At 60.6% G+C, this 86,838-nt stretch carries 48 protein-coding genes and 5 pseudogenes; 19 read left to right on the top strand and 34 right to left on the bottom strand.

Features of this window, described 5'->3' with window-relative positions; all coding sequences use genetic code 11:
• The first annotated feature begins 83 nt into the window (after nt 1-83).
• Nucleotides 84-722 (top strand): hypothetical protein, encoded by a 639-nt coding sequence (locus J2X66_RS28395; protein ID WP_310271486.1) that lies wholly within the window; start codon nt 84-86, stop codon nt 720-722.
• A gap of 72 nt (nt 723-794) precedes the next feature.
• Here the strand turns inward: J2X66_RS28395 and J2X66_RS28390 are convergent, their stop codons facing one another.
• From J2X66_RS28390 to J2X66_RS28380, 3 genes are read right to left on the bottom strand one after another with little or no spacing between them, the layout of a single operon-like run.
• A complete protein-coding gene (locus tag J2X66_RS28390; RefSeq protein WP_310271483.1) occupies nt 795-4,448 on the bottom strand; it encodes a transporter substrate-binding domain-containing protein in 3,654 nt (1,217 codons plus the stop codon).
• Nucleotides 4,449-5,075: a response regulator transcription factor gene (locus J2X66_RS28385; RefSeq protein ID WP_310271480.1), complete on the bottom strand. Its 627-nt coding sequence runs from the start codon at nt 5,073-5,075 to the stop codon at nt 4,449-4,451.
• 46 nt (nt 5,076-5,121) lie between these two features.
• Nucleotides 5,122-6,285, bottom strand: a complete 1,164-nt coding sequence (locus tag J2X66_RS28380) for an EAL domain-containing response regulator (RefSeq protein ID WP_310271477.1) — start codon at nt 6,283-6,285, stop codon at nt 5,122-5,124.
• 457 nt (nt 6,286-6,742) lie between these two features.
• Between J2X66_RS28380 and J2X66_RS28375 the strand changes: the two genes are divergently transcribed.
• Entirely contained in the window at nt 6,743-7,864 is a 1,122-nt protein-coding gene (locus J2X66_RS28375; RefSeq protein ID WP_310271474.1) for an HlyD family secretion protein, read from the top strand.
• On the top strand, nt 7,861-9,453 hold the full coding sequence (locus tag J2X66_RS28370) for a DHA2 family efflux MFS transporter permease subunit (protein WP_310271471.1): 1,593 nt from the start codon (nt 7,861-7,863) through the stop codon (nt 9,451-9,453). The genes J2X66_RS28375 and J2X66_RS28370 overlap by 4 nt, the downstream gene beginning before the upstream one ends.
• On the opposite strand, the gene J2X66_RS28365 is transcribed toward J2X66_RS28370, so the two are convergent.
• From J2X66_RS28365 to J2X66_RS28345, 5 genes and pseudogenes are all read right to left on the bottom strand, one after another.
• A complete protein-coding gene (locus J2X66_RS28365; RefSeq protein WP_027925479.1) occupies nt 9,454-9,894 on the bottom strand; it encodes a carboxymuconolactone decarboxylase family protein in 441 nt (146 codons plus the stop codon). It lies immediately after the preceding gene.
• A 105-nt stretch (nt 9,895-9,999) separates the two neighbouring features.
• Nucleotides 10,000-11,448 carry a mechanosensitive ion channel family protein gene (locus J2X66_RS28360; protein WP_310271468.1) on the bottom strand — a complete coding sequence of 483 codons (1,449 nt, stop codon included), beginning with the start codon at nt 11,446-11,448 and terminating at the stop codon, nt 10,000-10,002.
• 190 nt (nt 11,449-11,638) lie between these two features.
• Entirely contained in the window at nt 11,639-12,265 is a 627-nt protein-coding gene (gene ycaC / locus J2X66_RS28355) for an isochorismate family cysteine hydrolase YcaC (RefSeq protein WP_007943416.1), read from the bottom strand.
• A gap of 56 nt (nt 12,266-12,321) precedes the next feature.
• Nucleotides 12,322-12,747, bottom strand: a pseudogene (locus J2X66_RS28350) (isochorismatase family protein); the annotation flags it as partial.
• Nucleotides 12,748-12,794: 47 nt separating this feature from the next.
• The gene (locus tag J2X66_RS28345; RefSeq protein ID WP_310271465.1) at nt 12,795-13,661 is read right to left on the bottom strand and encodes a pirin family protein; all 867 of its coding nucleotides are present in this window, start codon (nt 13,659-13,661) and stop codon (nt 12,795-12,797) included.
• A gap of 107 nt (nt 13,662-13,768) precedes the next feature.
• On the opposite strand from J2X66_RS28345, the gene J2X66_RS28340 reads away from it, so the two are divergent.
• Together J2X66_RS28340 and dkgB are read left to right on the top strand one after the other, a co-directional pair.
• Nucleotides 13,769-14,674, top strand: a complete 906-nt coding sequence (locus J2X66_RS28340; protein ID WP_194941063.1) for a LysR substrate-binding domain-containing protein — start codon at nt 13,769-13,771, stop codon at nt 14,672-14,674.
• Between the two features lie 134 nt (nt 14,675-14,808).
• Nucleotides 14,809-15,612 (top strand): 2,5-didehydrogluconate reductase DkgB, encoded by an 804-nt coding sequence (gene dkgB / locus J2X66_RS28335; protein WP_310271455.1) that lies wholly within the window; start codon nt 14,809-14,811, stop codon nt 15,610-15,612.
• A gap of 3 nt (nt 15,613-15,615) precedes the next feature.
• On the opposite strand, the gene J2X66_RS28330 is transcribed toward dkgB, so the two are convergent.
• The 6 genes from J2X66_RS28330 to J2X66_RS28305 all read right to left on the bottom strand — a co-directional run bounded on the left by J2X66_RS28330 (nt 15,616) and on the right by J2X66_RS28305 (nt 25,361).
• Nucleotides 15,616-18,837, bottom strand: a complete 3,222-nt coding sequence (locus J2X66_RS28330) for a transporter substrate-binding domain-containing protein (protein ID WP_405046814.1) — start codon at nt 18,835-18,837, stop codon at nt 15,616-15,618.
• A 12-nt stretch (nt 18,838-18,849) separates the two neighbouring features.
• Nucleotides 18,850-19,470, bottom strand: a complete 621-nt coding sequence (locus tag J2X66_RS28325) for a response regulator transcription factor (RefSeq protein ID WP_310271452.1) — start codon at nt 19,468-19,470, stop codon at nt 18,850-18,852.
• A gap of 153 nt (nt 19,471-19,623) precedes the next feature.
• A complete protein-coding gene (locus J2X66_RS28320; protein ID WP_310271447.1) occupies nt 19,624-20,043 on the bottom strand; it encodes a response regulator in 420 nt (139 codons plus the stop codon).
• Nucleotides 20,044-20,208: 165 nt separating this feature from the next.
• Nucleotides 20,209-22,911, bottom strand: a complete 2,703-nt coding sequence (mgtA, locus tag J2X66_RS28315; RefSeq protein ID WP_310271444.1) for a magnesium-translocating P-type ATPase — start codon at nt 22,909-22,911, stop codon at nt 20,209-20,211.
• A gap of 496 nt (nt 22,912-23,407) precedes the next feature.
• Nucleotides 23,408-24,745 (bottom strand): SidA/IucD/PvdA family monooxygenase, encoded by a 1,338-nt coding sequence (locus tag J2X66_RS28310; RefSeq protein WP_310271441.1) that lies wholly within the window; start codon nt 24,743-24,745, stop codon nt 23,408-23,410.
• 133 nt (nt 24,746-24,878) lie between these two features.
• Nucleotides 24,879-25,361, bottom strand: a complete 483-nt coding sequence (locus J2X66_RS28305) for a sigma-70 family RNA polymerase sigma factor (RefSeq protein WP_310271438.1) — start codon at nt 25,359-25,361, stop codon at nt 24,879-24,881.
• Nucleotides 25,362-25,663: 302 nt separating this feature from the next.
• Here J2X66_RS28305 and J2X66_RS28300 point away from each other — a divergent pair, with 302 nt between their 5' ends.
• From J2X66_RS28300 to J2X66_RS28290, 3 genes are read left to right on the top strand one after another with little or no spacing between them, the layout of a single operon-like run.
• Nucleotides 25,664-26,836: an efflux RND transporter periplasmic adaptor subunit gene (locus tag J2X66_RS28300; protein ID WP_310271434.1), complete on the top strand. Its 1,173-nt coding sequence runs from the start codon at nt 25,664-25,666 to the stop codon at nt 26,834-26,836.
• Nucleotides 26,837-28,810: a MacB family efflux pump subunit gene (locus J2X66_RS28295; RefSeq protein ID WP_310271431.1), complete on the top strand. Its 1,974-nt coding sequence runs from the start codon at nt 26,837-26,839 to the stop codon at nt 28,808-28,810. It abuts the gene before it with no gap.
• A gap of 7 nt (nt 28,811-28,817) precedes the next feature.
• Nucleotides 28,818-30,212 carry an efflux transporter outer membrane subunit gene (locus J2X66_RS28290; protein ID WP_310271429.1) on the top strand — a complete coding sequence of 465 codons (1,395 nt, stop codon included), beginning with the start codon at nt 28,818-28,820 and terminating at the stop codon, nt 30,210-30,212.
• A gap of 65 nt (nt 30,213-30,277) precedes the next feature.
• On the opposite strand, the gene J2X66_RS28285 is transcribed toward J2X66_RS28290, so the two are convergent.
• Nucleotides 30,278-31,906, bottom strand: a complete 1,629-nt coding sequence (locus J2X66_RS28285; RefSeq protein ID WP_310271426.1) for a PvdJ/PvdD/PvdP-like protein — start codon at nt 31,904-31,906, stop codon at nt 30,278-30,280.
• 183 nt (nt 31,907-32,089) lie between these two features.
• Between J2X66_RS28285 and pvdM the strand changes: the two genes are divergently transcribed.
• The 5 genes from pvdM to J2X66_RS28260 all read left to right on the top strand — a co-directional run bounded on the left by pvdM (nt 32,090) and on the right by J2X66_RS28260 (nt 40,343).
• Nucleotides 32,090-33,439 (top strand): pyoverdine-tailoring dipeptidase-like protein PvdM, encoded by a 1,350-nt coding sequence (pvdM, locus tag J2X66_RS28280; RefSeq protein WP_310271423.1) that lies wholly within the window; start codon nt 32,090-32,092, stop codon nt 33,437-33,439.
• Between the two features lie 28 nt (nt 33,440-33,467).
• The gene (locus J2X66_RS28275; RefSeq protein ID WP_310271419.1) at nt 33,468-34,748 is read left to right on the top strand and encodes an aminotransferase class V-fold PLP-dependent enzyme; all 1,281 of its coding nucleotides are present in this window, start codon (nt 33,468-33,470) and stop codon (nt 34,746-34,748) included.
• A gap of 160 nt (nt 34,749-34,908) precedes the next feature.
• The gene (locus J2X66_RS28270) at nt 34,909-35,775 is read left to right on the top strand and encodes a formylglycine-generating enzyme family protein (RefSeq protein ID WP_310271416.1); all 867 of its coding nucleotides are present in this window, start codon (nt 34,909-34,911) and stop codon (nt 35,773-35,775) included.
• 224 nt (nt 35,776-35,999) lie between these two features.
• A complete protein-coding gene (locus J2X66_RS28265; RefSeq protein ID WP_310271413.1) occupies nt 36,000-37,649 on the top strand; it encodes a cyclic peptide export ABC transporter in 1,650 nt (549 codons plus the stop codon).
• A 216-nt stretch (nt 37,650-37,865) separates the two neighbouring features.
• Nucleotides 37,866-40,343: a TonB-dependent siderophore receptor gene (locus tag J2X66_RS28260; protein WP_310271410.1), complete on the top strand. Its 2,478-nt coding sequence runs from the start codon at nt 37,866-37,868 to the stop codon at nt 40,341-40,343.
• 144 nt (nt 40,344-40,487) lie between these two features.
• Here the strand turns inward: J2X66_RS28260 and J2X66_RS28255 are convergent, their stop codons facing one another.
• The 7 genes and pseudogenes from J2X66_RS28255 to J2X66_RS28235 all read right to left on the bottom strand — a co-directional run.
• Nucleotides 40,488-41,444 (bottom strand): alpha/beta hydrolase, encoded by a 957-nt coding sequence (locus J2X66_RS28255; protein WP_310271408.1) that lies wholly within the window; start codon nt 41,442-41,444, stop codon nt 40,488-40,490.
• Between the two features lie 41 nt (nt 41,445-41,485).
• Nucleotides 41,486-53,248 (bottom strand): non-ribosomal peptide synthase/polyketide synthase, encoded by an 11,763-nt coding sequence (locus tag J2X66_RS28250; RefSeq protein WP_310271405.1) that lies wholly within the window; start codon nt 53,246-53,248, stop codon nt 41,486-41,488.
• Nucleotides 53,248-53,457: pseudogene (locus tag J2X66_RS30385) on the bottom strand (phosphopantetheine-binding protein); the annotation flags it as partial. The pseudogene J2X66_RS30385 and the gene J2X66_RS28250, both read right to left, overlap by 1 nt.
• A 183-nt stretch (nt 53,458-53,640) precedes the next feature.
• Nucleotides 53,641-55,002 (bottom strand): annotated as a pseudogene (locus tag J2X66_RS30380) (amino acid adenylation domain-containing protein); the annotation flags it as partial.
• A 177-nt stretch (nt 55,003-55,179) separates the two neighbouring features.
• Nucleotides 55,180-64,041: pseudogene (locus J2X66_RS28245) on the bottom strand (amino acid adenylation domain-containing protein); the annotation flags it as partial.
• A gap of 403 nt (nt 64,042-64,444) precedes the next feature.
• Nucleotides 64,445-65,179, bottom strand: a complete 735-nt coding sequence (locus J2X66_RS28240; protein ID WP_310271397.1) for an alpha/beta fold hydrolase — start codon at nt 65,177-65,179, stop codon at nt 64,445-64,447.
• A 46-nt stretch (nt 65,180-65,225) separates the two neighbouring features.
• A pseudogene (locus J2X66_RS28235) lies at nt 65,226-65,432 on the bottom strand (MFS transporter); the annotation flags it as partial.
• Between the two features lie 177 nt (nt 65,433-65,609).
• Between J2X66_RS28235 and J2X66_RS28230 the strand changes: the two are divergent.
• Both J2X66_RS28230 and J2X66_RS28225 read left to right on the top strand, forming a co-directional pair.
• The gene (locus J2X66_RS28230; protein ID WP_405046813.1) at nt 65,610-67,448 is read left to right on the top strand and encodes a glycoside hydrolase family 15 protein; all 1,839 of its coding nucleotides are present in this window, start codon (nt 65,610-65,612) and stop codon (nt 67,446-67,448) included.
• A gap of 328 nt (nt 67,449-67,776) precedes the next feature.
• Nucleotides 67,777-68,166, top strand: coding sequence for a hypothetical protein (locus tag J2X66_RS28225; RefSeq protein ID WP_310271394.1), 390 nt, complete (start codon nt 67,777-67,779; stop codon nt 68,164-68,166).
• On the opposite strand, the gene J2X66_RS28220 is transcribed toward J2X66_RS28225, so the two are convergent.
• A complete protein-coding gene (locus tag J2X66_RS28220; RefSeq protein WP_310271391.1) occupies nt 68,142-69,137 on the bottom strand; it encodes a GlxA family transcriptional regulator in 996 nt (331 codons plus the stop codon). The two genes, J2X66_RS28225 and J2X66_RS28220, sit on opposite strands and share 25 nt — an antisense overlap.
• Before the next feature lie 89 nt (nt 69,138-69,226).
• On the opposite strand from J2X66_RS28220, the gene inhA reads away from it, so the two are divergent.
• A complete protein-coding gene (inhA, locus tag J2X66_RS28215) occupies nt 69,227-69,904 on the top strand; it encodes an isonitrile hydratase (RefSeq protein ID WP_310271388.1) in 678 nt (225 codons plus the stop codon).
• Nucleotides 69,905-70,195: 291 nt separating this feature from the next.
• Here the strand turns inward: inhA and J2X66_RS28210 are convergent, their stop codons facing one another.
• Entirely contained in the window at nt 70,196-70,684 is a 489-nt protein-coding gene (locus J2X66_RS28210) for an SRPBCC family protein (protein ID WP_310271386.1), read from the bottom strand.
• 237 nt (nt 70,685-70,921) lie between these two features.
• Here J2X66_RS28210 and J2X66_RS28205 point away from each other — a divergent pair, with 237 nt between their 5' ends.
• Nucleotides 70,922-71,323, top strand: a complete 402-nt coding sequence (locus tag J2X66_RS28205; RefSeq protein WP_310271383.1) for a lysozyme inhibitor LprI family protein — start codon at nt 70,922-70,924, stop codon at nt 71,321-71,323.
• Between the two features lie 118 nt (nt 71,324-71,441).
• On the opposite strand, the gene peaD is transcribed toward J2X66_RS28205, so the two are convergent.
• From peaD to peaA, 4 genes are all read right to left on the bottom strand, one after another.
• Complete coding sequence (gene peaD, locus J2X66_RS28200) at nt 71,442-72,560, bottom strand: quinohemoprotein amine dehydrogenase subunit beta (RefSeq protein ID WP_310271380.1); 1,119 nt, start codon at nt 72,558-72,560, stop codon at nt 71,442-71,444.
• Nucleotides 72,561-72,584: 24 nt separating this feature from the next.
• Nucleotides 72,585-72,908 carry a quinohemoprotein amine dehydrogenase subunit gamma gene (gene qhpC / locus J2X66_RS28195; RefSeq protein ID WP_008145336.1) on the bottom strand — a complete coding sequence of 108 codons (324 nt, stop codon included), beginning with the start codon at nt 72,906-72,908 and terminating at the stop codon, nt 72,585-72,587.
• 1 nt (nt 72,909) lies between these two features.
• A complete protein-coding gene (gene peaB / locus J2X66_RS28190) occupies nt 72,910-74,340 on the bottom strand; it encodes a quinohemoprotein amine dehydrogenase maturation protein (RefSeq protein WP_027925511.1) in 1,431 nt (476 codons plus the stop codon).
• Between the two features lie 81 nt (nt 74,341-74,421).
• Nucleotides 74,422-76,002, bottom strand: coding sequence for a quinohemoprotein amine dehydrogenase subunit alpha (gene peaA, locus J2X66_RS28185; protein ID WP_310271374.1), 1,581 nt, complete (start codon nt 76,000-76,002; stop codon nt 74,422-74,424).
• 344 nt (nt 76,003-76,346) lie between these two features.
• Here peaA and J2X66_RS28180 point away from each other — a divergent pair, with 344 nt between their 5' ends.
• A complete protein-coding gene (locus J2X66_RS28180; RefSeq protein ID WP_310271370.1) occupies nt 76,347-76,703 on the top strand; it encodes a hypothetical protein in 357 nt (118 codons plus the stop codon).
• Between the two features lie 49 nt (nt 76,704-76,752).
• Here the strand turns inward: J2X66_RS28180 and J2X66_RS28175 are convergent, their stop codons facing one another.
• A complete protein-coding gene (locus J2X66_RS28175; protein ID WP_310271367.1) occupies nt 76,753-77,007 on the bottom strand; it encodes a DUF1652 domain-containing protein in 255 nt (84 codons plus the stop codon).
• A 364-nt stretch (nt 77,008-77,371) separates the two neighbouring features.
• Between J2X66_RS28175 and J2X66_RS28170 the strand changes: the two genes are divergently transcribed.
• A complete protein-coding gene (locus J2X66_RS28170) occupies nt 77,372-78,862 on the top strand; it encodes an aldehyde dehydrogenase family protein (RefSeq protein WP_310271363.1) in 1,491 nt (496 codons plus the stop codon).
• A 118-nt stretch (nt 78,863-78,980) separates the two neighbouring features.
• Here J2X66_RS28170 and J2X66_RS28165 read toward each other — a convergent pair whose 3' ends face one another.
• From J2X66_RS28165 to mrdA, 5 genes are all read right to left on the bottom strand, one after another.
• Nucleotides 78,981-80,279 carry a tryptophan 7-halogenase gene (locus J2X66_RS28165; protein WP_310271361.1) on the bottom strand — a complete coding sequence of 433 codons (1,299 nt, stop codon included), beginning with the start codon at nt 80,277-80,279 and terminating at the stop codon, nt 78,981-78,983.
• Nucleotides 80,276-80,953 carry a S8 family serine peptidase gene (locus tag J2X66_RS28160; RefSeq protein WP_310271357.1) on the bottom strand — a complete coding sequence of 226 codons (678 nt, stop codon included), beginning with the start codon at nt 80,951-80,953 and terminating at the stop codon, nt 80,276-80,278. Before J2X66_RS28160 ends, J2X66_RS28165 begins: the two co-directional genes overlap by 4 nt.
• Nucleotides 80,943-82,661, bottom strand: coding sequence for an ABC transporter ATP-binding protein (locus J2X66_RS28155; RefSeq protein WP_310271354.1), 1,719 nt, complete (start codon nt 82,659-82,661; stop codon nt 80,943-80,945). Before J2X66_RS28155 ends, J2X66_RS28160 begins: the two co-directional genes overlap by 11 nt.
• A complete protein-coding gene (locus J2X66_RS28150) occupies nt 82,661-84,565 on the bottom strand; it encodes a sigma-54-dependent Fis family transcriptional regulator (RefSeq protein ID WP_310271351.1) in 1,905 nt (634 codons plus the stop codon). The genes J2X66_RS28155 and J2X66_RS28150 overlap by 1 nt, the downstream gene beginning before the upstream one ends.
• A gap of 120 nt (nt 84,566-84,685) precedes the next feature.
• Nucleotides 84,686-86,578 (bottom strand): penicillin-binding protein 2, encoded by a 1,893-nt coding sequence (gene mrdA / locus J2X66_RS28145; protein WP_310271349.1) that lies wholly within the window; start codon nt 86,576-86,578, stop codon nt 84,686-84,688.
• Nucleotides 86,579-86,838 lie beyond the last annotated feature (260 nt).

Genomic DNA, 86,838 nt, shown 5'->3' with positions numbered 1-86,838 from the left:
AACTGGATTCGCCCCCATCAATTCAACGGTGGGCTGGCGCCAGCTCGGGCCGAAGAAAAACTTAACGTCGTGTCCGGGATTAGTTGACCACTACAGTACTGCCCTTCACCCTGATGAAAGATGTAACAAACGACTCACTGAGATTCTCTGAAAAGAAAGCCGCTCAAAAACAACTAGATAAAGCATCAAACAAGAAGTTCACCCTCCGACACTATACAAAATCAGTCGATGGACCACCGCCTTACAACACCATCAACCCGAACTTTGAGCTTGTGAATACAGGTGTTAAAACGCTTAACAGAACTCAAGGGAGCAATACAAACGAAGATGACTGGAATCGCCTTGGCAATACCGCATTTACGTTCTTTTTGTTAGCCATTGACGGAAAGGTTTCTGAGCGCAGGTTTTTGGCTTCGATGACACATTATGCAGAATTTGATTTGGAAGACCCCGGTCTATTGGACGACCTGGGGCTCGACACGGCCGAGTTCTTTGCCTCTCCAGATTTACTGCATGCGAAAGACTTGTCCACCGTCAAGGCTGTCAAAGGTCCGTTAAGTGAGCTGAAATCCTTAATGATTACCAGCTCAGAGCTTCCGGCTATTCAGTTGGGTATTATGCAAGCCGCCCCTTTGCTTGAACTCATTGACACCAAGTTCCAGGGAAGCCTGGAAATTAAAATTCCAGGTTCGGTTCCAGTATCCCGATGGATTCCTGTCTAAGGAACGATGTCAGCGTCTGGATGAAGTCCTCGCAAAGCGATTACAAACAGACTGACCCGCCAGCCTCTACGTTTAAGCCACGTAGAGGCTCAGCTTATCGGCCAATTGCTCCATCTCCCGCTGCAGCTCATCCACCGCTTCGGCCAATCGGGAAGTGTCCCGGCCCATGCAGACGACTTCAAGATGCTCACAGCACTGAATCAGTCGCTGAGCCCTGATGATCCGCGCGCCCCCTTTCACCCGGTGAGCCAGGCCCGACAATGCATGCAGGTCGTGCTTGGTGAACAACTGAATCAACCGCGCCATGTCTTCTTCATTCGCTGTGGACAGATCACCAATCAGGCTATTGATCGACGCTTTGTCGCCCCGAGTCAGTTGCTCAAGGCTGCTCAGGTCAATCTCATTGCTGCCGTGCACCGAGGACTGCTCCTCACTTCGTTCCATCGGCGCTACAGCCTCCAGGCACACCTTCAATTCCTCAAGCCCGATGGGCTTGAACAGACAATCGTCCATGCCTGCATCGATGCAACGCAGCCGCTCTTCCTGTTGGGCGTTTGCTGTATACCCCAGGATCAAACACGGTGCGCGACCGTTGGTACGCTCCTCTTCACGGATGACCCGAGTTAACTCGTAGCCGCTCATCATTGGCATGTTGCAGTCTGTGATCACTACATCGAACCATTGACTGCGCCAGTCTTGCAGCCCTCGCGCACCGTCTTCGGCATCGCTCACCCGGTGTCCGAGGTGGCTTAGCTGCTGAGACAACAACAGACGATTGGCGGGATAGTCGTCAATAACCAGCACATTCAGCACATGATGTTGCAGGGCAACGTCGAACGGCATCATCCCGGGCAATTCAGCCAGTGGCTCCAGCGCCGGCAAATTCAGATGGACTTCAACCTTTGTTCCCTTACCGAAAACGCTGCTCATGAGCAAACGCCCGCCCATCATTTCGCAGAGCGTGCGACTGATCACCAACCCCAACCCAGAACCACTGCGCGCGGACTGGGTGTTATTGCTGGCCTGGGTAAACGGGCTGAACAAGCTCTGCTGATCTTCATCCGAAATGCCAATACCGGTGTCCTCAATGACAAGGGCAACGGTCATGAACTGCGATTTTTTGGCGGGTCGGGCCTGTAGGCTCAATCGTACCTGGCCGTCCTGGGTGAACTTGATCGCATTACTCAGCAGGTTGGAAACAATCTGTTTGAAGCGCAAAGGGTCAACGAGCACATCGCTTGGCATCTGGAAGTCCAGATCCAGTAGCAGGCTCAGACGTTTTTGCCGGGCGACACCTTCGAATACCCGTAATACCGACTCAAGAAGCTCACGCAAATTGGCCCTTTCTGGCGACAGGGACAAACGCCCGGACTCGATTCGGGCAATGTCCAGAATATCGCCGATCAGGTCCAGGAGGCCATGAGCTGCGCCAGAAGCGACCTCAATGGCAAACCGGTCCGTGACGCCTTGATCAGCCTTTTTCATCGCAATCTCGAGCATGCCGATGACGGCATTCATAGGCGTACGGATTTCATGACTCATGGTGGCCAAAAACAGACTTTTGGCCCTGTTGGCATCATCGGCATGTTCCTTGGCCTCGTCGGCGACCAGCTTTGCTTCACGCAACTGCTCGACAAGCGCCTGGCGTTCGCTGATGTCGATCCAACCGGCAATCACGCCACCCACTTCGCCATTACTGTCGCGGTAGGGCAGCATCCAGTGATAAATCTGCAGTTCACGGTCATCCAACAACCTGATTACACGATCTTCAACCATAGACATGCCGGTACTGGTGATCCGCTGGAAGTCCGCCTCGTAACGGCTCGCGTCCTCGGGGTGAAGCAACTTCACTTTGCCCTTCCCAATCACCGCCTCGCGCTCTACCCCAAACACCTTGAGGTAACTGGAGTTGCAGATCAGCAAAATTCCATTGCGGTCCCGGATGTAAATCGGATGGGGGGTGCCATCAATCAAGACCCGCATAAATTCCAGTTGCTCATTGAGTGCACGCTCAGCCTCATCGCGCCTGCGCAAAGCCACCTTCATATAGGCGATCCATACCAGCGCCAGCATCAAAAGCACCAAAAATCCACAAACCACTTCGACGATAAACGTTCTATTGCGCGTCCAATAGCTGTCTTCGACCATCACGTCGTTACGCCAGCGATTCCTTATTTCATCCATTTCCTCGGGTGGGATGCTCAATAGTGCCTTGTCGAGAATGGAATGAAGCTCTAACGCACCACGTCCAGTCGCAAAGGCTATCTGCGCGAAGTCGTTACCGACGGTGCTGACAACTCGCAACTGACCATCAAAGCGATGATTCATCATGTGACTGCTGAGGATCAGCGTGCCAACCATTGCGTCAGCTTCTCCGTTGACGACCATACTCATAGCGTGTTCTGAGTTGTCGGCATCCACTAACCGGATTTTTGGATAGTTGCTCATCAGCCATTCGTGCATACCATTGTTGCGAGTCAGCGCCAATCGCTTACCCGCCAGTTGCTCGAGTGCAATGGGAATATCGGTATTTGCTTTGGCTATCAGCACATGGGGTGAAGCCAGATAAGGTCGTGTGAAATGCAGCACACGCTCACGCTCTGGACTCGGAGTAAGCGTTGCCAAGAGTTCTGAATCACTTTTTCCAACAGCCTCTACCAGCGCAGAAACCGACGGCACCACCTGAATATCAAACTTCAACCCTGTGCGAAGCGAAACTTTGCTCAACACGTCATTGGCAATGCCTACAAACTCGCCACTTTTGTTAAAAAACGACAAAGGCGGATAACCGCCCACTACATTGACCCGAACACTCGGATGCTCATCCAGCCATCGTTGCTCGCTGCTACTGAAATTCAGACGCCGCTTGCCTGGCATGCTCTCCCCGCCCGCCCCCCAACGGTTCATGATTTCCATGCGCGCACTCACTGGAATCGCTGCGATGGCCGCGTTGACGACACGAATCAGGGTTTGGTTGTCGTGGTTCATGACGAAACCGAAGTCGCGAACTTCCATGCGCGAGAAGTCCGCCAACTCGACATTATTTATAAAATTATTATTAATCAGGTAATTGGCGCTGACAGAATCACCAAGATAAACATCCGCCTGCCCAAACGCTACAGCACCAATAGCGCTCAACATGGAGGGGTAAAGTTGCAGGGTGGCTTTAGGGTAAAAAGCGCGTACGGCATCAGGGGAAATGTAGTGGTACAGCATGGCAATGGTCTTGCCATTCAGGTCAATCGGCAAATCACCGCCGTCACCCTTGCGGGTGATTAATGTGGGCTTGTCACTGGCATAGGGATGGCTGAGCACCATGTTCGGAAACTGCGATTCGAATTCATTGGCCGTTCCGACAAAGTCCACGTCTCCTTTTCTGACCGCGTCCACAACCTCACCGCGACTGTCATACCGGCGAATTTCAACTTTGAGCCCCAGAAGTTCGCCAATCAACTGCGCATAGTCAATCGTCACCCCTTCCATCTGATCATGGTTGATCGTCATGTCGAACGATGCGTAATCGGGAGTAGAGGCTCCCAATAGCAGTACGTTCTTGGAGCGCAACCAACGCCAATCCCTCTCGTCAAGCGTTACGTGATAACCACCGTTAACGTTCGATCGCCCCAACAGGCCAAGCGTTTTCGGCCCGGCCTCAACCGGGGAGCTGAAGTGAGTAACAAGAACAAGCACGACCAGCGACAGACAGATCTGAAGAGACTTCATCATTTAAAGCAGATCGTTGCGTTTGGCGAAGTCAGCCAGATAAACAACCGACGTTACATTGAGCTTCTCGATCAGCCGTGCCTTGTAGGTACTAACGGTCTTGTTGCTCAAGAGCATGAGGTCACCAATTTCCTTATTACTGAGCCCATTCGCCAATTGTTTGAGAATTGCCAGTTCTCTATTCGAGAGCGAACGAATCAGCTCGTCATCCGTTGCGCTTCCATCACTGCGGCGAACAGATTGAGCTTGTATGTCTGGAAAATAGCTGTAACCCGACATGATGACCTTGACGCCCCTGGCCAGTTCATCCAGACCATCGGTTTTGGAGATGTACCCGGCCGCACCTGCACTCATGCACCTCATGGAATAAAATTTTGCAGACAAAGAGGTCAACACGAGGATCTTGGTCGGGATCTCCAAAGCCCGAATACGCCGAATAGCCTCCAGACCGTCAAGCTTCGGAATAGTGATATCCAGTACAAGCATCTCAGGTCTATGTGCAATGACCAGTTGAACGGCATCGGCACCATTATCGGTTTCCGCTACGATTTCAAAATTTTCATTCGCCAACAGCATTTTGACCGACGAACGTATAAATGGATGATCATCTACAACGATTGCTTTTAACATTTGAGTTCCTTGTTACTCCCAAGATAACCATGGTGCTGGAGGCCATTTACGGGTTCCTTTCGCGCAGCCAGTGCCGAAGCCCTTCCGCACACATCGGACGTCCCAGAAAAAAACCTTGCCCTTCTTCACAGCCCATTTGCAATAACGAATCCCGAACCCATTCGCTGCCGATGCCTTCGATAACGAGGCTCATGTTTAGCGATTGAGCCAGCGCCAGCGTACTGACCACCATGGTTTTACTGATGGGATGATGGAGTGTATTTACAAACTTCTTATCAAGTTTTATCTGGCTGAAAGGGAGACGGCAGAGCAGTTGCAATGAAGAAAACCCCAAACCAAAATCGTCGATGGCCAGACCACAACCCAGCATACGCAAGCGCAAAAGGTTGTCCCGCACTTTGGGCTCGAGATCAAGCAAACCGCTTTCCGCCACCTCGAAAATCAATAATGAGCCTGGAAGTTCATAACGCTTCAGGGCGCCCTGTATGTAATCAGCGAAGTCGTCCGAAGCCATTTGAGAGGCATGCAAGTTGAACGCAATCTCGATATTGCTGTTTTGTCTGCGCATGTCCCTTAAGAAGGTCAGGCCCTGCACCAGAACCTGCTCGAACATTTCGTCAATCAGATTGTTCGCGAGCACCTCGGTCAGAAAGTCACGTGGCAATAACAAACCCCGTGTCGGGTGATCCCAACGGACCAGCGCTTCCACGCCGGTCAAGGTGCCCTCGCGCAAAGCGAGTTTGGGCTGAAACCAGGCCTGAAATTCACCCTGCGCCAATCCCCTGCGGATATCGTTGGCACACGTTGCCTGTTTCAGTATTTCGGGTTGCACCTTGGATTCGCCCCGGCGTTGCCGATACTGCTGAATCATCCGATGCAAGGGTCGCATCCGCATGGGTTGGCTCATTACCCCGAGCAACTCCAGGCCAACTAAAAGCGCGGTTCTCTCCAGTGCACGACTCACCGCGGGGTCCAGGGTACTGCACAGCGCCACGGCACGGACCAATCCTGCCCTCGCCGCCTGTTGAAGAAACTCCAGATGATCAAGGTCTCTACCAACCAGATCACACAATACGATGTCAACACCACCTGATGCCTGTAACTCTCGTAATGCCTGTCGGGTATCCGAGGCTTGAAGAATATCTGTTACGCCCAATCGCCGGAGCATCATTACGTGAATACTGCGCGTAAACGCGTAGTCATCCAGCACCAAAACCCTCGGGTAATCCATTTTGGGTCAATCGCTCTTCTACTTTTAAGAAGCGCTGAATACTGGTTAAAAAGTAGAACACTCACCGTAGGAACTAGCCCTCTAGCTTGTAGGGAATTTCCTAGAGACCCACCAACATCCGAGCTGCGACCCGTCCGCTTCGCACATGCAAGCATTGGAAAACCTTTGGTTTACCGGACGCATCTTTATGCGCTCGCTAAAAGGTTAACGGCGGCAGAGTCAGAACATAAATAGAAAGACGACAAGGGACTGATAGAAAAAAACATCTGGTCGAATCAACGCCAACAGAAGTCGGCTAAGCCGGATCACAACGTGACTCCCCCTCTTTTAACCGAACCACCACCTGACGACCGGCAACAAAAATCAATTGCCACTAAATATTACATGCGTCATATTATCAGCGTAATAAACACCCGTTTCCTACAGGTAACCCCCCATGACCAGCATGCCCAGCCTTGAAACCGACCAAGCAGTCCCGGTGAGCACACCCAAACCTCCCCTGCTCAAACGGTTGGTCTTGCTGACAGCGGTAATCGCAGCCCTGGTTGTGGGCGGACTGTATGCCTCGCACTGGTGGACAGCCGGTCGTTTCATCGAGGAAACCGACGATGCCTACATCGGTGGTGACGTCACGGTGATCGGACCGAAAGTCGCCGGGTATATCGACGAAGTGCTGGTGACCGATAACCAGGCAGTCAAGGCCGGCGATGTGCTGATTCGGCTCGACTCCCGCGATTACCGCGCCAACCTGGCCAAAGCCGAAGGTGCAGTGGCGGCTGAAGAGGCGCTGCTGGCGAATCTCGACGCCACTGAACAATTGCAGTACGCCGTGATCGGCCAGGCCCGTGCCGGGATCGATGCTGCGGGCGCGGAAACCTCCCGCTCCCGGGATGACAATGCCCGCTACAAAAAACTGGTGAGCACCAACGCGGTCTCGGTGGAAAGTGCTCAGCGCGCTGATGCTACGTTCAAAACCGCTCAGGCGATCAGCTCGCGGGCCCAGGCCGAATTGTTGGCCGCGCAACGTCAGTTGAACGTGATCGCCACCCAGAAACAGCAAGCCCGTGCCGCGTTGATGCAGGCCCGCGCCGAACGGGATCTGGCGCAATTGAATGTCGGTTACACCGAACTCAAGGCGCCGGTGGATGGCGTGATCGGCAATCGCCGGGCGCGGGTCGGCGCGTATGCGCAGGCCGGTTCGCAGTTGCTGTCGGTGGTGCCATCCAGTGGTTTGTGGGTCGATGCCAACTTCAAGGAAGATCAACTGGCGCGGATGATTCCGGGCCAACGCGTGGTCATCCATGCGGACGTGCTGTCAGGGCAGGAATTCCACGGTCATCTGGGCAGCCTCGCGCCCGCCAGCGGCTCGCAGTTCAGCGTATTGCCACCGGAAAACGCCACGGGCAACTTCACCAAGATCGTCCAGCGCGTGCCGGTACGCGTCATCCTCGATCCGGCCGACGGTGTGCTCGGTCACTTGCGTCCGGGCCTGTCGGTGACGGCTGAAGTCGACACCCGCAAAAGCGCTGACACCCCAGCCGTGGCCAGCGCACCATGAGCCGCGCCCTCGCCGCCCCTGCACAACCGTTCAACCCCGCCAACATGGCGACGGCGACCAAGGTGTTCGCCTTCGCCAGCATGTGCATCGGCATGTTCATTGCGCTGTTGGATATCCAGATCGTGTCGGCTTCGTTGCGTGACATCGGCGGCGGGCTCTCGGCCGGCACCGATGAAACGGCGTGGGTGCAGACCAGTTACCTGATTGCTGAAATCATCGTGATTCCACTGTCGGGCTGGCTGTCGCGGGTATTTTCGACCCGCTGGCTGTTCTGCGCTTCGGCGGTCGGTTTCACCCTCGCCAGCCTGCTCTGCGGCGCGGCCTGGAACATCCAGAGCATGATCGCCTTCCGCGCGCTGCAAGGCTTTCTCGGCGGCTCGATGATTCCGCTGGTGTTCACCACGGCGTTCTTTTTCTTCACCGGCAAACAACGGGTGATTGCCGCTGCAACCATTGGCGCGGTGGCCTCGCTGGCACCGACACTGGGGCCGGTGATTGGCGGCTGGATCACCGACATTTCGTCCTGGCACTGGCTGTTCTACATCAACCTGGTGCCGGGGATTTTCGTCGCCGTGGCGGTGCCGATGCTGGTGAAAATCGACCAACCGGAATTGTCGCTGCTCAAGGGCGCCGACTACCTGAGCATGGTGTTCATGGCGTTGTTTCTCGGGTGTCTGGAATACACCCTTGAAGAAGGCCCGCGCTGGAACTGGTTCAGCGACAGCACCATTCTCACCACCGCGTGGATCAGCGGCCTCGCCGGACTGGCCTTCATCGGCCGGACCTTGCACGTCGCCAATCCGATCGTCGATTTGCGCGCCTTGAAAGACCGCAACTTCGCCCTCGGCTGTTTCTTCTCGTTCGTCACCGGGATCGGCCTGTTCGCCACCATTTACCTGACGCCGCTGTTTCTCGGCCGGGTGCGGGGCTACAGCGCACTGGACATTGGCCTTGCGGTTTTCTCCACCGGGGTATTCCAGATCATGGCGATTCCGCTGTATGCCTTTCTGGCCAACCGCGTGGATCTGCGCTGGATCATGATGACCGGACTCGGCCTGTTCGCTTTGTCGATGTGGGATTTCAGCCCGATCACCCATGACTGGGGAGCCAGGGAATTGATGCTGCCGCAAGCGTTGCGCGGGATTGCGCAGCAACTGGCGGTGCCGCCGGCGGTGACGTTGACCTTGGGTGGTCTGGCGCCGGCACGGCTCAAACATGCGTCGGGGTTGTTCAATCTGATGCGCAACCTGGGCGGCGCCATCGGCATCGCCGCGTGTGCGACGATCCTCAACGACCGCACCAACCTGCATTTCACCCGGTTGGCGGAACACCTGAACAGCACCAACGAAGCGCTGAACCAGTGGCTGTCGCAAGTCGGCAACAACTTTGCCACCCTCGGCCAGAGCAGTGATACCAGCGTCACCGCGAGCCTGCACCAACTATGGCTGTTGACCTACCGCGAAGCCCAGACACAAACCTATGGCGACGCGTTTTTGATGATCATGGTCTGCTTCATCATCGCCACGGCGATGGTGCCCTTGATGCGCAAGGTGCAACCACCGGCCGCGCCGTCAGCAGACGCACATTGATCAGGCTTGAGGCATTTTTCGGAAACCAATCGCCAGACGGTTCCAGGCGTTGATGGTGGTAATGGCCACGGTCAGGTCGACCATTTCTTTCGGGCTGAACTCGGCGGTGGCCAGCTCGTAGTCTTCATCCGGCGCGTGGGTCTGGCTCACCAGCGTCAGGGATTCGGTCCAGGCCAGTGCCGCACGTTCACGCGGGGTAAAGAACGGCGTTTCGCGCCAGGCCGACAACGTAGCCAGACGACGCTCGTCCTCACCGCCCTTGCGGGCATCGGCGCTGTGCATGTCGAGGCAGAAGGCGCAGCCGTTGATTTGCGAAGTGCGCAGCTTGACCAGTTCGATCAGGTTTTTTTCCAGCGGCAGCTTTGACACCGCGGTTTCCAGGGCGATCATGGCTTTGAGCGCATCAGGGGAAGCGGTGTAGAAATCGATACGAGGTTTCATGATGGACTCCGGTAGCAAGTGGGGGTGGAGCTAAGTTAATCGCGCCTGCCCTTCGGACAAATAGCCAATATTCCAGAAGTCGAGGAGGCCACTGACCCCAAACCACTAAGCCCTGTTACGCAACCACTGCAAAAACCCCTTGCGCTCCACCACCTTCGGCACTTCCTGGGTCAACGTCTGCGCCTTGTTCAAGCGGAAATCCAGCAGCGCCTTCATCGACTCGCCAATGTCATGCCGCGCATCCAGGCAAGGCTTGAGGTAGTCCTTCTCAATCCGGTACAGGCTGCACGCGGTCTTGGCGATGAAGTCGGCCGGCATCGCCGTATCCTGCAGGATCCCGCCCTCGCCGATCACCTCGCCCGGTCCCATGCGTCCCGACTCGAACTTGACCCCGGCACGGCTCAACTCCACCGAGACCACTCCGGATTCAATGATAAACAAATGATCGCTGACCTCCCCCGCCGGCAGGATCATGTCCCCGGCACGGAAGGTTTGCAGGGTCATGTGCTGGCTGAAGGTCTCTTTCTCATCCTGACGCAAGGTCGAGAAAATCGCCGAGCTTTCCAGCAAGGCCCGTGGCCGTGACAAACCGGCAGGCACATTCGACTCGATGGTCGACAACAGGCTGACACCCGCAGCCTGCAAATGACGATATGACAGATCGAACAGCAGATTGCGCACCATGCGTTTCTGATCCATCGAGACCACGAAACCACTGATTTCATATTCCACGCCTGCGGCACTGGAGCCCTTGAGGGCGACGCACGGTGCCGGTTTTTGCAACAGATGGCGGCAACCCTGCATGGCCCGTTCCAGTGCGTCGATGACTGTTTGCGGACGTGTATGCGGGCTCAGTTGCAGGCTGATCGACACGCCAAAAATGTCGCTCGGCCGACTGAAGTTGATGATCTTGGCCTTGGCCGCCAGGGAGTTGGGGATCACCGCCATGCTGCCTTGAGCGGTTTGCATGCGCGTGGCGCGCCAGTCGATGTCGGTGACCCGGCCTTCGGTGCCGTCGATGGAAATCCAGTCATCCAGTTGATAGGGTTTGGTGGTGTTGAGGACGATCCCGGAAAACACATCGCTGAGGGTGCTTTGCAAGGCCAGGCCGACGATGATCGCCAAGGCGCCGGAGGTGGCCAGCACGCCTTTGACGGGCAGGTCCAGCACATACGCCAGCGCCGCAATGATCGCGATCAGGAAGATCACCGCACCGAGCAGGTCCTGGAGCAACCGCCCGGTGTGCCCGACCCGCTGCATCATCACCGCGCCGATCAGCACCGTCAGGGTCCGCGCGCCGAACAGCCACCAGCCAATCTGCAAACCGGTGGCCGCCAGGTGCAATGGCACGTTGTCAGGCCAAGGGGCGACCTCCAGCGGGTTCAAGCCTTCGTTGAACAGCAAGACGCTGAACAACGAGAAAATCACCAGCCTGACCAGCAACTTCCATTGACTGCCGGTGGCGCTGGCGCTGATCAACCGCCACAGCCCAAGATCAACCACGATCAGGACCATGGCGCAGACCAATGGATGATTGGTGAAAAAAGACAGCATCGAACGACTCCAACGAAGGCCAATGGCGCGAAGATCTCACACATTGGGCACAGTGTAGGAGGGTTTCATGCAAAACAAATGTGGGAGCGCGCCTGCTCGCGATGGCGGTGTGACAGTCACTGCACACGTGTCTGTCATAACGCTTTCGCGAGCAGGCTCGCTCCCACCGGGGGGGTTAGTTTGTCAGCCGTTATTTGCTGTTGGTCAATGTATTGAAGCTGGTCATCAGGTTGCGATAGTCCGGAATGTGGTTGGAGAACAAGGTGCCCAACCCTTCCACGTCGTTACGCCAGTCGCGATGCAGCTCACAGGCCAGGCCGAACCAGGTCATCAACTGCGCGCCGGAGGCCGACATGCGGTCCCAGGCCGATTGTCGGGTCAGCTCGTTGAAGGTGCCGGAAGCGTCAGTCACCACAAAAACCTCAAAGCCTTCGGCCAGCGCCGAGAGTGCCGGGAACGCCACACAGACTTCCGTCACGACGCCAGCGATGATCAGCTGTTTCTTGCCGGTCGCCTTGATCGCCTTGACGAAGTCTTCGTTGTCCCAGGCGTTGATCTGTCCAGGACGGGCGATGTAAGGCGCATCCGGAAACAGCGCTTTGAGCTCAGGCACCAGCGGGCCATTGGGACCGTTTTCGAAACTGGTGGTGAGGATGGTCGGCAACTTGAAGTACTTGGCCAGGTCGGCCAGGGCCAGCACATTGTTCTTGAACCGGTCCGGTTCGATGTCGCGCACCAGAGACAGCAGTCCCGCCTGGTGATCAACCATCAAAACCGCAGCGTTGTCCTTGTCGAGACGTTTATATGAAGTCGTCATTGCAGTAGTCCTCGCGTGTTGTCGATGCCGAGTGGATATCGGCGTGGGGGAGTCGTTTAGCGCTGGGAGTCCAGCACTTCGTGTTCATTCGCCACTTGCTGAGCCTTGAGGTAGCTTTCGATCAACAATTGATAATGCGGCATGGCCTGGGCGTAGACAGCGGCCCACTGCTCGGCATCCGGACGGTTCCACGAGCCTTGCAGTTCAGACAGCGTAGCCATAATGTCGATCGGCACGACCCCGGCCTGCGCCAAACGGGCGATGGTCAGATCAGTGGCCAGTTTTGAGTGGTTGCCGGAGGCGTCGACCACCGCAAACACTTTGTAGCCTTCATGCACCGCCGCGATGGACGGAAACGCCAGGCAAACGCTGGTCAGCGTGCCGGCAATGACCAGGGTTTTCTTGCCGGTGGCATTGACTGCCGCGTGAAACCCGGCGTTGTCCCAGGCATTGATTTCGCCCTTGCGTGCCCTGGCCTGGGAACCGGCCTACTCATCCTGTGCAGAGCGGGTTGTTGACTGAGTACGGGTTAACCGTGCATCCGGCCGAAGCGACCGGACTGGAAGTCGGCGAAGGCCTGGTGAATCTCTTGCTCGGTGTTCATCACGAACGGGCCGTGACCGACAATCGGCTCGTCGATCGGCTCGCCGCTGAGCAACAGCACCACCGCATCCTGGCTGGCTTCAAGGGTCAGCTGATCACCCTTGCGATCGAACAGGGCCAACTGACCTTCGCCCACCGCCCCCTGGCCATTGACCTGAACCGTGCCACGCAACACCACCAAGGCCGTGTTACGACCTTCGTGCAGGTCCAGGGTCAGCAACTTGCCGCCCTTGAGACGCAGGTCCCAGACGTCAATCGGGGTGAAGGTGCGAGCCGGGCCGGTGTGGCCGTCGAACTCACCGGCGATCAAGCGCAAACTGCCGGCCTGGTCCTTGAGCGGGATGTTCGGGATGTCGCCATCGAGAATCGTCTGGTAACCGGCGTCGGCCATTTTGTCCTTGGCCGGCAGGTTGACCCACAGCTGCACCATTTCCAGGGTGCCGCCAGACCTGGCGAAACCTTCGGAGTGAAACTCCTCATGCACAATCCCTGAAGCGGCGGTCATCCATTGCACATCGCCAGGGCCGATCGTGCCGCCGCTGCCGGTGGAGTCACGGTGTTCCAGTTCGCCCTTGTAAACGATAGTCACGGTTTCAAAACCACGGTGCGGATGCTGACCAACGCCACGCCGTTCAGTGGTCGGGGTGAATTCGGCAGGCGCCGCGTGATCCAGCAGCAGGAACGGGCTGATGTGCTTGCCCAGGTTGTCGTAGGAAAACAGCGTCCGAACCGGAAAACCGTCGCCGACCCAATGGGTACGCGGGCTGGTGTAGATACCGATGATGTCTTTCATGGTGTCTCCTGATGAGGTGAGTGAAGCCATGGACAAAGCTTAAAACTGGAACCTTTGGTGCGCTAGACTGCAAAAACCAGCCTTTGCGTTCTATTTAAGGAACGATGATGGAAGACCTCAACACCCTTTACTACTTCACCCAAGTGGTGGAACACGGTGGTTTCGCCCCGGCGGGCCGGGCGCTGGACATGCCTAAATCGAAGCTCAGCCGACGGATCGCCGAGCTGGAAGAACGCCTCGGGGTCCGCCTGCTGCATCGCACCAGTCGTCATTGTTCATTGACAGAAATCGGCCAGGCCTATTACCAGCGTTGCCTGGCCATGCGCGTGGAAGCGGAAAGCGCCGCTGAACTGATCGAACGCAATCGCTCCGAGCCTCAAGGCCTGGTGCGTATCAGTTGCCCGACGGCGCTGCTCAACTCCTGGGTCGGGCCCATGCTGACGCGCTATATGCTCAAATTCCCGCTGGTGGAATTATTTATCGAGAGCACCAATCGCCGGGTCGACCTGATCCATGAAGGGTTCGACATCGCCCTGCGCGTGCGCTTTCCGCCGCTGGAAAACACCGACATGGTGATGAAGGTATTGGGCAACAGCACCCAGTGCGTGGTGGGCAGCCCGGCCTGGGCCGAACGTCTGTCGTCCCCCGCCTCTCCCGCCGACCTGAGCGGTTTGCCGAGCCTGCATTGGGGCGCCGCCCAGCGTGAATATCAGTGGGAATTGTTCGGTGCCGAAGGCGCCAGTGCACTGATTCGACATACACCCCGCATGGTCACCGATGACCTGCTGGCGTTGCGTCACGCGGTAGTGGCGGGGATTGGCATCGCGCACCTGCCGAGCGTCGTGGTGCGCGATGACCTGGCGGCCGGTCGCCTGGTGGATCTGGTGCCGGGTTGGGCACCGAAATGCGGCGTCATCCATGCCATCTTTCCATCGCGCCGTGGACTGCTGCCGTCGGTGCGTACATTGATCGACTTTCTGGGCGAGGAGTTCAACCACGCTGACATCGCTTGAAGAGGCCGGCACACACCATCACTCTTTGCATTCATGACTTGCGGTAAACAGTGCTTTGCCCAGCCAGCGGTTTTTCCCAAGGATCACGACGGGGATACTCCTGCTCATTCCCACCGCAATCCCTGGAGTCACAGATGTCTATTCCCGCCTTCGGTCTCGGTACGTTTCGCCTGCAAGGCCAGGTGGTCATCGATTCGGTAAGCACAGGCCTGGAGCTGGGCTACCGAGTGATCGACACCGCGCAAATCTACGAAAACGAAACCGACGTCGGTCTCGCCATCGCCACCAGCGGTATCACCCGTGACGAGTTGTTCATCACCAGCAAAATCTGGGTCGCCAACTTCGCCAAGGACCGTTTGGTCGACAGCCTCAAAGAGAGCCTGCGCAAACTGCAAACCGACTACCTCGACCTGACGCTGATCCACTGGCCGTCCCCGGAAGACCAGGTGCCGGTCGAGGAATTCATGGGCGCCCTGCTTGAAGCCAAACAGTTGGGTCTGACCCGGCAGATCGGCGTCTCCAACTTCACCGTCGACCTGATGAAGCAGGCCATCGCCGCCGTCGGTGCCGACCACATCGCCACCAACCAGATCGAACTGCACCCGTACCTGCAAAATCGCAAAGTCGTCGAGTTCGCCCGCCGTCATGACATCCAGATCACGTCCTACATGACCCTGGCCTATGGCGAAGTGCTCAAAGACCGGGTCATCCAGCAGATCGCCGAACGCCTTCACGCCACCCCGGCGCAAGTCACGCTGGCGTGGGCCATGCAGTCCGGTTACGCCGTGATCCCTTCCTCCACCCAACGCGCCAACCTGCACAGCAACCTCAAAGCCTGCGACCTGACCTTGAGCGACGCCGACATGACATCGATCGCCGGCCTTGATCGCGGCCAGCGGCTGACCAGCCCTGAAGGCATCGCGCCGCAGTGGGATTAAGCGTCAGCCGCGTGAGAGGCTTTGGTCCAGTCGGATCATCGCATGCTGCAACTGATCGACGGCTTCATCGATCATCGCCACGCGACCTTCCGCGCAAGCGCGCTCAAGTTGTTCGCAGCATTCGATCAAACGCTCCGCGCGGACCATCCGCGCGCTGCCCTTGATACGGTGCGCCAGCTCGTGAAGACGCGGGTGATCGTCACCCGCGTGGGCTTGCAGCAGATGATTGAGGTCTTCGTGGTTGGCCTTGGCCAATTCACGCAGCAACTGATTGATCAGCGTCCGGTCTTCGCCGACGTAAAACTCCAGGCCGGTCAAGTCCATCTCCAGACTTGATTGCGTATCGGTCGGCAGGGGCGTTGGCTCACTGCCAAACCGCGAGGCCAGCCAGGCGCTCAAATCCGCCAGCAGAATGGGTTTGAACAAGCAGTCGTCCATGCCCGCTTCCAGGCACCGAATCCTTTCTTCAGGTTGGGCGTTGGCGGTAAACCCCAGAATCAGCGTGGGCGGCAATCCATAGCCGCGCTCTTCATCACGAATCGCACCCGCCAACTCATAACCACTGAACCGGGGCATGTTGCAGTCGCTGATGACCACATCGAACTCATGGATACGCCACAACTCAAGCGCTTGCAGGCCATCTTCGGCCTCCATGACCCGGTGCCCCAGATAGCTCAGTTGACGCGTCAGCAACAAGCGATTGGGTGGATAATCATCGGCCACCAAAATCGTCAGGGGGGGGGTGGACAGCGCCAATCCACTGTCCATCGCCTCGACGGCAGGCAAGGCTTTCAACGCCACCAAGGACAGACTGATGTCAGCCTGAGTGCCCCGCCCCAGGACACTCTCGAGCGCCAACCGTCCGCCCATCATTTCGCACAGGGTGCGGCTGATGACCAGCCCCAGTCCAGAGCCTTTGCGTCCCGACTGCAGGTTGTTGCCAGCCTGGACGAACGGGCTGAACAACCGCTGCTGATCCACGACGCTGATGCCGATGCCGCTGTCTTCAATGTGCACCGCGACGGCCAGATGCCCCGGAATTCCCGGCACCACCCGCAGTGTCAGGCTCACTTCACCCGTCTGGGTAAACTTGATTGCATTGCTCAACAGATTGGACAGCACCTGCTTGAAACGCGTGGGGTCAATCAACACATCACGATCACTGCGTTCATCCAGATCAATCCGCCACGCCAGGCCTTTTTCCCGCGCCAGGCCTTCGAACACCCGGCACACCGAGGCCACCAGCGCATGCAAATTGACACGCTCGGGCGTCAGGGACAGATGCCCGGATTCGATGCGGGCGATGTCCAGGATATCGCCGATCAACGCCAATAACTGCTGCGCCGCAGTGGAGGCTACCTCCAGGGCTGAACGATCGGCGATGCCCTCTTTCGCGCGCATCCCGGCCATTTCGAGCATGCCGATCAAGGCGTTGATCGGCGTACGGATTTCGTGGCTCATAATCGCCAGAAACGTGGTTTTCGCGCGATTGGCGTCGTCGGCCGCGTCTTTGGCGTCTTGCAATTGCTGCAACCATTGTTGGCGCTGGCGGATCTGCCGACGTTGCCAGGCGATCCAGCTCACCGCCAGCAAAAGCAACGCGGCGGCGGCGGCGAACGCCTGCAGGATGGCTGGCCGGTGACGCAGCCAATAACTGTCATCCACCACCACATCATTGCCCCAGCGGGTGACCAAACTGTCCATTTCATCAGGCGAAATACTCAGCAACGCCTTGTTCAGGATCGATTGCAACTCCGGGTCTGCACCGTCCGTTGCCATCGCAATGCGCGCCGGTTCGTCACCCACGGTGCTGCTGATCCGTAAGCGTCCCGGGTAATACCGGGCAATCAGATAACGGGTCATGAACAATGAACTGACGGCTGCGTCGGCTTGTCCGTTCATGACTGACTCCAGCCCCTGCGCCGGGTTTTCAACATCCACCATGCGCACCCCAGGCACCCGCGCCTGAATAAAGGCGCGCACCGGGTGGCTGTGGTAAATCGCCAGGCGCTTACCGGCCAGTTCGTCCAGTGTCTTGGGGCTATCGGGTGTGATTTCGCTGACGAGCGTGTACGGATTGGTCACATAAGGGCTGGTGAAGTGCAGATCGGCGACACCTTCGGTGGTCGGGATGATGGCAGGTATGACGTCGATCTCGCCCGCCTTGAGTCGCTGGATCTGTTGATCAAGGGATCGCTCCCGTAGCACCTTGAAGTTCAAACCGCTGCGCTGGCTGATCAGCGACAGCAATTGCGCGGTCAACCCGCTGAATTGTCCCTCGGCATTGAAGAACGTCAGAGGCGCGAAGTTCTCGACTACCCCGACAGTGACTTGTGGATGACGCTCCAGCCACTGCCGCTCACTGGCGCTCAGATTGACTCGCGACTGACCCAGCGTGTTGACCCTGCCGGCGCTCCAGCGCTGTTCGATGAGCGCACGCTGGTTCATCGGGATCGCCGCCAGGGCCTTGTCGATGATGGCCTTGAGCGGCAGGTTGTCCCGCGACAGGGCAAAGCCGAACGGGTTGGCGTCGAGACCGGACGGTCCCATCAACTGAACGTTATTGGGGTAATTGTTGTTGATCAGGTAATTGGCGCTGATGAGGTCCCCGAGGTACACGTCATCTTTGCGATACGCCACCGCCCCCAGCGCATCGAGCGCAGACGGGTAGCGATACAGCCTGGCCTCGGGATAAAACGTTTCGACCGTCTGCGCCGGCAGATAGTCATCGACCATCGCAATGCGTTTGCCCGCCAGATCCTCGGGCATGCGTTCATCCAGCCGGGTGGCCAGCACTGGCTGATCTTCAGCATAGGAGCTGGACAGGATCAACCCGGGATCGGCCGCTTCAAAGTTGTTCGAGGTTCCCAGCAGATCAAGCCCGTCGTATTTCAGGGCCTCCATGGCCGCTTCCCGCGTGCCATACCGCTGCACTTCAATCGGAATGTCCAGCAATTGCGCAATCAGTCGGGCGTAATCGGCGGTGATGCCTTCCAGCTCATCTTGATTGCGCGTGATTTCGAAGGGCGGGTAATCCGGCCCACTCACTCCGAGGCGCAGGACCCGTTTGCTATGCAGCCATTGCCGATCCTTTTCATTCAAATGGACCGCGTAACCCTCCACCGTGGAACGCCCCAGCAGTTGCAAGGACTTCGTCTGCGCAGGCACGGCCGACAGGGCCGCTGGCGCCAGACACAGCATCAATGCGCACAACAGGAGACGCACGTTCAGGCGCCCTCAGATCAAGTGATTGCGGATGGCAAAGTCGCGCAGGTGCACGGCCGACTGTACGCTAAGTTTTTCGATCAAACGGGTCTTGTAGGTGCTGACTGTCTTGTGGCTCAAGTGCATCGCCTCGGCGATGGCCTTGTTTGCGGTACCCCGAGCCAGGTATTGGAGAATGGTCAGTTCGCGGTTGGAGAGTTTGTCGATCATTTGCTTTTCGCTTTGCTGCAGCGCGTCCATGGATGCGCTGGGCAGTTGTGCGAAGTAAGTGTACCCGGCCATCAGCGCTTGTATGGCCTTGTGCAACTGACTCAGGTCGTTGGTTTTGGAGACGTACGCCAAAGCACCGGAGCGCATGCAACGCTCTTGAAAAAACAATGGATCAAGGGACGTGAACACCAACACCGCACACGACAAGTCGCTGTTTTTGATTCGCTCGATTACATCCAGCCCGTTACCACCGGGCAACATCAGATCCACAGTCACCAGATCAACGGTGTGCTCACGAAGAATCGCCGACGCGTCACCCACGCTGGCCGCTTCATGAATCCGTTTAAATCCTTCCCGTTCAAGCACCAGTTTGACTGCGGCACAAACGACCGGATGATCGTCCACAATCAGCACTGACTTCATGGAAACTCCCTGTGCAAAAAATCGACGATGACGCCACGGATGCGCGCCGGAAAAGGCCAGAGTGCACGCAGCAACTGCGCGAAAACTCTTACATGGCGCAAGGATGAAAACTACCTGTCAGAAATGACAGTTCCGACGAACGGGCACCTCGATTCAGCCCGCTTTCTGCTGATAGTGCCCGACCAGATCATGACGGGGACTCACCAACGGATCGACACGGGACATCAAGTGCCGGATACACATCAAGTCGGGAAGCAGTGCGGTGCTCGTCTGAATTGGCTGTTGCGTGCAAACCGAATTCTGCGCGCGTTCGTCGTTGAAAATCATGGCATGACGAACCTGGGGGTTATCGAGGAAAAACCCCCGCAGGTCCAACGAACCCTTCGCCAGAGAAGCGTTGATGACCACCAGGTCAAACGGCTCGCAACCGTATTCGACCAGGGTCAACAGCTCTTCAAGGTGTTGAACCGGTGCCACCCGGTAGTAACCCAGCTGGTTAAACACACGCTCAACCTTCATACGGTGGAAGTGTTGCTCGTCGGCAATCAGGATTCGTAATGCTTTATTCATCATTCCGGGGCCTGCAGGGTGACCAAAGTGTGGCGCAAGGCTACGGAAGCTTGGTGCCGGTTTATGTAGGACTTTTCCTAAATGCTCACTCGCACTTTCTATATTTTTACGAGAATTCACGGCTGGGTCCGCCCCCTCGCCTCCAGGATACCGTCCCAACCAGACGATTTACTGCCAGCCAAACCGCCGAATGTAGAACCCTTTCACCGCCTGCGTCAGCGCCATGTACGCCAGCAGAATCACCGGCAGAAACACGAAGTACATCGATGGCAACGCCTGCAGTTTGAAGTAGTGCGCCAGCGGCCCCATTGGCAGGAAAATGCCCACGGCCATGATGATCCCGGTCATCACCATCAACGGCATCGCCGCGCGGCTTTGCAGGAACGGGATTTTCGGGGTGCGGATCATGTGCACGATCAGCGTCTGGGTCAGCAGCCCGACCACGAACCAGCCAGACTGGAACAACGTCTGGTGGTCCGGCGTGTTCGCATCGAACACGTACCACATCAGGGCAAACGTGGTGATGTCGAAGATCGAGCTGATCGGCCCGAAGAACAGCATGAAGCGCCCGACATCCGCCGGTTGCCAGCGCTGTGGTTGCTTGAGCATTTCTGCATCGACGTTATCGAACGGGATGGCGATCTGCGAAATGTCGTAGAGCAGGTTCTGCACCAGCAGGTGCATCGGCAGCATCGGCAGGAACGGGATGAACGCACTGGCCACCAGCACCGAGAACACGTTGCCGAAGTTCGAACTGGCGGTCATCTTGATGTACTTGAGCATGTTGGCGAAGGTGCGGCGCCCTTCCAGCACGCCCTCCTCCAGCACCATCAAGCTCTTTTCAAGCAGGATGATGTCGGCCGCTTCCTTGGCGATGTCGACGGCGCTGTCCACCGAAATACCGATGTCGGCGGTGCGCAGGGCCGGGGCGTCGTTGATGCCGTCGCCCATGAACCCAACCACGTGGCCGTTGCCCTTGAGCAAACGCACGATGCGTTCCTTGTGCGACGGTGTGAGTTTGGCGAAAACGTTGGTGGTCTCCACCGCCACAGCCAACTGGGCGTCACTCATGCGCTCGATGTCGCTGCCCATCAGCAGGCCCTGCTGCTCCAGTCCGACTTCACGGCAGATCTTGGCGGTCACCAGTTCGTTGTCGCCGGTCAGCACTTTCACCGCCACACCGTGTGCCGCCAGTGCTTTGAGGGCCGGCGCGGTGCTTTCCTTGGGTGGATCGAGGAACGCCACGTAACCGATCAGCGTCAGTTCCTGTTCATCGGCCAGGCTATACGTGTCGCGCCCTTCGATCATCGGCCGTGCAGCCACCGCGACGACTCGCAGCCCTTCGGCATTGAACGTCGCGGTCACCTGGCGAATCCGCGCCAGCAATTCATCGCTCAGCGCTTCATCAACAACACCGTGACGCACCCGCGTGCACACCGCCAGCACTTCCTCCACCGCGCCTTTACAGATCAGCAGATGAGCCTGCTCGCGCTCGGCGACCACCACCGACATGCGCCGGCGAGTGAAGTCGAACGGGATCTCGTCGATCTTGCGAAACGCGGTGCCGACCTTGAGTTCACGGTGGATTTCCACGTGTTCCAGCACCGCAACGTCCAGCAGGTTTTTCAGGCCGGTCTGGTAGTAGCTGTTGAGGTAGGCCATTTCCAGCACGTCGTCGGAGTCATTGCCCCAGACGTCGACATTGCGCGCCAGGAAGATTTTGTCCTGGGTCAGGGTGCCGGTCTTGTCGGTGCACAGCACGTCCATGGCGCCGAAGTTCTGGATCGCATCCAGGCGTTTGACGATGACTTTTTTACGCGACAGGAATACCGCGCCTTTGGCCAACGTCGAGGTGACGATCATGGGCAGCATTTCCGGGGTCAGGCCCACGGCAATCGACAACGCGAACAACAGCGCCTGGGTCCAGTCGCCCTTGGTGAAACCGTTGATGAACAGCACCAGCGGCGCCATCACGAACATGAAACGGATCAGCAGCCAGCTGACTTTGTTGACCCCGGTCTGAAACGACGTCGGCGCACGATCAGTGGCACCCACTCGCTGCGCCAGCGCACCGAAATACGTGTCGTTGCCGGTGGTGAGAATCACCGCCATCGCCGTCCCGGACACCACGTTGGTGCCCATGAACAGGATGTTGTCGAGGTCCAGCGGGTTGCGGGTGTCGTTATCTTGCTGGCGCGGAAATTTTTCCACCGGCATCGATTCGCCGGTCATCGCCGCCTGACTGACGAACAGGTCCTTGGCGCTGAGCACCCGACAATCAGCGGGGATCATGTCCCCCGCCGAGAGTACGATCAGGTCGCCCGGCACCAACTGTTTGATCGGCAACTCGATGCGATGTGCGTTGCGGCGCAGGACTGTCGCGGTGTTGCTCACCATCGCCTTCAGCGCGTCGGCGGCCTGGTTGGATTTGGTTTCCTGCCAGAACCGCAGCAATGTCGAGAGCACCACCATGGAGAAAATCACGATGGCGGCTTTCATGTCCTCGGTCAGCCAGGAGATGACCGCGAGCAACGTCAGCAGCAGGTTGAACGGGTTTTTGTAGCAGTGCCACAGATGCGTCCACCACGGCAGTGGCTGTTCATGCTCGACCTCGTTGAGGCCGAAACGCTCGCGCAGGGCGTCGGCTTCCTCCTCGCTCAGGCCATCGGTGTGCGTGCCGAGTCTTTCCAGCAATTGGCCGGTGTCGCTGTTGGCGGCACCCACCAGGGTTTGCGCCAGCGTCGGCGGTACTTCACGGCTGACCGTGGTGTCGGTGAAGGTTTCCAGCAGCGCCAGACGACGGAAGTGCCGGGCGATGTGGCGGGTGCGCAGGAATCCGGCGAAGAATTCCTTGAGCAGGGTCAGGTTCATGGCGTTGCCCCCAGGGTCAGCCGGGAAACCTTCGAGCAGGCATGTCGAGTCGCGGCGATGACGACCAGGCAGGCGCCATCACACGAGAGTGTGTCGATGAGAGGACATCGCGATCATGCCAGGACTGGCTCGACCGGGAGGCCGCTGCTCGCTGTACGGCGAGACAACGGCACAAAAAAGCTGCGCGTTATCTTGCCGAGAAGGTGCCGGTTACTGAAACCGGCCGACTACTGTCACTCGAACAAGTACCCACTGTGGGTCTCCGCTATTGATGAAAACGCGCGAAGCTTACGCCGCGATTTAGGCAGAGTAAACGAAGGAACGGTATGCGGTGGGGCAATCGCGGGGTTCTTCAGGAAGGGTTCAGCTTTCAGATTTTGTAGTGTTCTCAAGGGCCGCTTCGCGAGCAGGCTCGCTCCCACAATGGACCTGTGTTCATTGGCCACATGTGGGAGCGAGCCTGCTCGCGAAGGCGGCCTGAGAGGCGCCAAAAATCTCAGCTAGCAGTTGCCAACAACACGTCCACCACCAACCGGCTGTGCCCACGGTTTTTGCCATGCTCATACAACGAACCGGCAATCTCGTCCGCCCGAATCGGCAGGATCGACAACAGCGTGTCGCTCAACCCATGGCTCGCCTGGCAGAAGCCTTGCATATAGATGCCGGCCCTGCAGCGCTCGTCAGTGATCAGCTTATAGTTGCGATCCACTTCAAAATCACCCAGGTACTGCTCCAGCGGCGCCAGCAATTTGCGGTGCATCTGCCGCTCGTAACCGGTGGCCAAGACCACAGCGTCGTATAGACGAACCGTGACTTCACCCGTGGCATTGTTGCGCAACGCCAGCTCGATACCGTGCTCGGTGGCCGTGGCTTTTTCAATCGTGGTCAATGTGCGAAACGCATGACGAGCAATGCCCGAGACTTTCTGGCGATAGAAGATACCGTAGATGCGCTCGATCAGGTCGATGTCCACCACCGAATAATTGGTGTTGTGGTACTCGTTGACCAGACGTTCACGTTCGCTGTGGGCTTGCTGGAACACCAGGTCGGTGAACTCCGGCGAGAACACTTCGTTGACGAACGGGCTGTCATCCGCCGGCTTCAGTGCCGAGCCGCGCAGAATCATGTCGACCTGCACCGAGGGGAAGCTGTCGTTCAGATCGATGAACGCTTCCGCGGCACTCTGCCCGCCGCCGATGATGGCGATGCTCATAGGCTGGTTGTTCACACACGGCTGCCTGGCCATTTGCGCCAGGTACTGCGAGTGATGGAACACCCGTCCGTCATCCTTCAGCGCCTTGAACGCTTGCGGAATGCGCGGCGTACCGCCGGCGCTGACCACCACTGAACGGGTGGTGCGCACGTGCTGCTGACCTTGGGTATCGCGCGAGATCACCCGCAGCGCTTCGACCTGCTGGCTGTGCAGCACCGGTTCGATGGTCAGCACTTCTTCGCCGTAACGGCTCTGCGATTCAAATTGCACGGCGACCCAGCGCAGGTAGTCGTTGTACTCCATGCGGCACGGATAAAAAGTGCCCAGGTTGATGAAGTCCACCAGGCGACCGTGATGCTTGAGGTAGTTGACGAAGGAATACGGACTGGTCGGATTGCGCAGCGTCACCAGGTCCTTGAGGAACGAGATCTGCAGTTCGCTCTGGGTCACCAGGGTGTTGCCGTGCCAGCGGTAGTCCGCCTGCTTGTCGAGAAACAGAACATCCAGCTCGCCCTGGCGTGGCCCGCGCTCTTGCAAAGCGATGGCCAGCGCCAGGTTCGAAGGGCCGAAACCGACGCCGATCAGGTCGTGAACGATGGGCGATGCAATTGCCTGTGTCATTTCCAGTGTCCTCTGGATGAACCCCTCAACCGATGGGGAGTAAGCCTAAGTGACCTGACCGGCCTTGGGCAGGACAGCAGGTCGTCTGTTGAGTAGGAACGAGGACAGTGAAATAAAATTTAATCAGCGGGGATCAATGGGCGTCCCACTGGCGCATCCGCACCCGGCAATGCTTCATCGCATTGACGATGTGCTTTTCCACCAGGGCCCGCGAAATGCCAAGCTGTTCGGCGATCTCAGGGTGGGACAGGCCCTCGATCTTGCGCAACAGAAAACTCTCGCGACACAGCTGTGGCAGCTCCGCCAGGGCACGCTGGAGCATTTGCAGGCGCTGGCCGTGATCGAGGCAGTTGTGCGGGGATGGCGTGAAGTAGCGTTCTTCGGTGTCGAGCACGTCCAGCGACTCGACCTGACGCAGGGCATTGCGCCGATGATCGTCGATCACCAGATTGAGCGCGGTACGGTACAGAAACGCCCGGGGCTGCTCGATGGGCGTGTCACTGGAACGCTCCAGGACCCGCACATACGCGTCATGCACCACATCTTCGGCCACCTGACGGTTGCCTAGCTTGGCGTTCAGGAAACACACCAGCTCGCGATAGTAGTTTTCCAACATGACTCCCGGCCGCACGCGTGCGGTTTCTGTCCTTGAGCCCCCTCGTCGACCGCCGACATAGGCAGTGGCACGATAGTGGCAGTTCGAGACGCGTAATTTATAGTAATTCTCATATAGATTTAAAGTACTGCTTGTCCTTGCCGCACAAATAGTCGTGAGCTACAGGTGTAACCCTATGTGTCCGCACCTAAATTCCCCGCACCCTTCCTCGTTTACAGGACAGCTCCCCGTCTCTGTCGGCTGTCGCTGTTAGCTGCGCGCAGGTTGAACGACGGACCGATACCCATTGGCCGGAACCCTGCATGAAACGTCCCAGAGACACCCGACGCGCCCTGCTTGTAGCACTTAGCCTGATCCCCGTTATCGCCGTCGCCGCCTGGCACATCATTCCGCCCGGCCGCGACAGATTCGCCACCGTGGCCGTCAGCCGGGGCGACATCGAAAGCAGCGTCACCGCGTTGGGCACCCTGCAACCCCGACGTTATGTCGACGTCGGTGCCCAGGCCTCCGGGCAGATCCACAAGATTCATGTGGAGGTCGGCGACGTGGTCAAGGAAGGCCAGTTGCTTGTGGAAATCGATCCGTCCACGCAACAGGCCAAACTCGACGCCGGGCGTTTCTCCATCGAAAACCTCAAGGCTCAGCTCCAGGAGCAACGGGCACTGCACGAACTCGCGCGGCAGAAATACCAGCGTCAGCAGAACCTCAAGGCCGGGGGCGCCACCCGCGAAGAGGACGTGCAAACCGCGCAAGCTGAACGGCGCGCCACCCAGGCGCGTATCGACATGTTCCAGGCGCAGATCCGTCAGGCCGAAGCCAGCCTGCGCAGTGATCAGGCCGAGTTCGGTTACACGCGAATCTATGCGCCCATGTCCGGGACGATCGTTGCCCTGGACGCCCGGGTCGGCCAGACGCTGAACGCGCAGCAACAAACGCCGCTGATTCTGCGTATCGCCAAACTGTCGCCAATGACCGTGTGGGCCGAAGTCTCGGAAGCCGACATCGGCCACGTCAAACCCGGCATGAATGCCTGGTTCACCACCCTCAGCGGTGGCAATCGTCGCTGGAGCAGCACGGTGCGGCAGATTCTGCCCGTACCGCCCAAGCCACTCGACCAGACCAGCCAGGGTGGCGGCAGCCCGGCCAGCTCGGGAAAAAGCGGCAGTGCCCGCGTGGTGCTGTACACCGTATTGCTCGACGTCGATAACACCGACAACGCGCTGATGGCCGAGATGACGACGCAGGTGTTTTTCGTGTCCGACCAGGCCAAAAACGTCCTCACCGCGCCCATTGCGGCCCTGCAAGGTGGCGCGGAACCGGACACCCAGACCGCGCAAGTCGTGGCCAAAAACGGCAGCATCGAGTCGCGAGAAGTGCGCACCGGCATCAGTGATCGCCTGCGGGTGCAGATCCTCGATGGCCTGCGCGAAGGCGATCACCTGCTGATTGGCCCGGCCGACGGGAGTGGCGGCTGAATGCAGACGCCCCTGATCGACCTGCACGACATTCGCAAAGCCTACGGCGGCGGCGACTCTCCCGAAGTGCATGTGTTGCGCGGCATCGACCTGTCGATTCATGCCGGCGAGTTCGTGGCGATTGTCGGCGCCTCCGGGTCCGGCAAGTCGACGCTGATGAACATCCTCGGCTGCCTCGACCGCCCGACGTCGGGCGAATACCGCTTCGCCGGGGAAAACGTCGCCGGGCTCGACAGTGATGAACTGGCCTGGCTGCGCCGTGAAGCCTTCGGTTTTGTGTTCCAGGGGTATCACCTGATCCCCTCCGGCTCGGCCCAGGAAAACGTCGAGATGCCGGCCATCTACGCAGGCTTGCCGGCCGCCGAGCGCCACATCCGGGCCGCTGCCCTGCTCGACCGTCTCGGTCTGGCCTCGCGCACCGGCAATCGTCCGCATCAACTCTCCGGTGGCCAGCAACAACGGGTGTCCATCGCCCGCGCCTTGATGAACGGCGGCCACATCATCCTCGCCGATGAACCCACCGGCGCCCTCGACAGCCACAGCGGCGCCGAGGTCATGACCCTGCTCGATGAACTGGCGAGCCAGGGTCATGTGGTGATCCTCATCACCCACGACCGCGAAGTCGCGGCCCGGGCCAAGCGCATCATCGAAATCCGCGACGGCCTGATCATCACCGACAGCGCCCGCGATAACCCTCAAGCCCAGGCCTCAGCCAACCCCGGCGCGTTGCAAGCCGTGGACTTGCGCAAGCGTCTGAGCGAAGGCGCCGAAGCCACCGGCGCGTGGAAAGGCGAACTGATTGACGCGGTGCAAGCGGCGTGGCGGGTGATGTGGATCAACCGCTTCCGCACCGCGCTGACATTACTCGGAATCATCATCGGCGTGGCCTCGGTGGTGGTGATGCTCGCCGTCGGCGAAGGCAGCAAGCGCCAGGTCATGGCGCAGATGGGCGCCTTCGGCTCGAACATCATTTACCTCAGCGGCTCGGCGCCGAACCCGCGTACTGCGCCGGGCATCGTCACCCTGGATGACGTCGCGGCGGTGGCCAGTTTGCCGCAAGTGAGACGGATCATGCCGGTCAACGGCCAGGAAGCCGGGGTGCGCTTCGGCAACCTCGACCACTTGAGTTACGTCGGCGGCAACGACACCCACTTCCCGGCGATCTTCAATTGGCCGGTGGTCGAAGGCAGCTACTTCACCGAGGCCGATGAGCGAAACGCAGCGGCGGTCGCGGTGATCGGCCACAAGGTGCGAACCAAGTTGCTCAAGGACGTGGCCAACCCGATTGGCCAATACATCCTGATCGAAAACGTGCCCTTCCAGGTGGTCGGCGTGCTCGCGGAAAAAGGCGCCAGCTCAGGCGATTCCGACAGCGACGACCGCATCGCCATCCCCTACTCCGCTGCCAGCGTGCGGCTGTTCGGCACGCACACTCCGGAATACGTGGCCATCGCCGCCGCCGATGCGCGCAAGGTCAAGGAGACCGAAATAGCCATCGAGCAATTGATGCTGCGCCTGCACAACGGAAAGAAGGATTTCGAACTGACCAACAACGCCGCAATGATCCAGGCCGAGGCGCGCACGCAAAACACCCTGTCGCTGATGCTCGGCTCGATTGCCGCGATTTCCTTGTTGGTGGGTGGAATCGGCGTGATGAACATCATGTTGATGACCGTGCGCGAACGCACCCGCGAGATCGGTATCCGCATGGCCACCGGCGCCCGGCAGCGCGACATCCTGCGCCAGTTTCTGACCGAGGCGGTGATGCTCTCGGTGGTCGGCGGGCTGGCCGGCATTGCCCTGGCGCTGATCGTCGGCGGTGTGCTGATTCTCAGCGAAGTCGCTGTCGCGTTTTCCTTGATAGCGGCGCTCGGCGCCTTCGGCTGCGCCTTGGTCACCGGTGTTGTCTTCGGCTTCATGCCGGCCCGCAAAGCTGCCCGACTCGACCCGGTCACGGCCCTTACCAGTGAATGATTTCTCCATGAAGCCGCCACTCAGTCTGTTGACGCTCTGCCTGTTGCTCAGCGCTTGCGGCACGCCCGCCCAGCGCCCCGACGCCGGTATCGTGCCGCCCGCGTCCTGGCAATCACCGCACACACAAGACGCCGCGCGCAGCAACCCGCAATGGTGGACGCAGTTCGGCAGCCCGCAGCTGGACCAACTGATTGAACAGGCGCGGGTCGGTAGTTTCGATCTGGCCGCCGCCATCGCCCGCGTGCGTCAGGCCCAGGCCGAGACGGTGGTGGCCGGCGGTTCGCAGCTGCCGGAGGTCACGGCAGGGTTGAATGCCAATCGCCAGAAACTGCTGCGCGGTAATGGCTACAGCCAACTGGATGCCGACAGCGACAACAGCGCCGTGGACTATTTCAACGCCAACCTCAGCGCCAGCTACGAAATCGATTTCTGGGGCGGCCAACGTGCCTCCCGCGACAGCGCGCAATTTGCCTTGCAGGCCAGCCAGTTCGATCAGGCAACGGTGGAACTGACGCTGCTTAGCAGCGTCGCCAGCGGCTACGCGCAATCCCTGTCGCTGCGTGAACAGAGCCGCATCGCCGAGTTGAACCTGGCGAATGCGCAGAACGTATTGAAACTGGTGCAGACGCGGTTTGATTCAGGCTCGGCGACGGCGCTGGAACTGGCCCAACAGAAAAGCCTGGTCGCCGCGCAACAACGGCAATTACCGCTGGTGCAGCAACAGGCGCAAGACGCGTCGATCAGTCTTGCCGCCCTCCTCGGCCGACCGGTACAGCAGTTGCCTCTGGGACTGGAGCACTTTGATCAGCTGTCATGGCCGACCATCGACGCTGGGGTGCCCAGTGAACTGATCAGCCGTCGCCCGGACATTGCCCGCGCCGAGGCGCAACTGGCGGCGGCGCAGGCGGACGTCACTGTGGCCCGAGCTGCGATGTTGCCTACCGTGACATTGAGCGCCGAAATCGGCTCGGGTGCGGATCGCGCGTCGGACATTCTGCGCAGTCCGTTTTACAACCTCACCGCCGGGTTGCTCGCACCAGTGTTCAACAACGGCCGCTTGAGCGCCGAGCGCGACAAGGCCACGGCCCGGCAGGAGGAGCTGCTGGAGACCTATCGCGGCGCGATCATCAACGGTTTTGCCGACGTGGAAAAAGCGCTGAACAGCATTCGTGGGCTGGATGAACAGCGGCAATGGCAAGGCGAGGAACTGAAACAGGCGCAGACCGCATTCGATATTGCGCAACGTCGCTATCAGGCGGGGGCCGAGGATTTGCTGACCGTATTGGAGACGCAACGCACGCTGTATGCGGCGCAGGATTTGAATGTGCAGCTGCGGTTGTCGCGGTTGCAGGCGAGTATTGCGCTGTACAAGGCACTGGGTGGGGGGTGGCAGGTTTTGTGATTTTAGTGTCAGTGAGTCCGCCATCGCGGGTAAGCCCGCGATGAACGATAACGTGGAGTAACTGATTAACGGGTAACCGGCTTAGCCTTCAAATGGCGCGCATACCAAGGCCGCTTCGGCACTTTCCTGAACAAATCCGCGAGCTTCTTCTCATCCTCGCCAAAGGTTATCCGCAGCGCCATCTTCATGGTTTCCGGGTCCATTTCCACCGACTTGCCCGCCTGCAACCCCGGCGTTGTATTGCAACCGTGGGTGCTCGGCCCGAGCCACGGATCGTCGACTTCAACCCAACGCCCCGGCGCAAACCACGCCACGCCGTTTACCTCCAGCCGACTCACCTCCCCAGGGTGAAAGCGTTCATGCGCGCGAAACCAGTCTTCCAGTCGATCATCGATCCAGCCATGGAAATGCCAGAACACCGGGTTCACATGGGACGAAAACGGATCGCCGAGAAAGTCGTTTTCCGGCGCAAACCAACGTGCGGAAAAGTCTGATGGATCCCGGGCGAACGGTACCGGATGGCCGTTGGACGGATCACGTGGCACCGAGGCCCAGCGCATGTGCAGCCAGTCGTGCAGCCCCAGCTCCACCTCTGAACCGAACTGGCCCAGGGTCAGCTTCGACAGGTAACGCGGGTCACGATAGCGCGATTCCCAGACCTGGAAATTGCTGTGATAGGTCTCCACGGTCTTGATGTCGCTGACCCACTGCGAATAGTCGGCATCGTCGTCAGCCAGCCAGGTCGGCGGCAGCGCGGTGCCATCGTGATTATCGAAATATCGGGCGAAGCCGATGCGATCACGGGCCAGTTCCGGTTGCGGCAACGGGAAGTGCTGCCACGACGGCAGGTCCTGCATCGAACGCGCGGTGCCGAGCATATGCCGATGCATGAAGAAAAAATCCACGCCCGAGCCGTTGCGATCCTTGCGCGCACCACGGGCATCGCGCTCCTTGTCGCGCGGGCCAGGCTGCCAGCCGAGGCCGCGCAGGGCATTGCGTTTGTCTTCGGCCAGGGTGTGCCATTTGTCCCGCGAGGCATGCCAGAGCTGGTGAAACAGCCGATGCTCCGGGGAGATCAGCCAAGCCAATAATGGCGCATTGAGCCCGGTGCGTTCGCGGGCTTCGGGGAAAACCCGTTTGACTGCGACGAAGCGGTTGTCCTGCGCGGTCATCATCAGCGGGCGATCGAGGTTCAATACGCGACCGCTGAGGGTGCCGCTGCCGGCATTGCCGAACCCGGCCCAGACTTCGTCCAGGGTCATGCTGAATTCGTAATCGGGGGTGCCATTGGCTGCGTCGGCACTGACCAATCGCCAACTCAATTGCGCCGCTTTGGCATCGGCCAGTTCGCCGAGCACCCGGTAACGCGGTGTTTCGTTTGAACGCAAACGCTCGGCCGTGTCGAGGAACCCGATCAGGCCACGTCCTTTGTGGCCGACGTCAAGAAACACTTCCAGACCGTCGCGAGGCAACCCTTCAATCCCGGCGTCTCGTCCGTCAAAACGGATCTGCCAGACGCCCCGCAGCGTGTCCGCCAGCCGCTGGCCGGCGACATCCGCCACATCAAATGAAGCTTCGCCGGGGGTGATCGTCGGATCCGGTTTCGTCCATTCGCGATGCCCATAAAAAGCTGCAGGCACGGCAGCACCGGTCAGCGCCAGGCCCGCCATGAACCCTCGTCGAGAAATCGTCATTGCCCTACCTGTGTCAGCCATGAAGCAGGCTTTATCCAAGCTAGAACGTTCGCCCCCTCCAGAAATTTAACAGCCTGCTCGCGAAGAGGCCGGCAGATACACCTAAATTATCGGATCAGCCACTCGTCCATCCCAGATAGCAAAGCCCCCCACACCGGGGCAACGAACCTGACTGAGATGAACATGAAAAAACCACGTTCAAAAAAGGCGCTGTACCTCGGCTTGCCCCTGGCGCTGGCCATCAGCGCCGGTGGCGGCTATGCCGTCTGGGATCACTGGTTCAAGGACAACCCAGGCTACCCGGTCAAGGTGATGCAACAGGCCGATGAACTGCAAACGCGCATCCTCTCCTTCGACAGCCACGTCACCGTGCCGCTGGACTTCGGCACCGCCGGCAATGAAGCCGACAAGGATGGCAGCGGCCAATTCGACCTGGTCAAGACCGGACGCGGACGCCTGTCCGGTGCGGCCCTGACCATCTTCGGCTGGCCGGAAATCTGGAACGGCGCCAACGCCCCGCACCGCCCCACCGCCGGTTTCGTCGACGAAGCCCGGTTCGAGCAGGAAACCCGCTACAAAATCATCAGCGCCATGGTTCGCGATTTCCCCAACCAGGTCGCCATCGCCTACACCCCCGACGATTTCCGGCGCCTGCACGGCGAAGGCAAGTTCGCGGTGTTCATGAGCATGCTCAACGCCTACCCGCTGGGCAACGACCTTAACGCTCTGGACACGTGGGCCGCCCGTGGCATGCGCATGTTCGGTTTCAGTTACGTGGGCAATAACGCCTGGGCCGACTCGTCGCGACCATTGCCGTTTTTCAATGACTCGCGTGACGCCCTCGGCGGCCTGTCGGACATCGGCAAACAAGCGGTGCATCGCCTCAACGACCTCGGCGTGATCATCGATGTCTCGCAGATGTCGACCAAGGCCCTGGAGCAAGTCGCGCAACTGAGCCGCACGCCGATGGTGGCCTCGCACTCGGCGCCGCGGGCGCTGGTGGACATCCCGCGCAACCTCAGCGACCAGGAAATGCAGCTGATCAAGAACAGCGGCGGCGTGGTGCAGATTGTCGGCTTCCCGACCTACATTCGCCCCTTGAGCCAAACCACCCAGGACAAGCTCAACGCCCTGCGCGCCCGTTTCGACCTGCAACCGTTGCAAGGCCTGGAGATGGCACTGATGCCCGGCGACCCGGTGATCACTGTCTGGTCCGAGCAACGCTTCGGCGAATACGCCAGCCAGCTCTACGCGATTGTCGACGAAGAACCGAAAGCCACGCTCAAGGACTACGGTGACGCGATTGATTACGCGGTGAAGAAAATCGGCATCGACCATGTCGGCATCAGCTCCGACTTCAACGACGGCGGCGGGCTGGATGGCTGGAAGGATGTCAGCGAAGCCCGCAACGTCACCGCCGAACTGATCAGTCGCGGCTACAGCGAGGCCGATATCGCCAAGCTGTGGGGCGGCAATTTCCTGCGGGTCTGGGATCAGGTGCAGAAGTCTTCCCGGCCGGTGGCGAACAACTGAATCCCCTTTGCAAAAGCGAACCTTGCTGATGACCAACCGTCGTTCATTCCTCAAGCAGGCCGGGATTCTCGCGGCCGGCCTGCCCCTCGGCAGCGCTGTGATGTTGCCGGTACGGGCCGCCACGGCGCCGCCGCTGGCCAATGACAAGTGGGCGCAATTGCGCCAACTGTTCGATCAGGATCCGGACTATTTGCACTTCGCCAACTTTCTGGTGACATCGCACCCGCGACCGGTGCGTGAGGCCATAGAACGGCATCGCGCCAACCTCGACCGCAACCCCGGACGGGCGATGGACTGGGACCTCGGAGAAACGGAAAAACGCGAACAGGACGTGCGCATCTGGGCCGGGCGCTACCTCAAGGCCAAGCCTGAACAGATCGCCCTCACCGGCAGCACCACCGAAGGCTTGTCGCTGATCTACGGCGGCATTCATGTGCGCCCGGATCAGGAAATCCTCACTACCGAACACGAACACTACGCCACGAACTATGCGCTGGATTACCGCCAGCAAAAGGACGGGGTCAAGGTGCGCAAGCTCACGTTGTTCGGGAACAGCCGCAACGTGTCCGTCGACGAAGTGCTCGGTTCCATCGCCAAAGGCATCCGCCCGAATACCCGCGTGCTGGGCATGACCTGGGTGCAATCGGGCAGTGGCGTGAAACTGCCGATTGGCGAGATCGGCAAACTGGTGGAAGAACAGAACCGCAATCGCGATGACAAGGACCGCATTCTGTATGTGGTCGACGGTGTGCACGGTTTTGGCGTCGAAGACCTCGATTTCCCCGACATGCACTGCGACTTCTTCATCGCCGGTACTCACAAATGGATGTTCGGCCCGCGCGGCACCGGGATCATTTGCGCCCGTTCCGCCGAGCTCAAAGACGTCACGCCGACCATTCCGACCTTCTCCGAAGCCACCACCTTCTCGACCATCATGACTCCCGGCGGTTATCACAGTTTCGAACACCGCTGGGCGCTGGACGAGGCGTTCAAGTTGCATCTGGAGCTGGGCAAGGCCCAGGTGCAGGCGCGGATTCATGCACTCAATACCTATGCGAAAAACCGCTTGCTGGAAAACCCGCAGATCGAACTGGTCACGCCAAAGAGCCCGGACCTGTCGGCCGGTTTCACCTTCTTCCGGATCAAGGACCGCGACTGCGAAAAAGTCGCCGCCTGGTTGATGGAAAACCGCGTGGTCTGCGACTCGGTGGAGCGCGATGTCGGCCCGGTGATGCGGATTGCGCCGGGCTTGCTCAACACCGAAGAGCAGATCGACCGCTTCATCACCCTGCTGAACAAAACGCCTTAACGCTTATGCCCCTGTGGCGAGGGAGCTTGCTCCCGCTGGGCCGCGAAGCGGCCCCAAAAGAAAGGGCCTGCTGCGCAGGCCAGCGGGAGCAAGCTCCCTCGCCACAATGATTCATTGCCTTTTAAGCGTGGCCCCGTTTTTCCTTTGCTCGAGATCACTCATGAACCGAGATCAATTGACCCTGCCGTTCAAGGCCCTGGCCCTGGCCGCACTTATGATCGGAGGCGCCCAGGCCGCCACCGCATCGCCACCTGGCAAAGTATTCAAGGACTGCCGCGACTGCCCGGAGATGGTGGTACTGCCCGCCGGCACCTTCACCATGGGCACGCCGGACGATGAAGTCGGCCGCGAACCCGACGAAGGCCCGATGCACGACGTGACCTTCGCCAAGCCGTTCGCCATGAGCCGCTTCCAGGTCACCGCCGGCGAATGGGACAGCTACGTGCGCGAGAGCGGCGTGATCATTGCCAATGGCGATACCCGGCCGGGCCGCGAATGCGTGGCCAGCAAGCCGCGTTATCCACAAACCCCGCGTCAGCCAGCGGTGTGCATGAACTTCGACGACGTTAAGAACTACGTCGCCTGGCTGTCGAAAAAAACCGGGCAGAAATATCACATGGTCAGCGAGGCCCAACGGGAGTACGCCGCGCGGGGCGGCACTAAAGGGCCATTCCCCTTCCCGCTCGATGAAGGCAAGGCCTACAGCATCGCCAAATACGCCAACACCTACGGCCCGGCAGACGGTTACAGCTATAGCTCGCCCGTGGGCAGCTACCCGCCGAACACGTTTGGCATGTACGACATGCACGGCAACGTGTACGAATGGGTCGAAGACTGCGAACACCCGGACTACGTCGGTGCGCCCACCGACGGCAGCGCGTGGGTTGAGGCCAACTGCGAAGCCGTGCGCATACGCGGTAATGACTGGGGTGAAGCGCCAGTGTTCTCGCGCTCGGGCAACCGCAATAGCCAGTACCCGCAAGAGCGCGGGGACTGGATCGGCTTTCGCGTGGTGCGTGACCTCTAGACCTCTCACAACTATCTGAATCACTGAAATCCCCCTGTAGGAGTGAGCCTGCTCGCGATGACTGACTTCCAGTCGAAGTAGATGTCGATTGTCAGTCCGCTATCGCGAGCAGGCTCGCTCCTACAGGTTCGGGTGTGGTGACCATCAATCGGTGGTCGCTAAATTAAGCCTTCCACCAGACGTTCTACTGGGTATCTGCCTTTCCACCCAAGGAATCGTCCTCCATGACCCAGCCTCCCCGTGGCGCCATCGGCGAGTTGTTCGCCCTGTTGAAACCCTTTCGGCTGATCGTCGCCGCGTCCATTTTCCTGGGCATGGTCGGCGGCCTGAGCGTCACGGTCTTGCTGGCGACCATCAACAACGCGCTGCATTCGGACAGCGGCCTGACCCAGGGCGTGGTCGCGCTGTTCGCCGGCCTGTGCCTGCTGGCGCTGCTGAGTTCGATCTGCTCCGACATCGGCACCAACTACGTCGGCCAGCACATCATCGCCAAACTGCGCAAACAACTGGGCGAAAAAGTCCTGTCGGCGCCCATCGAGCAGATCGAGCGCTACCGCAGCCATCGGCTGATCCCGGTGCTGACCCACGACGTCGACACCATCAGCGACTTCGCCTTCGTCTTCGCCCCGCTGGCGATTTCGGTGACCGTGACCCTCGGCTGCATGGGTTACCTGGCCATCCTGTCGTGGCCGATGTTCCTGATCATGGTCGCCGCGATCCTGATCGGCACGGCGATTCAGGCCTATGCCCAGAGCAAAGGCGTGCAGGGTTTCATGGCTGCCCGCGACGCTGAAGACGAACTGCAAAAGCACTACAACGCGATTGCCGAAGGCGCCAAGGAACTGCGCATCCATCGCCCGCGCCGCCAGCGCATGTTTGTCTCGGGCATCAAGGCCACCGCCGAGTTCATCTGCAACACCCAAGTGCGTTCGATCAACACCTTCGTGATCGCCAAGACCTTTGGCTCGATGCTGTTTTTCGTGGTGATCGGCCTGGCGCTGGCACTGCAAACCTTCTGGCCGAGCGCCGATAAAACCGTGATGAGCGGTTTCGTGCTGGTGTTGCTGTACATGAAAGGCCCGCTGGAACACTTGATCAGTACCCTGCCGATTGTCAGCCGGGCGCAGATTGCTTTTCGCCGTATCGCCGAGTTGTCCGAGCAGTTTTCCACCCCGGAACCGCATCTGCTGCTGAGCGATCAGGGCCAGGTCAAACGAGCCGTGCACGAACTGAAGCTGGCCGATGTGCGTTTCGCTTTCCCGGCCGTTGAAGGAGCGGCGCCGTTCCAGCTCGGGCCGATCAACCTGACGATCAAGCAAGGCGACATCACCTTTATCGTCGGCGAGAACGGTTGCGGCAAGACCACGTTGATCAAGTTGCTGCTGGGCCTGTACACGCCGCAGCAGGGCGAGATCAGCGTCAACGGTGAGGCCATCGACGCGCTGAATCGCGATGACTATCGCCAGTTGTTCACCACGATTTTCGCCGACTACTACCTGTTCGATGACGTGGTCCAGGGCGATACGCACATCCCCGAAGATGCCAACAACTATCTGCAACGGCTGGAGATTGCGCACAAGGTCAGCGTCAAGGACGGCAACTTCACCACCACCGACCTCTCTACCGGCCAGCGCAAACGCCTGGCGCTGGTCAATGCGTGGCTGGAGGAACGTCCGGTGCTGGTGTTCGATGAATGGGCGGCGGATCAGGACCCGACCTTCCGCCGGATTTTCTACACCGAGCTGCTGCCGGATCTCAAACGCCTGGGCAAGACCATCATCGTGATTTCCCACGATGACCGTTATTTCGATGTCGCCGATCAACTGGTGCGCATGGAAAGCGGCCGGGTCGTCACCGAACTGGCCCCAGCCTGAAAACGCCTCTGTAGGAGCAAGGCTTGCCGGCGATGGCAATTCTGAGGGCGCCATCGCCGGCAAGCCGTGCTCCTACAAGAACGGGCGTTCCCACGTGCCCACTCTTGCGAAATTTATTCTCAGGTTTCTTTCCGGTTTTACGTCCACGCCCCGTCTTAATAATCATTCTTATTAACAATAACTTTGCCCAACACTTTTCAGGAGCTCAGGTAAGTAATGCGACCTCAACCACGCCGCACACCTCTCGCGCTAGCCGTACAGCGCCCGATATTGCATCGCACCCTGTTTACAAGCGTATTGCTGACCGCCACCTTGCTGGGGAGCTCGATGGCCAATGCTGCACCTGTAAAAGTGAGTATTGCCGTCCAGCCGCTTTCCAATGCGCTGACCGAACTGGGCATGCAGACCAATCTGCAGATCCTCTACAACCCGGACCAGGTGGCCGGCATCAAGTCCCGTGCGGTGTCCGGTTCGCTGGAACCGTCTGATGCCCTGAAGGCACTGCTACAAGGCTCCGGCATTTCGTTCCAGATCAACGGCAACACCGTGACCCTGGTGTCCAGTGGCGGTTCGGGCCTGCAATTGGGCGCGACCACCATTTCCGGCCAGGGCCTGGGCTTGACCACGGAAGACACCGGCTCGTACACCACCGGCGCCACCGCCTCCGCGACCGGACTGCCGCTGAGCATTCGTGAAACCCCGCAATCGGTCACCGTGGTCACGCGTCAGCAGATGGACGATCGCGGCGTACAGAGCGTGTCTGACGCCTTGCGCAACACCCCCGGCGTCACGATGCAGAAGTACGACAGTGACCGCACCGAGTTTTCCGCCCGTGGCTTTGCCATCACTAACTTCCAGTACGACGGCGTCAACATTCCCTACGACGGCGTGTACGGTGAAAACCCGAACAACGGCGACGACGCGGCCAGCCTCGACCGCATCGAAGTGGTCAAAGGCGCTACCGGCCTGATGACCGGCGCGGGCGACCCGTCTGCCACCGTCAACCTGATCCGCAAGAAACCGACCAAGGATTTCAAGGCTTCGGTCAGCGCTACCGCAGGCTCCTGGGACAATTACCGCACCGAAGGCGACATCTCCGGTTCGCTGACCGATACCGGCAACGTACGGGGTCGCTTCGTCGGCGCCTACCAGGACAAAGATTCGTACATCGATCACTACAGCCAGAAAAAAGACCTCTTCTACGGCATCATCGAAGCCGATCTGACGGACGACACCTTGCTGACGTTTGGTATCGACAAGTCCAGTGTCACTCCGCGCGGCAGCACCTGGACCGGTAACGCACCGTACTTCACCGACGGCAGCCGTACCGACTTCTCGCGCAGCTTCAACCCGGGTGCCGACTGGAGCCGCCGCGATTTCGACAGCACGACTTACTTCGCGTCGCTTGAACAAGCGCTGGCCAATGGCTGGAAATTCAAGGCCAGCTTCGACCAGAAAACGACTGATCACGACACCCAACTGGCCTCGGCCAGCGGTGGCTCCGCAGACCCTGTCACGGGCGAAGGCAACTTCCTGTACTGGGGTCGCTGGGAAGGTCATCGCGTGCAGAACTCCGGTGACGTGAACATCTCCGGTCCGTTCTCGCTGGGTGGTCGCGAGCATGAACTGGTCGCCGGCGTTATGGCCGCCCACTCGCGCCAGACCGGTGCGACCTACGACACCAGCGCGTTTGAACTGGTGCCGGGCAGCATCTTCGACTGGAACGGTCACCTGCCAAAACAGGAATTTCCGAAAAACGGCAAGTACGAACGCACCCAAAGCCAGAACGGTATCTACATGGCCACCCGCCTGCGTCCGACCGACGACCTGTCGTTCATCCTCGGCGGCCGCTTGAGCACCTTCAAGTACAACGAAGATTACTCCTACTATCCGGGGGCAGCCCTGACCGACACCCATGCCAGCTACAAGGAACATGGCGTTGTCACGCCGTACGCCGGTGTGGTCTATGACCTGAACGATACGTACTCGGTGTATGCCAGCTACACCAAGATCTACCAGCCACAAATTTACCTGGACGCAAGCGGTTCGACCCTCGACCCGGTTGAAGGCGACAGCTACGAGACGGGCCTGAAAGCGGCTTACTTCGAAGGCAAGCTGAACGCCACCTTTGCCTTGTTCCAGATCAATCAGGACAACGTTGCCCAGTATGTCACCACCGACGTCGGCACCGGTCGAGACGTCTATGAAGCCATCTCCGGTGCCACCACCAAAGGTGTCGAAATGGAACTGGCCGGCGAACTGGCCGAGGGCTGGAACCTGTCGGCCGGCTACACCTACGCCCGCACCCGCGACAAGGATGAGCAACGTATCTACGGTTTCCCGCTGGCCTCCAGCAAACCGGAACACGTTGTGCGCACCTTCACCACCTACCGCCTGCCTGGCGCACTGGACCAGTTCACCGTCGGTGGTGGCATCAGCTGGCAGAGCGCGTTCTACGGCCAGAGCTACAGCCCGAACGTGGGTAATGGCGAAGGTGGCAACACCCTGCTCAAGCAAGGCGGCTACACCCTCGTCGACCTGATGACCCGCTACCAGTACGACGAGCACCTGAGCTTCACCGCCAATGCCAACAACGTCTTCGATAAGAAGTACATGTCTGGCCTGGGCAACTTCGGTACGACGTTCTACGGCGAGCCGCGCAACCTGCAGATCACGGCGAAGTATGATTTCTGAGGGGTGAGCTGAAATGAAAAATGCCCGTGTCGTGAGATGCGGGTATTTTTTGTCTGGGGTATTTGTGTTGAATCTGAGCCCGCGGGCCAGGCATAAAAAAAATGCCACCCCCTGATCCAGGAGTGGCGGTTTTTTCAGTTCATCTCACACCCGCAAGCGCACCCACCCCGCCACTTGCGCATGAATCCCCTCAACCTCCCCCAACAACCCCGCCATGCGCATAAAGTCATGGGTCATCCCAGGCTGTTCCAGCAACGTCACCTCATTCCCCGCCGCACGCAACAGGTCGGCATAGGCCAGCCCTTCATCATGCAGCGGATCATGCCCGGCCAGGTACACCAGCGCCGGTGCCACGCCGGATAAATCCGCCGCCAGCAATGGCGAGCAGCGCCAGTCCGCGAGGTCCTGCGGCGTGCGTCCGTAATGGGCGTAGAACCAGTCCAGTGTTGGCGTTTCCAGCAGATAGCCCTCCGCGAAATCCCGATGCGAAGCCCGCTGGGTCGTCGCATCTGTCACCGGGTACAGCAACACTTGCGCCTTGGGTTTCAACGCCAGCTCCTCAGGCTCTCGCACCGCCATGATCGACAACACCGTGGCCAATGTCGCGCCCACGCTGTCACCGACCAATGCCACCCGATGGGCATCCAGCCCTCGTGCCGCGCCTTCACGCACCAGCCAGTTGCCGGCGTCGCAGGCGTCCTGCACGGGTGTCGGAAAACGCCATTCCGGTGCCAGTCGATAATCCACGGTCAGCAACGCAAAACCACCCTGTGAGGCCAGTCGCCGGCACAGTGCGTCATGGGAATCGAGGCTGCCGACCACATAGCCGCCGCCATGGAAATACAGCACCACCGGTTGCAAGCCCTCGACCGTTTTCCCGTCGCGATACAAGCGCGCCGACAGGCTATGGCCGTCGCGGGCAGGAAGGGTGAAATTTTCACAGACCACGATGTCCAGCGGCACATCGAGAAACCCCGACGACGCTTCAAAAGCGATCCGCGCCTGGTGCGGCGATTGCTCATGCATCGCGCGGCTTTTGCCGGTCATCCGGCCGAACTCGGCGAGTTCGAGAAATGCTTCAAGTTCTGGCAATACGGCCATGGGGTCAATCCTTTTACACAAAGAGGTCGATAGTCGTTCGTTTAAGCAATTGCCAAACGCCGCTCAAGCAAGTCTTGCAGCTCATCCAGCAACTCATCACCGCGCAGCAATTCGTAATGCCCACCCGCCAACAGGCGATCGACGCCCTGGCTGCCGACCTGCGCCTCGAACACTCGACGCTCCTCCTCGCGTTTGGCCACCCACCAGCGATGCGCCACCGCTTGAATCCCCGGCAGTTGCCGATGCGCCAGCGCCAGTTGCTTGAGGCGTGAACCTGTCGCGAAAATCTGCGTGAGTTCCCCTGCGCCCAACGTGGCTTGTTCGTTGGAGCCGTGCATGGCCGCCTCGATCACGGCGCTGGAACCTTCACGCTCGTTCAAGTCAGCAGCTTTCAGCGCGATCAATGCCTGTGCCTCATCAGCCGGCAACCCCAGCACAAACTTCAGGAAGTCGCCCAGATCCTCGCGCCAGTCCCCCACTTCTGCCGTGCCCGCCACGTAGCTGTCGACCAGCCCTGCAAACGCAACCGTTTCACCCTGGGATTCCAGGTCGTGAGCGACCAGTTGCGTCAACGCACCGCCCAGCGACCAGCCCAGCAAGTAATACGGCCCCTTGGCCTGCTGACCGCGAATCCGCAGCGCATAGGCTTGCGCCATGGCCAGCAGCGAGTCGTCCTGCCACTGCGGATCAAGCAGCATGCGGCATTGCACGCCGTACACCGTGCGCCGTCCTTCCAGGCGTCGCGCCAGCGGTTCGTAGTCGAACACCGTGCCGAAACCGGCGTGCAGGCAGAACAACGCCGGCACGTTGGGGATCCGTGCATTCAACGCCAGCAACGGGTCCGGCGCGGTCGCCGGTTCAGCCAACTGATAGCCGCTGAGCTCAGCGATGCACGGTTTCTGCATCAAATCCCGCAGCTTCAATTCGACGCCCAATTGCGGCTGACTGCGCACCCGCGAAATCACTTTGAGCACCTGCAACGAGTCGCCACCGAGTTCGAAGAAGTTGTCGTCGATGCCCACTTGCGGCACGCCAAGCACCTCTTGCCAGATCGCGGTCAGCGCCGTTTCCAGCGGATTGCGCGGCGCGCGATAGCCGCCAAGCGCCCATTCCGGCGTCGGCAGTGCGCGACGATCAAGCTTGCCGTTGGCCGACAGCGGGAAGCGTTCCAGCACCATGATCCGTGCCGGCACCATGTAATCCGGCAGTTGCGCTTGCAGTTCAGACTTCACGCGACGGTCCAGACCGACTGCGCCGGCCCCCACCACATAACCGACCAATTGCTTGCCGGTCGGCGTGTCGAGGACCACCACGGCGGCATCCTGCACGCCCGCGCACTCACGCAGGCGCGCTTCGATCTCGCCCGGTTCGATACGGAAACCACGGATCTTCACTTGCTGGTCGAGCCGTCCCAGGTAGTCGATCAACCCGCACGCGCGCTGGCGCACCAGGTCGCCGGTGCGGTACATGCGGCCACCGGACTCGAACGGATCGGGGATGAAACGCTCGGCGCTCATGCCCGGACGCTGGTGATACCCCCGCGCCAGGCATTCGCCGCCCAGGTACAACTCGCCGCTGACGCCGACCGGCAACGGATTGAGGTCGGCATCAAGCACGTACACACCACGCCCGGCCACGCCTCGACCAATCGGCGCATACGCCGCGTCGCAAGTTTCGCCGGCCTCGGCACGCCACAACAGCGGCGTGACCACGGTTTCGGTCGGGCCATAGCCATTGACCAGACGCTGCGCACGCAAGGCGCGTTTGACCTGTTCGAAACTGGCGTCCGGCACCGCATCTCCGCCAAAGCAATACACCTCGACCGCCGGCGGATGGCCCAGACGCTCGGCGACTTCGGCCATCTGTTGCAAGTACGCCGGCGGGAAGCAGGCGACGGTGACGGCATGACGATGCAACACGTCCAGGGTCTGTTCCGGGGTCCACACAGTGTCCTCGCGGATCACCAGACTGCCGCCGGCCAACAGCACGCTCAGCCAACGCTCCTGGGCGCCGTCGAAGGCGAACGACATGAAGTGCAGTTCACGGCTGCGCGGTGCCAATTCGTAGAGTTCAATAATGTCGCGGCAATGCCGGGCAATCGGCCCGCGTTCCACGGCCACGCCTTTGGGTTGGCCGGTGGAGCCGGAGGTGTAGATCAGGTACGCCAGATGCCCGGGCAACGGGTTGGAAACCGGGCATGGCATGTTGTCGGCAACGCCCAACGGGCCAAGCAGCAGGCGTGGCGGGCTATCCGCCAACGACAGCCGCTCGCCCAGATCGCTGTCGCAGAGCAACAGACTCGCGGCCGAATCGCTCAACATATAAGCCAGTCGCTCGGCCGGGTACGCGAGGTCCAGCGGCAGGTAAGCCGCCCCCGCTTTCAGCACCGCGAGGAACGCAATGATGGTGCGTTCGGAACGCGGCAACGCTACCGCCACCAGACTTTCCGCGCCGATTCCGCGATCTATCAGTTGCAGCGCCAACCCATTGGCCTGCGCCTCAAGCTCGGCGTAACTGACGTGCCGATCCTCACAGATCAAGGCGATTTTCTTAGGCTGCGTCTGTACATGCTGATTGAACGCGTGCAACACATCGGCGCTGTCGGTCGACGCTTGCGGCAGGCTGATACGCGATTCAGGCAGGCCAATGTTACCGAGCAGATACGTCGCATCCTCCGGCAACGCACGCAGCAACCCTTCAAGCTGCGCACGAATCCGCTCTACTTCCACGTCACTGAAGCGGTCCCGCAGGAACAGGTACTCGACTTCCAGACCTTCTTCGTTGGCACTGACCATCAAGTCCATCGGGAAGTTGGTCACGCCACCGCTGCCGACCTCGGCAAAACGTAGCTCACCTTCCTCGCCCCCGCGCAGCGCACGGTCCACCGGATGGTTTTCGAACACGATGATGCTGTCGAACAAGCCCTGGCCACCCTGCCCGGCCCAGCGCTGAATGTCCGACAACGGCGTGTGTTCGTAGTCGCGGACCATCAGGTTGTAGTCCTGCAACTCGCGCAACCACTCGCCCAACGGCTGCTGCGGATCGAGGGTCTGGATCACCGGCAAGGTGTTGATGAACAGGCCGAGCATGTCTTGCGCCCCCGCCAATCCGCTCGGACGCCCGGCCACCGTGGCGCCGAACGCAACGCTGCGCTGGCCGCTGTGGCGTTGCAACAGCAGCAGCCAGGCACCTTGCACCAGCGTGTTGAGGGTCACGCGTTGACGCTTGGCGAAGCTGTGCAGTTTGCTTGTCGCTTCGGCGTCGAGGTTGCTGTACATCACGCCGTGGCCGGAGCCAGCAGCACCCGACGCCTTGGCCAGAATGGTCGGCTCTTCAAGCAACGCCAGGCGCTCGCGCCAGAAGCCTTCGGCCTGAGCCCCGTCCTGATGTTGCAGCCAGGCGATGTAATCGGCGTAGCGACCGGTCAGGGTCGGCAACCTGTCGTTGTGGTACAGGCGCAACATGTCGCCCAACAGACGCGAGGCGCTCCAGCCGTCCAGCAGCAAGTGGTGGTAAATCCAGATCATCTGGTAACGGTCATCACCGAGGCGCACCAGGATGAAACGCATCAGCGGCGGGCAGCTCAGGTCGAAACCCTTGGCCTGTTCCGCGGCGGCCAGTTCCTGCAACGCCTGTTCGGTGTCGCTGCGTTCACGCCAGTCGAGTTCTTCGATCGGCAGCTCGACGTCGGCGAACACCGCTTGCAGCGGATCGGCCAAGCCATCGCGCCAGCGGAATGCCGCACGCAGCACTTCGTGACGCTCCACCAGAATCTGCCAAGCCGCACGGAAACGCGGCACCTGCAAACCGTCCACCGCCACGCTCAACTGGTTGACGTAGGGGTTCAGCTCCGGCGAATCGAGGCAATGGAACAGCATGCCTTGCTGCATCGGCGACAGCGGATAGAGATCTTGCAGCCCTTCACGGGCGGCCATGTCGATGTGTGGAACCAGCGAAAAAGCTTCGACTTTCGGCGCTTCGATCAAAGCGGCTTCACGGCTGGTCGCTACCGCAGCGAGTGCCCGAATGGTCTGCTGCTCGAACAGTTGCTTCGGACTGAACACCAACCCGCGCTGCCCGGCACGGCTCACCGCTTGCAGCGAGATGATCGAATCCCCGCCCAGCTCAAAGAAGTTTTCGGTGACGCCCACCGACTCCAGCCCCAGCAGTTCCTGCCAGATCGCCACCAGCAGCGCTTCGGCCGGCGACACGGCGGCGACGTGACCGTGCTGCTCTCGAGTGGCCTCAGGCGCCGGCAGTCCTTGGCGATCAAGCTTGCCATTCGGCGTCAGTGGCAACGCGGCCAGGCACATCAAATGCGCCGGCAGCATGTGCGCCGGCAATCGGCTGCGCAGATGAGCCGTCAGCGCTTCACGCAGATCCTGCTCATCGGCGAGCGGATCGCGCGGCACCACGTAACCGACCAATTGGCGGCTGACCGGACCGTCGCGGTCGATCACGAAGGCTTCACGCACACCTGCATGTTCAAGCAGGCAAGCTTCGATTTCGCCGAGCTCAATACGGAACCCGCGAATCTTCACCTGCTGGTCGATCCGGCCAAGGTACTCAACGACGCCATCGGCACGGAACCGCGCAAGGTCGCCACTGCGGTACAAACGCGCGCCCGGTACAAACGGATCAGGCACGAAGCGCTCGGCCGTCAAATCGGGACGCTGATGGTAACCCCGGGCGACGCCCTCGCCGCCCAGGTACAACTCACCCGCGACGCCGACCGGCAGCGGCTGTAAACCGCCGTCCAGGATATAGGCGCTGCGATTGCCCACCGGCCGGCCAATCGGCATGAACGCCGAGTCGAATTCGGTATCCGGGTACGCCAGCCAGATCAGCGGCGTGATCACCGTCTCGGTCGGTCCATAACCGTTGATCAGGCGTTTCGGTTGCAGCACCTGCTGCACTTCATCGAAGGCATGTTTGGCCATGCCTTCACCGCACGGGGTGTAGGAACGGATCGGCAGGTCACGCCCCGCTTCGCCCATGAAATCGGCGATCTGCGCCAGGTAGCTCGGGGTGAAACAGGCGATGGTAATGCCGTGTTTTTCGATCTCGGCGCAGGTGCGCTCGACACTCCACAACTCATCGTCACGAGGCATCACCGCCGAACCGAACACCAGCGGTGTCAACCAGCGTTCGTGGGCGCCGTCGAAGCTGATCGAGGCGAATTGCAGCTCGCGGTCGTCCGGGGTCATGCCGTACAACTCGCCAATCGACAGGCAATGCATGGCCAGCGGACCGTGGGCCACACTGACGCCTTTCGGCCGCCCGGTGGAGCCTGAGGTGTAGATCAGGTAGGCGAGGTTTTCGCCACAGGTCAGGTTGACCGGGTTGGTGTCAGTCATCGATTCCAGCGGTTCGCGGTCGACTTCCAGCACTGGCAGGCCTGGCGGCAACGGCAGTGTTTCCCGCAGCAACGACTGGCTGATCAGCAGCACAATGCCGCTGTCTTCCATCAGATAACGCAGGCGTTCGGACGGGTACGCCGGGTCCAGTGGCACGTAGGCGCCGCCGGCCTTGAGGATCGCCAGCAGGCCGATGATCATTTCCGGCGAACGCTGCATCGCCAGGCCGACCGGCACTTCCGGGCCGACGCCCAGTGCGCGTAAGCGATGGGCCAGTTGGTTGGCGCGACGGTTGAGCTGGTCGAAGCTCAATTCAAGGTCGTTGAAGATCAGTGCGGTGGCGTGCGGGCGGATAACCGCCTGGGCCTCGATCAATTGATGCACGCACAGAGGGTTTTCCGTTGCGGTGAATGCAGGATTCCACTCAATCAATTGTTGCTCACGTTCCGGCGCGGTCAGCAGCTCCAGCTCACTCAATGCAGCCTGTGGCGCGGCGACCATTGCCGCCAGCAGCGCAGCCAGATGCTCGCTCATGCGGGCAATCGCTTCGGCGTTGAAGTGCGCGCACTGGTAGCTCCAGTTCAGGCTGAGCTGGCTTTCGGCAGTCGCCGCCAGGGTCAGCGGGAAGTTGGTGCGTTCATGGTTCTGCGGGATCGAGAAGCTCAACCCGGCCGGTGCGCCCTGTTGCAACGCTTCGGCCACCGGGAAGTTTTCGAACACCAGGAGGCTGTCGAACAGCGGCTCGCCGGCACGTCCTGCCCAGCGCTGAATGTCGCCCAATGCGGTGAATTCATGTTCACGCAATTCGAGGTTCTGCGCCTGCAAACGGCTCAGCCACTGGCTGACACTTTCAGCCGCGTCCGGCGTGCTGGTCACCGGCAAGGTGTTGATGAACAGCCCGAGCTGGCTTTCGGCCCCCGGCAAATCCACCGGCCGCCCCGCCACGGTCGCGCCGAACGCGACGCTGCGCTGACCGCTGTAGCGTTGCAACAACAGCGCCCACGCGCCTTGCACCAAGGTGTTGAGCGTGACCTTCTGTTGACGAGCGAACTCGCTGAAGCGTTGGCTGGTCGCGATGTCGAACGTCTGGCGATGATCGGCAAAGGCTGCCGTCGACAGGTTTTTACCGCCGCCATGGGCCAGGCTCTGCGCCAACAGCGTCGGGTTGTCGAGGTGGGCCAGTTGCTCGCGCCAGAACAGTTCATCGGCCTGCGCGTCCTGACGTTGCAGCCAGCCGATGTAATCGGCGAAACGCCCGGTGGGCGCCTGCACCTCTTGCCCGGCATACCGCTGCAGCACTTCACTCAGCAACAGCGAATTGCTCCAGCCATCCAGCAACAGGTGATGGTGGGTGTAGATCAGTTGCTGACGATCATCGTCGAGTCGCACCAACGTCAAGCGCATCAACGGCGCCCGGGTCGGGTCGAGTTGCAGGCGTTCGTCGTCAATCAATTGGATCAACGCTTCGGTCTGATCGCTGCGGCTGCGCCAGTCGAGGCAGGTCATCGGCAAGTGCAGATGACGATGGACCACCTGCACCGGCGCTTCGAAGCCGTCCGGGAAGTGAAAACTGCTGCGCAGGGTCGGATGGGTGTCGAGCACCGCTTGCCACGCACGGCCCAGTCGTTCGGCATCGAGGCCACGGGCTTCGACGCTGAGCTGGTTCACGTAGGCGCCAGACTCCGCCTCATACAGGCTGTGGAACAACAGACCGGCCTGCATCGGCGACAGCGGATACACGTCCTCGATCTGCGCCGGCGGCACCGGCAGATCATCGAGTTGCGCCTGGGTCAGCCGCGCCAACGGGAAGTCCGCCGGGGTCACGCCGCCCGCGCCATCGCTCAGGCAATGGGCGATCAGTGCCAGGAGTTCGGTACGGAAATCTGCCGCCAGGGCTTCGATTTCGCGCAAGTCGAAGCATTCGCGGCTGAAGGTCCAGTCGAGTTTCAGTTCGCCGCCATAGACCTGACCGTCCACTGACAGCCAGTTCGGCAACGGTGCGTCGGCCGATTGCGCGGCACCGCTGGGCTCGCGGGCCGGAGTGAACAACGTGTCTTCGGCGAAGCTCTGGTCGAACTGGCCAAGGTAGTTGAACGTCACCCGCGCCTGCGGTAACGCGGCCAATGCCGCTTGGGTCGACGCATCGCCCATGTAGCGTAAAAGGCCGTAGCCCATGCCTTTGCCGGGGATCTCGCGCAGTTGTTGCTTGATTGCCTTGATCGAACCCGCCAGGTCAACGGTAGGCGTCAGGCGCACCGGGAACAGGCTGGAAAACCAGCCGACGGTGCGGGTCAGGTCGATGTCGTCGAACAGTTCTTCACGGCCATGACCTTCGAGTTGAATCAGCGCCGATCCGTCGCCGGTCCAGCGGCTGAGGGTGCGGGCCAGCGCGGTCAGTAGCAGGTCGTTGACTTGCGTGCGGTAGATCGCCGGCGCCTGTTGCAGCAATTGGCGGGTTTGTTCGCGGTCCAGACCGATACTGACGCCCTGGCGAAGATGCCCGGCCTGACTGGCGTGGGCATTGGCCGCTGGCAAGCAATCATTCGCCACGCTGAGCTGCGCCTGCCACCAGGCCAGTTCGCCGGTGGCGGCTTCGGAGCGTGCATAGGCGTCGAGTTTCTCGGCCCACATCTGCAAAGCGCTGGTCTTCGGCGGCAGGTCTTGCCCAAAGTAGGCGGCCTGCAAATCCTCCAGCAACACTCGCCAGGACACACCGTCTACCGCCAAGTGGTGGATCACCAAGAGCAAACGCTGGGAGCCATCGGCCTGCGCGATCAACGCCACGCGCAGCAATGGACCGTCTTGAAGGCTGAGGCTGCGTTGCGCTTCATCGCACACCGACTCCAGCGAGGCATCACTGGCCACGCGGGCGGTCCAGAGCATGTCGATCACATCGGCGCTGTCGGCCCCGACATACCGCGCCGACCATTGGCCATCGACCTGGCTGAAGCGCAAACGCAGCGCATCGTGCTGCTTGAGCAGGCGTTGCAGCGCCGCTTGCAGGCGCGGCAGTTCGAGGGTTTCACGCGGCTTCAGCAACACGGCCTGGTTCCAGTGGGCGCGTTGCGGGATGGGTTCGGCGAAGAACCAGCGCTGGATCGGCGTGAGTATTTGCGCCCCGTCCACCGGCCCTTGTTGCGCCAGCGGCGCGGCCTGTTCTTTGACCACCGCTGCCAGCGCTTGCAAGGTCTGCTGCTGGAACAGGTCGCGCGGTTGCAGGCTCAGACCTGCACGGCGTGCGCGGCTGACCACCTGAATCGAGATGATCGAGTCGCCGCCCAGTTCGAAGAAGTTGTCCTGACGCCCGACCTGCTCCACGCCCAACACGTCCTGCCAGATCTGCGCCAGCACTTGCTCGTGTTCGCTGCGCGGTGCTTCGAAGGCGCGTTGGCTGATGTGCGCGGTGGGCGCGGGCAGGCGTTTGCGGTCGAGCTTGCCGTTGGGACTCAAGGGCATTTGTTCGATCAGCACGGTCTGCGCCGGCACCATGTAATCCGGCAGGCTCGCGAGCAGATGGCTTTTCAGGGTTTCGCGCCACGCGCTTTGCTGGTCGGCAGTGGCGTCCAGCAGTGTGCGATCCTGCGGTACGAGGTACGCGACCAATTGCTTGCCGCCCGGGCCGTCGAGGGCCAGTACCACGGCTTCTTGCACGTCAGCATGCTCTTGCAGGCGCGCTTCGATTTCGCCCAGTTCGATACGCAAACCGCGAATCTTCACTTGGTGGTCGATGCGCCCGCAGTAATCGATGGCGCCGTCCGTGCGATATCGCGCCAGGTCACCGGTACGGTACAGGCGCTCGCCGCTGCCGAACGGATCGACCACGAAACGCTCGGCGGTCAACGCGCCGCGACGGTGATAACCACGCGCCAGGCCGACACCACCAAGGTACAACTCGCCCACCGCGTCCAACGGCAACGGTTGCAGCTCGCTGTCGAGGATGCAGGTGCGCAAGTTGGCAATCGGGCGACCAATCGGCACGCTGTCGCGCCCCTCTTCCACGCAAGTCCAGTAGGTGACGTCGATGGCCGCTTCGGTCGGGCCATAGAGGTTGTAGAGGTTGACGTGCGGCAGGCTGCGCAGGGTCTGGCGTTGCAGCTCCATCGGCAGCGCTTCACCGCTGCAAATGATGCGTGTCAGCGATGTGCAGGCTTGCGACTCGTCGGCGCCGATGAACGCGGAAAGCATCGACGGCACAAAGTGCAGCGTGGTGATGGCTTGTTCGACGATCAACGCGGCGAGGCGTTGCGGATCGCGATGCTCACCCGGCGCGGCGATGACCAGCGTGGCGCCCTTCATCAGTGGCCAGAAAAACTCCCATACCGACACGTCGAAACTGAACGGGGTTTTTTGCAGCACGCGGTCCGTGGGCTGCAAGTTGTAGGCTTGCTGCATCCACTCCAGACGGTTGTGCAGCGCTACGTGCCGGTTGCCCGCGCCTTTGGGTTTGCCGGTGGAACCTGAGGTGTAGATCACGTAAGCGAGGTTTTCGGCGACGGCAAGGTTGGGCAAATCAGTGCCCGGCAGATCGTTCAGCCAATCAGCCTCATTTTGCAGGCACAAGGTGCGCACGTTATCGGGCGTCGGCAATTGCGCCAGCAGATGTTCCTGAGTCAGCAGCAACCAAATGCCACTGTCTTCGATCATGTAGCCCAGGCGATCCAGCGGGTATTCCGGGTCCAGCGGCACATAGGCACCCCCGGCCTTGAGAATCGCCAGCAGGCCGACGACCATTTCAAACGAACGCTCGCAGGCAATCCCGACGATCACTTCCGGGCCAACGCCTTGCTCGCGCAGGTGATGGGCCAGGCGGTTGGCGCGCAGGTTCAGTTCGGCGTAACTCAAGGTCTGACCCTGGAACACCAGCGCCGTCGCCCCTGCTTTTTCAGCCACACACTGTTCGAAATGGCGCTGCACGCAGACTTCGCCCGGATAGGCCTGAGCGGTGTCGTTGAGCTCATCGAGAATGCGCAGACGCTCGTCGACGTCCAGCAGCGGCAACTCGGCGAGCGGGCATTGCGGGTTCGCCAGCACGCCGGCCAACAGGTTGCGCCAGTGGCGGGACAGATGCTCGATGCGCGCGGCATCGAACAGGTCGGTGGCATAGGTCAGGCTGGCGAACAGCTTGTCGCCCTCCTCCTGGGTGTCCAGTTGCAGGTCAAATTGCGTGGTGTGCGCCGTGGCGTTCAGCGCTTCGACCCGCAGCCCGGCGAGCAAGCCGCTGACCGCTGCCGGTTTGGCTTGCTGGTGGTTGAACATCACCTGGAACAACGGGCTGTGGCTGAGGCTGCGTTCACCTTGCAGCGCCTGCACCAGACGCTCGAACGGCACGTCCTGATAATCCTGAGCGTCCAGCGATGCGGTGCGGGTCTGGTCGAGCAATTGGCTGAACGGCAGGCGTCCGTCGAGTTCGGCACGCATCACCTGGGTGTTGACGAAGAAGCCGATCAGGCCACGGGTTTCCGCGCGGTTACGGTTAGCAATCGGCACGCCGATGCGCACGTCGGACTGGCCGCTGTAGCGATAGAGCAAGGCCTGGAAGCTTGCCAGCAACAGCATGAACGGCGTAACGCCGCGCTGTTTGGCCAAGGTCATCAGGCCGCTGGCCAACGTGGCATCAAGGGCGAAATCCAGACGCGCACCGCGCTGGCTTGGTTGCGCCGGGCGTGGGCGATCAGTCGGCAATTCCAGCAGCGGTTGTTCGCTGCCCAGGCGGTCGCGCCACCAGTTGAGTTGACGTTCGAGTTCGCCCGCTTCCATCCAGCGGCGTTGCCACGTCGCGTAGTCGGAATACTGGATCGGCAGTGCCTCCAGCACCGTGTTCTGACCTTGGCAATGCGCGGCGTAGAGCCGGGAAAACTCTTCCACCAGCACGCCCATCGACCAGCCATCGGTGACGATGTGGTGCAGGGTCAGCAACAGCACGTGGTCTTCGGCATCGAGTTGCAGCAGGCTGACCCGCAACAGCGGACCGTGTTGCAGATCGAACGGCCGGGCGATGTCCTGTTCGACGCTATTCATCGCCTGATCGACGCGCTGATCCTGAGGTACGCCGCGCAGGTCGATCTGCTCGATGGGCAGCGAGGTGAACTCGGCCAGCGTCTGCACCACTTGCCCGTCATCCTCGACGAACCGGCTGCGCAAACTCTGATGCCGCTCCAGCAGCCCATCGAAACTCTGCTGCAACGCAGCAACGTTCAGCGGCCCGTGCAAGCGCAACGCCGCCGGGATGTTATACGCAGCGCTCTGCGGGTCAAGTTGCCAGAGAAACCATTGGCGCTGCTGCGCGTATGACAGTTCAAAGCTCGTATGCGGCTCGCCAGCCGGCGGAATCGGCAATTGGCCGAAACTCACGCCCTGCTCTTGCATGCGGCTCAGAAACTCGCGGCGCTTGTCGGCCGGCAGGCCGGCGAAACGGCTGGCGATACGCTGGGCAGTGGTGTGTTCCATCAGTTGATCTCCATCTCGTCGAGAAGCGACTCAAGCACATCAAGACGTGCATCGTTGTCAGCCGGGGCATGTTGCCCGGCCATGGCGGCATAAGCCTGAAGGTCGGTGGATTCGAACAGCGCGCGCAGCGGCAGCTCGATGCCCAACTCCAGTTCCACACGGGCACTGGCCTGGGCGGCGAGCAAGGAATGCCCGCCCAGTTCAAAGAAGTTGTCGCGCCGGCCGATCTGCGCCACGCCCAGCACGTCAGCCCAAATGGTCGCCAGTTGCGATTCGAGCTCACCTTCGGGGGCTTCGAACGGGCGCTGCCAGTCCTCGACATCCGGCACTGGCAAGGCCTTGCGATCGAGTTTGCCGTTGCCGGTCAGTGGCAAGGCGTCGAGCAACAACCAATGGCTTGGCACCATGTAGTCCGGCAGATCGACCTTGAGCGCGGTGCACAGGGTGTCGCGCCAGGCAATCGGGTCATGCGGGGTGTGCTCGGCCACGACGTAGGCGCACAATTGCGGTCCGCCGTCACCGTTGTGGACGTTTAATACCGCTTCGCGCACGCCCGGTTGAGCCAGCAGCGCGGCTTCGATTTCGCCGAGTTCGATGCGGAAACCGCGAATCTTCACTTGCTGGTCGATGCGGCCGAGGTAATCGATGCTGCCGTCGGCGCGTTGACGCGCCAGATCGCCACTGCGATAGAGGCGTTGCGAAGCGTCGAACGGGCTTGGCACAAAACGCTCGGCGGTCAGGCCGAAACGCCCGTGATAACCGCGCGCCAGGCCGGCACCCGTGATGTACAACTCGCCTGCGACACCCTCCGGTACTGGCTGTAACTGACTGTCGAGCAAGTACCAGCGCAGGTCGCGGATCGGCAGGCCAATCGGGCTCTGGGCCTTGCCGTGCAGGTCTGCCAGACGAATCGCGCGGTAGGTCACGTGCACCGTGGTTTCGGTGATGCCGTACATGTTGACCAGGGTGGGTTGCTGGTCGCCAAAGCGTTCGAACCAGGGACGCAAGCTCGCGACGTCGAGGGCCTCGCCGCCGAAAATTACCTGCCGCAGGGCCATGCTGCGCGGGCTGGCGCAGGCAATCGGCAACAGTTGGCGGAACGCGCTCGGGGTCTGGTTCAACACCGTCACGCCTTCATCGCAGAGCAAACGGTGAAACGCTTGCGGCTCGCGGCTGATGTCATGCGGCACGATCACCAGGCGTCCGCCGGTGCACAGCGAGCCAAACAGCTCCCACACCGAGAAGTCGAAGGCGTAGGAATGGAACAGCGTCCAGACATCGTTCGGACCGAAGTTGAACTCGTTAGCGGTAGCAGTGAGCAGACGCCCTACGTTGCCATGGCTGAGCAATGCGCCCTTTGGCCGACCGGTGGAACCGGAGGTGTAGATCACGTAGGCGAGGTTGTCCGGGCTCGCCAGCGCTGGCAGGTTGGCGTCACTGACCCCATCCAGCTGCAACGATTCCAGGCTCAGCACCTGCACGCCGTCCCGGGCCGGCAGACCGTCGATCAAGTGTTGCTGGGTCAGCAGCAGGGTGATGCCGCTGTCTTCGATCATGTAGCTCAGGCGCTCGGCCGGGTAGTGCAGGTCGAGCGGCACATAGGCGCCGCCGGCCTTGAGAATCGCCAGCAAACCGATCACCAGTGGCATGGCCCGCTCGGTGGCGATGCCCACACGCACTTCTGGCCCGACGCCTTGCTCGCGCAGTGTGCGCGCCAAGCGGTTGGCCTGGGCGTTGAGCGCGGCGTAGGTCAGTTGCTCGCCTTCGTAAGTCAGTGCGATGGCGTTCGGCCGTTGTGCGACTTGAGCTTCGAACAGCTGGTGCAAGGTCGGCGACGTCGGTTGTGCCTGGAATGCGGGGTTCCAGTGCTGCAACAAAGCCTCTTGCTGCGACCCGTCAATCAGGGGCAGTTCGGCGACGCGCTGCTGCGGATCGCTGACCACCGCGCGCAGCAGGTTCAGCCACTGCTCGCCAAGGCGCCGCATCGACGCTTCGTCATACAAATCCGTGGCGTAGGTCAGGCTGGCATCCAGTGCTTCGCCCTGCTCCTGAGTATCGAGGACCAGATCGAATTGCGTGGTGTGTTGCTGCCAGTGCAGACGCTCGACGTTCAGGTCGGCAACCGTGCGCTCGACACTCGCGCCCAACTGCTGCTGATGGTTGTAGAGCACCTGGAACAACGGGCTGTGATTGAGGCTGCGATCCGGTTGCAAGGCGTCGACCAATTGCTCGAATGGCACGTCCTGATGGGCTTGCGCATCCAGGGCAACCTGTTTGACCTGTTGCAGCAACGCGCTGAACGGCTGCTGCCCGTCGATCTGTGTACGCAGCACCTGGGTGTTGATGAAGAAGCCGATCAGGCCTTCGGTTTCCAGGCGCGAACGCCCGGCGCTTGGCACGCCGATGCTGATGCTCGACTGCCCGCTCTGGCGATGCAGCAAGGTCTGGAAACTCGCCAGCAACAGCATGAACAAGGTCACTTGCTGCGCTTGGGCACGTTGGCGCAAACCGGCCAGCAGCTCGCGATCAACGTTCAGCATCAGGCTGGCGCCGCGCTCAGAGCGACGGGCCGGACGGGTCAGTTCACTCGGCAACTCCAGCGGGGTCTGGCTGCCGGCCAGTTGCTCGCTCCACCACGCCAGTTGCCGTGCGCCCTCGCCGGCTTCCAGCCAGTCGCGCTGCCAGCGGGCGTAGTCGCTGTAGTTCACCGGCAAATTAGCCAAACCGTCAGCGCGACCGTCGACTGCCGCCTGATACAACGCACTGAACTCATCGACCATGACCTGCATCGACCAGCCATCGGCGGCGATGTGGTGCACGGTGAGGACCAGCACGTGTTCGTCGGCGTTCACTTGCAGCAGCAACACGCGCCACAGCGGACCGTTGCGCAGGTCGAACGGCCGAGCGATTTCTTGCGCCACCGCGCTGTCCACCGACAGTTGATCGAGCGTGCGCAGTTCCAGCTGCAGCGCCAGTGTGTCGTGCAGCACCGGACGCGCCTGCTGGCCATCCTGTTCGAACGTCGTGCGCAGGGTTGGGTGGCGGGCCTGCAATTGCTTGAACGCTTCGCGCAACGCATTGAGGTTGAGCGAGCCCTTGAGGCGCACCGCAGCGGGAATGTTGTAGGCCGGACTGTGCGGGTCCAGCTGCCAGAGAATCCATTGGCGCTGTTGGGCGTAGGACAGAACGGGCGGTTGATTAACAGGCGCAGGTTGCAGGACCGGTTGACCGCTGACGCTCGCCAGCGCCGCACGCTCGGCAAATTCCGCCAGATTCGCAGCAGAAAAAAGACTGCTCACCGACAGTTCGAGATGCAGTTGCTGACGCACCCGCGAAATCACTTGAAGCACCAGCAACGAGTGACCGCCCAGTGCAAAGAAGTTGTCGTTGCGACCCACTCGTTCGACCTGCAACACGTCCTGCCAGATCAACGCCAGCTGCGTTTCCGGCCCTTGAGCCGGGGCCACGAAGTCACGTTGGGCATCGCTGGCCTCGGCGCGGGGCAAGGCTCTTCGATCCAGTTTTCCGTTGCTGTTGAGCGGCAGTCTGACCAGCAAGATCAGGTGGCTTGGCACCATGTACTCCGGCAACGACTGACGCAGAACGGCTTTGAGTCCTTCCAGATAGTCAGTTTCAGAAACCACCGCATCGCTGGCCACGACATACGCCACCAGCTGCACGCCGTCCTGAGCGATGACCGCCGCTTCACGCACCTCCTCCCGAGCTTGCAGGCAGGCTTCGATCTCGCCCATTTCAATGCGGAAACCACGGATCTTTACTTGGTGGTCGATTCGGCCGACGTATTCCAGACACCCGTCAGCGTTGTAGCGCGCCAGGTCGCCGCTGCGGTACAGCCGCGCGCCCGGCTCACGGGCGAACGGGTCCGGCAGGAAGCGTTCGGCGGTCAGCGCCGGGCGATCGAAATAGCTTTGCGCGAGGCAGGCCGGTGCGCCGATGCACAGCTCGCCGACGATACCGTTGGGCAACAACTGAGCGGACGCATCCAGCACGTACAACGCACGACCGGCGATGGCGCGACCAATCGGAATGCCGGGCGCATCGCTGGCATCCTCGAGACGGCATTCATGCACGCTGGACACCACGGTTGCCTCGGTCGGGCCGTAGGTGTTGAGCAATCGCACGTGGCTCAGTCCAGCCTGATGCCAAAAGCGCAAACCTTCGACCGACATCGCTTCACCGCCGACATGCACCTGACGCAAATCACCGAGATTGCTTATGTCGCCACTAGCACATTCGCGGGCGAGCAAATACCAATAGGCCGCTGGCAAGTCCGCCACGGTCACGCCTTGCTGGAGGATTTCAGCCGCCAGTCGCCCGGCATCCCACAGCGTATCGCCCCGCATGATCAACGCCGCACCGACGCACAACGCCGGGAAGCACTGCTCGACGAAGCCGTCGAAACTGAAGGTCGCGAACTGCAACACGCGGTCCGCCGCCGACAGCACCGAATAGTCGGTGGCGCTTTGGCAGAACTCGCGTAATGCGGCGTGGGTGATGGCCACGCCTTTGGGTTGGCCGGTGGAGCCGGAGGTGTAAATGACGTAGGCCAGATCCTGGGCAATCGCATGGTTTTGCGGATTGTGTTCAGGGAAACCGACGTTGTCGTCAAGGCTGAGACGGCGCACGCCTTGAGCACTTTCCAGCAGGCCGGATTCGCACAGCAGCACATCGAGGCGGCTGTCGTCGATCATGTAGGCCAGGCGTTCGGCCGGGTAGCATGGGTCCAGCGGCACGTACGCCGCGCCGCTTTTCAGCACCGCCAGCAGGCTGACGATCAGTTGCGGCCCACGGCGCAGCGCCAGCCCGACACGCTTGCCGGGGCCGGCACCGTTTGCAATCAGGCGATGGGCCAGGCGGTTGGCCTGGGTGTTCAGCTGGACGTAGCTCAGGGACTGGCCGTCAACCTGCAACGCCAGTGCATTCGGCGTGGCGGCAGCCTGAGCGGCGATGTGTTCATGGACCAACAGGGTGGTGGATAACTGAACCGGGGCCGGCTGGCTGAGCGCAAGCAGCGCATTTTTGCCATCGATATCGAGCAATTCCAGCGCGCCCAAAGCAGCGTCCGGCAGCGCCATCAACTGCATCAGCAGATGCTGCAGGTTAGCCGACAACTCAGCAATCTGGGCCGCACTGAAACGTGCCGCGTCGTAGCTGAAGTCCAGGCTCAAACCTTCGCCCAGTTCGATGCCGAGGGTCAGTGGATAGTGGGTGCGCTCGTGGTTGTGCAGGTTGCCGAACGACAGCCCGGCCGGTGCGCCCTGCTTCAGCGCTTCGGCGATCGGGAAATTTTCGAACACGAGCAGGCTGTCGAACAGCGCCGAACCCTGCTGCCCCGCCCAGCCCTGAATGTGGTAAAGCGGCACATGCTCGAACTCACGCATGGCCAGGTTCAGCCCTTGCAGTTCACCCAGCCATTGGCTGACGGTTTGCGCAGGCTTCATCGCGCAGACCAGTGGCAGCGTGTTGATGAACAGCCCGAGCTGTTCTTCGATCCCCGGCAGCGGCGCCGAACGACCCGCGACGGTGGCCCCGAAGACCACGCAATCCTGACCGGTGTAGCGGTGCAGCAACAGGCTCCACGCCGCTTGCAGCACGGTGTTGAGGGTGACTTTCTGTTGCCGGGCGAAGTCGGCCAGACGCTGGGTGGCGCGGCGGTCGAAGGCCACTCGATAGGCTGCGCTGCCCTCGGCACCCACGGGCGGGCGCAAGGCTTCGGCGAGCAAGGTCGGCGTTTGCAGCGGCGCCAGCGCGGCTTTCCAGAACTGCTCGCCAGCGACGGCGGATTGCTGCTGTAGCCAGCCCAGATAATCGCGGTATTGCCCGGTCGGTGCCGGCAGCGATAGCCCGCTGGCGTAATGCTGGATCACATCGGCCAGCAACTGCGCGTTGCTCCAGCCGTCCATCAAAATGTGGTGGCTGGTGTAGATCAGGTGCCAGGCGTCAGTGTCGGTATGGACCAGCTTCAAGCGGAACAACGGCGCGCGACCCAATTCGAAACCGTGGGCGCGCTCGGCATCGGCCAGCGCATCGGTGTCGGTCGCTTCCAGCACCTCGAGCGGCAACGCGACCTCGCGGACAATCGCCTGATGCGCGGTGTCGAGGCCTTGCCAGTGGAAGCTGCTGCGCAGGATGTCGTGGCGTTGCAATGCGGTCTGCCAGGCGCAGGCAAAGCGCTGCGGATCGAGGCCTTGAATGTCCAGGCGCAACTGACTGATGTAGGCGCCGACCTGCGGTTCGTAGAGCGTGTGGAACAGCATGCCCTGCTGCATTGGCGACAGTGGATACAGGTCTGCAAGGGTTGCGACCGGCAAGGCATCCAGTTGCGTCTGGCTGAGGCGCGCCAGCGGGAAGTCGGACGGCGTGGCTTGCGGCACTTCAACGGCGCAGCAGTGATCGATCAGCGCTTTGAGTTCCTGCGCGTAATCGTCCGCCAGACGCTGGATAGTCGCGGTGTCGAACATCTCGCGGCTGAAACCCCAACTCAATGACAATTCGCCACCGTAGACCTGGCCTTCAACTGTCAGCCAGTTGCCCAGCGGCGCCGACGGATCCTGAGCCACGCCGTTACCTTCGGTGGACGGCACGAACATTGCGCCGTCGTCGAACTGACGGTCGAATTGCCCCAGGTAGTTGAAGGTAATGCGCGGTTGCGACAAGGCGGCAAGTTCGGCGCTCAACACCGAGCCGCCGAGATAACGCAATGCGCCATAGCCGAGTCCCTTGTCCGGCACGCCGCGCAGATGTTCCTTGATGGTTTTGATCGAGGCGCCGAGATCGCCCGACGGCACCAGATTGACCGGGAACAGACTGGTGAACCAGCCCACGGTGCGGGTCAGGTCGATGTCGTCGAACAGGTCTTCGCGGCCATGCCCTTCCAGTTGAATCAGCGCGCTGCCCTGCCCGCTCCAGCGACAAACCGCGCGCGCCAGTGCGGTCAACAACAGGTCGTTGACCTGGGTTCGATAGGCCGCTGGGGCGTGTTGCAGCAGTTTGCGGGTGTGTTCGGTATCGAGTTTGATCTCGATTTTGTGCTCGAAACGGTTCTCCAGCGCGCCGTTCGGGCGGTCGCAGGGCAGATTATTCGCTGCGCTTTTCAGTTGGGTCAGCCAATAACCGAGGTTGTTTTCAAACGCTGGAAGATGATCTTGCAGACGGGCGACCCAGCGCTGATAGGTGCTGGTTTTAGCCAACGACACCTTGTTGCCGCTGTAGAACTGCTGAAGATCTTCCAGCAGCACGCGCCAGGAAACACCGTCCACCGCCAGGTGATGAATCACCAACAGCAGGCGTTGTGTACCGTCAGCCATCGCCACCAGCAGCGCACGCATCAGCGGGCCATTTTGCAGATTGAGACTGCGTTGGGCTTCGTCGCACAAGGCCTTAAGTTCGTCGTCGGAGTGCGCCTGACGCTGCCACAGCACCGACTCCGTGGTCGGCGCGGCGTAGGTTTGCTGCCAGCCGTCAGCGCTCTGCTCGTAGCGCAGGCGCAAGCTGTCGTGGTGGGTCAGCAATTGCTCAAGGGCGCGGTCCAGCGTCTCGGCGTTCAACACCTCGCGTGGCATCAGCAGCAGCGACTGGTTCCAGTGCTGACGCTCGGGGATGGCCTGTTCGAAGAACCCTTGTTGCACCGGTGCCAACGCCACCACGCCGATGGCCGGACCTTGGTCGATCAACACCTGATCGCCGCCGCGGGCGGCTTGGGCGAGACTGCGGATGGTCTGGTGCTGGAACAGGTCCTTGGGACTCAGCACGATCCCGGCCTGTCGCGCACGGCTGACCACTTGCATGGATACGATGGAATCGCCGCCCAACTCGAAGAAGTTGTCTTCCAGACCGACGTTGTCGATGGCCAACACGTCCTGCCAGATCGCGGCGAGGGATTTTTCCAGTGCGCTACGTGGCGCGACGTATTCTTGTTGCTGCTGTGAACCCTCAACCGCCGGCAAGGCCTTGCGGTCGAGTTTGCCGTTGGGGGTCAGCGGCAGATGATCGAGGAACAGCAGGAATGGCGGGACCATGTAATCCGGCAGATGCTGGCGCAGTGCGGCTTTCAACGTTTCACGCTGAGTCGCTTGCGCGTCGATATCACCGAGTAACGCGGGATCGTTCGGCACGATGTAGGCCACCAATTGCTGGCCGTTGACCCCGTCCTGCGCCAGCACCGCCAGTTCGCGCACGGCGTTCTGCTGCAACAGCCGCGCTTCGATTTCACCCAGTTCGATGCGAAAGCCCCGGACCTTGACCTGATGGTCGATACGCCCGACGTATTGCAGCGTGCCGTCGGCCCGATAGCGGGTCAGGTCACCGCTGCGGTAGAGGCGCTCGCCGTTGCTGGCGAACGGGTTCGGCACATACTTTTCGGCGGTCATGCCCGGCCGCGCGAGGTAACCACGGGTGATCCCCGCGCCGCTCAGGTACAGCTCGGCAGCGACGCCTAGCGGCACCGGTTGCAGTTCGGCATCCAGCAAGTAGCTGGCGGTGTGTTTGAGCGGGCGACCGATGTTCGCGTGGCCACCGGCCTCGCGTCGGGTCCAGGTCGAATACGTGGTGTCTTCCGACGGGCCATACAGGTCGTAGACGTGTTCGACGGTTGATTGCTGATACAGCGCGTCCACCAGACTCTGCTTCAGCGGTTCCCCGGCGAGGTTGATGATGCGCACACTCGGCGGGATCTGTCCGTCGCGCTGCAATGCATTGATCGCCGACGGTACGGTGTTGATCAGGCGTACTTGATCCCGCGTCAGCAGTTGCGGCAATTCCAGGGCATTGCGGGCGATGATTACCGAGCCACCGTTGGCCAGGGTCACGAATAGCTCCCACACCGACAGGTCGAAGCACACCGAGGTCGAGGCCAGCACGCCTTGGATGTCTTCGCGGCTGTAGACCGAAGCCGACCAGTCGATCAGCGCCAGCACATTGCGATGGGTGATGGCCACGCCCTTGGGGTTGCCAGTGGAGCCAGAGGTGTAGATCACGTAGGCGAGGTTGTCCGGTGTGACGCCCGTAACGGGTGCGAATTCCGGGTACTCAGCCCACGCTTTGTTATCCAGCAGCAACACTTGGGTGTCGGCTGTCACAGTCAATGTCGCGGCGACTGATTGTTCTGTCAGCAATACCAAGGCGCGGCTGTCTTCGAGCATGTACGCAACGCGTTCAGCCGGGTAATCCGGGTCCAGCGGCACGTAGGCGCCACCGGCCTTGAGTACCGCCAGCAACGCCACCAGCAGGTTTTCCGAACGCTGCATCGCTACGCCGACGCGGACTTCCGGGCCAACGCCCAATTCGTTCAGCTTGTGCGCCAGGCGATTGGCCTGGATGTCGAGCTCGGCGTAAGTCAGCTGTCGGGTGCCGAAGGTCGCCGCCAATGCCTTCGGACTGGCCGCGGCTTGCTGGCTGATCCGTTCGTGAATGCACAGGTCTTGCGGGTAGTCTTCGTCGGCGCGATTCCAGTCATGCACGATGCGCTGGTATTCCGCGCTTTCCAGCAGCGGCAAATCGCTGATGCGCTGCGTCGGATCGCTGACCATGCCTTGCAACAGACGGGTCCAGTGCTGCGCCATGCGCGTGATGGTGTCGGCGTCGAACAGGTCGTTGGCGTACGTCAACGCTGCGTGCAGTTTGCCGCTCTTTTCATAGGTATCGAGGGTCAGGTCGAACTGCGTAGTGCGCCCATCCCACTCGATCACGCCCAGCGAGAGGCCGGACGCCGTCCTGACCGTGGCAATGTCCGCGACGTGCGGCTGGTGGTTGTACATCACCTGAAACAGCGGCGTGTGGCTGAGGCTGCGCTCCAGTTTCAGCGCCTCGACCAGACGCTCGAACGGCAAGTCCTGATGGGCTTGGGCACCAAGGGCAGCTTCCTTGATCGCGCGCAACAAGTCGTCGACGCGTGTCTGGCCATCGAGTTGCGTGCGCAGCACCTGGGTGTTGACGAAGAAACCGATCAAGCCTTCGATCTCGGCGCGATTGCGGTTGGCAATCGGAACGCCGACGCGGATGTCGGTCTGCCCGGTGTAACGGTGCAACAGCGCGTTGAAGGCGCCGAGCAACAGCATGAACAGGGTGATGTTGTGTTTCTGCGCGGTGGCGCGCAGTTGTTCGGCCAGTTGCGCATCGACGGCAAATTCGTAGCGAGTGCCGCGATAGCTCGGCATGGCCGGGCGCGGGTGGTCGGTGGGCAATTCCAGTACCGGATGCACGTTGCCCAGTTGCGCTTGCCAGTAGTCGAGTTGGCGCGCCTGTTCACCCGCTTCCAGCCAGCGGCGTTGCCACAGGGCGTAGTCGCTGTACTGGATCGGCAATGGCGCGAGTTGTGGTTGTGTACCCGCGTCGAAGGCGTCGTAGCAGCGGATGAATTCGTCGATCAATACGTTCATCGACCAGCCGTCGGACACGATGTGGTGCAGAGTCAGCAGCAGCACATGTTCCTGATCGGCGAGTTTGAGCATAGTGACGCGCAGCAACGGGCCGACTGACAGATTGAACGGCAGCACCGATTGCTGTTCGGCGGCTCGCGCAACGGCGAGCTCGCGCTCCGTGGCCGGGAGCGCGCTGAAATCCACATGATCGATCACCAGCGGCGAACTGGCCGGTACTTGCAGCAAACGGTCGTCGGTCTGGCGCTGGAACACCGTGCGCAAGGTTTCGTGACGTACAACGAGGCTGGCGAATGCTTGCTCCAGCGCCGGCAGGTTCAGCCGCCCGGTCAGGCGCACCGCGCCCGGCAGGTTGTACGCGCCGCTGTGCGGGTCCAGTTGCCAGAGAAACCACATGCGTTGCTGTGCGTATGACAACGCTTGGCAGTCCTCGGCCTCGATGTCAGCCGGGATGGGAAACCGGGCGAAATCAACGCCCTCCTTGTGCAAGGCCGCAAGAAACATCCGGCGCTTTTCCAGGGGCAACCCGATAAAACGGCGAGCGAGTTTCAAGGAGTCTTCAGCATTCATTTCTAAGCATCCGGATCAGTGGCGGGAAGCACAAAGGCACGTCGTCCCTATAAAACGAATGCACACCGGAAAAATTAACGAATGAGAATAAGTATCAGGAAGGAAGAAGGGACGAGGTTTAGGCAGGATGTGAAGTGAACCCCGTAGGAGCCGAGCTTGCTCGCGATAGCGGTGTATCTGTCGATATCAATGTTGAATATTAGTCCGCCATCGCGAGCAAGCTCAGCTCCTACAGGGAAGGTGTCAGTCGCTGGCGGCGATGGTGGATGTCGAGCTGATCCTTGATCACCCGCAACACCTTGGCCTCGTGCTCATGGATGAAGAAGTGACCACCGCTGAGCATGTCCACGGAAAAACTGCCGTGGGTTTCCTTGCTCCAGCCGATCAGCTGTTCCGTGGTCGCGCGATCAGCCTTGCCGCCGAGCACGTGCACCGGGCATTTGAGCAAGGGGCGCTGCTGCGGTTCGAAGCGTCCGCACAGCAAAAAGTCAGCACGCAGGACCGGCAGCGTCAGGCTCATCAGCTCTTCGTTGGCTAACACGTCTTCACTGGTGCCGTTGAGCGTACGCAGTTGCTCGATCAGCTCGGCATCGGTTTTCGGCTCGGCAAAACCGCGATCGTAATCAGCGCGCATCGTCGGCGCGGCGGTGCCTGAAGCGAACAGCGCCACCGGCTCCGGGCAACCGAGCGAGCGTAACGCATGGGCCAATTCGCAGGCGAGCAAGGCGCCCAGGCTATGGCCGAAAATCGCGTAAGGGGTTTTCAGTGTGGCGATGTGTTCTTGCGCGAGTTGCAGCGCCAGTCGCCGCATGTCGGTGTGCAACGGTTCGCCGAATCGTGCGCCACGGCCGGGCAGTTCCACCGGTTGCAGTGTGAGCCACTCCGGCAGTTTTCGCCGCCAGCGGCTGTAAACCATGGCGCTCGCGCCTGAATAGGGCAGGCACAGCAATGTCAGCTGGGTCACCGGGCTTACCTCGAAAAGTTGTCTATCAAGGGAACGGATGAGCGCCGCGGAGAATTAGTCGTACACATAACGCTGTGGCCAAGGCAAAAGTCGCCGCCACGGCACCGGCCAGTCCGTAACCACCCTGCAGTTGCGAGAGCATGGTGATCAGGCCGATGCCGGTCATGGAAATCGGCATGCGCGCGATCATGCCGGCCAGCACAAAGGCTCGGCTGCCGGGGGCTTTGAACAGATCGCGGTAAGGGTTGGCCATGGGGTGCGGGTCTCGACAAGGGACTGCAAATTGCCATAAGGCTGATTGAGGGAAAAGCGCCCAATTGTTGGTGGATGCGAAGGGGTCAGAACAATCACCACATCATCCCGGCAAATGAACTCCTGCCCCCAAAAACCAGTCAGCTAGTTAGGCCCTCACCGCAAGGCGCTAACCTTCATGCCGATTTCTCTCCACCCACTACTTCACGAACGACAAAGCGCCATCGACGCCCACGGCATCATCGGCGACATGCGCAGCGCCGCACTGGTCAACGACAAGGGCAGCGTGGACTTTTTCTGCTGGCCGGAATTCGACAGCCCGTCGATTTTCTGCTCGCTGCTCGATACGCCTCAGGCGGGTATCTTCCAGTTGTCGCCGGACTTGCCCGACGCCCGCCGCGAGCAGATTTACCTGCCGGACACCAACGTGCTGCAAACCCGTTGGCTGAGTGATCGCGCGGTGGTCGAAATCACCGACCTGCTGCCCATCGGTGACACCGAGGACGATCTGCCGCTTTTGATACGCAGGGTTCGGGTGGTCAGCGGTGAGGCGACGTTTCACATGCGCTGCGCCGTGCGTCATGACTACGCTCGCGCCAGGACCCGCGCGCGGATGGATAAAAAAGACGTGACGTTCGAGGCCGCCGATCAACCGTCCATGCGCCTGTCTTCGGATCAGGGGCTGCAGGTTGATGGTGATGCAGCAGTGGCCGAATTTACCCTGATGCAAGATGAGAGTGCACAGTTCCTGCTCGGTGGACTCGACGATCCGCGCTTCAAGGAGGGTGCCGCCGACCTGTGCCTGCAGCGCACCCTGAAGTTCTGGCGCGACTGGATTGGCCAGTCCAACTATCGCGGTCGCTGGCGGGAAATGGTCAACCGTTCAGCCCTCGCCCTGAAGCTGCTGACCTCGCGCAAACACGGCGCAATACTCGCCGCCGCCACGTTCGGCCTGCCGGAAACACCGGGCGGCGAACGCAATTGGGATTATCGCTACACCTGGATCCGCGACGCGTCGTTCACCGTCTACGCGTTCATGCGCCTGGGGTTCGTCCAGGAAGCCAACGACTACATGCGCTGGCTGCGCGGGCGGGTCAGCGATTGTCATGGCCAGTCGAAGAAACTCAACATTCTCTATGCCATGGACGGTCGCCAGGAACTGCCGGAAAGCGAACTCTCGCACCTGTCCGGACATGGCGGCGCGACACCTGTACGCATCGGCAACGGTGCCTATGATCAGGTCCAGCTCGACATCTTCGGCGAGCTGATGGACGCGATCTACCTGGTCAACAAATATGGCGAGGCGATCTCCCATGAAGGCTGGAAACATACTGTGGAAGTGGTCGATCAAGTGTGCGAAACCTGGCAACAGGCAGACGTCGGTATCTGGGAAATGCGTGGCGAGCAGCATCACTTCCTGCACTCGCGACTGATGTGCTGGGTTGCCCTCGACCGCGCCATTCGCCTGGCCTCGAAACGCTCACTGCCCGCCCCTTTCGCCCGTTGGGACCAGATGCGCCAAGCCATTTACGCCGACATCTGGGAAAACTTCTGGAACGAAGAACGCGGACATTTCGTCCAGTACATCGGCGGTACTGCCCTCGACGGCTCGATGTTGTTGATGCCGCTGGTGCGTTTCGTCAGCGCCAAGGACCCGCGCTGGCTCGCCACCCTCCACGCTATCGAAAAAACCCTGGTGCGCGACGGCATGGTTTATCGCTATCGCAACGACAACACCCGTATCGACGGCCTGGACGGCACCGAAGGCGCGTTCGCCGCGTGCTCATTCTGGTACGTCGAATGCCTGGCGCGGGCCGGTCAGGTGGAAAAGGCCCATCTGGAGTTTGAACAGTTGCTGCGGTATGCCAACCCGCTGGGCCTGTATGCCGAAGAGCTGGACAGTCATGCGCGCCATCTGGGGAATACGCCGCAAGCATTGACGCATCTGGCGTTGATCAGTGCGGCGAGTTTTCTCGATCGGAAATTGAGTGGGGAAAAGAGTTTTTGGCAGCCTTGAGACCGAGGCGTAGCCATCAGCCACACACCACTTGCCGACAAAGCCCGTCAGAAATTTCCCGTTTTGCGTTGCCGCTTGTAGGAACGAAGCTCACTCACACCGAGCTTAAACACACTCCCAGAACCTACTAACCCAACGCTGGCGAGCATTTGTGGGCTTTTAGGCCAAATCTCCTACAAAAATTAAACAAACATTCCCCTTTCACCCCTGCACCCCCCATTCCTACAGCCTGAAATACCTTGTTGCCAGTCGTTACATCCCCCCCTAACATCCGGCAACAACGGGTACAGCGGAGCTGTCCAACAAAACCCGAATTCAAGGAACCTGAATGAGCCAGCGCATCCACCGCAGCATCGACTCTCCCCTTCGCTCCGGACTGAACCGCGACGAACTGTGGGAAGGCCCGGACAAAGGCCTGATCAAATGCTGGGAAATCGGCCGCCAACGCGCCGCCCGCTTCCCCGAACTCGCCCAACGCAGCCTTGCCGGAGAGCTACCGGTTTTGGGTTGGAAGGGGGGTGTCAGTCGCAGCCTGAAAAAACTCGAAAAATACGGATCTCTCAAATACCTCGCCCAGTGGCAGGGTTTGCGCGGGGAGGATCTGGATGTTGATTTGGCTGAAGAGCGGGCGTTGGAGTGTTCCCGGACCGGGATGGTGGTGACGTTTACGCCGGATCGGTCGAAGTACTTTAATCAGGTGGCGGAAGTGGAGGCCTGATAAAGAACAGGCCCACTGACCGAAAACCGCTCGCGATACGCCTGTGGTGTCACGCCCATGGCCCTTAGAAAACTGCGCCGCAGCGTTTCTTCGCTGCCAAACCCGCATTGCACGGCTACTCGTTTGATCGGCAAGCCAGTGTCGCTGAGCAACCGTCGCGCCGTTTCGACCCGGATTAATTCAATGGCGCGTGCCGGAGTTTGCCCGGTGTCGGCGCGGTAGTGGCGGACAAAACTGCGTTCGCTCATGCCCGCCTGCAACGCCAGGGTGGGAATGCCGAGATCCTTGGTCAGATTTTCACTGATCCAGGCGTGAAGTTCGTCGAACCGATCGCCTTCTTTCTGCAAAGACAAGGTCACGCTGAACTGTGACTGCCCGCCCGGACGCTTAAGAAACACCACCAGTTGCTGGGCGACTTCCAGGGCCATGTTTCGGCCGAGGTCCTCTTCGACCATGGCCAGGGCGAGGTCGATGCCAGCCGTGACCCCGGCCGAGGTCCAGACCGGGCCGTCGTTGATGAAGATCGGATTGGGTTCGACGTGAAGGCGCGGATGCTTCTGCGCCAACTGCTCGCAACGCGTCCAGTGCGTGACCACTCGCCGGCCATCCAGCCAGCCGCTGGCAGCCAGCAAAAACGCCCCGGTGCACACGGATGAAACCCGCCGGCAAGCTGCCGCCTGTTCGCGCACCCAGGCTACCAGCGCCGGGTCTTCCGCCGCCGCGTAAACGCCCCAGCCACCGGCAATCACCAGCGTGTCACTTTCGCCCTCGGGCAACGGTTCGGCCAATAGCGCCAGGCCCGCCGAGGACATCACCGCCCTGCCGCCGCTGGCAATCACTGTCGGCGCATAGGGTGGCGGCAACCCTTTCTGGCGAGCAATGTCGTTGGCCGAGGCGAAAACCTGCAAAGGCCCGGTGACGTCGAGCAGTTGCACATTGGCAAACGCGAGTACGTGAATGATTTTCGGCATATTGGCGTAATTCGTGGGGTTATTGGCGTATACGCCAAATCCTACGAGCCTACAGTGAAGACGTCCACCCACTTCAGGAGAAATACGCCATGACGTTGCAGATCGGTTTTCTGTTGTTTCCCCAGGTTCAGCAACTCGACCTGACCGGCCCTTACGATGTGTTGGCCTCATTACCGGACGTGAAGGTGCATTTGATCTGGAAGGACCTGGTGCCGGTTACCGCGAGCACTGGCCTGGTGCTGAAACCGACCATGACGTTCGACGATTGTCCGGCGCTGGACGTGCTTTGCGTTCCCGGTGGCGGTGGCGTCGGGCCGTTGATGGAAGATGAAGAAACGCTGGCGTTCATCAAGGCGCAAGCCGCCACCGCGCGGTATGTCACGTCGGTCTGCACCGGTGCGCTGGTGCTCGGTGCCGCAGGGTTGCTCAAGGGCAAGCGGGCGACGACGCACTGGGCCTATCACGAACTGCTCAAGCCACTAGGCGCGATCCCGGTGAAGGACCGGGTGGTGCGCGACGGCAATTTGCTGACCGGTGGCGGGATTACCGCAGGGATCGACTTTGCCCTGACCCTGGCGGCGGAACTGGTCGACAAGGACACCGCGCAGCTGGTGCAGTTGCAGTTGGAATATGCGCCGGCACCGCCGTTCCAGTCGGGCAGCCCTGAAACGGCACCATCGAGTGTTCTGGCTGAAGCGCGACGCCGGGCAGCCGCCTCGCTTGAACTGCGCACGCGAATCACCGATCGGGCAGCGGCCAGGCTCTAAGCGCTACCAGACTTTTCGACAGGCAAAAAAAAACCCGCCGAAGCGGGTTTTTCCCAAGACCATTGTCGACTCCCTGTCGGTAGCCAATCCTTGCTGATGGTCGATCATCCGTGATCCTGAAGCGCTTCCTGTGCTTCAGTTGATGAGGCTAGATTACGTGTCGGATCCAATCTGTGATAGACGACATAGCTAGCATCGCGTGTAAGACATTCGCTATACCTACCCTTCCGAAAACCCTTAGACGCCTCAGGCTTAAAGGCTGGAGGCCTCGAATTCAGGGGGGCTGTAGCCTTAACCACCTTCACGCTCGTGGGCTTTGGCACTTTCGGCCAGAAACTGTTCGATGTTGTTCATCTGCTCTTCCCAACCTCGGCTGTCCATGCGGAACGCCTTATCGCGGCGCGCCTGGGGGATGTGATCGAAACCGGATTCGGACACTTTGAGCAGCGTACCGTTCTCCATGTCTTCGAGCTCGAATTTCACCAGCGTGGTCGGCTCCTGGGAGTAGTCGACGTCCGGGTGAATGGCGTACGGGTGCCAACGAAATGAAAACAACCGCTCTGGTTCGACCCGCTCCACCAGCACATTCCACAGCAAGTGCTCATACCCGGGAAAGGTGATCTGCCCCTGGGTCCACTCACCGGCGACGAAACGCTTGCCTTCCAGCGCAACGCCAAACCACTGTCCGAACGCTTCGGCATTGGCCAGCACGCGCCAGACGTGCGAACGCTTCGCCTTGAGCAGGATTTTCCTTTCGATGCGATCTGATGTTGGATTCATAAGTCACCTCCTGTACTGAACAGTAGGTCAGTAACAAGCACAAGACCAACCCTAAAATTGTACCAATCGCTTGTCGCGATCAACCATGCTCGGAATATTCGGCCATTTTTGTGCGTATAAGTTCGGCTCTCCGCGCGCGACTGTCGCTGGCAGCCATCAGGTGCGCTCTGTCGGCGCACGTTCATAGTGATTGGCTACACTGCCCCGCAACTTCCTTTGCCACAGCGAGTTTGCGCCATGTACTCACGCTTTTTCCTGGCACTGGCGCCAGTGTTGTTCACCTCGATGGCGTTCGCCGTGGATTGCGACAACGCCACCGACCAGACCACGATGAACCAATGCGCCGCGCAGCAGAATGCGGCGGCCGACAAGGAGTTGAATGCGCTGTACCAGCAGATCACCACGCGTCTGAAAGCTGAGCCCGAACGCAAGAAGTTGTTGGTGGGGGCGCAACGGGCGTGGGTTACGTTTCGGGATGCCGAGTGCAAGTTTTCGGCGTCGGGGGTGGAAGGGGGCAGTGTTTATCCGTTGATCTACAGCAGTTGCACCACTGACTTGACCAAGGCGCGGGTTCAGACGTTCAGGAATTATCTTCAGTGTCAGGAGGGGGATGTGGGGTGTCCGGTGCCTGGGGTTTGATAACGGAGTGATCTTTCAGGGCCCCTTCGCGAGCAGGCTCGCTCCCACATTGGTCCTGCGTTCACAGTTCCAGTGTGGGGGTGAGCCTGCGCGATGGCGTCAGTTCAGGCAACAATGATTACCGGACAAACACCTGCGCCGTGGTAATCGCCATATCCCCGCCCGGCATTTTGATGCTGCCAATCTGCTTGAGACTGTCGGCATCAAAAATCGCCACGTCGTTAAACGTCCCGGCCAGGTAGATCTTGCTGCCGTCCTTGTTGAAGGAAATGCAGTAGTAGGAATGATCCAGCGTCGCCGACTGGAGCATTTTCTTTTCCTTGATGTCGTACTTGGCCAAGCGGTTCAGCACCCCGAACATCAGGTTCGGGTCCTTCGGCGAGCGCATGCCGCTGAAGTAGATTTCCGTCAAGGGACCGAAGTCGGTGGTTTCGGTCTTGCCGGTTTTCAGGTCGATGCTGAACAACCCGTAGAGGTATTCGGCGGTCAACGGATCCTGCTTCTTGTCCTTGAATTTCGCGGCGGTGTAAAGCAGCGAGAAATCATGGCGATACGTCTGCTGATTCCATACGTAGAGCACGTCCGGCGCGCTGTAGTTCGGGCGTTTCCAGTGACGGCTGGGGATCAGCACGTCGAACTTGCCGGTGTTCACATTGACCTTGTAGACGTCCGCCCCGGCCACGTACAGCGTGCCGTCGTCGCCGCTTTGCATGATGGTCAGCTGCCGCGGCGCCGGGAAACTGCGCACGGGTTTGGCGTCCATGCCGGCGTCAGTCTTGTATACATCGAGCCGCGGCTGCTGCACTTCGTAGCGGTCATTGAGCATCAATGTCGGGTTGGCAATGGCAAACAGTTCCTTGCCGTCGTGGCTGAGGGTGAAGGCAAACATCGACTTCGCTTTCTCCCCCGATTTCTGGGTGATGCTGGCGTGGAACACCTGTTTGCAATTGTCGAGCTCGACGCCATAGATATCCGCGTAGTGATTGTTCAGCACGTAGGCGGTCTTGCGGTCCGGCGATAGCTGGATTGTGCCGGGGCCGAAAGCATCCGGCATTTTGCAGGTCTTGAACACGGTGTCCGTGGCCAGGTCGATAACGTGCAAGTTGTTCGGATAATTGGTGGTCAACATGTATTCGTGACCGTCTTGCAGTGCTGCATTTTCATCGGCCAGAACGTTGAGCGAACACGTGCTCAGGACGGCGAATGCGGCCAGGCCGCAGGCTTTGATGCTGTGCATGCTGGAATCCTTCTTCTTATCTGATCACTTGTCTTTGGGGAAGACAGTGCCGAGGTTGCGCCAGTTTTCGTTGGACGCCTGGGCATCCTTGTTCCAGTCCGGATAGGTGCTCATCATGTCGGGCACCTGAGCCGGCCACCAGCATGGGTCGGAGCAGCCATACAGGTCCGCTTCCATCGGCTGGCACAGCGACGACACCCCGCCGAACGCATCAATTTCCCAACCCGGGTCGGTGGTCGAGGCGCAGCCCGCCACAGAGCTCATGGCCACCACTTCTTCGATACGATTTTCGGCCGCGGCCTCGTCCAGTTTCAGCGCTTTGTTATTGATTGCCTTGAGATGTTTCATATCAGTGAGCCTTGCGCGGAGTGATGTAGCTGCTGATAAACGCAGGGTTATGGGCCATGATCCGGGTGTAGACCTCGATTCCGAAGTCGACCCAGTCACGCATCAGTTCGCAGTAGTGATAGGTCGGGTGGGTCGGGTCGCCGTACCGGGCGTAGCTCTCGTGGTAGCAGCCGCCGGAGCACAGGTTACGGATCTGGCAGTCCTCGCAACCGGTGTTGGTGCGGTCGAGGCGTTGGGACAGGAAGTCGTTCAACTCCACCTGTTTTACGCCGCTGTGCACGTTGCCGAAGGTCGGCAGCGAAGAGCCGGTAAAGCGGTGGCACAGGTTCAGTTCGCCCTTGTGATCCACCGCCAGCATCTTCAGGCCCGCGCCGCACGGCAGGGCCTTTTTGTGGCCTTCGTGGATGTCGGTGATCAACTGGTGCAGGTTGGAAAAACCGATGTTGCGGTGTTCCAACGCTGCTTCCAGGTAACGCCGACCCAGCCTCTTCATGCTGGCGAAAACTTCGATCAGCTCGTCGCTGGACAGGTTGAACGTGCTGATGTCGCCGGAGGTCACCGGGGCAAACCCGACTTCGGCAAAACCCAGTTCGTTGAACAGGTGATCCCAGATGGTTTCGACGTCGGTGACACCGGTGGTCAATGTGACCCGCGCGCCCACCGGACGGCTGTTGTAGCGCGACAACAGCATTTCGGCCTTGCGCCGCACCACGTCATAGGTGCCCTGCCCGCCCACGGTGATGCGGTTGCGGTCGTGCACGGTTTTCGGCCCGTCGATGCTCACCGACAGCCCGAAACGGTGGGCGTTGAGGTAGTCCACGGTTTCTTCTGTGAGCAGCGTGGCGTTGGTGGTCATGACGAATTCGACGAACTTGCCGGCCTCGCGGAAACGCTTCTCGCAATAGTCGACCATGTACTCGATCAGCTTGCGATTGCTCAACGGTTCACCGCCGAAGAACACCACGGTGAAACGCTCTTCATCCGGGGATTCGCGCAGCAGCATTTCCACCGACGCGACCGCCGTTTCGACGTCCATTTTCTTGCCCGCCGACGGCTTGTCGAGGTCTTCCTTGTAGCAGTAGGTGCAGCTCAAGTTGCAACCGGTGTTGACGTTGAGCACCACGGTATTGATCGCGGTGCGCTCCACCCGTTTGGTGCCGATGTCCGGGGTCAGCGGCGAACCGTCGCTGACCAGTTCCAGGGACATCAACTCACGCAAGGTCTCGGTGATTTCCTCGCCATTGAAGCGTGAGGACAAACGCTGGATCAGGTCGTCCGACGAACAGCCGGGACCGCGCAAGGTATCGATGATGGTGCCGGTCAGCTCATCGCTGGCAAACAGCGAACTGCTGGGGATGTGAAACAGCATGCGGTCGGCATCGACGTGCACTTCGTGCAGGTTCCGTTCGACCAGATTCAAAATAGCGCCCATTGCAACCTCCTGTGCAAACCCCGTTTGACGGGGCCTGCGGTCATTCCGAAAAAGTGTCTGGAGCCTTAGGAATCAGCCAACTCACGGAATGGGCGGATTGTTCCAGCGTTGCACGGTGACGATCATGTGGCCTTCGCCGGTCAGGGATTTCCCTGCATCGTCGACGGCGGCGATCACCTTGAGGTTGCCGGCATTGTTGGTGGACATCTTGCGTTGCGGGTTCGGCCCGGCATCGCCCGGTGTGAACACGCCGCTGTCAGCCTGCATGGTGCCGGCGAACTTGACGTCTTCATCTTCCTTGGCACGGTCATCGAAGGCCTCGACCTTCCACTGCGCCGGGAACACACCGATGCGGTACGGCTTGCCGTCAGCACCCTTGCCCCAGGCTTCGGCGTCGAAACGGCCCTGGACTTTCGGCGTCGAACCACCGCCCTCGCCGATCCGCGCCACCGAGAATGCCGGCACCACTTTGACTTCTGTGATGGAGCTGTAGACCGACAGGGTCGGGCCTTTCAGTGTGCCCACGGTGACTGCATGCACGCCCGGTTGGGCATTGGCGGCGGCCTTGAGCTTGACCTTGATCCGCTCAGGGCTCTGCTCGACGATTTCGACCACTTCCACATCTTTGCCGAAATTCGGTTTGCCGGTGAGACCGCTGCCGATCAGCGTCACCTCCGTTTCACTGCCAGCCTTCAGATACCCCGGCTGTACCGCCAGCAAACGGGTGGAACCCTGCTTGGCGGCGACGAAGTCCAGACCGCGCTCGTCGTGCTCGGCTTCGAACATCCGCCCCTGCATGGCATTGCCTTGGGCGGCGAACACCTGACGCATGGTCACCCCGTCGATGGTCACGTTGCCGCGCCATTCGTAGCCGGTGTAGAGAATCGCGCTGCCGTCGCCGTTGAACGGGCTGCCGTCGGCGTACTGGCCTTTGACGCTGACCTTGAAGGTGTCGCTGCCATCGGCCGTGACGCTCATCACACCGGCCAGTTCACCCTTGCCAGGCAAGTGGCCGCTGAAACTCCAGTCCCCCACCAGTGCATCGCTTTTCGGCGCGGTGCTCTGCCATTTTTTCCAGGCCGGGTTGTCCAGCGGATAACGCTTGGCCAGCAGCGGCACCATGTCTTTGCGGGCGATGTCGAACCAGTCGCGGTCGCGGGCCAGGGCCTGGTATTCGAGGGACGGCCATTGGCCGAGGTGGAAATTCACCAGGCGTTCCCATTCCTGGGCCGGACGCCGTTGCAGGGCGACCCGCGCGCCGGAGTGGCAGCGGCCACACATCTGGCTGGTCTGATCGTCGAATTTTTCGACGGTATTGAGTCGACGCTCCAGCGCATAGCGCACGCCATCGGTCTCGCTCGGTGCCAGGCCCTGAGTGTCGGCCAGGTACTTGACGAGGGTGCGGCGGTCGTCATCGCTGATCTGCAAACCGTGCATGGTTTGCATCCGGGCGATGCTCATCAACCAGCCTTCCGGGGTCTTGCGCTGGTGGCTGATGCGGCTGAGGGTGTTATTTGCTTCAGGGGTGTGACAGCCCTGACACGTTTCCTTGAGGATGGTCTGGGCGTCGCGGGCTGCCAGGCTGTCGGGCGAATGCAGCGCCACGCAAGCGGCCACGGCCAGCAGGCTGGCGCTCAGGCCTGATCGGAGTTTTCTCTTCATCAACGTCGAACCTCGCACGGTGCGTTCTTATTGTTGTGGCTTATCGTTTTTTATGGTTTCTGCCGCCAGCGGCGAACCGCTGACGGAGGCAAGAGAAACGTCTGAGATGAGCAATACACGGAGCGTGCCAGCTTGCCGATGTTGTTTTTTATCAATCAGTTGCGCGCAATCAAGGGCCTGGAACAGCCGTCGAAGGAGAGCGCCTGCGTCTAATATCGCGACAGGTGTTGCAGTCTGAGACAAGCATAGATGCCCAGCGGGAACAGCTCATCGCCCGACGATTGACGGCACGGGAAGGCCGGCGCGAAATAGTTGTTCACCAATTGCCGACAAGGGGATAAAAAATGGCAAGCATCACTGTCCTGGCGGGGGATTTTTTGCAGGGTGATGGCGAGTACAGGGACGACGTTTTCACCCTCAGGACGTCGCTTCACCCGTGGCCCGGCCTCACCCTCCCACTCTCCGCATTCAAATGTGTGGAAGTCGCCAACGAGGAGTCAATCAACAACATCAAGGATGCCATCGGGTTCGGCGTGGCCGGCGCCATGCTGCTGGGCCCCATCGGCGCGATTGCCGGGTTTATGCTGGCCGGCAAGGAAACCGAAGTGACCTTTCTGGCCACGCTCAAGGATGACCGGACGTTACTGGCGGCCGTGGATAGCAGCACGTTCGATGAGATTTCGCGAAAAATCCCCTCATGAATACCTCAACGCTGGCCGCACCACGCTCAGTGGTGCGGCTGACGCCGGTTCAGCTCAAGAACGTTGGGTGGACGCCCTTGTTTGCGTTGATTTCTTGCTGCATCTGCACCACCAGCGTCGCAATCGCGTGGGCGGTGTCCAGCTCCCAGACGGGAACGTGACTCACCACCAGGTCCACCTTGCCAGTCATGCAATCGCAGACCCGAATCGTCAACGACTGATCCGGTGCCATGCTGCAGGTGCATACCGAAGGTAGAAAACTCTTTTCAATGATGCTTTGAATCTCCAGGGTTGAAAGGTTCATCACAACCTCCCTTGCGCGAGATGTGTGGACGGGTAATGTTCCGTCATTTCACCCACCTATCCTGAAAATTCTAGACCCCAACACGGGGGCGCTCAAGGTCGCAACCGGGTTGCTCGTCGTCTCAGCGGCTGTCGCAATTTGCGAAAAAATCGCTACCGCCCGCTATGCCGACGGGAGAAGAAATGCCCACGGCAACGCAATTTTTGTAGCCGCTGGCGAAGCCTGCGTTCGGCTGCACAGCAGTCGGGCATAACCTTCACCACCCTCCATTGGCGTCCGGCTAATCAACGTTGGCCTGACCTCCCGGCAACTTGGCACAGCCATTGCGAAAGCCCTGTTCTCACGAACAATAAGAGGCTTCGCCATGACGCTCCCTAATGTGCTTCCCGCCACCTCCGCATTTATCCAGCGTGCCCCGCGCATGTTGATCGGCGGGGAATGGGTCGAGGCCGCCGATGGCCAGACCATGCCCCTGCACAACCCGGCCACCGGTGAAGTGTTGTGCGTGGTGCCACGTGCCACGCCGGAGGATGTCGACCGCGCGGTGTTGGCCGCGCGTCAGGCTTTCGATGATTCGGCCTGGACCCGCACCCGCCCACGCGAACGGCAGAATCTGTTGTGGAAACTCGCCGACCTGATGCAGCGCGATGCCGAGCTGCTGGCGCAACTGGAATGCCTGAACAACGGTAAAAGCGCGGCGGTCGCCCAAGTGATGGACGTGCAACTGGCCATCGATTTCCTGCGCTATATGGCCGGTTGGGCGACCAAGATTGAAGGCTCCAGCGTTGAGGTGTCGTTGCCGCTGATGCCCAACGATCAATTCCACAGCTTCATTCGGCGCGAAGCGGTGGGCGTGGTCGGCGCCATCGTTGCCTGGAACTTCCCGCTGCTACTGGCCTGCTGGAAGCTCGGCCCGGCCCTCGCTACCGGTTGCACGGTGGTGCTCAAACCCGCCGATGAAACCCCGCTGACCGCGCTGAAACTCGCCGAACTGGTACTCGAAGCCGGTTACCCCGAAGGCGTGTTCAACGTGGTCACCGGCACCGGCATCACCGCCGGTTCCGCCCTGACGCACAACCCGCTGGTGGACAAGCTGACCTTCACCGGCTCGACCGCCGTGGGCAAGCAGATAGGCAAGATCGCCATGGACTCCATGACCCGCGTGACCCTGGAACTGGGCGGAAAATCACCGACCATCGTGATGGCCGACGCCAACCTGCCGAGCGCCGCCGCAGGTGCCGCCAGCGCGATTTTCTTCAACCAGGGCCAGGTCTGCTGCGCAGGTTCGCGGCTGTATGTGCAGCGCAAGCATTTCGACAATGTGGTGGCGGACATCGCCGGTATTGCTAACGCCATGAAGCTCGGCAACGGCCTGGACCCAAGCGTCGAGATGGGGCCGTTGATTTCGGCGCGCCAGCAGGAACGGGTTTATGGGTACATCGAAAAGGGCCGGGACAGTGGCGCGACCATCGCCTGCGGTGGCGAGCAATTCGGCCCGGGCTTTTTCGTCAAGCCGACGGTGATTGTCGACGTCGATCAGAAGCATTCGCTGGTGCAGGAAGAGATTTTTGGTCCGGTGCTGGTGGCGATTCCGTTCGATGACGAAGCCGATGCGTTGCGCATGGCCAATGACAGTCCTTATGGGCTCGGGGCAAGTATCTGGTCGAATGATCTGGCGGCGGTGCACCGGATGATTCCGCGGATCAAATCGGGATCGGTATGGGTCAACTGTCACAGCGCCCTGGACCCGGCATTGCCATTTGGTGGTTACAAGATGTCGGGGGTAGGGCGGGAGATGGGGTATGCGGCGATTGAGCATTACACCGAGTTGAAATCGGTGTTGATCAAGCTCTGATTTGCGGCGCTTTTTAGGACGTCATCGCGGGCAAGCCCGGCTCCCACAGGGGATTTGTGATCTCAACACAGAACCCATGCAGGAGCCGGGCTTGCCCGCGATGGCGGCCGAGAGACACCTACACGTCTCGGGGTTTGAAGCCTTGGGCCAACAACCAACTCCGAACCACCCGCCCCTGTTCCACCGTCAACCCCGCCAGCACCTGTTCCGCCGACTCAGTACGCAACCGCCGCACCAACGGCGCCACTTCAACCCCTTGCACATGCCAGATCCCCAACGGCTGATCCGCCGTGATCACCACCTCGGCCTCATCGACAAAACCCTCGTTCAACACCGGCGCGCGCTCAATCCTCAGCACGGCAAAATCTGCCTCGGCATGGGCCACCTGAGCATCCGGCCACTGCCGCCGCGCCTGCCAGAATGGTTGGTCCGGCCAACGCTGCTCATCGGCGTAAAAGTCACGACCGATCCGCGCAAAGCGCAAAAACAGCTGTTCCACCCGCTGCTGATGAAAGCGCAGGGCCAGGCCCGTCCTCTCGGGTTTTCGCAACAGCGTGTTGATCACCGTTGGCGCCTGCAGCGCTGAAGACAGCGATTGAAAAATCCCGTTGCCCGACAGCGGGTCCACCGCCATCGCCGCATCCCCCACCCGAATCCAGTTCGGACCGCACACCTGCGGACTGAGGATCGCGGTGCTGCTGCGGGCATGCAACTGCAGGTCGATTTCCGGCGAGGCACCGAAAAAGGCCTGAGCCAGCGCCGAGCCCTGACGCCGCTGCCGACAATAGTCGAGCAACTGCGCCTTGCCTGGCAGGTTGGCGCTGGCCACGTCCACCGTCCACTGCCAATAACATTGACCATCCGCCCGCCGCGCCATCCACGCCCAGCCATCCTCCAGGCTTTCCACTGCGCTGGCGGTGCTGCCCGGCATGGCCTGCCAGCGATTGAGCAGGCTGACCGTCTCCGGCCCTCTCAGCCCTTTACCAAGCGCAGGCGCCTGACGCCCTCGGGCTTCCACCAGAAAGTCCGCGACCAGCGCTTCACGCCCTTCGATCTCGATTCGATGCGCCGTAGCGTCGGTCTGAACCGTCAGCACCCGACCTTCGATCACCTCGACACCCGCCAGGCGCAGGTCTTCGCGCAAGCCTCGGTCGAAGACGGGACGGTCCAACAGGAATTCAATATTCTGCGCATGTTGCTGACCGTTCCACGACACCTGCCGCTGGGAAGGCAACGCCGCTTCCGCCAGCGCCTGATGCAGGCCCGCGCCGCGCAGTGCGTCCAGCACTCGTACCGAAACACCTTCCAGCGCGGCAAACCGGCGCCACTCGCTGACCAGCGTCACGGGATAACCGAGCCGCCGTAACCCCAGGGCCACCGCCGCCCCTGCTGGCCCGGCGCCGAGTATCACGATCATGGGCCGAAGCGCCGTTCAGGACCGCGATAATGCGCATGCTCGCGCAGCCACTCGACCACTTGCTGGTTGCGCGCCTCAGGATGTTCGACCAGAAAAGCGCCGATGTGCCCGCTCAACGCCGCACACCCCAAACTCGCGCCGGATTGTCCTGGATAGGTCCCATGCACACACGCGGCGAAATCGGCTTGCGCGCTGTTGAGCCACGACCATTGCTGTTCGGTGCAACGGGCGTCGCCGGTAACGCGCAGCACCTGCGGATAATTGGCCGGGAACACGCCCTCGCCTTGCGCTGGACTAGAAGCGCAGAGTAGAACCCCGCGTGCCACCGCCGCTGCGCAGGCTTCGCGCAACAGGCTGCGATCCTGTCGCAAGCCGAGGCTCAAATTGATCAGCCGAACGTCCTGTGCCACCAGCCAGTCAATAGCGCTGGCGATCTGCAAGGCACTGGTGACGCCGCGCTGATCAAACACCTGCCCCACGCAAAACACCGCTGAAGGTGCCCGCCGGCCGATGGCTTCGATCACTGCGCTGCCATGGCCCAGCGGATCGTCACGCAAGTCGCTTTCGGCCAGTCCATCGTCCAGCAAAGAGAAGCGCCGACCCGCGACGACTTGCACCCGTTGCGCCGCTGAATGTCCGCTGTCGACCACACCGATGCGCAATTCAGGCTTCATGCGGCACCGTTTTTGAAGTGAGCACACCGTCGAGCAATTCAAAACGCAGATCGGCATCGGCCAGGGTGGAGGGGCGATGGCTGATCAAAATACGTGTACGTCCGGCAAACAGTCGGTCGATGGCCTCGATCACTTCGCGCTCGGTGGCTTCATCCACCGCCGAGGTGGCTTCGTCGAGCACCAGAATCAGCGGGTCCTGCAAAAGCGCCCGGGCAATGGCGATGCGTTGCTTCTGCCCGCCCGACAGCTGCTGGCCGCGCTCGCCCAACGGACTGTCGAGGCCTTCGGGCAACGACTCGATCAGGTGGTCGAGTTGCGCCAGTCGCGCGACTTCGGCAATCGCCTCGCGACTGGCGTGCGGTACGGCATAAGCGAGATTGTCGGCGAGGCTGCCGCGAAACAAAACGATGTCCTGACTGACCACGGCAATCCGCTGGCGCAACTGGAACAGGTCCAACTCCCGCAGGTCGACCTCGCCCAGCAATACGCGGCCGGACTGCGGATCATGATGGCGTTGCAGCAGGTCGATCAGGGTTGATTTACCGACCCCGGAGCCACCGCTTAGGGCTACTTTCAAACCGTAGGGAATGCGCGCGTCGATGCCGCGCAAGGTGGTCGGGCGGCCGGGATGGCTGAAGTGCACATCGTCGAATCGCAGGTCACCCGACGTCGGCATCGGTTGTGGCTGGACCGGCGTCAGAACGGTCGGCTCTTCACCGCGCAATTCCATCACGCGCCCAAGACTGACAGTCATCCGTTGAATGGCGACGTAGAGCCCGAGCAGGCTCTGGACCGGTCCCACGGCCATGCCCAGATAAGTAGAAAACGCGATCAAGGCGCCCAACTGCCAGGTCCCCTGCACCACCCAGTAACCGCCAATCAAAAACGCACAGGCCCGGGACAACGACGTCAGTGTCCCCGGTACAGCCTGGGTAAAAAACTCGGTGACTTGCAGGCGCAGCAATTGGCTCATGTAACCGTGGCCCAGCGTTTCCAGACGCCGTGCTTCACGCTGTTGCTGGCCGGCGGACTGGATGAATTTCATCACCGGCAGTGTCTCGACCATGAACGAGGACATGTCCGCCGAGCGCTCGCGCAATTGCCGCACATCGCGTTCGACCTTGCGCCGCATCCAGCGCAGCCAGAGCACGTCGAGGGGAATCAACACCAGCGCCAACAATGAAAGTTTCCAGGACAGAGTCAGCAGCATCGCCACCGCGCAGACCAGACCGATCACACTCGAGACCGCCGAGAACAACGAATCCACTGCAAAACGCTGGATCTCCGCAACATCACCATCGAGGCGCGACATCAGGTCGCCAATCCGTCGCTGACCGTAAAAGCTCGGGGAGAGCGTCTGCAAATGCCGATAGAGATCATCGCGCAAGGCAAACAGAATCCGCCCGGACAACCGCGTGTGCAGGTAGCGGTTGATGCCCGACAGCGCCGTGCCGAGCAGCCCGGCGACGATCATCAACCCGGCAATCAACACCAGCATTGCAAAGTTGCGCGCCAGCAGGCCATCGTCGATCAGTAGCTTGGTCAACCAGGGTTGCACCAACACCAGCAGCGAGGCACACACCGACAAACCGAGCAGCCCGGCGATGGCCAAGCGATGGGGGTGCACGAAGCTGTAGAGCCAGCGCAATGCCGCTTGCAGGGCTTCGGGGTTCTGGCTGTCGATCAGCCGGACGATCAGGCGCTGCATCACGAACGCAACTGTTTGAGCTTGCGATACAGGGTCGCGCGACTGATGCCCAGCGCGTCGGCGGCGGCCGAGACGTTGCCCTGGTGCGTGTCCAGGGACTGACGAATCAATTCCAGTTCATTTTCACGAATGCTGCCCGCCTGAGGCCGTTCGGTGGCGCTCAGTTCATCGAGCATGCTGTCGGGCAAATGGTCGAGGGTGAGGACGCTCTCCCCCGGCTCGCGCATGGCCAGTGCGGTGCGCAACACCATCTCCAGTTGGCGGATGTTGCCCGGCCAGTGATAGCCGCCAAGCAGTCGGTTCAAATCGTCATGCAGGACGACGGTTGGGGCATCTAGCCTGATCAGCAATCGCCCGACCAGTGCACTGAAATCGTCGCGTTCGCGCAGGGCCGGGAGCATCACGCTGATGCCGTTGACCCGGTAGAACAGGTCTTCGCGAAAGTGCTTTTCTTCCACCAGGCGCTTGAGGTCGCGGTGCGTGGCGCAGATCAGCGCGACGTCGATGTCCTGTTCTTCGCCGGCACCCAGCGGCGCGACTTTGCGGTCTTGCAGCACCCGCAGCAAACGCGCTTGCAAAGCCAGCGGCATGTCGCCGATTTCATCGAGGAACAAGGTGCCGCCGTGGGCCTGTTGCAGACGACCGATCATGCCGCCACGACGGGAGCCGGTGAAGGCGCCTTCACGGTAGCCGAACAGTTCCGATTCGATCAGGCCTTCAGGAATGGCTGCGCAGTTCACCGCGATAAAGGGCTTGTCACAACGGGTTCCGGCCATGTGCAGGGCGCGGGCGATGACTTCTTTACCGGTGCCGGTTTCACCAAGCAGCAACACTGGCAACTCATTGGCCAGGCCTTGCCGAGCCATGCGCAAGGCGCGGGCATAACGCACGTTGCTGCCGGCCAGGGACTCCAGGTCCGGCTGGGGTTTCGCGGTTTTGGCAGTCGTGCGTGTTGGGGCGCTGACGTTGATTGACCGCAGCGGCGCGCGCAGTGTTTTGTAGAAGAATTCGCCCTTGGCGGTTTGCAGGCTGCCGACGCCGCCCTGGTGCAAACGCGATAAAAGTTGCAGGCCATCGACGCCGAGGAATTCTTCGCAACGTCGACCGACCAGTGCCGAGCGTTCGGCGTGGAGCAACTGACAGGCCTGGGCACTGACCGCGAGGATCTGACCGCCAAGGCTCACCGCCAGCAGGCCTTGCCAAGGCGATTCGAGGTATTGGCGACGGCTGTGGAAGGCCAGGACGATTTCGTCAGGATAGCTGGCGTTGAACACGCGGCTTTCAATCTGACTGACCGCCATCGCCAGCAACGCGGTGCTGTCATGGACGCGGCCGAGCGGGCCTTCGCGGGTCAGGTCGAGCACGCCGAGAATGTCGCCTTGGGGACAATGGATCGGCACTGAGGTGCAGGAGAAATCGGTCAGGCGATCGAGGTAATGTTCGCCGCAATCGATCATCGTCGGCCGGGCTTCGACCAGTGCAGTGCCCAGCGCGTTGGTGCCGCGAGCGGCTTCGCTCCAGCAGGCGCCCAAAGTGATGTCTTGCAGGCCGCTGCCCTTGAGGCGGTCGGCGCGCCCTTCGACAGCGAGGATGGTGGCGTCGGAGTTGGCAAGGATGATCAGGCCTTCCTTGCCTTGGCGTTCAGCCAGGTAATCAATCGCTGGCAATGCCGCGTCGATCAGCAGTCGGTTGCTCGCCAGCAGCACATCGAGGCTGGCGCTCGATTCCAGCGCCAGTTCGTGCTTGCCATTGAAGTGCACGCCATGACTGAGGCTGCGCCGCCAGGACGCATCGATTTCCGCGCGCAAGACGCCATCGGGGACTTCGCCCTCCAGATGGAGTCTTTCCCGGGCCAGCCGGGCTTCGCGGTGCAGTTTCGGTGGTGTTGTTTTTATTAGCGTCATCAAGCGCTCCGAATCGGTCCGCCCTGCGCTTTTTCAAGTTCAGCGCCCTGCCGCAATCTTTACGTTAACGTCAGGGCGATGGCAAGTGCCTTATGGCGCTTGTGATTGCGAAGTAACGACTTACACGTGAGGATCACCTGGCGCTTTGCTCGGGGCGGCGTATTGCGGCTTGAGATGACCGTCCTGATCAAGTAACCAGGCGTCCATGATCTGCCGCACCACCGGACCGGCGACGCGACCACCGGCCTCGCCGTTTTCGATCATCACCGAGATGACGATCTTCGGGTGCTCAGCCGGAGCGAAGCCGACGAACAAGGCGTTATCGCGGTTACGCTCCAGGGTTTTCGCCCGGTTGTAGCGCTCGCCCTGCTTGATCGCAACAACTTGCGCGGTACCACTTTTGCCGGCAATCCGGTATTGAGCCCCGATCGCAGCCGCCCGGGCAATCCCGCGAGCATCGTGCATCACCATCTGCATGCCGTGGTTGACCTGTTCCCAGTCATGCGGATTCTTGAGCAGGATGTTGGGCATGGGGTGCTCATCCACCGGTGCAACACCGTCCACCGTCTTGGCCAGGTGCGGTCGATTCCACACACCTTTGTTGGCGATCAGCGCTGTGGCTTGGGCCAATTGCAGCGGAGTGACCTGCATGTAGCCCTGGCCAATGCCGAGGATCACCGTCTCACCAGGAAACCAGGCCTGACGACGTGTGGCGCGCTTCCAGGCTTGAGACGGCATCAAACCGGCAGACTCTTCGAACATGTCCAGCGAGACTTTCTCCCCGAGGCCGAACATCGCCATGTAGTCGTGCAGGCGGTCGATGCCCAGCTTGTGGGCGAGGTCGTAGAAGTAGGTGTCGTTGGAGCGCATGATCGCGGCATCCATGTCCACCCAGCCGTCGCCGCTGTGGTTCCAGTTACGGTATTTGTGGTCGAAATCCGGGAGCTGGTAGTAACCCGGATCGAAGACACGGGTTTGTGGGGTGACGACACCGGCATCGAGGCCGGCGATGGCCACCTCAGGCTTGATGGTCGATCCCGGCGCGTAGAGGCCGCGCAGCACGCGGTTGAACAGCGGGCGGTCGATGGAGTCATGCAGCGCCGCGTATTCCTTGAAGCTGATCCCGGTAACGAACAGGTTCGGGTCGAAGCTTGGCTTGCTGACCATGGCCAGCACTTCACCGGTCGATGGGTCTAGTGCAACGACCGACCCACGACGATCACCCAAGGCTTCTTCGGCGGCTTCCTGAAGTTTGACGTCCAGGCTCAGGACGATGTTTTTACCGGGGACCGGATCGGTGTGCTTGAGCACGCGCAGCACGCGGCCTTGGGCATTGGTTTCGACTTCTTCGTAACCGACATGACCATGCAACTCGGACTCGTAGAATTTTTCGATGCCGGTTTTGCCGATGGATTGAGTGCCCCGGTATTCCACGTTGTCCAGGGCTTTGGATTCTTTCTCGTTGATACGACCGACATAGCCGATCGAATGCGCGAAGTGCGCTCCCATCGGGTAGTGACGCACGAATTGAGGCTCGACATCGATCCCTGGCAGGCGGTACTCGTTGACCGCCAATACAGCGATCTGCTCCTCGCTCAGTTCATAGAACAGCGTGACCGGCACGAACGGATGACGGGCCTGCTTCATGGCCTTGTCGAACAACGTTCGATCTTCTATCGGCAGGTGCAGGAGGTTAACCACCTCATCCAGTTCTTCTTTGACATCCGAAGTGCGTTCGCGGGTGATGGTCAGGTTGAAGCTCGGCCGGTTATCCGCCAGAACCACACCATTGCGGTCGTAGATCAACCCACGGGTGGGCGTGATCGGCAAGACGTGGACGCGGTTGTTTTCGGAGATGGTCGAGTGGTAGTCGAATTCGACCACCTGCAAGACGTACATGCGCACCACCAGCGCGCAGGTAATAGCGACGACGAACAAGCCGCACGCCATCAGTCTTTTATTGACGAGGCTTGTCTCTTTTTCGTGGTCTTTGATCGGTATCGGTTCGGGCATTTCTGCAGCAACTCTGTGACGAAAGACGGGTGCCGATCCGTAGGCTTGAAATCAGTCCGTTAAAAAACGAGCTGCACCATACCAAAAACTGCGCGGTCGCTTTAGTGCGATTTCCTCTAACGATTGTCCTTGAGGGCCTAAATGGCGGTCGGTGATGTTTCTGGCACTTTCCTGCGGGCAAAACAAAACCCCTACCTGCATACGCAGATAGGGGTTTCGGAATTTAATCTTGACGATGACCTACTCTCACATGGGGAAAC

This window comes from Pseudomonas sp. 3296, assembly GCF_031456615.1.
Lineage (GTDB): Bacteria > Pseudomonadota > Gammaproteobacteria > Pseudomonadales > Pseudomonadaceae > Aquipseudomonas > Aquipseudomonas mucoides.
Note: the sequence above shows the minus strand (reverse complement) of the source record. Positions and strands in the feature narration are given on the sequence as shown.

What these genes read in the sequence shown, in the direction of transcription:
- J2X66_RS28390 (WP_310271483.1), bottom strand. Translation starts at nt 4,448, where the DNA reads ATGATGAAGTCTCTTCAGATCTGTCTGTCGCTGGTCGTGCTTGTTCTT.
- J2X66_RS28385 (WP_310271480.1), bottom strand. Translation starts at nt 5,075, where the DNA reads ATGTTAAAAGCAATCGTTGTAGATGATCATCCATTTATACGTTCGTCG.
- J2X66_RS28375 (WP_310271474.1), top strand. Translation starts at nt 6,743, where the DNA reads ATGACCAGCATGCCCAGCCTTGAAACCGACCAAGCAGTCCCGGTGAGC.
- J2X66_RS28370 (WP_310271471.1), top strand. Translation starts at nt 7,861, where the DNA reads ATGAGCCGCGCCCTCGCCGCCCCTGCACAACCGTTCAACCCCGCCAAC.
- J2X66_RS28365 (WP_027925479.1), bottom strand. Translation starts at nt 9,894, where the DNA reads ATGAAACCTCGTATCGATTTCTACACCGCTTCCCCTGATGCGCTCAAA.
- J2X66_RS28360 (WP_310271468.1), bottom strand. Translation starts at nt 11,448, where the DNA reads ATGCTGTCTTTTTTCACCAATCATCCATTGGTCTGCGCCATGGTCCTG.
- ycaC (WP_007943416.1), bottom strand. Translation starts at nt 12,265, where the DNA reads ATGACGACTTCATATAAACGTCTCGACAAGGACAACGCTGCGGTTTTG.
- J2X66_RS28345 (WP_310271465.1), bottom strand. Translation starts at nt 13,661, where the DNA reads ATGAAAGACATCATCGGTATCTACACCAGCCCGCGTACCCATTGGGTC.
- J2X66_RS28340 (WP_194941063.1), top strand. Translation starts at nt 13,769, where the DNA reads ATGGAAGACCTCAACACCCTTTACTACTTCACCCAAGTGGTGGAACAC.
- dkgB (WP_310271455.1), top strand. Translation starts at nt 14,809, where the DNA reads ATGTCTATTCCCGCCTTCGGTCTCGGTACGTTTCGCCTGCAAGGCCAG.
- J2X66_RS28325 (WP_310271452.1), bottom strand. Translation starts at nt 19,470, where the DNA reads ATGAAGTCAGTGCTGATTGTGGACGATCATCCGGTCGTTTGTGCCGCA.
- J2X66_RS28320 (WP_310271447.1), bottom strand. Translation starts at nt 20,043, where the DNA reads ATGATGAATAAAGCATTACGAATCCTGATTGCCGACGAGCAACACTTC.
- mgtA (WP_310271444.1), bottom strand. Translation starts at nt 22,911, where the DNA reads ATGAACCTGACCCTGCTCAAGGAATTCTTCGCCGGATTCCTGCGCACC.
- J2X66_RS28310 (WP_310271441.1), bottom strand. Translation starts at nt 24,745, where the DNA reads ATGACACAGGCAATTGCATCGCCCATCGTTCACGACCTGATCGGCGTC.
- J2X66_RS28305 (WP_310271438.1), bottom strand. Translation starts at nt 25,361, where the DNA reads ATGTTGGAAAACTACTATCGCGAGCTGGTGTGTTTCCTGAACGCCAAG.
- J2X66_RS28300 (WP_310271434.1), top strand. Translation starts at nt 25,664, where the DNA reads ATGAAACGTCCCAGAGACACCCGACGCGCCCTGCTTGTAGCACTTAGC.
- J2X66_RS28295 (WP_310271431.1), top strand. Translation starts at nt 26,837, where the DNA reads ATGCAGACGCCCCTGATCGACCTGCACGACATTCGCAAAGCCTACGGC.
- J2X66_RS28290 (WP_310271429.1), top strand. Translation starts at nt 28,818, where the DNA reads ATGAAGCCGCCACTCAGTCTGTTGACGCTCTGCCTGTTGCTCAGCGCT.
- J2X66_RS28285 (WP_310271426.1), bottom strand. Translation starts at nt 31,906, where the DNA reads ATGACGATTTCTCGACGAGGGTTCATGGCGGGCCTGGCGCTGACCGGT.
- pvdM (WP_310271423.1), top strand. Translation starts at nt 32,090, where the DNA reads ATGAAAAAACCACGTTCAAAAAAGGCGCTGTACCTCGGCTTGCCCCTG.
- J2X66_RS28275 (WP_310271419.1), top strand. Translation starts at nt 33,468, where the DNA reads ATGACCAACCGTCGTTCATTCCTCAAGCAGGCCGGGATTCTCGCGGCC.
- J2X66_RS28270 (WP_310271416.1), top strand. Translation starts at nt 34,909, where the DNA reads ATGAACCGAGATCAATTGACCCTGCCGTTCAAGGCCCTGGCCCTGGCC.
- J2X66_RS28265 (WP_310271413.1), top strand. Translation starts at nt 36,000, where the DNA reads ATGACCCAGCCTCCCCGTGGCGCCATCGGCGAGTTGTTCGCCCTGTTG.
- J2X66_RS28260 (WP_310271410.1), top strand. Translation starts at nt 37,866, where the DNA reads ATGCGACCTCAACCACGCCGCACACCTCTCGCGCTAGCCGTACAGCGC.
- J2X66_RS28255 (WP_310271408.1), bottom strand. Translation starts at nt 41,444, where the DNA reads ATGGCCGTATTGCCAGAACTTGAAGCATTTCTCGAACTCGCCGAGTTC.
- J2X66_RS28250 (WP_310271405.1), bottom strand. Translation starts at nt 53,248, where the DNA reads ATGGAACACACCACTGCCCAGCGTATCGCCAGCCGTTTCGCCGGCCTG.
- J2X66_RS28230 (WP_405046813.1), top strand. Translation starts at nt 65,610, where the DNA reads ATGCCGATTTCTCTCCACCCACTACTTCACGAACGACAAAGCGCCATC.
- J2X66_RS28225 (WP_310271394.1), top strand. Translation starts at nt 67,777, where the DNA reads ATGAGCCAGCGCATCCACCGCAGCATCGACTCTCCCCTTCGCTCCGGA.
- J2X66_RS28220 (WP_310271391.1), bottom strand. Translation starts at nt 69,137, where the DNA reads ATGCCGAAAATCATTCACGTACTCGCGTTTGCCAATGTGCAACTGCTC.
- inhA (WP_310271388.1), top strand. Translation starts at nt 69,227, where the DNA reads ATGACGTTGCAGATCGGTTTTCTGTTGTTTCCCCAGGTTCAGCAACTC.
- J2X66_RS28210 (WP_310271386.1), bottom strand. Translation starts at nt 70,684, where the DNA reads ATGAATCCAACATCAGATCGCATCGAAAGGAAAATCCTGCTCAAGGCG.
- J2X66_RS28205 (WP_310271383.1), top strand. Translation starts at nt 70,922, where the DNA reads ATGTACTCACGCTTTTTCCTGGCACTGGCGCCAGTGTTGTTCACCTCG.
- peaD (WP_310271380.1), bottom strand. Translation starts at nt 72,560, where the DNA reads ATGCACAGCATCAAAGCCTGCGGCCTGGCCGCATTCGCCGTCCTGAGC.
- qhpC (WP_008145336.1), bottom strand. Translation starts at nt 72,908, where the DNA reads ATGAAACATCTCAAGGCAATCAATAACAAAGCGCTGAAACTGGACGAG.
- peaB (WP_027925511.1), bottom strand. Translation starts at nt 74,340, where the DNA reads ATGGGCGCTATTTTGAATCTGGTCGAACGGAACCTGCACGAAGTGCAC.
- peaA (WP_310271374.1), bottom strand. Translation starts at nt 76,002, where the DNA reads ATGAAGAGAAAACTCCGATCAGGCCTGAGCGCCAGCCTGCTGGCCGTG.
- J2X66_RS28180 (WP_310271370.1), top strand. Translation starts at nt 76,347, where the DNA reads ATGGCAAGCATCACTGTCCTGGCGGGGGATTTTTTGCAGGGTGATGGC.
- J2X66_RS28175 (WP_310271367.1), bottom strand. Translation starts at nt 77,007, where the DNA reads ATGAACCTTTCAACCCTGGAGATTCAAAGCATCATTGAAAAGAGTTTT.
- J2X66_RS28170 (WP_310271363.1), top strand. Translation starts at nt 77,372, where the DNA reads ATGACGCTCCCTAATGTGCTTCCCGCCACCTCCGCATTTATCCAGCGT.
- J2X66_RS28165 (WP_310271361.1), bottom strand. Translation starts at nt 80,279, where the DNA reads ATGATCGTGATACTCGGCGCCGGGCCAGCAGGGGCGGCGGTGGCCCTG.
- J2X66_RS28160 (WP_310271357.1), bottom strand. Translation starts at nt 80,953, where the DNA reads ATGAAGCCTGAATTGCGCATCGGTGTGGTCGACAGCGGACATTCAGCG.
- J2X66_RS28155 (WP_310271354.1), bottom strand. Translation starts at nt 82,661, where the DNA reads ATGCAGCGCCTGATCGTCCGGCTGATCGACAGCCAGAACCCCGAAGCC.
- J2X66_RS28150 (WP_310271351.1), bottom strand. Translation starts at nt 84,565, where the DNA reads ATGACGCTAATAAAAACAACACCACCGAAACTGCACCGCGAAGCCCGG.
- mrdA (WP_310271349.1), bottom strand. Translation starts at nt 86,578, where the DNA reads ATGCCCGAACCGATACCGATCAAAGACCACGAAAAAGAGACAAGCCTC.